We start from the raw sequence: 88703 nt of genomic DNA on the forward strand, positions 1-88703 counted from the left end.
ACGACACCAGGTAGACGAACGTCACGCGTTCGCGGGCGATGGTGTCGAGGAGGTAGAACGGGTCCCGCTCGCCGCCGTCTTTCGCGACGACGACGCGGCCCCCGCACACCAGTGGCAGCAGGATCTCGTTGATCGAGATGTCGAATGCCAACGGTGCCTTGAACAGTGCCGCGTCGTCCGCGCCGAAGCCGAGGATGTCCGTCCGCTGCCAGTTCAGGCGTTCGGAGATCGCGCCGTGTCGAATCATGGCACCCTTGGGTCGGCCGGTGGATCCCGACGTGAAGATGACGTAGGCCAGCCGATCGGCCGAGATCGCGTCGAACTCGCAGCGGACCGCGGGGTGAGCGAACTGCCAGTCGTCCAGGTTCACGACCGTCTCGTTCGGTACGACGGACGGATCGTCCAGGCACGCCGAATCAGGATGCGAGAGAACGACTCGCGTGCCGGAATCGGTGAGTACGCGTTCTCGGCGGTCCCGTGGCCACGACGGGTCCAACGGTACGAAAGCGCCGCCGGCTCGCAGGACGGCCAAGAGCGAGATCACCATCTCCGCCGAGCGCGGCATACTCAGGGCCACGACGTCCTCGGCGCGGAGGCCGTTCGCGACGAGTGTGGACGCCAGCTGCTCGACCATCGTGGCGGCACGCTCGTAGGTGATGTGGCGCGTACCGTCGACGATGGCGATGCTGCCGGGACGATCACGCGCGCGCTCGGCGAACATGTCGGGTACCGGGGTGCGGTCCATCACGGACTCGGTGTCGTTGAACGCGTGGACGATCCGTGATCGGGTCGGCTCGTCGACCAAGGCCAGTTCGCCGATCGGCCGATCGGGTGCGGCGGCCGTCGCGGCCAGTAGAACGGCCAATGCGTCGAATCGAGTGTCGATATCGGAGGCACACGCGCGGTCCCCTCGCATCTGAACCGTGACGGGCGCGGACGGCCCGATGCAGGTCAGGACGAACTCGAGATCGTTGAACGGCCCCACGCTGAGCGCCTGTCCCGACCAGCCGACCCCGTGCGAATCCACCTCCCCGACAATGATGTTCGCGCCAGGACCGAACGAGCGTCCGATTGCGTTCGGCTGAACCTGTGCGCGATCGCGGATCATGTCTTCGCCGCGGTACCGGCGGTGGGGGTGCGATTCGGCGAGCGAACTCCTGATCTTTCGTGCGACGTCGCCGACGCTGTCGAGCGGCTCGACACGCACCGTCAACGGATGAGTCGTCGAGACGGTGCACGGCTCGGAACGCAACACGTCCGTGGTCCGTGCGGAGGTCGGCACCGTCAGGGTCACGTCTCGTTCTCCCGACCAGCGGTGGACGAACGCCGCGTAGACGGCGAGATAGACGTGAGACGGCCGTACACAGGCGGATTCGGCGAGGTCGCCCAGCGCGCCGACCACGTCGGCGGGCAGGTCCGCTCGTCGCTCGTACACCGACCCGGTGGGGGCTGCCGGCATCGGCAGCAACGTGATCGGAGGTGCCGCCGCTGCGAGTCGCGTCCGCCAGAACTCGCGGTCGTGCAGGAACTGCTCGGACTCCCGGTACGAAACATCCTCGGCCACAGCACTGTCGGCGAGCCACGGGCTGCAGTCCGAGTCGCCGTTGACGTACGTGTCGGTGACGGCGGTCGCGAGCATCACCGCACCCGCAGCGTCGAGAACGATGTGGTGTGCACGGAAATACCACACGTGATCGTTCTCGCTCGACACCAGTACCGAGCTCATCAGCTGATCGAATTCGAGATCCAGTGGGGTGCTCAGATCCTTCGCGGCGAGGACGGCCGTCGTCGCTACTGCATCCTGTCCACGTCCGTCGACCAGCGTGGTGACGATTCGAGCGTCCGACGAGATGCGGACGGGCCTGCCGTCGTCGTCGGTCGTGAAGCGGGACCGTCCGCCTCGGTAACGGTCGAGGACCGAGTCGATGGACGTGAGCAGTCGTTCGACGTCGAGATCCGAGGGAAAGGAGATCTCGAAGCCGATGTTGAATGCGGCGCTGTTCGGGTCGGCCTGGTGCGCTATCCACATGTCCGTTTGCGCCGCGGACAGTGTCGTGCCGACCGAACGAGCTGCGTAGGTGGTGTCATGCACGGAGTTGAACTCCTTCGTCGGAGGTCGGGCGGTGGTGCGAGCGGATGTCCTCGGGCGACCGGCCTGCGGCTACGGCAGCCACGGCTGCGGCGAGGTCCTGCGCTGTGGTGTCGTCGCCGATCAGTGCGTGGACCGTCACCTCGACCTGCGGGCCGTCGGACGAGGTCACTGCCTCGATGCGGTATCCCCGTCCCGAGAACGTGTCGAGAGGTTCGGCCGATGGTCCGTCCGGCGGCACGATACGGGCGCGCCACAACGTCTTTCGACGTGTGTCGATCGCCAACCGCAGCCCTTCGTTGCGTTCCCGTAGCGACCGTTCGATCTCGACGAGGTCGTCGGCGGACAACGGGCGAGCGACGGGTGTGCTGACGGTGTGCAGGTGTTCGACGATCCCGGCGTTCTTCGCAGCGCGTACGCCGATGGGCAGTGGCACCGGGGTGCCCGGGGCCGACGCCGTCGTGCGTGCGGGGGAGCGGTGCTGCTCGGAATCGCCGCACCGCCGGGCGATGTGGGCCAACGTGCGGAGCTCGAACACCTCGCGGACGGTGAACGTCAGCCCCGCTCGAGTGGCCTTCGCGGCGAGCAGAACCGCGCTGATGCTGTCGCCGCCCGATCGGAAGAAATCGTCGTCGAGGCCGATGGACAGCCCCAGATCGTTCTCGGCGATGTTCAACAGTGCGCGTTCGGCATCGGTATCGGGTGCGCGACGCGCACGAGCGTCGAGTGCCGGCTTCGGAAGCGCGCGGCGATCGAGCTTGCCGTTGACGGTGACCGGCAGTGCATCGAGCTGGACGATCGCAGCCGGAACCATGTGCTCGGGCAGACGCCGGCGAAGCCGATCGTCGATGTCGACGGGCAGAGAACCGGATACGCGAGCTACCACGTACGCGACGATCGAACCGTCGCGCACCACGGCGACGGCGGTCTCGATGTCGGGGTATTCGTCGGTGATGGCGGCGGCAACCTCACCGAGCTCCACCCGCTGGCCGCGAATCTTGATCTGGTCGTCGGCTCGTCCCAGAAATTCGATGTCGCCGCTGCGCCGCCACCGGGCGATGTCACCCGTGCGGTAGAGACGATCACCCGGTGACCCGTGTGGATCGGCTACGAATCGCGATGCGGTGAGGGACGGGCGCCGGTGATACCCCTGCGCGAGTTGTATCCCCGCGATGTACAGATCTCCCGCCACACCGAGAGGAACCGGCCGAAGGTGAGAGTCCAGAATGCGAATAGCCGTGTTGTGCACGGGCTTTCCGAGCGGGACCGAGGATCGGGGGTCCACGTCGGCGACGGTGTAGGCGGTCACGTCGATCGCGGCCTCGGTAGGGCCGTACAGATTCTCCAGGCGTGCGCCGGGGAGAGCTTCCCGAGCCCGACGTGCCAGATCCGGGAGCAATGCTTCTCCGCTGCAGATGATCCGACGAAGCGAGGTGCACGCGGACGCATCGGTGGCCGCGAGAAACGCGTCGAGCATGGGCGGGACGAAGTGAATCGTGGTCACCGATTCTTCTCGCACCACCCGGCCGATGTACTGCGGGTCACGATGCCCATCGGGCTCGGCCACCACGGTCGTTGCACCGACAGTGGCGGCGAGGAAGAATTCCCACACCGACACGTCGAAGCCCGCGGGAGTCTTCTGCAGAACCACGTCGTCGTGGCCGAGCCGGTACTCGTCCTGCATCCATCGAAGGTGACCGACGATGGCCCGATGTGTGTTGACAACGCCTTTCGGGCGCCCGGTCGACCCCGAGGTGTAGATGACGTAGGCGGCATCGTCGGGTGCCGGGCGAACCGGTGTCGTCGACGGCACCGCGGTCGAGGCGTCGAGCGGGTCCACCACCGGTGTTGTGCCACCGGCGAACCCGACGTCGCCGGGTCGGCCCACGATCGCGATAGGCCGAGCATCCTCGACGGTGAAGCGAAGCCGGTCTTCGGGGTAGCTCGTGTCCAGAGGAAGATACGCTGCCCCGGAACGGATCACAGCCATGATCGAGACCATCAGTTCGAGCGAGCGGGGAACGGCGACGGCGATCACCGACCCGGGCCGCGCTCCGATCTCGGTCAGTCGACGAGCGAGAGCCTCGCTGCGATCGGTCAGTTCACGGAAGGTCAGGTCGTTCCCGGCGAAGCGAACTGCTACCGCGTCCGGACGGTGTGTTGCACCGTTGTCGAGCAGGTCGATCAGGGTGGCGTCGTCGGTCGGGAACGCCGTATCGTTCCATCGCGCGACGGCGTCTGCTTCGGCGGTCGACGGACCGCCCAACTCTGCGATCGAGATCGCTGGATCGGTTGCCAGAGCGGTGGCGTTGTCCACCAGCCGTTCCAGCAGAGCGAGGGCAGTGTCGTCGTCGAACACGTCCGTGGCGTAGTCGATCGTCACGCCGAGGCCATCGACGCTCTCGACGAACTCCACGAGCACGTCGAATTTGGCGGTGCGAGTCGACACGGCTTCCGGTTCCAGCACCGAATCTCCCAGTGTCAGTTCGGAAGACCTCCGCGGTGGCACCTGGTGCACCACCATCACGTCGAACAGTGACTCGGAGCCGGATGCGGCGACCACTCGCTCGAACGGCACATGAGCGAGGTCGTATGCGTTCAGCGTCGCGCCGCGCACACGGTCGACGACGGTGCGAAGGCTCGGCGATCCGGACAGGTCGACGCGGAGGATGACGGTGTTGAGGAAGTAACCGATGGTGTCAGGAGCGCCGGCGCGGGTGGATACCGGCAGACCGATGCAGACGTCGTCGCCTGCCCCACTGCCGGCGAGAGTCACTGCAACCACGGCCGAGGTGAGCATCGGCATCGTCGTACCGGTCCGTACCGCAACGGACTTCAGGCCCGCAGCTGCGCTCCGAGGCAGGTACCGCTGCACGCTGCCGGCCGTTCGGGTGTCAGTTCGGCGGGCTCGTCCGGACCGATCGCGGGGTAGTTCGGTCGATTCGGGTGCCCCGCGCAGTATCCGCATCCACGAGTCGATTCCGGAATGGACGTCTACGGGTTCGTCGACATCTGCGTACTGGGTGGCGTCGGCGTGCCATCGGGGACGGTGTCCCGCCGAGCGCTCCGCGTACGCGAACGTCAGGTCGTCGAGCAGCACATCGCGTGACCACTCGTCGAATGCGATGTGGTGCAGCACGATCACGAAGTGCTCGGGGGTGGCGAATGCGCGGATCGGGATGTCGCTACCGAGGTCGAACGCCGTCCTCACGACGTCGGTGACGCTCTCCTCGGTGGAGACCATGATGGTGTCGGGTACCGGGAGGATCCTCGCCGTGGGCTCCCCGGCCGGACTCGGATACACCGTCCTGAGAATCTCGTGCCGCTCGACCACGTCGCGCAGCGCTGCGGCGAGTGCCCCGGTGTCGACCGGTGCGGATCTGCGCCACACGAGTGGAACGTTGTAGGTCGCTCCGGCTCCACGGACGTTCCAGTCCATCCACATCCGGAACTGGCCCGGCGTGAGCATCGATCGATCACGACGGGCACCGTTGTCGATCATCCGGGTCTCGCACGGCGACGAGGACTCACACAATCGGGCCACGGCGTGCACGGTCGGCTCGGACATGAACCCGCCCAGAGGAATCCGAACTCCCAGCTCGCGGCGGATTCGGCCGAGTACGGCGATGGCACCCATCGAGTTACCGCCCGCGGCCAGGAAGTCGGTGGTGCGGCCGCCGCCGCGGATGCCCAGTGCGTCGGCGAACGCCGCCGCCACCGCCCTTTCGGTCTCGGTTCGTGCAGGCTCGTCGGCGACCTCGACCCGAGCCGGGTCGGGTAACGCACGCCGGTCGAGCTTTCCGTTCGACGTGGTCGGAAGCGAACCGAGTCGCACGTACGTGGCTGGAATCATGTGTCGCGGAAGCGTGGTAGCCAACGATCGAACGACGTCGGCGTCGGAGAGATCGGCGCTCGGCCCGACGACGACGTACGCGATCAGCGAGCCGCCCCGAACGAGCACCGCAGCATTGTCGACACCGGGCACGGTCACCAACGCGTCCACGATCTCGCCGAGTTCGACCCGCATACCGTTCAACTTGACCTGGTCGTCGTCACGTCCGAGGTACACCAATTCACCTGTGGCCGACCAGAGGGCGCGGTCGCCTGTGCGGTACAGCCTGCGTCCGTCTCCGGCCGTCGGGTCGGCGACGAACCGCCCGGCGGTCAGTGCAGGCGCACCGGTGTAACCACGCGCCAGCTGAACGCCACCGAGGTAGAGATCGCCGGGCGCGCCGGGCGGAACCGGTCGCAGTGCATGATCGAGGACGTACGTGCCGGTATTTCTCACCGGCGTTCCGATCGGCACCGACGCGCTCTCGTCCTCGCGGCGAACCCGGTGTGCGGTGACGTCGACAGCCGCTTCGGTGGGGCCGTAAAGGTTGTCCAACCTGATGTGCGGAAGTGTGTACAGTGCCCGTCGGGCAGTGTTGCGCGGCAATGCTTCTCCGCTGCAAACGAGCAGACGAAGCGTGGGGTGGGACCCGTTGTCGAGTGCAGTACCGACGAGATACTCGGAGAGCATCGACGGAACGAAGTGGGCGATGGTGACCCCGGCATCGTCGATGAGGCGATGAAGATACTCGGGATCGGTGTGACCGTCGGGATCGGCGACGACCAGGGTCGCGCCGACGATCAAGGGCAGGAAGAACTCCCACACCGAGACGTCGAACCCGGCAGGCGTCTTCTGCAGGATGCGATCGTCGATTCCGACGTCGTATCGATCGCGCATCCATTCCAGTCTGTTCACCGCCGCACGATGAGACACCGCGGTGCCCTTCGGTTTTCCGGTGGAGCCGGAGGTGTAGATCACGTAGGCCGTGTTGTCCGGTCGCGGCAGTGTACGTACCGGACGGGTGCCGGTGACGGATACGTTCGACGGGTCGAGGACGGGGACGTCGGTGAACGGAAGCGATGGTTGGGTGCTGAGAACGACGCGTGGATCGGCGTCCGCGGCAATGTATCTCAGACGCTCCTCGGGCAACCCCGAGTCGAGGGGAAGATAGGCAGCACCGGCGCGGTGCACGGCCACCAGTGACAGCACCAGCTCGTACGAGCGCGGCACATGAACCCCGACCACGTCGTCCGGTCCGACACCTGCGTCGAGGAGTGCGCCTGCGAGTGCATCGGCGTCGCGGTCGAGTTGGGCGAAATCGACGGTGCGACCTCGGTGCATCACCGCAACGCGATGCGGGTGCCGGCGGATGGTGTCGGAAACAAGTTCCGGCAGAACGCATTCAGGTAGTGGGGCATGTTCACCGTGTGCCCAGGTGTCGGCCACGAGACCGGTGACGGAGGGGTCGGTGAGGGTGCGCCTCGACACCGGGACCGACAGATCGTCCGCAAGTGTGCGGAGAGCATGGGAGAAGCTGCGCGCGTATTGTTCTGCGAGGTCTGCGTCCAGTACGTCGGTTGCATATTCGACCGAGTACATCATCGACGATCCCCGATCGTCGACGGTGAACGTGATCGGGAACTTGGCAGTCGCGGTGCTCGGTGCCTCGCGGCGACCGGCCTGTGTTCCCAGCTGCAGGCGGGTGTCCTCGCCGGTGTCGGAGAGCAGGACCGTCATGACCGACGGAACCGTTGTGTCCGAGAGTCCGCACTGCGAGACGACGTCCTCGTACGCGAGTGCCTGGTGATCGAAGGCGGAGAGATCCGCGGATCGGACGCCGTGCAGGAATCGATCGAGAGTCTCGTCTCCGACTATCCGGGTTCGCAATATCAGAGTGTTGAGGAAACATCCGATCGAGGCGTCGAGCGCGGAATCGGTGCGTAACGACACGGGAGCAGCCACCAGGATGTCCGTGGCACCGGTCATGGCGGACACCGCAAGTGCGGTGGCCGCGTGGCACATCATGAACAGGCTCACCCCTGCGTCGGCTGCAGCACGGCGGAGAGCATCCGCGTCTGCGGACGAGAGTGCGAAGTGAAGCGTCTCGCCGGCGTCACCCACCGCTCCGGTTCCTGCCAGCGGCGACACCGGGGGCTCGGCGAGGGTCCGCTTCCAGTGAGCGAGCATGCGCGACGCCGTGGAGGTGGGGTCATCGGACGTCCCGAGAAGCTCGTGCGACCAGGAGGCGAAGTCGTCGTATTGCACTGCGAGAGCTGGTAACTCGGGCTCGACGCCGTTCGCTCTCGCGTTGTAGGCGGCTGCGAGGTCGGAGCGGAAGACGGATTCGGATCGGTCGTCGGTGGCGACGTGGTGGAACGCGACGGTGAGGCGGTTGTTCGTTCGGTTCCACCAGGCCCGGACGGGTGGCTCCTCGGTCACGTCGAACACGATCGACTCGGGGGCCGGGGACACATCGGTCACCTCGAGGACGGAATCGACCGTGTCGAGAACGACCGGCCGTTCGTGGTCGGGGTAGACGGTTCTGAGTATCGCGTGTCGATTCACCACGTCGAGCAGAGCTGCGTCGAGTGCCGTGCTGTCGATCGGGCCGTCGAACTGCCACTCGACAGGAACCGTGTACGACGCGCTGTGCGGTGACCACTGATGCAGGGCCAGCATTCTGCGTTGTGCGTCGGACAGAACCGGTTCGGACACACCGTCTCTCGGCATGAGCGGCACGGACGCCGGTGTCGCGTCGACGAGCCGGCGCGCCAGCGCTGCCGGGGTCCGGTGATCGAAGACGGCGCTGATCGGGACGCTCTGACCGGTGCGTCGCGCCAGCGACTGGCCGAGACGCACCGCGAGGAGCGAGTCGCCGCCGTGGGAGAAGAAGTCGTCGTCCGCGCCTATCCGATCCAGGCCCAACACATCGGCGAACGCACTGCACACCGTCGCTTCACGTGGGGTGGTCGGGGCGCGGTAGTCTTCGCTCCCGACGAGTTCCGGTTCCTCGAGCGCGCGGCGATCGAGCTTTCCGTTCGCAGTCAGAGGGAACGATTCCAGCAGCAGAACCCCACTCGGCACCATGTATTCGGGCAGATTGTCCGCGGCCCAGGATCGAATTCGCTGCGCGTTCGTCTCGGCTCCGGCGACGGGGACCACGTATGCAGCAAGGTAGGCCGAACCAGCGGGCGTGGTGCGCACCGTGACCGCACAGTGGCGCACGTCCGGATGGCCGGCGAGAACCGACTCGACGTCCTCCAGTTCGAGTCTCATCCCGCGGATCTTGACCTGGTTGTCGACGCGGCCCGCGAACTCGAGGGTGCCCTCAGGCGTCCAGCGTGCCCTGTCGCCGGTGTGGTAGAGACGGCTGCCGTTGTCGCAGAACGGGTTCGCGATGAAGCGGGCTGCGGTCGACGCGGGGGCGTGAACGTAGCCGCGGCCCAGAAGGTAACCCGCTGCGTACAATTCGCCGTCGGTCCCGATCGGCAGCGGTCGGAGGTCCTCGCCCAGTACGTACAGCTGCGTGTTCGGGTTCGGGGAACCGATGGAGGTCGCGATACGGTCGGCGGTGTCGGAATACACGACGTGCGAGACGCCGATCGTCGCCTCTGCGGGCCCGTACCCGTGGTACAGGGTGGTGTCCAGTTGCTCTCTGAAGCGCGCGAACAGCGAGGGCGTGAGCACCTCACCGCCGCACCACACGTGCCGCAGTCCTGTCAGCCGCCCCGCGCGGTTCCCAGCGACGGAGGCGTCGATGTCGAGCAGGACGTCGAGCATCGACGACACGAGGTAGACGAACGTCACGCTCTCGTTCGCGATCAGGTCGAGCAATCTGTCCGGATCGCGTTCGTCACCGGGTCCTGCGATGACCACCTGTCCACCGCTGAAGAGCGGAAGCAGGAACTCGTTGACCGAGATATCGAAGGACAGTGGTGCTTTGAACAGGGCAGCGTCGTCGCCCCGAAAGTTCAGCAGTCGATCCATCTGCCAGTCCATCCGAGCGCAGATCGCGTCGTGACGGATCATCGCCCCCTTGGGCTTACCCGTCGATCCCGACGTGAACATGACGTACGCCAACGACGATCCGTGGATGTTCACCTCCGGCATCGTGTTCGCGTGGTGCGCGTGCGCCCAGTTCTCCAGATCGACGGGCACCGATGCGACGGAGTCGAGCCCATCGCTGTCGAACCGTATGCACAGGAGGCTGATTCGGGCCTGCGCGGCCACCTCCTCGCGCCTGGCCAGGGGCCACGACGGATCCACCGGTACGAAGGCTCCGCCCGCTGCCATCACTGCGAGGGCCGCGACGACGGTCTCGGCGGAGCGGGCGATGCCGATGCCGACCGCCTGTTCCGAGGTCAGTCCACGGGCCGACAATTCGGTGGCCAACTCGTCGACCCGCCGCTGCAGTTCGGCGTAGGTGATACGGCGGGCACCGTCCACCACCGCAACCGACTTGGAGTGCAGACGTGCAGATTCGCGAAACACTGCGGGCACCGTCCGCTCCTGCGTCGGCTCCGCCGTGTCGTTGAACGAGTGCACGAGGGTGTCGTATTCGCTGTCGGACAAAATGTTCGGCGCCGACACCGGAGTGTCGGAACGAAGGGCGCGCATGAACGACCGGAGCCGATCGCGGTGCACTCGCGCCGAGGACCCCGGACCCCGCACGTCGATCACGGTGCCGAGACCCGGTTCGCTCTCGACGGCGAAATCGACGTCGACCACCGGACCCAGGCAGACTCCTCGCATCCGAATCTGCTGATCTCCGAACGAGATCGGACTCTTCCAGACCATCATGTTGACACTCGCGCAGTGCGTGGGCGAGCCTGCTGCTCGACCATGAGCGCGTAGTGCGTCGAGTTCGGGGATCAGCGCAGCGTCGACGTCGGACAGACGGTCGGACGGCTCGATCGTGACGCGCAGCGGATGGGTCCGGGAGAGCATTCCCAGTTGCTCGCGCCGGACGGAGTCGGTCCGTGTGTGCAGAGCCGTCGACACCGTGACGGTTCGCCGGCCCGACACTCGGTACACGTACGCCAGGACTGCCGCGGTCAGCGTGCGCGCGTCGGCGGGCAGGTCGATGCCCGACGTTGCGAAATCGATTGTGGAACAATCTGTTTCCGTCGAATCTGCCTTGTCCGCCAGGGCCACAGCGTTCTCGACCCGATCGGCTCGACGTGCGATCTCGTTGGAATCGATGCGCGCGCGGTCGCTACCGCGGTACTGCAGTTCCTCGTCCAGGAGCATCCTCGACGACCACGTCGGGGGCCGACCGCCGTTCCACACGTCCGCGACCGCGCGCGTGAGTGCGCGCACCGCATACGCGTCGACGACGATGTGGTGGTAGCCCTGATACCACCGCAGGCGGCCGTCGCCCAGATCGAACACCGTGTGCGTGAACAGTGGGCCGTCGAGCGATCTCACCGTGTCGAGGTCCGAGCGGATCGCGTCCTCGGCGGCGGCCGAATCGCATTCGACGCGGTGCACATTCACCGACGGCGGTGTCGGGACCTGACGAACCTGTGATCCGTCGTCGACGAACTTCACGTGCAGGTTGTCGGCCGCGCGGAGCACGGTGTCGATGCTGTGCACCAATCGCGCCGCATCGGCGTCGGACATCGCAGTCAGGTCCACGACCCAACCGATGTTGAACTCCGCGCTGTCCGGGCGCAGCTGCTGGGCCGTCCACACGTCCAGCTGCGACGGCGTCAGGTCCAGCGATTCTCCACGGGCGCTGTGCATTCGGTGTGCTCCTCGACGTTGTAGATCCGGTGGGCTGTTGATCTCGGGTGTCGGTCAGCCCGAGTTCTGTGCCCCGACCGCGTCCGAGCCCTTCCATGCGCGCCAGAGTTGCGCGTAGGGCCCACCTGCGTTCACCAGGTCTTCATGGGTGCCGTGTTCCACCACCCGCCCCGCGTCGAGGACGGCAATGGCATCGGCTGCGGCTGCTTGAGTGAGCCGGTGGGCAACGACGAGTGTCGTTCGCCCGCGCGTTGCGGCGAGCGCGGCTCGTTCGAGTGCGCGCGCTCCTGAACTGCCTGCTTCTGCTGTGGCCTCGTCGAGGACGGCGACCGGGGTGTCGACCAACACGAGTCGGGCGAGGGCCAACTGTTGTTTACGGTGAGCGGTGAGCGAATACCCGTCCTCGCCCACGACGGTGTCGATGCCGTTCGGCAGTTCGCGCACCCACGACGCCGCACCGACCACGTCGAGTGCGTTCCAGATCCTCTCGTCGTCGTGGACGTCACCGAGCGCCAGGCGCAGGTCGTCGATCAACGGACCGGCGGTGACGTGGACGTCCTGGCTCAGGATCGACACGTAGCGGCGCAGTTCCGCTGTTCCGAGATCGTGCAGCGGCACCCCGCCGATGGTCACCGTTCCGGAGTCGGGCTCGATCGATCCCGCCGCGACGAGTGCAGCGGTGGTCTTGCCGGCACCGGTGGAACCGACCAGCGCCAGCGAGGTCCCGGCGGGCACCGTGAGACGGATGCCGTGCAGAATTTCGTCGCCGGAGACGTACGAATACCGAACCCCGTCGAGGGTGAGCGTGTACTCGGACGGAACGGCAACCTGTGGGCGGTCGGGGAGAGCGATGTCGACGACTCCGACGAGTCGATTCAGACTTGCACCCGCGGATTGGATTTCGTCGAACAGGAACAAGATGGTGCCGAGGGGGTTGAACAATCGGTGAAAGAGCAGCACCGCGGTGGTGACGGCACCGATCGTCACTTCGTCACGTGAGAACAGGAAATATCCGACGACGAGCAGGATCGACAGGCCGAAGAACTCGGCTCGGTTCTCTCGGCCGACGAAGCGGGTGAACAATCGGAAGACCGAAATGGCCAGTGTGCGTGCCTGGTTCGATGCCGATTCGATCTCGGCGAGCCGCATGTTCTCGGTTCCGTATGCCCGCACCGTGCGCAGTCCGTGAATGCTGCTGGTGAGTGCTTCCGATCGGTCGCCCATCGCCGCCCTCTCGGCGGCGTACAGAGGGCCGCTCCGCGGTAGGTACCAGCGAAGTGCAAGCAGATACAGCGGCAGTGCGAGCATTCCGGCGAGACCGAGGCGGTAGTCGAGACCGAACATGGCCACCACCGATACCGCGACGAGCAGAGCAGCCGAGATCATCGACGGGACGACGTCTCCGGCAGCACGGGTGATCCGCGCAACGTCGTCTCCGATTCGAGACAGGAGGTCGCCGCGTCCGGTTGATTCGACCGTGACGGGGGGAAGGTTCAGAACACGTTCCAATGCCGATTCACGAAGTCCCGCAACGATGATCTCGCCGAGGCGGGAGACGGCGTAGCTCGTCGCGCCGGAAAACGTTCCTGCCAGTACTGCAGCCACTGCGAGGACCGCCACGATCGGGAGGATGGACCGAGCCGTACCGCCGTCGGTCACTTCGTCCACCAGTCGACCGAGAACGAAGAACGGCACCAGAGCGGCCAGCGACGATACGATCCCGGTCGCGAGGGCGCCGAGGAGAGCGCCGGGATGCTCACGAATTCGTGCGCCGAGCCACCGCCGTGATCGACGCGCCTCCGCGATCGGCAAGCGGTGTCGATCCTGCACGTTCGCGTTCATCGTAGAACCGCCTCTGCGTACTCGGCGTTGGTTGCAGTCAGATCGGCGTGTGTCCCGGTGTCGATCACGTGCCCGTCGCGCAGGACGAAGACGACGTCTGCCGTTGCCAGCAGCGCAGGGGACGACGTGACGACGACCGTGACGTCGTCACGATCTGCCGAATGTCGCACTCCGCGAATGCCATCGGCGATGGCCTGTTCGGTCACGGCGTCGACTGCAGTGGTCGGCTCGTGCAGCACGAGCACGGGCGGACGCGCATACAGTGCTCGGGCGAGTGCCAGGCGCTGGCGCTGCCCACCGGACAGATTCTGTCCCCGGTCGTTCACGCGGTGCTCGAGTCCGTCACGGTGCACGGTGGCAACCTGGTCGGCAGCCGAAGCCGACAGGACCGCGTCGAGGTGCCCTCGATCCGTGTCGGCTTCGAATCCCACGATGTTCTCGATCAGCGAGCCGGCGAAGAGATCGGTGGTGTGCGGCTCGGCCAGGACTCTCGTTCGGAACGACTCGCGCGAGACCTCGCGCATGGACACACCGGCGAACATCACGTCCCCCGAGTACTCGTCGGCCGGGACTTGGCCGCCGAGGACTGTGGCCAGGGCGTCTCCATCCGAGGGATCGAGCGCGATCACCGCGACGAATTCCCCTGGACGAGCGTCGATGTCGATGCCGGCAAGGGATCGAAAGGTCACGTTCCGCACCGACAAACCTGTGGGCACCGGTATCGATTCGGGTCCGTCGGACAGCAGGGAAGGGGCCGCGAGGACGGTCGACACCCGTTCCGCGGAACCGCGCGCACGCGCAACCACTGCGGGCGCGGAGGTCAGCAGAGTGAGCGGCTCGATCAGGAACTGGGCCAGACCGACCACCGCGATCAGCTCCCCGATGGAGATCCGCCCGTCGAGTGCGAACCATCCGGCCAACGATGCGACGCAGGCAGCGATCAGCGCGCTCACCGTCGTCGTGACACCCCGTTGCACGGCGAGTGACCGGACGGTGGCCAGAGCTGCGTTCAGTGCTGTCGTGCTCGCCGCGCGGTAACGAGCAGATGCGGCATGTTGGGCTCCTATGCCCTGCAGAGACCTCAGGCCGACGACCAGGTCACCGGCCATCGCGGTTGCCTTGGCGACGCGAGACTGCTGCACCACCGTGCGTGCGGTGATCAGAGGAGTCGCGAGTCGGAGCAGTGCCATGAACAGCGGAGTGCCCAGCAGTACCGCGAGTCCGAGTGGGACGTCGATGACGAACAAGGCGACCGCTGTCGCGACAACCGCAGTTGCCGCTGCTGCCATACGCGGAAAGAGATCGAGGAACCACGCTGCTTGTTCGGCGTCGCTGCTCGACACGGTGAGCATCTCGCCGTCGGACAACGGAGTGCGCACCCCGCAGGTGGACAGAACGCGACCGGACACCTCCATGCGCACGAGGTGCGCTTCGCGCTGGAGGGCCAGGTTCAGCTGACGCATACCGACCTGGAACGCCGTCGTGAGCGCGATGAAGAGCACGGCCAGGGCAGCGATGGACCAGACCAGTTCCACCGGCCCGCCGTCGGCGATTCCGCGATCGATGATCACACCGAGGGCCAACGGCACTGCCGTTTCGGCGATCTGGTGTGCGCACAGCAGGAGAGTTCCGAAGGTGAGTCGTCCTCTGTTGCGGGTCAGTGTGCGACGAACGATGCGGCGCGCGGTCAACTGTGCCGCTGGGTTCGCCTGTGTCGTAGGTGCGGTCACGGGGTGGTGGTGAGGTAGCCGCCACCGCTCGGAAAATACTCCAGCGCAGCGTGATCGGTGCCGTCGTCGGTTCGGACGCGGTCTATGACGAGTGCCCGATTTGCGCCGCGGTGGGCATTCGGGCCCGCGACGATGGCCATTCCCTTGTCCTCGCGGATGAACACCCGTCCCGGTGTTCCGCCGTAAACCCCTTGCGACACATGGGCTTGCACGATGAAGACCCGCTCTCCCCGGTAGTACGTGTATGCGTTCGGATACGGGTCGGACATCGCTCGAATCAACCGGTCGATGTCGGTTGCGTCCCAGGACCAATCGATCAGACTGTCGGTCTCGTGCCTCTTGTGGAAGAACGTGCGCTCCGACAGGTCTTGTGGGCGCCATGCGGCTGTGCCCGCTTCGATGCTGTCGAGTGACTCGAGGAGAACCTCGGGAATGAGATCGATCGTGGCCAGCACCAACTCTGTCGCGGTGGCGCGGGGGCCGATCGGTACTGCGGCCTGGGTGAGGACATCGCCGGTGTCGAGTTCGCCGTCCATGCGGTGGGCGGTCAACCCCACTTCGGATGCGCCGCTGATCAGGGCCCATGCGATGGGTGAGAACCCGGTGAATTTCGGAAGGAGCGAGTCGTGCAGATTGAGCGTTCCGTGGGGCGGGTGATCGAAGATTTCCGGCGGAAGCCACGTGCGCCAGTTGTTGGCCACGATGATGTCGGGGGCCCATCGGTGAATCCGGTCGATCAGCGCGCGGTCGGGCCGTCGGGCCAGATGTACGGGTACGTCGTGACCTCGTGCCAGGTCCTCGACCGAGTCGGCCCAAATGCTTTCGTAGGCTTGATCACTGGTGGGATGAGTCACCACACCCACCACGTCGTGCCGCGACTCGATCAGCGCCTGGAGCGTCTTGTGGCCCCAGGTCTGATAGCCGAACATCACCACTCGCATGACGCGCCTTTCCTCGGAACGGTTACTTCGAACGTCGGTCACGGGAGTCGGGCCACGGCTGTTCGTGCAACCAGCGGACCCGACGCCTCAGCGAGGGTAGCCTAGCCTGGCTTCGGTGTGTTCAGTACGTTCTCGGATCGAGTGAGGTGAGGCTTGCCTCAGTGATGCTACCGTGTCGGTCGCCCCACCCGGTCGGGTGTGGGACGCAGTGGGTGCGTGGACGAGTCGAGAGGTTCCCGGAAACGATGGACGTTCGTACGAAGTGGATGAGGAGTGCGGCGTCGATCGCGCTCGCCGGAGGGCTGACCATTGCCCTTGCCGCCGGATGCAGCAGCGGCACCGAGGAGACGCCGGCCGCCGACTCCGCGACAACTGCGCAGGACTCCGCATTTCCGGTCACCATCGACTCGGCCCTCGGATCCGCGACGATCCCCGAGGCACCCAAGCGGATTGCCACCTGGGGTTGGTCGAACCAGGACGCCGTTCTCGCCCTCGGTGTAGTGCCCGTCGCCATGCCGACCTTCGACGGTGCCCAGTACGGAGCGGACGAGCGCGGCATTCTGCAGTGGGACGCGAAAGCGCTCGCCGACCTGGGTGGCGACACTCCCGTGCTGTTCTCCGGTGACGGAACCGGAGCAGTTCCCGTCGAGCAGTTCGCTGCTGCGGCACCGGATCTGATCTTCGCGCCGTACTCGGGACTGAGCCAGGAGGAGTTCGACCAGCTTTCCGATATCGCACCGGTCGTCGCGTACCCGGACAAGCAGTGGACGACGTCGTGGGAAGACCAGCTCACCATCGCGGGTAAAGCCCTCGGTAAGGAGAAGGAGGCAGCCGCTCTCGTCTCCGGCGTCGAGAATTCCATAGCCGACGCCGCTGCGAAATACCCGGCGCTGCAGGGTAAGACCGTCACCATCGCACTACCCAACGCTCCGGGCACGTTTGCCGTCAGCAAGGACAACGACGTGCGCGTCGAGTTCCTCGAGGAGCTCGGTCTGGTGAACGAGCCCACCATCGAGGAGGCCGACCCGGCGAAGGACCCCGATGCGGTGTACTTCGAGCTCAGCCTCGAGCAGGCATCGCTGCTTAATTCGGATGTGCTGTTCGTTGTCGCCTACGACAAGGAATCGCTTGGTGCCTTCCTCGCCGAGCCGGCCGTGGCGTCGCAGCCCGTGCTGGCGCAGGGTCGTACCGCCTCCACCGAAGCGCTCAGTGCCGACAAGAATTTCGCGTTCGGTGGACTGACGGTGCTGACCATCCCGTACATCCTCGACGACGTGGCCTCGGCGCTGAACACCGCAGCCGGGAACGTTCAGGGCTGATCTCGCCGGGCGGCCCATCCGACGCGCGCTCAGGCGCACTCACTCTCGACACCAGGAGCGTGTTCACCGTGGCAAGGTCCCATCGACTTCAGGTCGTCTTTCCCGAAGTTCTGCGTACGGCCACGGTGATGGAGACATGTGAAGTGACGCCGGGGATGCGCAGGATCGTGTTGGGTGGACCGCAGCTGCGGGAGTTCTCCCGCGACGGTCACCGGTTTCCGGCACTGCGCAGCGAAGGATTCGACGATTTCGTGCGGCTGTTCTTCCCGGCGGAGAGCAACGGCACGGTGGTACTTCCGACTCAGCACGAGCGCACCGTCGAGTGGCCTCGTGACCCGCGTCCGGTGACACGCAATTACACCGTGCGCAGATTCGATCCCGAGAGGGCGCAGGTGACCCTCGACTTCGTCACCCACGACACCGGGATCGCGTCGACGTGGGGGCGGCGCTGCCGCGTCGGCGATTCGATCCCGCTGCTGGGACCGGTGCGTTCGGGCCGCGCCCCGGCCGATGTGGACTGGGTGCTGCTCGTCGGCGACGAGACCGCGCTGCCCGCCGTTGCTCGCTATCTCGACGAGGCCACAGGGGACGAGCGAATCCGGGTGTTCGTCGAGGTGACCGACGCACAGCGAGAACTACCGCTGCCGACTGCCGCCCACGCCGAGATCACCTGGGTCCACCGCGACGGTGCAGTGGCAGGTACCGGAGATCTGCTCGAAACGGCCGTGCGTGGTGCGTCTTGGTGGGAAGGAACCGTGTTCGCTTGGGTAGCAGGCGAATCCACGGCCATCAAGGGCATCAGGCGATACCTGCGTGAGGATCGCGCGTTGCCGCCGGAAATGGTCGAGGTCACCGGTTACTGGCGTCGAGCAGAGGTTCTGACCCGAGCCGACGACCCGGAGGTTCCCGATCTGAGTGCCGGTGAGTCCGAGCCGTTCGACAGGCTCGCCGAACGCGCGGAAATATTGTCGCCCTTCGCTTTTCGGGCCGCAAACACATTGCGCATACCGTTGCACGTCTCGCGAGGAGCGAGTTCCGTGAAATTGCTTGCGGACGCCACCGAGACCGACGTCCGCGCCCTCGCGAAATTCGTACGCTACCTACGTGCGGTCGACGTGCTCGCCGAGGACTCCGATGGTCGTCTGATTCTCGGGGATATCGGTGAGGCAATGCTCGGTGACGATTGGATCTCGCACTGGCTCGACCTGGACGGCATCGAGGCACGGGTCGAATTGTCGATCACCGGTCTCGTGGACAGCCTGCGTACCGGTGCCGCCAGTGCCAGCCTGCTGACCGGCAACACATTGGCGGAGGACCTGGCCGCCTCCCCGCGGCTCACCGAATTGCATCACGATCACATCGCGGACGAGGCGGCGTTCCTGGGTCCTGCTCTGGTACAGGACTATTCGCTGGACGGCGTTTCGACCGTGCTGGTGACGGGCGCGGCGTCCGGGGTGGTGCTCGGTTCCGTTCTCACGCGCTACGACGGTCTGTCAGCGGGTGTGCTCGGGTTGCCCAGTGAGCTCGAATCGATACGAAAAGACCTCGAGAAATGGCCCGAATTCCACAAGCGAGTGGAGAATTACCCGCAGAGTGTCCTGACCGAACCGCGCACGGGCGGATTCGATGCGTATCTGCTGCTCGAGATCACCGGGCACTATCGTGACGACGACCTCGTGCTGTTGTTGCGCAATGCGGCAACGGGATTGGCCGACAACGGAAAACTTGTCGTGGTCGAGCGGCTGTCGGACGACGATTCGTACAACGAGGATCAGGCCGAACTCGATCTGTTGATGCTGTGCATGCATGGCAGCGGTGTCCGAACGAAGGCCGAGTTCGCCTCCGTGGCAGCCGATGCCGGCCTCGCGGTCACAGCGTCGACACTGGTCGGCTGGGGTATGTCGGTGCTCGATCTGCACCGCGATACCTGACGCCGCCGAAGCCGTTGTGATAGTGCACTAGTTAGGTTAGCGTAGCCTACTGAAGGCGTGCGCGGATGCTCAGGCACTGTCGTTGCGCGCAGAAACGCGGTCATGGACCCCATTCACTGTCAGGAGCGATTGCACGATGACTGTCGACGACAACTCGCGAGAATACGACCTCACCGAAGACTGCGAGTACGACATCGTCGGTGTCGGATTCGGGCCCTCCAATCTGGGACTGGCCATCGCGATCGAGGAGCACAACCGAACCTGCGCTCCCACCGAACGGTTGACGGCCTGCTTCGTCGAGTCCAAGGGCGAGTTCGCCTGGCACCCCGGCATGTTGTTGCCGGGAACGTCGATGCAGATCTCGTTCCTCAAGGACCTCGCGACCCAGCGCAATGCCAGCAGTGAGTACACCTTTCTGGCCTACCTGTCGGAGCAGGGTCGGCTCAATCACTTCATCAACCTGCAGACGTTCTTCCCGAGCAGGCTCGAATTCCACGACTACCTGGCGTGGGCCGCCGAAAAGGTCGACGCGACGGTGCACTACGGCACCCGGGCGGTGGACGTCGTCCACACCGGTGACGGCTACGGCGTCCGCACCGAGGGCCGACGAGCCGGGACCGTGCGGGGGCGCAACATCGTGCTCGCCGGAGGACTCACCGCCACCCTGCCCGACGGGGTCACGGCGTCGGCGCGACAGTTCCACAACCACGACCTCCTCGGTCATCTCGACCGGTTGCCGTCGCGGACGCATCGCACGTTCGTCGTCGTCGGTGCCGGGCAGAGCGCCGCCGAAGTGGTGGACTACCTGCACTCGACGTACAGCGATGCGTCGGTGCACGCGGTGCTGCGCAAGTACGGGTACAGCCCGGCCGACGACAGCCCCTATGCCAATCGCATCTTCGATCCGACGGCCGTCGACGACTTCTATTCGTCGTCGCACACGTTGCGCGATCAGTTGCTGCACTACCACCGCGGCACCAACTACTCCGCCGTCGACCTGCCGCTGATCGAGGAGTTGTACGCGCGTGAGTACGCCGAACGGGTGAGCGGGCAGCGCAGGTTGTTCGTGCACGGCGCATCTCGACTGGTCGACGCGGTCGAGGAGCCGACGGGTGTGCTGGCCTCCGTCGAGCACGGCCCGACGGGTCTGGCCGAGGACATACTGTGCGACGCTGTCGTCTATGCCACCGGCTTCACGTCCCTCGATCTTCCCGAGATCCTCGGTCCGCTGTTCGACGCCGTCGAATACGATTCTCGCGGTCCTCGCGTGACGCGCGACTACAGACTCGTGACGCGCGAACCGAGTGCGGGTTCGATCTACCTGCAGGGCGGCACCGAGCACACGCACGGTCTGACGTCGTCGTTGCTGTCGAACATCGCTGTTCGCAGCGGTGAGATCGTGAAGTCCGCCGTGAGCGCGAGGGTGCGATCGGTGGTGTGAATCGGGTGAGCACGAGAGCGAGCGACGAGCCGGAACAGCGAGACGTTCCGGCACTCGTCGGTGGTCTCGCTCGCACCGATGCGCGTCGGTCCGCGGGGTTGTTCGTCGTCCTCGGTGTTCTGGCAGCGCTGTGCCTGGTGAGCATTTCGGTGGGCACCGAGTACATCCCGATCGGTGACGTGTGGCACGGGCTGTTCTTCGCCGACGGATCCACCGAATCCGTGATCGTCCGCGAACTACGCCTTCCGCGTACCGTTCTGGGTTTGCTCGTCGGAATCGCCCTCGGGGTTGCCGGTGCGCTGATTCAGGCGATGACGCGAAATCCGCTGGCCGACCCGGGAATTCTCGGCGTCAACGCCGGGGCGGCGTTCTTCGTCGCGATCGCCGTCGGCGTGTTCGGTTTCACCGGAATCGGCTCGTACATCTGGTTCGCGTTCGCCGGGGCGGTGTTCGCAACGATCGTGGTGTACGCGCTGGGGTCACTGGGGCGCGCCGGAGCCACTCCGATTCGCTTGACGCTCTCCGGAATTGCGCTCGGTGCGGTACTGGGCGGCGTCACCTCGGGCATGCTGCTGCTCGATCCGGATGCCTTCGACAGGATGAGGTTCTGGGGCGCGGGGTCGTTGGCCGGTCGAGGCCTGGACATCGCGTCCGAGGTTGCCCCGTTCATCGCGCTCGGAGTCTTTCTGGCGGCCCTGATCGCTCGTCCCCTCAATGCGATATCGCTCGGCGACGATCTGGCCCGGTCACTGGGAGCGAACGTGGTTCGGACGCGAATCGTCGGCGTCGTCGCAGTGACTCTGCTCGCCGGCGCGGCGACGGCGGCGGCCGGGCCCATCGGATTCGTCGGACTGATGATTCCGCACATGGTGCGCTGGTTCGTCGGACCGGACCAGCGTTGGATTCTGATCTACACGGTGTTCGCGGCACCGGGCTTGCTGCTGCTCTCGGACGTGGTCGGCCGCATCGTGATCAGGCCGGGGGAGCTGCAGGTCGGTATCGTCACCGCGTTCGTCGGCGCACCGGTGCTGATCGTGCTCGTTCGCCGAAAGAAGGCGAGCGGACTGTGATGGGTGAGCAACGCGGCGGGAACATCGACTTCGGCCGAAAGTTGTGGGTCGTGCGAGTGCGGGATCGAGTGGACGGCCGCATCGGCATCCGAACGGTGGGCGTCTGCGCGGCCCTGCTTGCCGTGACGGCGGTGGTCTCCATCGTCGCCGTCGGGACCGGCGACCTCTACATTCCGCCGAACGAGGTGCTCGCCGCAGTGTTCGGCGATGCGCCACGCCTGACCGAGATCGTGGTGATTGAGTGGCGGTTTCCCCGAGTGGCACTGGCCTTCCTGTTCGGTGCCGCCCTCGGTGTATCGGGGGCGGTCTTTCAATCCTTGACGCGAAATCCGTTGGGCAGCCCGGACATCATCGGATTCGGCACCGGTGCGTACACCGGCGCGCTCGTCGTCATCCTCATTCTCGGTGGCGGCTACTACCGGACCGGAGCGGGCGCGCTCGTCGGCGGACTCGCGACGGCTGCTGTGGTCTACCTGCTCGCGTACCGGCGCGGGGTGCAGGGCTTTCGGTTGATCATCGTCGGGATCGCCGTCAGCGCCGTTCTGGCCTCCGTCAACACCTGGCTCGTGATCAGAGCCGACCTGGACGACGCGATCGCGGCCGCCGTGTGGGGTGCGGGCACCCTCAACGGCCTGGGGTGGTCGCAGGTGGGGCCCGTGCTGGCCGTGTCGGTCGTCATCGCGTCGTGTCTGGCGGTGCTCTCGCGTCGGTTGCCGATGTTGGAGATGGGCGACGATGCGGCGAGGGCGCTCGGTGTGCGCGCCGAGCCGACCCGTCTGATGCTGGTGTTCCTGGGCGTTGCGCTGATCGCGATGGTTACTGCGGCCGCGGGTCCCATCTCGTTCATCGCGCTCGCGGCGCCGCAGTTGGCGCGCCGCCTCACCGGCACCTCGTCAGTGGCGATGGTGCCTGCCGCGTGCATGGGAGCGCTGCTGCTGGTCGTGAGCGACGTTGTTGCGCAGCGCGTCTTCGCTCCCACTCAGCTGCCGGTGGGTGTGGTGACCGTATCGGTCGGCGGCGCATACTTCGTGTGGTTGTTGGCCCGGGAAGGCAGGAAGCAGTGACGAAGCCTCGGTTGCACACCGACGAGATCACGGTCGGATACGACAGCAGCGTCATCAGCGAGAACCTGACCGTCGAGATTCCCGACGGCAAATTCACCGTCATTGTCGGACCGAATGCCTGCGGCAAATCGACTCTGCTGCGGGCGCTCTCGCGACTGCTGAAGCCCTCGCACGGAACCGTTCTGCTGGACGGGAAGGCGATCTCGTCGTATCCCGCGAAAGAAGTTGCCCGACGCCTCGGCCTGCTTCCACAGACCTCCATCGCACCCGACGGTATCTCGGTGGCCGATCTCGTTGCGCGGGGCCGTTATCCGCATCAGAAGCTGATTCGGCAGTGGTCGACGACGGACGAAGCCGCGGTGATCGAGGCCATGAACGCAACGGCAGTGACCTCGCTGTCGGCTCGTCCGGTGGACGAACTGTCCGGCGGACAGCAGCAACGCGTCTGGGTGGCAATGGTTCTGGCGCAGCAGACGCCGCTGCTGCTGTTGGACGAGCCGACCACTTTTCTCGACATCGCGCACCAGATCGAACTGCTCGACCTGTTGGCCACTCTGAATCGCGAGAACGGTCGCACTCTCGTCGCTGTGCTGCACGACCTCAATCACGCCTGCCGGTACGCCGATCACATCATCGCGATGAAGGACGGCGCCGTGGTCACCGAGGGCCCGCCTGCCGACGTCGTCACTGCCGAGCTGGTCGAGACTGTCTTCGGGCTGCCGTGCCGCATCATCGACGATCCGGAATCGCACACTCCGTTGGTGATCCCCAAGGTGGTCGGTCGCAGGCTAGGCAAGGCTTAGTTTAGAGTTGAGAGAGAACGGCCCTGGGGGTTTCTCGCAGGAGTTACGTCGAGATATGTATCGAGGACGAAGATGAGTGAACAACCGCGTGGCTTCTACTACGCCGATGTCGTTGCGGTGGAACGACTCACGGTGCACATGGTGCGTGTGACGTTCGGCGGTGAGCACGTCGCCGGCTACCGCACGCTCGGGGTGCCCGACGAATGCGTCGGAGTCTATTTTCCCAGGGCAGGCGAAGTGATTCCGCCGCCGATGACCGAGGTCGACGGGTTCTGGTGGTTCCACGGTCTCGACGATGCTCCCGAAGGCCGCAACTACACCGTCCGTCGTCTCGATCCGGAGCGCGGTGAGCTGACCATCGACTTCTTCGCACACGAGGGCGGCGTCGCGTCCACCTGGGCCCAACAGGCCGTCCCGGGGCAGACGGTGCTGTTCACCCGCCCGCGATCCTGGTATTCACCGCCCGCCGACGTCGAATGGCTGCTGTTGGTCGCGGACATGACCGGGTTGCCCGCACTCGGTCGGCTCGTCGAGCAATTGCCCGCCGGGGCCAAGGCTCACGCCATTGTCGAGGTGCTCGAGCGCGGCGACATCCAATCCTTCGAGACCCCGGCCGACGTCACGTTCGATTGGCGTATCGGATCCGGAAACGGCGACAGCGCAAGCGTTCTCGACGACGCGGTGTTGGCGTACCCACTGCCGGAGGGACGTGGGTACGTGTGGTTCGCAGGCGAGGCGTCGTCCTCGCGTCGGGTGCGCAAGCACTTCCGCAAGGAATTGGGCTACGACATCGCGTACTTCGACATCATCGGATATTGGCGTGCCGACTCCGAGAAGTGGCTCGAGAAGTACAAGCAGTACCAGGAGGAGGCGCTGGCGGTGTACAACGGCGTCATCGAATCCGGCCGGTCCGAGCAGGAAGCCAGCGAAGCATTCGATGCGCTGCTGGAACGTGTCGGACTGTAGGTGAGCAGAACTTCGTAGCAGGGGTCGAATTACCGCTCACGTGGGGCTGCGTCGAACTCGTAATCCGGCAGTTCCAGTGTCGCCGCGTCGGGACCGAGGAACTTGCTTGTCACGGCCTGCACGGGCTTGGATCCGGCTAGGCGCAGCACGGTACGGAATGCAGCGACTCCCGCCGAGGTCTTCGGATGCGCGACGCGAGGCACACCGGGTGGGAGTTTCTGCGCCTGATCGACGAACGGACGCATCCGCGCCTCGAAGGCCTCGAAACCGGCGCGATGATCACTCGCCCGCGCGAGCTCGCCTGCGAGAACGTACGCGCCGGTGACCGACAACGTGGTTCCCATGCCGCTCAACGGCGTTGCGCACCAGGCGGCATCGCCGAGCATGCCGATTCTGCCGTCGGACCAGCGCGGGGCCTTCACCTTCGCCAGATAGTCGACGTACAGCTCGGAGTCCGGTCCCAGCGAGTCCAGGATCCGGGGCACTTCCCAACCGACACCGGCGAATGTCGAACGCAGGGCGGCGATGACGCGTTCGGTGGACGCGCCCTCGTAGCCGCTGTCGTCGGACACCCAGGATAGGCTGAATCGCGTCGTGCCGAGGTTGTCCGGTCGTAGATTCGCCACGCGAGATCCGGGGGCGTTGTACCAACGCCACCAGCCGTCGTCGCTCGGTCCCTTCGGCAGTACGCCGTAGGCGGTGTACAGGCCGACAGGTGTGGTCTCGGCCTCCCCGGCGAACACCAGTTCCCTACTGCTGGAACGTATTCCGTCGGCGAAGAGAACGAGGTCGAACCTTTCCGCTGCGCCCGTTGCGAAGGTGACATCGACGCCGTCGGCATCCTGAGTCGCCCCGACGACGCGATCGCCGTAGCGATACTCGGTTTGTGGTACGGCGGATTCGACGAGGATCCGCGCGAACTCGCCGCGCAGAATCTCCAACTCCGCGGTCGGCCCGTCGTGAGATCCGTCGCCGGCCGGGAATGCCGCGATGGTGGCGTCGCCATCGTCGACGAATCGGGTGCCCTTCTCGGTGGTGCCGTTCGCGAGGAGGGTCGCGTCCAGGCCCATGCGCCGCAGCACCTCGCGGCCGGAGCCGCGAACGTCGATGTTCTGGCCGCCGAGCCGCAGTTGCGGTGAGCGTTCGAGGACGGTGACCTCGAAGCCGGCGCGGTCCAGCCAGAACGCAACGGTGGGACCGGCGATGCTGGCACCGGTGACGAGTACACGAGAAGTCATGGACCGGGAATGCCCGGGCGGCAGGTCGTTCAATCCCGGAGGGAAAGTAGCTGAGCCTCACCTTTGTGGTGTACTTTCATCGAATTGTCTTCAATGTCCCGTTTTCGTCAGGAGAACCGTGTTCACCGTTCGCCGTCTGGCGCTGCTCTCGATCAGCGCAACCCTCGCCCTCGGTCTCGTCGCATGCAGCTCGGACGGCTCGTCCGACGAAGGCACGTCCAGCTCCGAGTCCGCCTCCGCAGAGTCTGCCCTCGTGGTGTACTCCGGCCGCGGTGAAGAGCTCGTCGACCCACTGATCGAGCGCATCGGCGGCGGTATCGAGGTCGACTACTCGGGCAACACCAACGCCCAGGCCGCAAAGATCCTCGAAGAGGGCGACGCGACCCCGGCTGACGTCTTCTACGGCCAGGACGCAGGCGCACTCGGTGCCCTCGACGAGGCGGGCGCTCTCGCACCGCTGCCCGAGGACATTCTCTCGCTCGTTCCCGAGCAGTACCGCGGTGCCGACGGCACCTGGGTCGCCACCTCCGCACGGGCCCGCGTGCTGGCCTACAACTCCGATTCGGTGCAGGCAGCAGACCTGCCCACCGGTATCGACGGACTGCTCGATCCCCGCTGGCGAGGACAGATCGGCTACGCACCGACCAACGCGTCGTTCCAGGCCTTCGTCACCGCCCTGCGCGTGCAGCGCGGCGAGGACGGTGCCCGCACCTGGCTCGAAGGCTTCGTCGCCAACGAGCCCGTCGCCTTCGAGGGCAACGGCCCGCTGCTGACCGCCGTCAACGACGGACAGGTGGCCACCGGCCTGCTCAACCACTACTACTGGTACCCCTTCAAGGACGAGAACGGCGACGACGCCCCGGTCGAGCTGCACTACTTCGAGCCCGGTGACCCCGGCGCGCTGATCAACGTCGCCGGTGCCGGTGTGCTGGCTGCCTCGGACAACCAGGAAGCGGCCTTCGATTTCGTGCGCGAGTTGCTCTCGACCGAATCGCAGACGTACTTCGCGAACGAGACCGCCGAATACCCGGTCATCGACGGAGTCACCTCCGACTACGACCTGCCGCCGCTGTCCGAGCTTGGTTCGACCGATCTCGATCTGGGTCAGCTCTCGTCCCTCGAGGCCACTCAGACCCTCCTCACCGACGTCGGAATCATCTAGTCGGTGCTCACGTCTGCACTCCAGCCGCTTCGGCGGCGCCACTTCGGCGGTCGTCCCGTTCTCGGGACGGCCGCGTTGTGCGTGGGAGCGCTGACACTGACGCCGTTGGTGTATCTGTTCGTTCGAGCGTTCGACGGCGGAACCGAGAAGGTTCTGCGACTGCTTCTTCGGCAACGCACACTCGACCTCGCCATCCGCACGGCAACGCTGACGCTCACCGTGCTCGTCGCGTCTGTTGTGGTCGGGACGCTGCTGGCGTGGTTGACCGTCCGTACCGACCTACCGGGTCGACGCTTCTTCGCGATGGTCCTCGCCGCTCCACTCGCCATCCCGTCGTACGTGTCCGGGTACCTGTGGATCGCCGAGTTCCCCTCGTTGGCAGGGTTTTCCGGTGCGGCCCTGGTGCTCACGTTGTCCTGCTTTCCGCTGGTGATGCTGCCGGTGTCCGCGGCGTTCGCCACCGCGGACCCATCGTTGGCCGAAGTGTCCCGCACCCTCGGCCGAGGCGCTGTGCGCACGGCGCTGACCGTCGAGTGTCGGCGGGTGGTGCCGGCCGCGGCGGCAGGTGCGCTTCTGGTGGCGCTGTACACCATCAGTGACTTCGGGGCGGTGGCTCTGATGCGATACGACGCCTTCACGCTCGGCATCTACAGTGCGTACCGCGGGGGACTCGATCGCACCGCGGCCGCCGTCCTCGGACTGGTCCTCGTGGTGGGCGCGTTGGTGCTCACCCTCCTCGAACGGCGTGCCCGACGCGGCGCCACGGCGAGGGTGGGATCGGGAACGGACCGGCAGGCCGAGCCGATCGTCCTCGGCCGGTGGCGCATGCCGGCTCTGGCCGTTGTCGTTGCCGCACTGACAGTCTCGGTGGTGGTTCCGATACTGGCCTTGGCGCGATGGCTGAGTCGATCGTTGCGATTCACCGTCGACTGGGTGGACGTGCTGGCCGTCACGGCCAAGACCGTCCAGTACTCCGCGACCGCCGCGGTGGTGGTGGCCGTGCTCGCGCTTCCGGTCGCGTTGTTCGCGGCCCGATCCACGTCGAGGGCGGCCCGCGGCGCCGAGTTGTCCACCTACATCGCGCACGGACTACCTGGTATCACCGTCGGGCTCGCCACGGTCTTCCTCGGAATCAGGTTCCTGCCGTCGTTCTACCAGACGGCGGTGCTGCTGGTGCTGGCATACGTGGTGCTTTTCCTTCCATTGGCCGTCGGCAGTACCAGAGCGGTGGTCGACGCCACTCCCGTTGTCCTCGAGGACGTCTCACGGACCCTGGGCGCAGGCAGGCTGCGTACCGACCTTCGCGTGACGATTCCGATCGCGGCACCCGGCATCGCCGCCGGGGCTGCCCTGGTGTTCCTGACCGTCGCCAAGGAACTACCCGCGACGTTGATGCTGCGCCCTCGGGGAGTCGACACACTCGCGACTACGCTGTGGTCCACCACCGAGGCGTTCCGATACGGCGAGGCGGCACCCTACGCCCTGGCCCTGATCCTGATCTCGGTGGTTCCGACGGTCGTACTGACACGGGCGCTGGGGCGCACGACGCGGAAGCGAGTAGCACTGCCATGAGCATGGTGATTTCCGGACTCGTTGCCTCGTACGGCAGTACGGCGGTCCTGCACGGGATCGACCTCGACCTCGGCGACGGAGAGATGCTCGCCGTTCTCGGCCCCTCCGGCTGCGGTAAGACGACCCTGTTGCGATCCCTTGCGGGACTGCACCGCATCGACGCGGGCCGGATCACCTCCGACGGGCGGGACATCTCGGTGGCGGGGCAGATTCAGGTACCGCCGGAGAAGCGGGGGATCGGCCTGATGCCGCAGGAAGGTGGGCTGTTCCCACACCTGACGGTACGAAGGAACATCGAATTCGGCTTGCGTGCAGGGTTTCTGCGGCCCTACCTGTCCGGTCGCGCAGAGCGCACTCGACGCGTCGACGAGATGCTCGAGCTCGTCGGACTGCCCGACGCCGGTGGGGTGAAACCCAGCGAGCTCTCGGGCGGTCAGCAGCAGCGCATCGCGTTGGCACGTGCGCTCGCGCCTGCTCCGTCGGTGGTGTTGATGGACGAGCCGTTCGCTGCCCTCGACGCGGGGCTGCGTACCTCGATTCGTCAGGATGTACGAGAGTTGTTGCAGTCCAGCAAGACCGCGTCGATCCTCGTCACCCACGACCGGGCCGAGGCGCTCGGAACTGCAGATCGGGTCGCCGTGCTGTTGGGTGGTCGCTGCGCCCAGATCGACACCCCGCGTGAGGTGTACGAGCGACCCGCCACACCCGCGGTCGCGAGGTTCGTCGGCGACGCCTACTTCGTCGACGCTGCGGCCCAGGGCGGCCACGTCGACACCGTCCTCGGGCGTCTCGAATCCACCACCCGAGCGACGGGCGACGGGCAGGCGTTGCTCCGGCCCGAGCAGCTGCTGGTCTCGGAGCTCGACGACGGCGCATTCGTCGTCGAACACGAGTTCTTCACCGGCCCCGAATCCTCGGTCACTCTGCGGCACAGCGACACCGGGTTGCGGCTTCGAGCCATCGCGCGGACCGCCGACCGACTCGCCCCCGGCGCCGCCGTGGACGTCACGGTGACATCGCCGGTGCACTGGTTTCCGTCCTCGTCGGACTAGTTTCGCAGCTCCACCAACACGATCGGCTCGTCCTGGCCCGGCCAGGTACCCAGCAGATGGGGCAGCTCGGTCGGAGTCGCATCGATCACCCGCCGGACATGCAGGTGGGGTGACGTCGAGGCGCTTCCACCGGAACCCCGCACCTGCGTGGTGGACTCACGCACCGATCGAGAACCGTCGGCCGCCTGCACCACGAGCTCTGCCTGGCCAGCGGCCTCGACGATGGCCGCGGTGGTGACCGCCACGTACACCGGATCGCCGACGCCGTCGTACACCCAGCGCGTGCCGAGCACCGAATGTTCCATCGTGGCAACGAGATACGTGTCTGCCCCGGGCAGTGGTGTGCTGCGGTAGGTGAGTGGCACCTGAAACACGGTGCCCGACGCAGAACGCAGGAGATGTGTCTCGATGCCGACCTCGCCGTCGGGATCGTCGAATCGATACGCGCCGACGGCCTCGAGTCCGGTGATGTCCAGACGGGAAGACCACGCCTGCGTCGGAAGCCACGCCGCGATTGCGTCGAGTTTCGATGGAACGAGCGTCGCGTGATGAATGAGGGCCATGCGCAAAAGCTACCGAAGGAACGCTATCGGGTCGGTTCCGCTCCACGCTTGGGCATGAACAGTGCCGCGACGGCCATCACCGCTGCCGCCGCCAGGACACCCAGAAAGACCGGATGGATGGCGTCGGACAGTTGTTCGGGGCTCGGGTCGTCGGAGATGCGTGAGTTGACGATGGCACCGAACACCGCGACCCCGACTGCGCTGCCGATGGAGCGGGCGAACATGTTGGTCGAGGTGGCGACGCCCCGCTCGGACCATTCGACGCTCGACTGAGCGGCGATGAGGGTGGGGCTGGCGATCAGACCCATACCGAGGCCGATGACGAAGCACACCGCGCCGACCTGCCACACCTGTGAGCCGGCACCGAGGCCGGTGGCGAATGCCGCTCCGACGACCGCGATGGAGGCACCGATCAGCGCCGTGGTGCGGAAACCGAACCGGAGATACACCCGTCCGGAGAGAGATGCCGCGATGGGCCAGCCGAGCGTCAGGGTGGACAGCGCGAAGCCTGCGACGATCGCGCCGGTGCCGAGCACGCCCTGCACGAACGTCGGCACGTACGAGGTCAGGCCGAGGATCAGAGCGCCGACGAGCAGTGAAATGAAGCTGCTGACCACCAGCACCCGACGCGTGAACACCCACAGCGGCAGGATCGGCTCCTCGACTCTGGTCTGCACCACTGCGAACGCGGCGAGCAAGGAGACTCCGGCAGCGAAGATGGCGATGCTGACAGGGGAGTTCCAGGCCCAGGACTGTCCGCCCTCGAGCAGCCCGAGCAGCACCATCGCTGCGCCCACCGTCAGCAGGCCTGCACCGAGGTAGTCGATCTTGGGTTTGGTGCGTTCGACGGCTCCCTCGTCGAACTTGCGCCACAGCATCACCGCGGCCAGCGCGCACAGCGGAATGTTGACGAAGAAGATCCAGCGCCACGTCAGGAACTCGGAGAAGATACCGCCGAGTGCCGGGCCCAGTACCGAGGACATCGCCCATACGCTGGCGAGGTAGCCCTGCACCTTGGCGCGCTCGGCCAGGGTGTAGATATCGCCTGCGATGGTGATGGCCATCGGCTGCACGGCACCTGCGCCGAGGCCCTGGACTGCACGGAAGGCGATCAGGGCGGGCATGCTCCAGGCCAGTCCGCACAGGATCGAGCCGAGCAGAAACACCGCGATGCCGAACAGCATGATCTTCTTGCGGCCGAACAGGTCGGCCAGTTTGCCGTACAGGGGTACCGATACCGCCTGCGCCAGAAGATAGATGGAGAACAGCCACGGAAACTGCGTGAAGCCGCCAAGGTCGTCGACGATGGACAGCACCGCAGTGGCGATGATGGTCGCGTCGAGGGCGACCAGAGACGTACTGAGCATCAACGCAACCAGTATCGGTCCGCGTTCGGAGCGGAATCCGACATCCGAGGTCGTGTTTTTCGTTGCCACGGCTACCAGTCTGATGCCTGCCGGCACCCCCGCGGCCACCGGCCCAGATAGTGTTGAACACCGTGCGACCATCACTGAGTAGCTACGAGCATCTGGCCGGCGGCAAGGTCCGCGATCTGTACACGATCGACGACGCGCATCTGCTGCTCGTCGCGAGCGACCGAATCTCGGCCTACGACCACATCCTCGACACCCCGATTCCGGACAAGGGACGCGTGTTGACGGCCATGAGCGTGTTCTTCTTCGAAGAGCTCGGCGGCGTCAACCACTTGGCCGGCGATCCGCTCGACGAACGCATTCCCGCCGAACTGCTCGGCCGTGCCCTGGTGGTGAAGAAGCTGAACATGGTGCCGATCGAATGCGTCGCGCGCGGCTACCTCACTGGATCCGGGTTGGCGGACTACAACGCGACCGGAGCCGTGTGCGGCGTGCAGCTTCCCCCCGGGCTCGTGGAATCCAGCAAGCTCGACCAGGCGATCTTCACGCCCGCGTCGAAGGCCGAACTGGGCGATCACGACGAGAACATCACCTTCGACCAGGCCGTCGAGCAGGTCGGTGCCGAACTCGCGTTCAAGTTGCGCGAAGACACCATCGAGATCTACTCGCGCGCAGCCAACTTCGCTCTGGAACGCGGAATCATCCTCGCGGACACCAAGTTCGAGTTCGGTACCGATGCCGACGGCAACCTCGTCCTCGCCGACGAGGTTCTCACTCCCGATTCCTCACGCTACTGGCCCGCCGATTCGTACCAGGAAGGTCGCGTCCAGCCCAGCTTCGACAAGCAGTTCGTCCGCGACTGGTTGACGGGCGAATCCGGCTGGGATCGCAGCTCCGACACTCCACCGCCGCCGTTGCCGGACGACATCGTCGCCGCAACACGCAGCCGCTACATCGAGGCCTACGAGCGCATCTCGGGCCTGAACTTCGACGATTGGGTCACACCATGACGATCACCCCACCCGTTGCCAAGAAGGTGCCGCACGAGCGCACCCACCACGGCGATACGTTCATCGACAACTACGAGTGGCTGCGTGCCAAGGACGATCCCGAGGTGATCGCCCACCTCGAAGCCGAGAACGCATACACCGAGCAGCAGACCGCAGGCCTGGAGTCGTTGCGCGGCAAGATCTTCGACGAGATCAAGTCGCGAACCCAGGAGACCGACCTGTCCGTGCCGACGCGGATGGGGCAGTGGTGGTACTACTCGCGCACCGTCGAGGGACAGTCCTACGGTCTCCAATGCCGTTGCCCCGTCGATTCTCCCGACGACTGGACTCCGCCCACACTGTCGTCCGACGTGGACGTCCCCGGTGAGCAGATCCTGCTCGACGCCAACGAAGAAGCGAAGGGACACGACTTCTTCTCCCTCGGAGCGTTCTCGATCAGCCTCGACGGCACGCTGCTGGCCTATTCCACCGACACCGAGGGCGACGAGCGCTACACACTGCGCTTCAAGAACCTCGAGACCGGCGAACTGCTCGCCGACACCATCGAGAACGTCGCGCCCGGAGCCACCTGGACGGCCGACGCCACTCACGTGTTCTACCTGACGGTCGACGAATCCTGGCGTCCCGATACCGTCTGGCGGCACACCCTCGGCAAGTCCGGGGACGTCAAGGTCTTCCACGAGCCCGACGAAAGTTACTGGGTCGGCTTCGGTTCGACCCGTAGCGAGAAGTACCTGATGATCTGGGTCGGCTCGAAGATCACCTCCGAGTGCCTGGTGCTCGAATCCACCGATCCCGAGGGCGAGTTCCGCGTCGTACTGCCCCGCACGGACGGCGTCGAATACAGCATCGAACATGCCGTGGTGGCCGGTGAGGATCGATTCCTCATCACCCACAACGGCTCGGTGAACGGCTGGGGCACCGAGGGGGAGAAGGCCGAGAACTTCCTGCTCGCCGAGGCTCCGGTCTCGGACCCACTCGACCAGCGCACCCTGGTTCCGCATCGCGACGACGTTCGGGTCGAGGACATCGATGCGTTCGCCGGCCACCTGATCTTCACCTACCGTCGAGAAGCCCTGACGCGCATGGCGATCTGGCCGCTGACCGACGAGGGGTACGGCGAGTACCGCGAGCTCGAATTCGACGAGGAGCTCTACTCCGTCGGCGCAGGCTCGAACCCGGAATGGGATCAGCCGCTGCTTCGGATGGTGTACACCTCGTTCATCACTCCCGGCCAGGTCTACGACCTCGACATCGCCAGTGGCGAACTGCTGCTCCGTAAATCGCAGCCGGTTCTGGGCGAGTTCGACGCCGGTGACTACGTGCAGCACCGTGAATGGGCCACCGCTCCGGACGGAACTCAGGTCCCGCTGTCCGTCATCGCGCGCAAGGACGTGCCCGACGGCCCCGCGCCGACGCTGCTGTACGGCTACGGATCCTACGAGGCGTCGATGGACCCGTCGTTCTCGGTGGCGCGGCTCTCGCTCCTCGATCGCGGCATCGTCTTCGTCGTCGCACACGTTCGCGGCGGCGGCGAGATGGGTCGGCACTGGTACGACAACGGCAAGACGCTGAAGAAGAAGAACACGTTCACCGACTTCATCGCTGCCGCACAGCATCTCATCGACACCGGACGCACCTCGCCGAAGCATCTGGTCGCCGACGGCGGCAGCGCAGGCGGACTGCTCATGGGAGCGGTGGCCAACATGGCACCGGAGCTGTTCAACGGCATCCTCGCCAACGTTCCGTTCGTCGATCCGCTCACCTCCATCCTCGACCCGTCGCTGCCATTGACGGTCATCGAATGGGACGAATGGGGAAACCCGTTGGCCAGCAAGGAGGTGTACGACTACATGAAGTCCTACAGCCCTTACGAGAACGTCGAGGCCAAGGACTACCCGTCGATCCTGGCGATCACGTCCATCAACGACACCCGCGTCCTCTACGTCGAACCCGCCAAATGGGTTGCGGCCCTGCGTGCAACGAAGACCGGTGACTCGGACCTGCTGCTCAAGACCGAAATGAGCGCCGGACACGGAGGAGTCAGCGGACGCTACGAGAAGTGGAAAGAAGCGGCTTTCGAGTACGCGTGGATCGTGAGTGCGGCTGGCGCCGCAGTGGCGTGATCAGGCGCCCTTTGGGGCACTTATCCGCACCACTGGCGCGTCAGCGCCACACGTAGCGGACCTGCGGTCGCCCGGCTTTGCCGTATTCGGTGTGCCGGGTGACCAGTCCGTCGTCGGCGAGGCGCTCGAGATATCGCCACGCCGTCACTCGGGACACTCCGACGACCTTGGCGGCCTCGGATGCATTGAGTCCGTCGGCCGCTTCCTTGATGCTCGCGGTGATGCCGTCCATCGTCTGCGGGGCGATGCCCTTGGGTGTCGAGACGCGTTCGTCGGCCGTCCGCAGATGCGCCATCGCGCGGTCGATGTCGCGTTGACTCGACGCGTTCTCGCCTGCCGGCAACGCGGCATGGAACTCGCGATAGCGCTCGAGCTTGTCGCGGAACGCGGCGAAGGTAAACGGCTTGAGCAGGTACAGCACGATGCCGTGTGCCACGGCGGAGCGCACCACCGACAGATCCCGTTCGGAGGTGATGGCGATGACGTCGGGACTCGGGCGTAGACCGCCGAGCGCCGCCGCCACGTCGATGCCGCTCGCGTCGGGCAGACCGATGTCGAGCAACACCAGATCGACGGCCTCGGTGCTGGCGAAGCGCATGGCCGACGCTCCGGTGTGCGCCACCCCGGCGACCTCGAAGCCCGGGGTGCGCTCGACGTACGTCTTGTGCGCTTCGGCGATCAGTGGTTCGTCGTCGACGATCAGGACGCGGATCACGAGAGCGATCCCGGAATGGTGGCGACCATGACCGATCCGTACGTCACTTCCGAGGTCAAGGTGCCCCGATGGCGACCGATCACCTGGGTCACCAGGGCGAGGCCGAGACCGCGTGAGCCGGACTTGGTCGAGTAGCCGCGCCGCAGAGCAGCTTTGAGCGTCTCCGGCGGCATTCCGGGACCACTGTCGGCGACTCTGACGAACAGTTCACCATCGGCGTCACGGACCGTCACTTCGACCCACGGCTGGTCGGATTCTTTCGAGGCATCGATGGCATTGTCTATCAGATTGCCTACCAGCGTGACCAATTCACGTGCAGTGAGCACACCCTCGTGCTCCATCGCCGTGTCGTCGGTGATCGTCAGCTCCACGCCCTGCTCGGCGGCCTGACTGACCTTGCCCAGCAGCAGCGCAGCGAGCGCAGGTTCGCTCACCGCGTTCATCAGTCGATCGATGAGGGCCTGTGAAAGTTCCAGATCTGCCGTCGCGAATTCGACAGCCTCCTCGGGTCGACCGAGCTCGACCATGGTGATGACGGTGTGCAGCCTGTTCGCCGACTCGTGAGCCTGCGAACGCAGCGACTCCGCAAAGCTACGAACCGAGTCCAATTCACCCATCAACGAACGCAATTCGGTCTGATCACGAATCGTCAGCACATTGCCCAGGCGTCGGCCCTCCCACATCACCGGATCCTGATTGACGACGAGTACACGATCCTTCGTCAGATGCAGTTCACCGCGCACGATGCCGGTGTCCATCTGCTGCATCGACTCCGGCAACGACTCGAACGACACCGGGCCCTCGGGCAGATCGAGGAGGCGTCGGGCCTCGTCGTTCACCAACTCCGCCTCGTCACCGCGGCCGAATACCAGCAGGCCCTCACCGATCGAGTGCAGCACTGCGTCGTGATGCTCGTACATCGTCCGCAGCTCCGCCGGTGCCATTCCCAGTGTCTGACGCCGGAGCCGGCGGCTGAGCAACGTCGACCCGGCGGCAGCCACGACGAATGCCGCGAGCACGACCGCGATGATGAGCGGCAGGCCCTGGAAGAACTGATCACTGATCTTCTGGCGAGTGACTCCCGCCGAAACGAGGCCGACGATCTCACCTTCCGTATCTGTGACCGGAGTGACCGAACGGATCGACGGGCCGAGAGAACCCACGTAAGTCTCGGTGAACGTCTCGCCCTGCAACGCGCGATCGATGTTGCCGCTGAACGGTTTACCGATCAGGTCGACGGTCGTGTGGGTGAAACGGGTCCGATCCGGGGCCATGACCACGATGAAATCGACACCCGTGACCTGACGGATCTTCTCGGTTTCCGGCTGCAACCGAGACGTCGGATCGTCGGATTCGATCGCAATCGGCGTCGACGGTTCGTTGGCGATACTGACCGCGATCGCCGTGACTTCGCGTCGGGTCGCGTCGTCGCTGTTGGACCGCTCGTTGAGGACCGTCAGGATGCCGCCGGCGAACACGACGACCGCCATGACGACTAGCTGGAGCACCAACACCTGGCCGGCGACGCTCAGTGGGCGCTTCGAGGACAACGCAATCCTTTCGTGCAATACATCGAACGTGAACGAAATGAACGTATAGGTGACTCCTGTCACCCGGTGCAGCAACATCATCTCTCAGCAGGGGTGATCCACCTCACTCCACTCCCAGTAGTCACGAAGTCAGCAGTTCGACTCGCGCTTCACCGGAACCCAGAAGGAACATTCATGACAACCATCGATGCCGAGCGGTTCGACAATCCGCCCACCGAGCCCAAGAAGAAGCGCGACAAGACTCATTGGCTCTATATCGCGGTGATCATCGCTGTGATCGCAGGTGTGGCCGTCGGCCTGCTGTGGAAGGACTTCGGCGTCGAGCTGGCAGTTCTCGGCACTCTGTTCGTCAGCCTGATCAAGATGATGATCAGCCCGGTCATCTTCTGCACCATTGTCCTCGGAATCGGATCGGTCCGCGCCGCAGCCAGCGTCGGCCGAGTCGGCGGCCTGGCACTGGCGTACTTCCTCACCATGTCGACCATCGCGCTCGGCATCGGCATGGTCGTCGGCAACCTGATCCAGCCCGGTGACGGCCTGAACATCCCCGTTGCGGGCGCAGGTTCGGAGTATGCGGCCGACGCCGAAGCCGCGGGCGGCACGATGGACTTCATCGCCGGCATCATTCCGACGTCGCTGTTGTCCTCGCTCACTGCGGGTTCGGTTCTGCAGACACTCTTCGTCGCCATCCTGGTCGGCTTCGCGTTGCAGGCCATGGGCAAGAGCGGCGAAGGCATCCTCAAGGGCATCGGCGCAGTACAGAAGCTCGTCTTCCGCATCCTGACCATGATCCTCTGGCTCGCCCCGATCGGCGCTTTCGGTGCCATCGCCGGTGTCGTCGGCAAGACCGGCTTCGACGCCGTCATCCAGCTCGGCACCCTGATGCTGGCGTTCTACATCACCTGCTTCATCTTCGTCTTCTTCTTCCTCGGCCTGATCCTGAAGTTCGTTTCCGGATTCTCGATCTTCAAGCTGGTCAAGTACTTGGCCCGTGAGTACCTGCTCATCGTCGCCACCTCGTCCTCCGAGTCGGCCCTGCCGCGTCTGATCGCCAAGATGGAACACGTCGGAGTCGAGCGCACCACCGTCGGCATCGTCGTCCCCACCGGCTACTCGTTCAACCTCGACGGCACCGCGATCTACCTGACGATGGCCTCGATCTTCATCGCCGACGCCATGAACCTGCCGCTCTCGATCCCCGAGCAGTTCTCGCTGTTGCTGTTCATGATCATCGCCTCGAAGGGTGCAGCCGGAGTCTCCGGAGCCGGTCTGGCCACGCTGGCCGGCGGCCTGGAAAGTCACGCCCCTCAGCTGCTGGACGGAGTCCCGATCATCGTCGGAATCGACCGCTTCATGTCCGAAGCCCGCGCCGTGACGAACTTCTCGGGTAACGCAGTCGCCACCCTGCTGGTCGGCACCTGGACGAAGACTCTGGACAAAGAACGAGTCAACACGGTGCTCGACGGCGGACTGCCGTTCGACGAGGAAACCATGGTCGACGACCACCTCCCCGAGGACGACCGGCCTGCAGATAAGCAGGTCATCATCGAAAAGTCCGCCGCCAAGGCGTAGTACCTGCCGGGCGCCGCGCATCCCCCCGTCGCCCGGTTCGGAAAACCGAGAACGACCCCGCCACCAGCGGGGTCGTTCTTGTTTTCCACGTCGGTTCCCGTTCTCGGCGTACTCACAGGTAAGTTCGGATGATGACTGAAGTTCAGAACATCGGCATCAACACGCTGGGCGGTGCGCCCACCTCGCTCGACGAGTACGCCGGACGGGCCGTGCTCGTGGTCAATGTCGCGTCCAAGTGTGGACTGACCCCGCAGTACGAAAAGCTCGAGAAGCTCGCCAACGATTACTCCTCGCGCGGCCTGTCGGTCGTTGGAGTGCCCTGCAACCAATTCGGTGGCCAGGAGCCCGGCACGGCCGAGGAGATCGAAACCTTCTGCTCCACCACCTACGGCATCACCTTCGCGATGACCGAGAAGGTCGACGTCAACGGTGACAATCAGCACCCGTTGTATGCCGAACTGACCAAGACCGAAGACGCCGAAGGCAAGGCCGGAGACGTCCAGTGGAACTTCGAGAAGTTCCTGATCTCGCCCGACGGCGTCGTCACCAACCGTTTCCGTCCGCGCACCGAGCCGGACGCCCCCGAGGTGCTCGCAGCGATCGACAAGATCCTGCCGAAGGAAACGATGTCCGTTTAGCTTCTGTCTGCATCGACTTCGAGCCTCGTTCACGCTGGTGTGCGAGGCTCGAGTCATGTCTGGACGTCTGATCGTGTCGGTGAGCGGTATCAAGAACGACACCTACGAGCACGCCGCCGAATTCGCGCGGATCCTCGACGGTCGAGGTGTTCCGCTGTCACTGCTCGTCGCGCCTCGGTTGAAGGACAAATACCGTCTCGCAGCGGACGTGCCCACCCAGGAATGGCTGCGGGCGCGACGCGACGGCGGCGACGCGATCGTCCTGCACGGCTACGACCAGGCCGCGACGAAGCGTCGACGCTCCGAGTTCTCCGCACTGCCGCGTCACGAAGCCCGACTCCGACTGATGGCGGCCGACCGCGTCATGGAACAGACCGGCCTGCGCACCCGAGTGTTCGCCGCGCCGCGCTGGATCGCCTCACCCGGTGCCGTGGAAGCACTCCCGGACGCGGGATTCCGAATGTTGGCTGCGTTGAACGGTATTCACGACCTCGACCGGGACGGCGTCGTCCGCGCCCGAGTGTGGGGAATCGGCGAAGGATTCAAAGCCGAACCCTGGTGGTTCAAGGCACTGGTACTCGGCGCAGGCCGCACCGCCCGCCGTGACGGAGTGGTTCGCCTGGCCATCAGTGCCAAGCAACTCGGACGGCCCGGACCGCGACAGGCAATCCTCGACGCCATCGACCTCTCCCTGCACCACGGAGCCGAGGCCGGGGTCTACGAATGGACCCCGCGATCCAAAGCCCGCGTGGCGTAGCGGACTGTTTCGCTCGCTTCGCTCGCTGTCGCGTCAATGGACCATTGCACTCCCCAGACGTATGCAAAGTGACATTCACGCGCACGGGGTTGTGGCGTGAATGTGCCAGTGCACCGCTCAGACGTATGCAGTGGTCCATTGACGCGAACGGGGTGGGCGCGGTCGTAGACTTGTCTCGATGAGTGCTATGAGCGTGACCCTGGACGACATCGTCGCCGCGCATCGTCTTCTGCGCGATCGCAATCCGCTGGTGCAGTGTTTGACCAACACCGTTTCGGTGCAGTTCGTCGCGAACGCACTGTTGGCCGCGGGGGCGGCTCCGGCGATGGTGGACAACCCCGAGGAAGCGGCCGGCTTCGCCGAGATCGCCGACGCGGTGCTGATCAACCTCGGAACTCCGACGGCTGCCCAGGTGGAAAGTTCTCGGCTGGCGTCGGCTGCAGCGAGGGCAGCGGGGAAGCCGTGGGTACTCGATCCGGTGGGAGCGGGCGGTCTGCCGTGGCGAACCCAGGTGGCCGTGGAGCTGCTTGCCAACCGGCCCAGCGTCATTCGCGCAAATGCATCGGAAGTCATGGGACTGGCGGGCGCTGACGGCGGATCGCGCGGGGTGGATTCGTCTGCAGCCGTGGCAGATTCGGTTGATGCAGCCCGGTCGCTGCTCGATCGAGTGGACGTGGTGGCGACATCGGGGGAGACCGATCACATCCTCGGTCCCGGCGGCCTGGTGAAGGTGGGCGGCGGAAGTGCACTGCTGCAACGGGTTACGGCCACCGGATGCGCGCTCGGTGCACTGACGGCTGCCTACTGCTCGGTGTCACCGAATGCGCTGATCGGTGCCGTCGCGGCGCACGCGCATGTCGCGGTGGCGTCGGAGATCGCGGCCCGGTCGACGTCGCGGCCGGGATCCTTCGCAGCCGCGTTCCTCGACGGACTCGACACGGTCGACGAGTCGGCAATTCGTGAATTGGTTCGGCTCGACATCGGCTGGCCTGAATGACGCGCGCTCCAGTGTGCACCTGGTGCTGCACTGTGCCGCAGTATCCGCGGGAATGTCGCGAAATGTGCGCGTTGTGGTGCGAAAAATGCAGATCGTTGCGAAGGTAACGCCCTCTTGACCGAAACGTGATGTAACGGAACATGTTTGCGGGCGGACATACCTGGCGTCGGGCAAATCGAACCAGGTGGTCTCATGAAGCGAATTCTCCTCGTCATCCTCACCGCTCTCAGTCTTGTCGCGTGCGGAAACTCGGACGAACCGGGCGCAGCGCCGGCCACTGCTGCCCCCACCACGGCGTTCACCTCGCGCGCTCAGGCCCCGGCCACCCAGCCACAGGCCCAGCAGGACGAGGGCCGGCCGATCGTCGACGCCGGGGGCGCAGAGCCGAACGGTCCGGTCGACTCGAACACCGAAGAGCTACCGGAGAACAACTCCCTGCCCGACGGCGAACAGCATGCACCGGGCTCGGAGTACCCCATCTGCCTGGGGCTGGACTCCACGAGGGTGGTCGACGCGGTCGCGTCGTTGCCGGAGTACTTCCCGGGCGAGCCGTGGATCGCAACGAAAATCGGTGACGCCTGCGCGCCGTTCACCTGGGTGCGAGCCGACACCGGCGGGACCGTGTCGTCTCCGACGCACCTTCTCTTCTTCGCAGGTCACAACTACGACTACCTGGGCACAGCGACGCTCGAGCCCACCGCGTTCACCTCGGTGGTGGGCCAGACCGCCGACACCGTCACCGTGAACTACCGCTGGCCTCTCGCGAACGACGCCAACGCGAATCCGACCGGCGGCCCGGTGACGATCGACTATCGGTGGGACGGGACGCAGGTCACCATGATCGGCACCCTCCCGCCCGAGGTCATCGGCTAGATCGAGACGGACGATTCCTCGGGAAGCTCGCGGATTTCGGCGTCGGACATTTCCTTGAACCGGCCGTAGTAGATGCCCCTGGCCTGTTCCGCGACGATGGCCTGGTGGATGGGGAATGCCATCCTCGGAGCCACCGCGCGCAGGAACTCGACGGTCTCGGAGAGTTTCGACCACGGCGCGGCTGCGGGAAGCGCGAGCACCTCGACCTGCTGCTCGGGGACGAACAGCGAGTCGCCCGGATGGAAGAGCTGGCCTGGATTCTCCGGGGTGCCGAGCAGGTAGCCGGTGTTGTCGATCTCGGGTAGCTCGGGATGGATGACGGCGTGCGTGCCACCGACACCGGTGACCGTGATGCCGCCGACGGCGAAGGCCTTGCCTGCGGGAGCTGCCGCCCATTTGCTGCCGAGCTGGCCTGCGGTCATCGGATCGGCGTGCAGTGCCGCTCGCGGATTCGCCTCGACGAGCGCGGGAAGTCGTTGCAGATCAACGTGATCCGGATGCTGATGGGTGACGAGGATCGCGTCGAGTCCGGTGATGCCCTCGAACCCGTGAGAGAACGTGCCGGGATCGAACAACACGGTGGTGCCGTTGAGTTCGACGAGAACGCAGGAATGTCCGAAGTGTGTCAGCCGCATGGACTCCACAGTAAGCGCGGTTTCGCGCCTCCCGCCAGGGCTGCGTAGACTCCCACCTGCCGGTAACTGTCTTGCTGTACGTATTTCAAGGAGCGCTTTCGTGGCCCGAGTCGTTGTCGATGTCATGCCCAAGGCCGAGATTCTCGATCCGCAGGGTCAGGCGATCGCAGGAGCGCTCGGCCGTCTGGGGATCTCCGGCGTGTCCGACGTCCGCCAGGGCAAGCGCTTCGAGCTCGAGGTCGACGACACCGTCGACGACGCTGAACTCGAGAAGATCGCAGAATCACTGCTGGCCAACACCGTCATCGAGGACTGGACGGTCACTCGCGTGTCGGTCGAGCCCGTCGCATGAGCGCCCGCGTAGGTGTCATCACCTTCCCCGGAACCCTCGACGACGTCGACGCCTCCCGCGCGGTCACCCTCGCCGGTGGCGAGGCCGTCAGCCTGTGGCACGCCGACGCGGACCTGAAGAACGTCGACGCCATCGTCGTCCCCGGCGGATTCTCCTACGGCGACTATCTGCGGGCCGGCGCTATCGCTCGTTTCGCCCCCGTGATGGAGTCCGTCGTCAAGGCGGCCGAAGGCGGAATGCCGATCCTCGGCATTTGCAACGGCTTTCAGGTGCTCTGCGAGGTGGGCCTGCTCCCCGGAGCGCTGACCCGTAACCAGGGTCTGCACTTCGTCTGCCGCGATCAGTGGCTGAAGGTGGAGAACACCGACACCGCATGGTCGTCGCGATACGAGCCCGGCGCCGAGATCCTGATCCCGGTCAAGAACGCAGAAGGACGGTTCCAGGCACCGCAGAACGTGCTCGACGAGCTCGAGGGCGAGGGTCGCGTCGTGTTCCGCTACAGCGGCACCAACCCGAACGGATCGCAGCGGGGGATCGCAGGTATCTCCTCGGCCAACGGTCGGGTCGTCGGTTTGATGCCGCACCCCGAACACGCCACCGAGCCGCTGACCGGACCGAGCGACGACGGCCTGGGCATCTTCTATTCGGCACTGGACACGATCGTCAACGCCTGACCCCAACCTGTCGGTGGCGGCGGTTATCGTGCCGCCATGACACTGACATTGGGCATGATCACGTTCGATACAACCGATCCGGAACCGCTCGCACGCTGGTGGGCTGCGCAGGCGGACGGAACGATAGTGGAGGAGAACGACGGCTGGTTCTACGTCATCGAACTCGCCGCCGCGCCGTACCGAATGGCGTTTCAGAAGGTCGACGACCCGACGCCCGGCAAGAATCGCGTCCACCTCGACATGACCACCGTTGACCTCGACGCTGAGGTCGCGCGGCTGGTCGAGGCGGGTGCAAGCGAAGTTGCGCAGCACACCATGGGCGACTTTCGCTGGGTGACACTGACCGACCCCGATGGGAATGTGTTCTGCGTGTCCGGGTCGCACTGAGCATCGAATGCCGGCCCAGGCGTGGGTGACTCTGGTGGTGGGCGTCCTCGCCGTCGTCGGGGTCGCTCTCACCATTCGTCAGCGCACCGTCGCCGACAAACGAGCGCAGGCATGGCAGCGGATCACCTGGTGCCTCGACCACACAGTCAGCACGGACGACGCCGAAGCTGCCCTGGGGTGGGATATCTACGGGGCGGTCACAGATTCGCCACTCATAACCAGAACAGAACAGGACGTTCTCGTTGCCGTTGCCGATCGCGCCCTCCGACGCGCACTGGCGGAACCCTCTGAATGCGAGGACACTGACAATCGAGTCGATGAGCTGGAGGAACCGCGATGACCACCACCGAGGAACGCAAGATCAAAGCCGGGCGTCCGGAAGTCGCCGCGGCCGCCGCTCGCGCATCGATCGCAATCCGTGAACGCAACGGGCGTGAGGTACCTCAGTGGATTCGCGACGCCGCAGCGGGACGACCCACCGTCCCGCCGCCCGAATAGCGCGCGTCCTCTCAGGACACGAGCGCCCAGCATTCCGTCTCTGGAATGCGGGGCGTTCGTGGTGAATGCCAGGCGTTCGGACCGTCGAACACAGTCATGCCGCACACTCTCGCAGCTCGGTCACAGTCGAGGCGAAGATGCCGGTGGGTTCGATCGAGATCCCGTCGAACACCTGGCAGTACTCGCCGTCCCGCCAGAAGAACACCGAGCGAGACAGTGGGCTCGGTGTGTCACGACTGAACATATCCGCCAGATCGGCGAGCTCTGCTGCTGCCGCGAGCGCCACGTCGGCGTTGCGCGGACGGTGAAAAACGAACTCGTAGGCATTGGGAACGACGAACAATACGCCGTACAGACATTCGCCGAGGTGCGCGGAGATCAGCGTGGTCATATCGGCAACCTTCGACGCGAGGTAGATCGAATCACCGCTGAGGACCTCGATGTCGATGCTGTTTCTGCTGAACATTCGGCCGTCCTCGAACTTCAGCGCTGCGGTGTTCCTTCGGCCGGCTGCCCAGGCGGCGTTCAGGTCTCGGCCGACGAGATGCCGATCTGCCAGTGTCACAGCGCGATTCGGAGAAGACAGGTTCAGCACCCGTCGCGGTGCGCCCGGCACGTCGAGTAGTGGGACGGAATACTCGTACTCGCACTCACCCATAGCCGCCAGGGCGGATGGAGCGATGACGCGCTCGCGCAGCCGCGAGTGGAATTCGTCGTCGGACAATCCGGTGAAGAACGTGGGATCCGCCTCGCGCATCGTCTCGATCATGAGGTCGACATGGCCGGCGATGATGCCGTCCCACGCCGATCGACTCACCCCGGAGCACCGGGCGAACACATTGTTCAGTGACATGCGAACGCCCGAGCCCACCGCCAAAGTCGTCGCGTCCTCGCGGTGAACCACCACCCCGCGCTTGCGAAATGCTTCGATCGTCTTCATCCGCACGATGGCGAATGTGGTCGCGTGAACTGCGCCGTAGTCAGGCAAAGAATGAAATTTCATCAAGTCGTCCCCCCGGTCGGTGTGTGCTCTCGAGGTGTTCGACGCGGCGGCTGCCACAATGGTTCCCATGTCGACTCACGCCTCCGCAACCGGTCTCTGCAACTTCGTCGACGTGTCGCCGTCACCGTTCCACGTCTGCAACACGGTGTCGGTACAGCTCGAGGACGCCGGTTTCGTACGCCTCGAGGAGACCGACGCCTGGCCGACGGACCCGGGCCGCTACTACCTCGTTCGCGGCGGATCACTCGTCGCGTGGAGTACCGAGCACAGTAATTCGGGTCGTTCCGCAGGCTCCACTCCTGACGGCCCCTTCCGAATCGTCGGCGGGCACACCGACAGCCCCAACCTTCGCGTGAAGCAGCATCCCGATCTGCAATCCGCGGGCTGGCAGATGGTGGGCCTCGAACCGTACGGCGGTGCCTGGCTCAACTCCTGGCTCGATCGCGATCTGGGTATCTCCGGCCGGCTGAGTGTGCGCGACGGTAACACGGCCCGCGAGGTACTGGTGAAGGTCGACGAGCCCATTCTGCGAGTTCCGCAGCTGGCAATCCACCTGTCCGAGGATCGCAAGGGCGTCACCCTCGATCCGCAGCGACACGTCAATGCCATTTGGGGCGTGGGCAATTCACCTCAGTCCTTCATCGCCTACGTTGCCGAGCGAGAAGGCGTCGACCCGCATTCGGTATTGGGTTGGGAGTTGATGACACACGACCTCGCACCCAGTGCCGTCGTGGGTGTGGAGTCCGAATTGGTTAGTGCGCCGCGTCTGGACAATCAAGGAACCTGTTACGCCGGAACTCAGGCTTTGCTTGCCGCAGTGGACAATCCGACCGCAGTGACGCCGGTGTTGGCACTGTTCGACCACGAGGAAGTCGGCAGTATGTCCGACCGCGGCGCGTTCTCGGACCTGCTGAACACAGTGCTCGAGCGCATCGTGCTGGGACGCGGCGGTGGGCGTGAGGAATTCCTGCGCACGATGGCCGGATCCATCTGTGCCTCGGGCGATATGGCGCACGCGACGCATCCCAACTATCCCGACCGGCACGAGCCCGCACACCGCATCGAACTGGGTGGGGGACCGGTACTCAAGGTCAACCAGAATCTGCGCTACGCAACGGATTCCGCGGGAGCGGGGGCATTCGCGCTCGCCTGTGACCAGGCCGGAGTTCCCTTGCAGCGCTACGTACATCGCGCCGATCTGCCGTGCGGATCGACCATCGGACCCATCACCGCGTCGCGCACCGGCCTGTCCACGGTGGACGTGGGTGCAGCGCAGCTGGCCATGCATTCGTCGCGGGAATTGATGGGAGCCAGCGACGTGAAGTCCTACGCCGACGCGTTGGCGGCGTTCCTGGCTCCTGCCTGAGCTCGATCGGCGGCGCAAACGCGCGCGCATTCGTCAGGTGCTCGCGGATTCGTGACCCGCTCGGTGGCGATTTCGCGCGCGTTCGGCAAACGCGCGCGCATTTGCGGGGATGGGGGCGGAGGGTGTGGGCGGAAGCTGAATACCGCGGCGCGACCCCGTTCGGAGTTCCCCGTTCCCCGTTTCTCGGTCGGCCAGTCGCAAACGCGCGCGCATTCGTCAGGTGCGCGCGGATTCGTGACCCGTGCGGTGGCAATTCCGCGCGCGTATGGCAAATGCGCGCGCATTTGCGGGGGCGGGGGGTGGCAAGGGGTGAGCCAGCGACCCGACGCCCCCAAGACCTACATCGGGCTCAGTTGCAGGCACGCGTCCGCCGCCAGCCAGAACAGTTGCTCGCGTACTGTCGTCGCCTTGGTCCAGCCGCGGTGATCCCAGTCGGCGGCGAGGGAGTCACCCGCGTACAGCAGTTGCGCGAATCGCACTCCGCGGAATCGGGCAACGGCGCAGAAGGCAGACGCCTCCATGTCGACCGTTCGGCAGCCTTCCTCGACGCGGCGGGACACGCGGGCACGGGTCTCACGGTAGAGGGCATCGGTGGTCCAGGATCGGCCGGTGACGAAGTCGACTCCGGCGTCGGTGAGCACCGACTGCAGCACGGCCACGCCTTCCGGATCGGCGTCGACCACTCGCCCCGGCGGTAGGTAATGGAACGAGGTGCCCTCGTCACGGAGGGCGCTGTCCACCACCATCACATGTCCCATGCCCAGGTCGTCGGACAGTGCCCCCGCGCCGCCGACGGCCACGAACTGCGTGCATCCCATCGCGATGGCCTCTTCGAGGAACAGTGCGGCCAGCGGAGCGCCGACGCCGGGGTGGAAGACGGCAAGCTTCTCCCCGTTCCGTTCGATCTCGTAGACGGGGTGTTCGCCGTGCTCGGAGCGCATGACCGAGACGACTCGGGCGTCGCCTTTCGCGCAGATGCTCTCGATCACCTCGGAGAAGAAACAGACGACGGCTTTAGGCGGGACGTCGACTCCCTTGGCCACCATCGACGGGTCGATGACGCCCGTTTCGTCCAGATCGTCCTCGGTCAGCGCGATGTCCATCAGGTGATGTTCGCACGAGGCGAAGTGCAGCCCTGCACGACCGATGCCGTACATGTCTGCGGGTCCCGATAGACTCTCCCTGGCATTTCGCTCCATCGAAGGGACCTATTCCTCGTGTCCGCTAGCTCTGTACCCACAGACACCGTCTCCAACGCCGTCGCCACCCCCGACGTTGCGCAGCCGTACAAAGAACTCGGACTCAAGGACGACGAATACGTCCGCATCAAGGAAATCCTCGGCCGTCGGCCCACCGACGCCGAATTGGCGATGTACTCCGTCATGTGGAGCGAGCACTGCTCGTACAAGTCCTCGAAGGTGCACCTGAAGTACTTCGGCGAGACCACCACCGACGAGATGCGCAAGCCGATGCTCGCCGGAATCGGTGAGAACGCGGGCGTCGTCGACGTCGGCGACGGCTGGGCGGTCACGTTCAAGGTCGAGAGCCACAATCACCCGTCGTACGTCGAGCCCTACCAGGGTGCCGCCACCGGCGTCGGCGGAATCGTCCGCGACATCATGGCCATGGGCGCGCGCCCGATCGCCGTGATGGACCAGCTGCGATTCGGTGCTGCCGATGCACCCGATACGCGCCGTGTCCTGAGCGGCATCGTCGCAGGAGTCGGCGGCTACGGAAACTCCCTCGGGCTGCCGAACATCGGCGGCGAGACGGTGTTCGACGCCTCCTACGCCGGCAACCCCCTGCTCAACGCTCTGTGTGCCGGCGTCATGCGCGTCGAGGACATGCACCTGGCGTTCGCGTCGGGCCTGGGCAACAAGATCATTCTGTTCGGCGCACGAACCGGTCTCGACGGCATCGGCGGCGTGTCCGTTCTCGCGTCGGAGACCTTCGACGGTGACGAGACCGGCGGGGGCCGGAAGAAGCTTCCGGCCGTTCAGGTAGGCGATCCGTTCACCGAGAAGGTGCTCATCGAAGCGTGCCTCGAGCTGTACTCGAACAAGCTGGTCGTCGGCATCCAGGATCTAGGCGGTGCCGGATTGTCCTGCGCCACTTCGGAACTGGCCTCTGCGGGCAGTGGCGGCATGCACATCGAGCTGGAGAAGGTGCCGATGCGCGCCACCGGCATGACCCCCGCCGAGGTGCTCTCGAGCGAATCCCAGGAGCGCATGTGCGCGGTGGTGACGCCCGACAACGTCGACGCATTCATGGCCGTCTGCCGCAAGTGGGACGTCCTGGCCACCGTCATCGGTGAGGTCACCGACGGCGAACATCTGCAGATCACCTGGCACGGCGAGACCGTCGTCGACGTTCCGCCGAAGACCGTCGCGCACGAGGGTCCGGTGTACAACCGCCCGGTGCAGCGGCCGGCCGGCCAGGACGATCTGGTCGCGAACACCACGGCGTCGCTGAAGCGCCCGGAAACCGGGGACGAGCTGAAGGCGACGTTGCTGAAAATGATCGGCTCGCCGCAGCTGTGCAGCCGCCGCTTCATCACCGAGCAGTACGACCGCTACGTGCGCGGTAACACCGTCCTCGCCGAGAACGCCGACGCCGGCGTCATCCGCATCGACGAGAAGACCGGTCGCGGAATCGCTTTGGCCACCGACGCGTCGGGCCGCTACACCGCACTCGATCCCTACCAGGGCGCGCAGCTCGCACTGGCCGAAGCCTTCCGCAACGTCGCCGTCACCGGCTCGACGCCCAAGGCCGTCACCAACTGCCTGAACTTCGGCTCGCCCGAGGACCCGGGCGTCATGTGGCAGTTCCAGCAGGCCGTGCGAGGACTGGCGGACGGCTGCGTCACCCTCGGCATTCCGGTGACCGGCGGCAACGTGAGCTTCTACAACCAGACCGGTGCCGAGCCGATCCTGCCGACGCCCGTCGTCGGTGTTCTCGGCGTCATCGACGACGTGCATCGCCGCATTCCCACCGGCCTCGGACTCGAGCCCGGCGAGACGCTGATCCTCCTGGGCGAGACCCACGACGAGTTCGACGGGTCCATCTGGGCTCAGGTCGAGCACGATCACCTCGGCGGCGTGCCGCCCAAGGTCGACCTGGCCCGCGAGCAACTGCTCGCAGACATTCTGCTCTCGTCCTCGCGTGACGGACTGGTCTCGGCGGCACACGATCTGTCCGAGGGTGGCCTCGCTCAGGCCGTCGTCGAAGCAGCTCTGGCCGGTGAAACCGGTTGCCGCATCATCCTTCCCGAGGGTGCCGATCCGTTCGTGACGCTGTTCTCCGAGTCCTCGGGCCGCGTGCTGGTCGCCGTACCGCGCACGGAAGAAACTCGCTTCACCGGCATGTGCACCGCCCGTGGTCTGCCGTGGGCACGCATCGGCGTCGTCGACGAGGGCTCGGATTCGATCGAGGTGCAGGGGCAGTTCTCCGTCCCGATGACGGAGCTGCGCGAGACGTTCGAGAGCACTCTCCCCAGACTCTTCGGCTGACCGAGGTGGGGGGACGCACATCGGTCGGAGACAACACCGCGGAGCAGGGCCGGACGGAGCCCGACACGGCACTCGAGCAGGACCAGCATCACCGCTACCACCTGCCGACGGTCGAGTTCTCCGTCCCCTCACCGGACAAGCATCCTTTCGTCATGTGGGCCTGGGGCCTACTGCGGCTGGACTTCACCGGAATTGCATTCAGCGCGTTGTTCTTCTGCTGGTCGTTGACACCGTCTCTGCTCCCGCGTGGATGGTTGTTCCAGGGCATCATCGGCGGTATCAACGCGGCCATCGGCTACGCATTCGGCGTGGCGGTGGGATGGGCTGTCACCCGTTGGTGGCTCTCGTCCCGATCGTGGTGGCCGCTGCCGCGCACGGTGGAGCTGGCCGTCAAGGTCGCCGTACCCGTCCTCGCGATCGCAGCGTCGATGACCATGTTGGCGATCTCGGCGGAATGGCAGCGTGAGCTGGCCGCACTGATGGACGCCGAGGGCACCACCACCACCGGATACTTCCGTACCGGTGCGCTCAGTATCGCCATTGCAGCGCTGCTGATTTCGGTGTGGCGGGTGTTGCGTGACCTCGTTCGACTGCTCGCCCGACAGATCAACCGCGTCGTCAAGATGCCACGCGAAGTGGCCAATGCGCTCGGGGTCGTCGTCCTCGTCGTGCTGTCCGTCGCCCTGGTTCAGGGTGTCCTGCTGCGGGCGGTCTCCGAGGTCACCAACTCGGCCTTCAGCCTGCAGAACGACGAAACTCGGGACGGCGCAGACCAACCCGTCGCCGACGAACGATCCGGCAGCCCGAACTCGTTGGCGCCGTGGGACACTCTCGGATTCGAGGGCCGCAACTTCGTCTCCAGCGGGCTGCGCGCCGACGAGATGGAGCGGGCCACGGGTCGCCCCAGCCTCGAGCCGATCAGGGCATACGCCGGCCTGGAAACCGCTGAGACCCAGGACGAGCGACTGAACATCGTGGTCGCCGAACTCGAACGCACCGGGGCATTCCAGCGCGCGGCACTGGTCGTCGTTCCGACCACCGGAACCGGATGGGTCAATCCCACCGCCATCGAAGCCGAAGAACTCATGTTCGACGGCGATGTCGCCACCGTCGCATCCCAGTACTCCTACCTGCCGAGTTGGATTTCCTTCATCGCGGAGGGCGACAAGGCCGCGCAGGCGGGCAAAGCTCTGATCGACAAGGTGCACGATCGCTGGCTGCAGGAACCGGAGGCCACGCGCCCCAAGTTCTACGTCTACGGCGAGAGCCTCGGTACCCAGGCGGGAGAGGGCGCGTTCGACGGTTTGGCCGACATCCGGGCCACCACAGACGGGGTGCTGTGGGTTGGGCCGCCGAACAACAACCGCATCTGGAGTCAGTTCGTCAGCCGACGCGACCCGGGCAGCCCGGAGGTTCGGCCGGTCTACTCCGAGGGACTGACGGTTCGATTCGCCGACAACTCGTCGGGCATCCCGCCGGAGGATCAGCCCTGGTACGAGCCGCGAATCCTCTACGTGCAGCATGCGTCGGATCCGGTGGTCTGGTGGTCACCCGACCTGCTGTTCGAGCGTCCCGACTGGCTGTCCGAACCGCCGGGGCCGGACCGCTTGCCGAGCATGCGATGGTTCCCGGTCGTCACGTTCTGGCAGGTGGCCGCCGACCTGACCAACGCCGCGGGCGTTCCCGACGGTCACGGCCACAACTACGGAACCCTCGTGCTCGACGGCTGGGTTGCCGTCGCCGCGCCCGAGGGTTGGACCGACCGCGACACCGAACGAGTTCGCGGAGTCATGGAGCAATTCGCCGGCCGAGACGGTCCCGAGAAGTGAGCACCGAGGCGTTGGCGATCGGCTCCGCGACGACGGCGTGGAGTACCTACGTCCTTCCCGCACTCGGTCTCGATGCCGGTGCGCGGGCGGTGGCCAATGCCTCGTTCGCCGTGGCCGTTGCGGCGGTCTCGGGCCGTGGCGCCGCGCAACTGGGTGTGCGCAACACCGCTGCCGGACTGAGATGGGGCGCTGCGGCGTCGGCGATTCCGGTTCTCGGATCTGCCGTCGTCGCCGCGATTCCGGCGTTGCGACGCCGGGTCCGGCCATCCGAGGACGAGCTGGCCGAGTGGATACTGTTTCGGATTCCGGTGGGGACGGTCCTCACCGAGGAGTTGCTCTTTCGCGGTGCGCTCCACTCCGCGTCGCCTGCCCTGTCGCCGATCTTTTTCGGGCTCTGGCACATTCACCCCGCTCGCGCGGCCGGTGACACCGTGGTCGGGACGGTCGTGGCGACGGCCGCGGCCGGGGTGGTGTTCTCGTGGCTGCGAGCCCGCAGCGGCAGTGTGCTCGCGCCGGCCCTGCTGCACTACTTCCTCAACGCCAGCGGCGCCGTTCTGGCGCATCTCGCTGCGAACGACAGGAGTTAGACGCAGTGCCACCACACAAGGAAGTCGGCCCAGCCGAGGTTCGCGACGCCGTTCTGGCCGTCGAGGACTGGATCAAGGGCGAGGCGGACAAGCCTGCGCGGGCGCAGATCGCCGCCGCGGTGCGCACGACGGCCAGAACTCTCGGCCAGAACGCGCCGGGATCCTCGGTGGAGGTACGGGTGCCGCCGTTCGTCGCGGTGCAGTGCATCGTGGGGCCGCGACACACACGGGGGACCCCGCCGAACGTGGTCGAAACCGATGCGCTGACGTGGCTGCAGGTGGTCACCGGAATCCGGGATTTCGCCGACGCACTCGCCGACGGTTCGATCGATGCGTCGGGCAGTAGGGCGGCCGAGGTGGGTCGCTGGTTGCCGCTGTTGTCCATCAGGTGATTCGCTCCGAATCGGACATGCGTTCACCTGCTGGGAATCTCCCGTCCACACGATGCGTTGACTCAGGCCGTGTGCCCGTAGACTCGGGCATGGCCCCCCGCCCCGTACCCCCAAGGGAGCAATGCCCGTGACCAACGCCGATTTGTCGGTCGACAGTCCGAATCTTCTGGTAGGCAAACCGCTCGACGAACCGGAGAACGAGCCGCGCGAGGAGTGCGGAGTCTTCGGAGTATGGGCACCGGGCGAGGATGTGGCCAAGCTCTCGTATTACGGCCTCTATGCGCTGCAACACCGTGGTCAGGAGGCTGCCGGCATCGCCGTGTCCGACGGCTCGCAGGTGTTGGTGTTCAAGGATCTCGGTCTCGTGAGCCAGGTGTTCGACGAGCAGACACTCGGTGCCATGCCCGGGCACGTCGCCATCGGGCACTGCCGCTACTCCACCAGTGGGTCGGTCACCTGGGAGAACGCGCAGCCGATCTTCCGCACCACCACTGCCGGGACCGGGATTGCACTCGGACACAACGGAAATCTGGTGAACTTCGCCGAGCTCGCCACCAAGGCGCGTGACGCCGGGCTGATCAGTGATCGGCTGCAGGGCAACGGTACGTCGGATTCCGACGTGGTGACCGCGCTGCTGGCGCACAAGGCCGCCGACTGCACCATCGAGCAGGCGGCGATGGAACTGCTGCCACTGCTCAAGGGTGCCTTCTGTCTGACGTTCATGGACGAGCACACCCTCTACGCCGCACGCGACCCGCACGGCGTGCGCCCGCTGTGCCTCGGCCGCCTCGATCGCGGCTGGGTGGTGGCCAGTGAGACGGCGGCACTCGACATCGTCGGTGCCGCGTTCGTCCGCGACATCGAGCCCGGTGAACTGCTCGCGATCGATGCCGACGGTGTGCGGTCCTCGCGATTCGCGGCCCCCGAGCCCAAGGGTTGCGTGTTCGAGTACGTGTACCTCGCTCGACCCGACAGCGTCATCGGTGGTCGTTCGGTGCACTCGACGCGAGTCGAGATCGGACGACGCCTCGCGAAGGAGCATCCGGCCGAAGGCGACCTGGTGATTCCCGTGCCGGAGAGCGGAACTCCTGCTGCGGTCGGTTTCGCGCAGGGCTCCGGCATTCCCTACGGCCAGGGCTTGATGAAGAACGCCTACGTCGGCCGCACGTTCATCCAGCCGTCGCAGACCATTCGCCAGCTCGGCATCCGGCTCAAACTCAATCCTCTCAAAGAGGTCATACGGGGCAAAAGGCTGGTGGTGGTGGACGATTCGATCGTTCGCGGCAACACCCAGCGAGCCCTGATCAGGATGCTGCGCGAGGCCGGTGCGCTGGAGATCCACGTGCGTATCGCGTCGCCGCCGGTGCGCTGGCCCTGCTTCTACGGTATCGACTTCGCTTCTCCCGCAGAGCTGATCGCCAACGGTGTCGATTCCGAGGACGGGATTCTCGAGGGCGTTCGGCAGGCGATCGGTGCGGATTCGTTGGGGTACATCTCCATCGACGGCATGATCGCTGCCTCCGAGCAGCCCGAATCCCGCTTGTGTGCAGCATGTTTCACCGGCAAGTACCCGATCGATCTGCCTGCCGACAATGCGCTCGGCAAGCACGTTCTCGAAGGTCTGCTGGCCTCGGCCGCCGGGCAGCCGGTGGACAACGACGCGAATGTGAGTGCTCTGAGTCGTCCGTGAGCTGGGCGTTCCTGCGAGGGAACAGCAGGGTTTTCTCAATGCCACATATTGGAAACAGTCCGTCGGTACTGTCCCGAGTTACATAGGACACACCGATTTGGATAGAGGCATCAGATGACCCTGTCGCCCGACGACGGACGTATGCAGCGCTACAGCGCCGCATCCAGAACAGCAGTACGCAAGCACGGCAGGAAGACCGCCGCAATGGCAGCACTGTCGGTACTCGCATTGACGGCCGCAGCCTGCGGCTCGGGACGCACCGACGAAGCCGGTGGGTCCGGCGACGGCGGCGGCGAGACCATCACGGTCGGCACCACCGACCAGGTGACATCGCTCGACCCGGCCGGCTCGTACGACAACGGCTCGTTCATGGTGATGAATCAGACGTATCCCTTCCTGATGAACTTCGCGCCCGGTAGCTCCGAGCTCGAGCCCGACGCGGCCGAGAGCTGCGACTTCGCCGAGCCGACCGTCTACACGTGCACGCTCAAGGACGACCTGAAGTTCGCGAACGGCAACCCGCTGACGAGCGAGAGCGTCAAGTACTCCTTCGATCGAATCGTCGCGATCAACGATCCCAACGGGCCCGCGTCGTTGCTGACCAACCTCGACAGCATCGCCACGCCGGACGAGAAGACCGTCGAATTCACCCTGAAGGCCGCGAACGACCAGACCTTCCCGCAGATTCTGGCGACCCCGGCAGGACCGATCGTCGATCAGACCGTCTTCCCCGCCGACTCGATTCTCGACGACGACGCCATCGTGGCGGGTACGCCGTTCGCCGGACCGTACTCGATCGCGAGCTACGCCAAGAACTCCCTCGTCAGCTTCACCGCGAACGGTGACTACAACGGCATTCTCGGAACGCCGAAGACGTCGTCGATCAACGTCAAGTACTACACCAGCTCCGACAACCTCAAGCTCGACGTGCAGAACAAGGCCATCGACGTCGCGTGGCGCTCGCTGACCCCGACGGACGTCGAATCGCTCGGCAGCGTGGACGGTCTGACGGTGCACGAGGGACCCGGCGGCGAATCGCGCTACATGGTGTTCAACATGAACACGATGCCCGGCGACACCCCGGAGCAGAAGTTGGCCGTGCGCAAGGCAATTGCGTCCTCGGTCGATCGTCAGGCGCTGTCCGACGGCGTCTACAAGGGCACCTACACCCCGCTGTACTCCGTGGTTCCCACCGGCCTGGCCGGCGCGAACACCGCCTTCGGCGACGTCTACGGCACCACGCCCAACCGTGACGAGGCGGCCGGATTCCTCTCTGCCGCAGGCATTGCCACTCCCGTTCAGCTCAACCTGCAGTACAACCCGGATCACTACGGATCGAGCTCGAGCGAGGAATACGCCGCGATCAAGAGCCAGCTCGACGCGACGGGCCTGTTCAACGTGAACCTGCAGTCCACCGAGTGGAGCACCTACACCAAGGAACGCGTCGCCGACGCGTACCCGGTGTACCAGCTGGGCTGGTTCCCGGATTACCCGGATGCAGACAACTACCTGACGCCGTTCTTCGCGCCGGACAACTTCCTGCAGTCGCACTTCGAGAGCCCGGCCATCACCTCGCTGCTCGATCTCGAACGCACGACCGCCGACGAGAATGCCCGGATGCAGATCATCGGTCAGATTCAAACCGAGCTCGCGACGAACTACCTGCCGACGCTTCCGTTGTTGGAGGGCAAGCAGATCGCCGTCGCCACCGACGAGATCAGCGGTGTGGACGAGACTCTCGACGCCTCGTTCAAGTTCCGGTTCGTCACGCTCGCCAAGAGCTGACGGCGTGCCCACTACCGACAGCACGACGGTAGAGGGCGAGAAGCAAGCACAGCAGGCGAGCGCGCCGTCACGGTACGGCGCGCTCGCCCGTTATCTCGGGGTCAGATTTCTGCTGATCATTCCGACTGCCTGGATTCTCGTCACCGTCGTCTTCTTTCTCATGCGGGTGATCGGTGATCCGATCACCGCCGCCCTCGGCGGCCGCCTACCCGCCGAACAGATCGCCCAGCGCAAGGCCGAAGCCGGATACGACCGGCCCATCCTGACGCAGTACTGGGAGTACCTGACCGGATTGCTGCGCGGCGATTTCGGCCGCTCGGCGACCGACAATCGCGCGATCAGTGACGTTCTGCTCGTCAACGGCGCTGCCACACTGGAATTGGCGTTCTGGGCACTGCTGGTCGCCTTCGCGGTCGGCATCCCGCTCGGCTTCTTCGCCGCCACCCATCGAGACCGATTCGGCGACGCCTCGCTGCGGATCTTCGCGATCCTGGCGTACGCGGCTCCGGTGTTCTTCGTCGGCATGCTCCTCAAACTGCTGTTCGCCGTCAAGCTCGGCTGGCTGCCGGTGGCAGGACGAGCCAGCACCAATGTGGAACTGGCACTGCAGAACGTCTCGCCCAAGACCAACATTCTGATCGTCGATTCGTTCCTCTACGGAGAGACGAGCTATACCGTGGACGTCCTGGAACATGCGGTACTTCCCGCTCTGGCTCTGGGTCTGCTGACGGCCGGAGTGTTCCTGAGGCTGGTGCGAGTCAACCTGATTCAGACCCTGCAGGCACCGTTCGTCGACGCCGCACGCGCTCGCGGATTGAGCGAGGGCACGGTGACGCGACGGCATGCGTTCCGCAACGCCATGATTCCCATCGTCACCGTCATCGGCCTGCAGATCGCCGTACTGCTCGGCGGAGCGGTGCTGACCGAGACGACCTTCGAGTGGCAGGGCCTGGGCTACGAACTCGCCCGGTACCTGCAGGCCCGCGATTTCGTTGCGGTGCAGGGCATCGTGACGTTCCTGGCCGTGGTGGTGGCCGTCGTCAGCTTCGTCACCGACGCGATCGTCGCACTCATCGACCCGAGAGTGAGGTTCTGATGAGCACCGAAGTCGTGCTGTCCGACGTCCCTCCCACCCGTCCACACCGTCGAGGATTTCCCGGCGTCGCGTTCGTCAAGTCCACCTCGGGATTGCAACGCGTCACCCTGATCGTCGGCTTGGCCCTGATGGTGGGGTTCGTGATCGCCGCGGTCTTCGCGCCGCTCCTCGCTCCGTACGGGTTCTCGCAGACCAGCGACGCCGGGCAGGATTTCGCCCGCCAGGCAGCCCCGTCCGCGCAGCATTGGTTCGGCACGTCGGTCCGCGGTGAGGACGTGTTCTCCCGCGTGATCTACGGTGCGAGAACAGCATTGATGGTGATCGCGTCGTCGTTGGTGCTCTCGCTGATCATCGGTGTTCCGCTCGGCCTGGCCTCGGGTTACATCGGCCGTTGGTTCGACCGCGTGCTCGTGCTGTTCATGGACGCGATGTACGCGTTTCCATCGCTGCTCCTCGCGGTCGTCATCTCGATCGTCGTCGCAGGCGGACAATCGTCCAGCTTCGGCGGTATCGCGTCCGCAGCAATCGCCATCACGGCGATCTTCGTGCCGCAGTACTTCCGCGTGGTACGCAACGCCACGGTGGCGGTCAAGACCGAACCGTACGTCGACGCCGCCCGGGTCACCGGGGCCGGAACTCCGCGAATCCTGTTCCGCCACATCCTCGCCAACGTGGTGCAGACGCTGCCGGTCATCATCACCCTCAACGGTGCCGAGGCCATCCTGACCCTCGCCGGACTCGGCTTCCTCGGATTCGGCATCGAGCCCACCTCCGCCTCGGAGTGGGGCTACGACATCAACAAGGCGCTGCCCGACATCTCCAACGGCATCTGGTGGACGTCGGTGTTCCCGGGCCTCGGCATCGTGCTGGTGGTGCTCGGCCTGACCATGGTGGGCGAAAGTGCAAGCGAGACACTCAATCCGCTGCTTCGTACCCGCAAGAAGTTCAAGAAGGCGGTGAAGGTATGACCTCGAGTGTTGCAAATCCACGCGAGTCCGCACTGTCGGTGCAGTCGTTGTCCGTCACGTTCCTCACCGATGCCGGCGAGGTCGATGCCGTCACCGAGGTCTCGTTCGAGGTGTTCCCCGGTGAAGTCCTGGCCGTGGTGGGGGAGTCCGGATCGGGTAAGTCCGTGAGCGTCAGATCCGCCATCGGACTGCTACCCGACACCGCGCGCGTGGAGGGCCACGTGGTGCTCGGTGGCCAGGACGTGACGAGGCTGAGCAACAAGGCGTGGGCGCAGTTGCGCGGCAACAAGATCTCGATGGTGTTCCAGGAGCCGGGCAGCGCCCTCGATCCGCTGTTCACCATCGGGTATCAGATCGTCGAAGCGCTGCGGGCGCACTCGGGCAGTGACGGCAAGCGGATGTCGGCGAAGGACGCGAAGGTTCGGGCAGTCGAACTGTTGACGATGGTGGGTCTGCCCAGCCCCGAGCAGCGCTTCTCGTACTACCCACACGAGCTCTCGGGTGGGCAGAAGCAACGCGTCATGATCGCGATCGCCATCTCGTGCGAGGCGAAGGTCATCATCGCCGACGAGCCGACCACCGCCCTCGACGTCACGGTGCAGGCCGAAATCCTGGAGCTGCTCCGCGATCTCAAGGATCGGTTGGGCTGCGCCATCGTACTGATCACTCACAGCATGGGCGTCGTCTCGGATCTGGCGGACCGCGTCGTCGTGATGCAGAACGGTCGCGTCGTCGAGGAAGCTCCGGTCGCGCAGCTCTTCGACGCACCCGCGGACGACTACACCAAGAAGCTGTTGGCCGCGGTGCCCACCCTCGCCGCGGTGGAGTCCGACAAGACGGTCGACACCTCCGGTGAACCGGTACTCGACGTCTCGCGTCTAGTGGTGCAGTTCTCCGGCGGCGTCGGCTCACCCGCGTTCAGGGCGGTCGACGACGTCTCGCTCACCATCCGCCGCGGTGAAACCCTCGGCTTGGTGGGCGAATCCGGCTCGGGCAAGTCCACGATCGGCAGATGTGTTGCAGCACTGCAGAAGCCGACGAGTGGCAGCGTGACGGTGATGGGACAGAACATCGCAGGCGTGAGCGAACGCAAGCTCAAGCCGTTGCGCAAGCGATTCGGGTTCGTCTTCCAGGACCCGTCGGCATCGCTGAACCCCCGGCTGACCGTCGGGCAGTGCATTGCCGAGCCGATGATCGTGCACAAGTACGGCTCCAAGGATGCGATCGCCGCGAGGACGACCGAACTCCTCGACGCCGTACAACTGCCGTCGGGCACCGACAAGCGCTACCCACACGAGCTCTCCGGTGGGCAGCGGCAACGCGTCAGCCTGGCGCGGGCACTGGTGCTGGGACCGGATCTGGTGGTCGCGGACGAGCCGACCAGCGCACTGGACGTCTCGGTGCAGGCAGCCGTGCTGGACCTGTTCGAGGCACTGCAGCAGGAATTCGGCTTCGCGTGCCTGTTCATCAGTCACGACCTCGCAGTGGTCGACCGCGTTGCGCACCGCGTGGTGGTGCTGCGCAACGGGGCAATCGTGGAAGAGGGGACACCGTGGAAGATCCTGCGATCGCCGGAGGCGGACTACACCAAGAAGCTGTTGGCGGCGATCCCGGGCAAGCGCCTGCACACGTGAATTCTTCTCGCCACCGGGCACTCCGGTACCGTTGGGGCCGCGCCGCACCGGGCGCTGACATGATCGAGTACACAGGCTGGAGCCGAATGACCGAGGAATCCCAACCCACGAGCGCAACTCACTCGGGCGGTGCCTCCTACGCGGCGGCCGGGGTCGACATCGCCGCAGGAGATCGAGCAGTACAACTGTTCGCGCCGCTCGCCAAGAAGGCCAGCAGGCCCGAGGTCATGGGCGGTCTCGGTGGTTTCGCCGGTCTCTTCGCGCTCAAGGGCGACTACCGCGAGCCCGTCCTGGCCGCCTCGACCGACGGCGTCGGCACCAAGGTCGCCGTCGCGCAGGCCCTCGGCAAGCACGACACCCTCGGCCTCGACCTCGTGGCCATGGTCGTCGACGATCTCGTCGTCTGCGGGGCCGAGCCGTTGTTCCTGCAGGACTACATCGCCGTGGGCCGTGTGGTTCCCGAGCAGGTCGCCGAGCTGGTCAAGGGCATCGCAGAAGGCTGCATCATCGCCGGCTGCGCACTTCTCGGCGGCGAGACGGCCGAGCACCCGGGACTGATGGCCGACGGCGATTACGACCTCTCGGCCACCGGCATCGGCGTCGTCGAGGCAGATTCGATCCTCGGACCCGAGCGCGTGCGTCCCGGTGACGTCGTCATCGGCATGGGATCGTCGGGTCTGCACTCCAACGGCTACTCCCTCGCTCGCAAGGTGCTGCTCGAGATCAACCACATGGATCTCGGCGGACACGTCGAGGAGTTCGGCCGCACTCTCGGTGAGGAACTGCTCGAGCCCACCAAGATCTACGCCAAGGACTGCCTCGCGCTCGCTGCGGAAACCGACGTCCGCACGTTCTGCCACGTGACCGGCGGCGGATTGGCGAACAACCTCTCCCGGGTCATGCCCGAGGGTCTGGTCGCCGAACTCGACCGCACCACGTGGAGCCCGGCTCCGATCTTCTCGCTGATCGCTCAGCGGGGCCGCGTCGAGCGGGCGGAGATGGAGCAGACCTTTAACATGGGTGTCGGCATGGTGGCCATCGTGGCACCCGAGGACGTCGATCGAGCACTCGCGGTGCTGACCGCGCGCCACATCGACTGCTGGACGCTGGGCACGGTGAAGAAGGCGACCGGTAAGGACGTCGCCGACGAGCGTGCGCTGCTGCTGGGTAACCACCCGCGGTTCTGAACGGCACGGTTCTGATCGCCCGCACATCGGGCAAACAAGTGAGGGGGAGCCGCACCGCGGCTCCCCCTCAGTCGTTCAGTGCACAAAACTAGCGTCGCCAGTCCTCGTACTCGTCTTCCTCGACTCGGGAATGCACATCCGAGTCAGAGTGGATGCCACGATGGGAGTTGGACGAACCACCGGAGAGTTCTTTCTGCAGACTCTCCAAGTCCGTTGTCGGCGAGCTGTACTTGAGCTCACGAGCGACTTTTGTCTGCTTTGCCTTAGCCCTGCCTCGGCCCATGGCGGTGCCCCCTCGCGGACTTGCGGGGCGGCCTGGGGAAATTTGGCGGCCCCGTTAGAGTTGGTATTTCTTCCTGGCACACACTCTAGCGCGCGAATCGCCGCGATGCGCATACGGCACCACGTGTCGGTGGTCGGCGAACGAGCGCGACACGCCCGGGGTAGGGGTCGGCGCTGCCTGTACCTGCACATATCCGTGCACAGGCAAACTATCTTGGTTCTGCGACACGAGAACTACGTGCTGCGCGTCATGGGGAGCGGAGCCCGCAGGAGCGACCGGAGGGTCAGTTCCGCGTCGATTTCAGCGCAGCTGCCGCATCGCGGTACACCTTCGGTGCCAATCCCGGCGCGTCCAGCAGAGTCTGCATCGCAGCTGTATCCCTCCCCTCGAAGAGCATCCGCACCGTCACCCCGTGCTCGGGGACCGACGTCACAGTCACGGCGTCACCGCTACCGAAGACTCCGGGTTCGAGCACGCGGAGATACGCACCCACATCGCCGCGCGCGGTGAATCGACGGATCCAACCGGGCTCGGCCATCCACCGTGCGAACGTTCCACAGGGCTTGCGGGCGATGGTCACCTCCAACTCGACACTGCCCACTCGCCATCGCGAGCCGATCACCGCATCGGTGACCGGGACACCGGTCGTCCGTAGGTTCTCACCGAATCGTCCAGGAGGAACGGGCGTCCCCAGCTGGTCGGTCCAGTACCTCGCCTCGTCCTCGTCGTAGGCGTAGACGGCCTGATCGAGTCCGCCGTGGAACTTCGTGTCCCGGCAGTGATCGCCGCCGATACCGAGCTCGTGGACGTCCACCTGCCCGTCGACGGGCCGCTTGTCGATGCCACTGTCGACCACCGCGCGGCGTCCGAACGGAACATCGGCGTGCACGACGCAGACAGCGAGAACGGTCCCGATCACCGGCCGCGCAGGCGGTCCACCGCAGCGCGACCGGCCTGGACGTCGTCGTACGACGGGATCGAATCGGGATCGATCGACGCGGCACACGGTCCCGCCTCGAGGGCGGTATCCACCGGAATCGTTCTCTTGAGCAGAGCCAGAGCGATAGGGCCGAGCTCGAAGTGATCGATGACGGTGCCCAGACGCCCCACTGCCCGTCCACCCGCGGTGACCGGATCTCCCGTGCCGGGCCGACCGTCCGCGGAACCGTCGAGGTGCAGCAACACCAGATGCCGCGGCGGGCGACCGAGATTGTGGACGCGCGAGACCGTCTCCTGCCCGCGGTAGCAGCCCTTCTCCAGATGCACCGCGCCGAACTCCGCGGCGCTGCCGATCCAGCGCACCTCGTGCGGAATGGTCTTCTCGTCGGTGTCCACGCCCACGCGCGGACGCAGCGATTCCACCCGCAACGCGTCGAACGCCCAGGTTCCGGCCGGGGCGGCCCCGGCGTCGCGCAGTCGGAGGAACCAGTCGCTCGAGTTCGCTCGGGGGATCACCACGTCGTACGAATTCTTGCCCGGCCAGGGCATCCGTCGAACGAAACCGCCGCCGTCGACCGGCGAGGCACCGTAGATCTCGCTCGGAGCCGGCAGCCCGGCCTTCTCGAGCACCGACGCCGCGTCGGATCCGAGGACGGTGAGAACGGCGAGTTCGTCGGCCTGACGGGGTTCGGCCTTCGCCCAGAACACCATCTTCTTCAGGAACGAGAGCAGATCCGGGCCGGCTGCGCGCTCGGTGTCGATGTACGTGACACCGGCCAGGTCGGTCTGGACGAAGTGATGCTCGATGCGGCCGTTGACGTCCAGACTCAGGTTCTCGGCCGAGCTGCCGTCGGCCAGGTTCGTCACGAATTGGCTCGAGATGGTGTTCAACCAACTCAGGCGTTCGTCTCCGCTGATGGCGAGCACGAAACGGTGGGACCGATCGATGACGGCAGCGCTGCTGACCGCGTCTCGTTGTTCACCGAACGGATTGCCGTAGTGCCAGGCCACCCCGGCATCGACGCTGTCGTCGGGGGAGGGCACTGCGCCGGGAAGTGTCAGAAGTGGACTCGGGCTGATCGTGACTGTGTCGGACACATCTTCCATAGTAGGAGCCCGCCCGCGCAGCAACTCGGTGACCGGTCCCTTTACACCCTCGAAACGGCGACGACACGGCATCGCGACGACGCGGACCTAGCGTTTCGATCCATGAAGAAACTGGCGCATCCGGCCGCGCAGATCGGCCTCGCCGCGATCGGCGGCATCGTGTTCGGGTTGGTGGTCGGCGAGTGGGCCGCGAACCTGAAGTTCATCGGCGATCTGTTCATCCGACTGATCCAGATGTCGATCGTCCCGCTGGTGATGGCCTCGGTCATCGTCGCCACAGGATCGATGGCCGGCGCCGGAACCGGCAAGATCGCCTTCCGCACCTTCAAGTGGATGATCGGGTTCTCGGTGGTCGCGGCCGTGCTGGCCTGGGTCCTGAGCAGCATCATTCGCCCGGGCGCGGGCATGGTGTTCACCCAGCAGCTCGATCCGTCGCTCGAGGAATCGGCGAGCGAGGCGCTCGGCTGGCAGGACACGCTGCTCAACTTCGTCAGCACCAACGTGTTCGACGCCATGTCCACGGCGACGATGGTGCCGATCATCGTCTTCTCACTGCTCTTCGGTATCGCGCTGCGCAGTCACATCACCAAGACCGGCAACACTCAGGTGCTCTCGTTCATGGACCAGATTCAGCAGATCGTCCTGACGATGATCCGGCTCGTCATGGTCATCGCCCCGGTCGGTGTGTTCTGCCTGCTCGCCGCGCTCGCCGGCGACGTCGGGTTCTCCGTGGTGTCCACCGCACTGAGCTACCTCGGCACCACGCTGCTCGGGGTGCTGATTCTGTTCGCGCTCTTCGTCGTGGTCGTGACGATGCGAACCCGATTGAACCCGTGGAAGCTGCCCAGCAAGCTCACCGAACAGACGGCCGTCGCGGTGACGACCACGAGCTCGGCCGTCACGTTCCCGACGGTGCTGCGCAACACCGTCGAGAAGGTCGGCGTCAGCCAGAAGGTCGCCAACTTCACGCTGTCGATCGGGTTGACGATGGGCTCCTACGGTGCCGTTCTCAACTACATGATCGTGGTGATGTTCCTCGCGCAGGCAGGCAACATCGACCTGAGTCTCGGGCAGATCGTGCTCGGTATGGGCCTGGCGGTTCTGCTCAACATGGGCACCATCACCGTGCCCGGCGGATTCCCCGTCGTCGCGATGTTCCTTGCGACCTCGCTCGACCTCCCCTTCGAGGCCGTCGGCCTGCTGATCGCCGTGGACTGGTTCGCCGGGATATTCCGTACTTTCCTCAACGTGAACGGAGACACGTTCGTCGCGATGCTCGTCGCCAACGCCGACGACGAGATCGACCGCGAGGTCTACAACGGCACCAAGGTCGTCGTCGCCGAGGATCTCGACCTCGACGAGTACGCCGACGCGATGGCGACGGCCGACCGAGCGGATTGATCGACCGCGCCCGCTCCCCTCTAGGGTGACGGGCATGTCGGAGTCGGTAGTGGTGACGTTGGACGGCCGAGTGCACGACGCGAATCGGCCGTTGCTGTTCGCCGACGACCTGGCTGTGGTCCGCGGCGACGGGGTCTTCGAGACGCTGCTCGTGCGCGGCGGCGCGGCCTGTGCGGTCGAGTTGCATCTGGCCCGCCTGGTGGCGTCGGCGAAGGCACTGGACCTGCCCGTTCCCGATCTCGAACAGTGGCGCTCCGTCGTCGAACAGTCCGTCGGCCTGTGGGTGGGAGAGTCCGAGGACGAGGCGGTTCTTCGGCTGGTGCTCAGTCGCGGACGCGAAAGCGGTGGTGACCCCACCGCGTACGTCACGGTCGCACCGCTGCCCGAGCGAGTGCGAGCAGCGCGCACCGACGGGGTGTCGGTGATCACGCTCGATCGCGGCTACTCGGTGGACTTCTCGGCGGGAGCGCCGTGGCAGCTCGCGGGGGCCAAGACGTTGTCGTATGCGACCAACATGGCCGCGCTCCGGCATGCGGCCGCGCAGGGTGCCGACGATGTGATCTATCTCAGCAGTGAGGGTCGGGTGCTCGAAGGTCCGCGCTCGACGGTGGTGCTCGCACGCGGTAAGACTCTCGTCACACCGTCGGTCGAACAGGGCATCCTGGCCGGCACCACGGTCGCCGGGTTGTTCTCCGTGGCCGAGGCTGCCGGTTGGACGTGCGAACACGGACACCTGTATCCAGCGGATCTCATTGCAGCAGATGGCGTTTGGCTGGTCTCGAGCGTCACGCTCGCGGCCCGGGTCACGACGATGAACGGCGTTCCCCTCGGGACGCAGAGGCTCGCCGACGATGTTCGATCGATGGTCGATGCCGCCGTGGAGACGGTCGAAACTCCGTAGGAGTCCAACGACCCTGCCGAAAGACTCTTCCCTACTACTACTCGTAGTAGTACTGTCGATTTCGTCGCGGGCCAACGCCCTGACCTGCGGTGTTACCCGTCACAGTACGGGTGGAAGAGTTCGGAGCCTTGATGGACGCCTTGGATGTCTCACGATGGCAGTTCGGTATCACCACCGTCTACCACTTCATACTCGTTCCCCTCACGATCGGCCTCGCTCCGATGGTGGCTGCCATGCAGACCATGTGGGTGATCACCGGCAAGGACTCCTGGTACCGACTGACCAAGTTCTTCGGCAAACTGTTCCTCATCAACTTCGCCCTCGGCGTCGCCACCGGAATCGTCCAAGAGTTCCAGTTCGGCATGAACTGGAGCGAATACTCCCGCTTCGTCGGTGACGTGTTCGGCGCTCCACTCGCACTCGAAGGACTCGTCGCCTTCTTCCTCGAATCCACGTTCCTCGGACTGTGGATATTCGGATGGAGCAGACTCCCCAAACTCGTTCACCTGGCGACGATCTGGCTCGTCGCCATCGGAGTCAACGCCTCGGCGTACTTCATCATCGCGGCCAATTCCTGGATGCAGCATCCCGTCGGCGCGATCTACAACGAAGAGACCGGCCGCGCCGAACTGACCGACATCTGGGCACTGCTCACCAACAACACCGCCTTGGCAGCATTTCCACACGCCGTGGCCGGAGCCTTCCTCACCGCCGCCACCTTCGTCGCAGGCATCTCCGGCTGGTGGATGGTGCGCGAGGCCCGCAGGAAGAAGACCGAGAACGAGCTCGGCACCCTCCCGGCCACTGGGGTCGCTGCGCAGGCTCCGCTGTCCGAAAACGGGGTCGCTACGCAGGCTACGCTCCCGGCCACCGACTCGCGGTCGATGTTCAGGTCGGCAGCCCGCATGTCCTTCATCGTCATGATCGTCGCCGGTGGCGCGCTCGCCATCACCGGAGACATTCAGGGCAAGCTCATGTTCGAGCAACAACCGATGAAGATGGCATCCGCAGAATCGTTGTGCGACACCGAGACCGGAGCCAGCTTCTCGCTCCTGACCGTGGGCACCCACAACAACTGCGAGTCCGTGGTGCACCTCATCTCGATCCCCGGTCTCACCTCGTTCCTGGCGGAGAACGACTTCGGTGCCACTGTGCAGGGCGTCAACCAACTGCAGGAGCAGTACGAGCAGCAGTTCGGCCCTGGCAACTACAAGCCGAACCTGTTCGTCACCTACTGGGCATTCCGGATGATGATCGGACTGGCCGCAGGCTCGGCTCTGCTCGCGATCGCGGGTCTGTGGGTCACTCGGGGCGGCCGGATCCCCGACCAGAAGTGGTTCTCGTGGTTGTCGCTGCTCGCGATCCCGACGCCGTTCCTGGCCAACAGTGCCGGTTGGATCTTCACCGAAATGGGCCGTCAGCCATGGGTTGTGGCACCGAACCTCTCGGGAGTCGATCAGATCCGGCTCACCGTCGATCAGGGCGTTTCCGACCATCCCGTCGGCCTCGTCGTCGCATCGCTGGTGACGTTCACACTGCTCTACGCCGCGCTCGGTGGTGTGTGGTTCTACCTGCTTCGGCGTTACGTCGTCGAAGGACCTCTCGACCACGACGCGCATCCGCACGTCGACCTACCGGAATCGGAAGACGAAGAGCCCAAACAGCTCTCGTTCGCCTACTAGGGGATAGCCATGTCACTGCCCGAATTCTGGTTCCTCATCATCGCCTTCTTCTTCGTCGGGTACTTCGTGCTCGAAGGGTTCGACTTCGGCGTGGGAATGCTCATGCCCATCCTCGGCAGGCACCCCGATTCCGCGACGGGGGAGAAGCGCAGGCGGGCCGTTCTCAATACGATCGGCCCGGTCTGGGACGGCAACGAAGTCTGGCTCATCACCGCAGGCGGTGCGTTGTTCGCAGCGTTCCCCGAGTGGTACGCAACGTTGTTCTCGGGCTTCTACCTGCCGCTGCTGCTGATCCTGGTGGCACTGATCCTGCGCATCTGCGCCATCGAATGGCGCGGCAAGATCGACGACCCGGTGTGGCGCAAACGCTGCGACATCGGCATCGGCATCGGCTCGTGGGTTCCGGCGGTGCTGTGGGGCGTCGCCTTCGCCAACATCGTGCGCGGCGTCGCCATCGACGAGAACAAGAAGGTCACCGCCGGCTTCTTCGATCTGCTCAACCCGTATGCACTGCTCGGCGGAGCCACGATGGCACTGGTGTTCGCGCTGCACGGCGCGGTGTTCATCGCACTCAAGACCTCCGGAGACGTGCACGAGGACTCGGTGAAAATCGCAGCGCGACTGGCAATTCCGGCAGTTCTCGTCGGCGGCACCTTTGCTCTGTGGACCCAACTCGCCTACGGCAAGACGTGGACCTGGGTACTCGTCGGCGTGGCAGCGGTCGCACTGCTCCTCGTCGTCGCACTGACGGCGAGAGTGCGCGAAGGCTGGGCCTTCGTGTTCACCAGCGTTGCCATCGTCGCGGTCGTGGTGCTGCTGTTCGCCTCCCTGTTCCCGAACGTCATGCCGTCCAGCACGGATGCCGCGTTCGATCTCACCATCGCGAACGCGTCGTCCAGCCCGTACACGCTGAAAGTGATGACCTGGGCCGCAGCCTTCGCCGCACCCGTCGTCATCGGATACCAGGCGTGGACGTACTGGGTCTTCCGCCAACGTATTTCGAGCGCTCAGATACCGGATTCGATCGGACTGACGGTGAAATCGTGACCGCGCCCGCTCGCACGAGGGGACCGGTCGATCCCCGACTGTGGAAATACTCTCGATCTGCGCGGGGCTATCTGATCGTCACGGTCGCTCTGTCGACCGTCGTCACGCTCTGCATCATCGTGGGCGCGTTGACGATAGGACGTGTGCTGGCAGGCGTCATCACCGAACCGACCGCCAGATCACTGTCCGCCTGGACGACCGAACTGGCCGTGCTGGCGGGCGCAGTGGCCGTCCGTGTGCTCGCAACCGGAGCCCAGTCCCGCTACGCGCACCGGTCGACGTCACGGGTGGTGGCCGAGCTCGAAGTCGAGGTACTCACCGCAGCAACACGATTCGAGCCTCGGGAGCTCGACCGCGAGCGCGAAGAGTTGGCCGTCGTCGTGACCCGAGCCATCGGGGGTCTGCGGGCGTATCTGACCGGATACCTGCCGGCGCTGGTGTCGGCGATCATCGTCACTCCGCTCGTTCTGATCGTCATCGTCACCCAGGACGTGACCTCGGCGTTGATCATCGCGGTGACCCTGCCGCTCATCCCGATCTTCATGATTCTGATCGGGTTGCTGACGAAGGGGCGAGCCGCGGCGACGCTCTCCACGATGACCCGGTTGTCTGCGCAGTTGCTCGATCTACTGGCCGGTCTGCCGACCTTGCGCGCGCTGCGCCGCGAACACGGACCGGCCGCTCGCATCCGTGCACTGGGCGACGCCCATCGGCGAACCACCATGCGCGCGTTGAAGGTTGCCTTCCTCTCGTCGATGGTGCTCGAGTTGCTCGCGACCCTGTGCGTCGCGCTGGTGGCCGTCGGCATCGGATTGCGCTTGGTCTTCGGGGAGATGACGCTCGAAGCCGGCATCATCGCGTTGATTCTCGCCCCCGAGGTGTACTTCCCGCTGCGCGCCGTGGGTACCCAGTTCCACGCGGCAGAGGACGGCGTCGAGGCCGCGGACCGTGCATTTCGAGTCCTGGATCGGCGTACGACACAGCCGATCGGCGGCCGGACCGTCGACGCCACGACCGCGGACATCGAACTCGTCGGACTCACCGTCGCGAGCCGGGACGGCGACGCTCCCGCGGAACTGAGTGCTCTGTGTCGGGCGGGCACCATCACGGTGCTCACCGGTCCCAACGGCTCGGGTAAATCGACTGCACTGCAAGCGGTTCTGGGACTCACGACGCCGACGAGCGGTGCGGTTCTCGTCGGCGGCGTTCCCGTGGTCGATCTCGATCTCGACCGGTGGTGGGCTCAGGTCGCCTGGCTGCCGCAGCGCCCGGTGCTGCTTCCCGGCACGCTCTACGAGAACGTCACGCTCCACGGTCTGCCCGACGCCGCTGCCCTGGACGCGGCCTGCCGCACTTCGGGATTCGATGTCGTACTGCGAGAGCACCCGAACGGCTGGAACACCCGCGTCGGACAGGGCGGAGTGGGGCTGTCCCTCGGGGAACTGCAACGCCTGGCCCTGACCAGAACCTTCGTCTCCGATGCTCCGGTGATGGTACTGGACGAGCCGACGGCGCACTTGGACACGGCAAGCGAAAGGACTGTGCTGCAGGCTATTCGAGACGCAGCCGACCGGGGCGTCACCGTGGTGATGGTCGGTCACCGACGCTCGGTGCTGCACGCCGCAGATCGCGTCGTCGAGGTGCGAAGCAGCTCATCGGTGGCACGGGAGTTCGATCATGTCTGACCTGAAACGCGCACTGGCCCTGTTCGAGCTCTCCCCGCGACGGGTGGCACTGGCCGTGGCCGCAGGCGTGGCAACCCTGGGCAGCGCACTGGCTCTCGCCGCGCTGTCGGCATGGTTGATCACCCGGGCCTGGCAGATGCCTCCGGTGATGGACCTGACCGTTGCAGTGGTGGCCGTTCGCGCGCTGGGTATTTCGCGCGGAGTGTTCCGCTACCTCGAACGATTGACCACGCACGACGCGGCCCTGAGCGGTACGACGGCAGCGCGCACGAGGATCTACGAGCAACTGGCGAACGGACACGGCGTGCTCGCTCTGCGGCGCGGTGACGTCCTGGCTCGCACCGGGGCGGACGTCGACGTGCTCGGCGACGTCGTCGTACGCGCGATCGTCCCCATCTGCGTCAGCGTCGTGATGATGCTCGCATCCGTGGGCCTGCTCGCCGGGATCTCGCCCGCTGCCGCGTCGATCCTGGCGGTGTCGTTGCTGATCGCCGGGGTCGGCGCACCGATCCTGGCGGCGCGGTCGGCACGGATCGCCGAAGAGGCGGGAGCCGACGCCGATGCCCGGTTCGCCGAGACAGCCGTCCGGGCCCTCGATCACGCCGCGGAACTGCGGGTCGCCGGACGACTCGACGCGACGCTCGCCGAAGCCCGCGGGGCAGCACGGGATTCGGTGGTGGCCCGCGACCGGGCGGCACGGCCGTCGGCGCTGGCCGATGCCGCCGGCCCGCTGTCGATCGGTGCCTCGGTGATCGGGTCCTTGCTCGTCGGCATCGGGCTGTACGGACCGACCGGAGGCACCGCGGGCGGTATGACACCGATGGCCCTGGCGATCATCGTGTTGGTTCCGCTGGCCGCGTTCGAGGCATCAGCGGCACTCCCCGGGGCGGCGATCGCCCTGATGCGTGGTCGAATCGCGGCCACTCGAATCCTCGCCATGCTCGATGCGGCTCCGCCGCAGTGGCGTGGTTACGTGCCCTCTGGGGCACTCAACCGCACCACTGCGCGGAGCGCACTCATCGGACCCAGCGGATCGGGCAAGTCCACGATGCTGCGGGAGTTCGCCGAGGAATGCGGTTCGGACGCAGCGCTGTTCGCCGAGGACGCGCACCTGTTCGACACCTCGATTCTGGAGAACCTGCGTGTGGTGCGCGGCGATGTCGACGAAGAACAGGCATCGCAGGCGCTGCGACGCGTCGGCCTGGGTTCATGGCTCGACGCTTTGCCTCTCGGCGTTCACACCACCCTGGTCGGCGGCGCGCAGGCCGTATCCGGGGGAGAGCGCCGCAGACTGCTGCTGGCGCGCGCTGTGCTCAGTACTGCACCGATCGTGCTGCTCGACGAGCCGACCGAACATCTGGACCGAATCTCCGGCGAATCGATACTGCGCGAGCTGCTCACCACCGAAGGAGGATTGTTCCGGGCCGACCGAACCGTGGTGGTCGTCACCCATCAACTGCCGGAGAACACCGACGCCGACCAGGTGATCGACCTCGGCCCGGACCGTGCGAAAAAACTCTTTGCCGACTCGGAATCTCCGGCGTACGTTGGGAGTACACGAGAGAGGAGGTGGTCTGAAGTTGATGAACTCTAGGACGCGTGAGGTGGCTGTCAGCTAGCCGCAATCGCTGACGGATTCACTGCGAAGACCGCGCGAGCGGCAGGCGAATCCCAGGCAGCTACCCGGCCCCCGAGCCCCCGACCTGTCCGGTCGGGACCTGAAAGCAGGTATGGCTCGGGGGCCGTTCGCATGCGGCGAGAAGAAGGATGCTCAGCCGATGTAGCGAGCCAGGCGCGCGGACAACCGCGGTGCCAGTGGGCCGTCGGCGACGACGCGTTCTTCGACGTACGCGAGATCTCCGCCGTCGACGATGCCGTAGAGCCGCCGGGCTCCGCCGACCAGTGCACCCGAGGTGCTTCGGATGACGACGTCGGTGGCGAGCTCCCAGGACGACTGGGTGAGCGCATGACCGTAGTACAGCTCGACGACCCCGGTGCTGTGGGTCAGCAGAAGTTCGACGACCTCTTCGTTGTCGGAACCCTTGACGCCGTCGCCCCCACTCATGCGCCAGAACCCGGTCTCGCGGAGATCGGGATGTGCGAAGTTTCCATCGGAGTCGAGACGCCACGAACGCGACTCCCAGCTCAGGTAGCTGCCACCGTCGTGGGTGACGACGATCTGCTGGCCGAAGGGGTAGTCGGTACCGGACTCGGGGTCGTGACCCTCGCCTTCGCCGCGCCACACGCCGACGAGCGGGAGCAGAGCGAGCATCGACGGGTGCAGATCGGGCCCGAGTCGGACGTTGGCCGTGTCGTCGGGATGCGGGATGTCCGGCAGCACCGGAACATTGCGCGTCGACGCCTCGGCGAATTTCTGCTCGGCAGCCGCTATCGCTTCGTCTCCGCTGGTGATGGGTTTGTCCAACCCCTCGTCAGCATTGCCGGGTTGCCCCGCGACCGGTTCTGTCACGATTCGTCGTTGACCAGTCGGTAGACGACGTACAGCGAGAACGCGATGATGGCTATTGCCGCAAGCACCAGCAACAACTCGAAGAAGATGACCACGAGTGCGAGTTTAACCCGCAGTGATCGTCATCGAGAACAGCGGCCCGAATCCGAGCTGTGTCCTTGGTGACATCTACCCAACTTGGGGGTCGTCAGTGCGCTGGATCACTCGTAGTGGTGGAGAAATCCCGGCGAGCAGGTACCTTCTTCGAGGGGCGTCGGGCGCTCGAGGGCGTGTGCTCGACGGTTTTCACTGTGTTCTGTCTCGAAGGCTGGGGAGGTCTCCGCAACAATGCTGCGTCGTAAACGGGCTCTGACATCGTCGTTCGGATCCGTGTTGTTCAGGTCCGGGGTGGTCACTCTGGCGTTGGCGCTCGCCGCTCCCGCAGCTGCGCTCGCCGCTCCGGACTCGGGATCGTCGGACTCGGGGTCGTCGGACTTCGGGTCTTCGCAGGGCCCGAACATCGACCCCAACAACTACGCGCAGGACTGCCCCGATGTGCTGGTGCTGGCGGTGTCCGGTGCCACCGACTCGGCGTCGGACCGCAATCCTCTGGCCGAGCAGGCGTCCACTGTCGCGTCGAACTGGGTCGGGAACGTGACGGTCCCGGTCGGTGAGGCGAATGCCGACAGCCCGGGTACCGTCGGCTGGCTCTACGTCCCGTACGCCTCGACGTACGGCTTCGACGTTCTGGACAACGTGCCGACCTACCACGAGTCGATCGTGGAAGGTGTCGCAACGACCAATCGTCTGATGGACGAGTACAAGGTCAAGTGTGGAGACCGAACCAAGTTCGTACTCCTCGGATACAGCGTCGGCGGCGAGGTACTCGATCGTTTGTCCACCGAGATCGGCACGCGTGACTCGAGTGCCCTGGTGAACGGCGACGACATCGCAGGCGTGATCATGGTCGGTTCGCCTTACCGCCCGGCCGGGGTGCCGAATTTCGGTGACGAGCCGGGTGAATCGCTCGGTGGCTTCATGGACCAGTCACCGCGGGATTACGGAACGCTGACCGACAAGGTCACCTGGTCGTGCCGACCGTGGGATCTGGCGTGCGACGCTCCGGACGACATCGAACTTCTGCAGCTCGCCCTCGAGATCATCTCGCAGATGCGGCTGACCGTCCTGAACCCGGTACAGACCGTGTCCGACTTCGCGCGCGCAGTGACGACCATTGCTTCGCGTGCGATCGTCGATATCGCCACCGACAAATCATGGTTCACCTCCGACGAGACTCTGCTGCAGGTCTTGGTGAGGGTGGCGGATGTGGATTACACCGTCGCTGATCAGCAGGCGGTGGACGCATTGACCCCGGAGCAGCTCCTCGCCGATCTCAACTGGGCAATGGGGCCCGGTGCCGAGACCGTGGAAGCCAAGCTCCGTGCCGAGGCCACCGGGTTCGAGGAGAACAACAAGGGCATCGCCGATGTCGTGCTCGGGCCCTACCTGGCGCTCGGCTTCCTGCAGCACCTGTCGTACTGGTACAACGACCCCAACGACGGGTACGAGTGGGAGAGCGAGAAGATGGTCGCTTGGATAACCGACCTTGCACGCACCGAACGCGAAAAGAAGGACGCGACCGGGCCACAGACGTCGACGCCGGAAACCCCCGCCCCCGAGACCGCACCCGAATCTCGCCTGCTGCCGGAGCCCGGAACTGTCACTCGGGTCAGCGATCTCGGTGCGTTCCTCGAATCCCAGGGAATTCCGGTACCGGAAGGGATGTTCCCGCCGCAGTACTCGACGGTTCCCGACCCGGCAGCCCCGGCACCCGTTCCCAACTAGGAGCCTCCGGAAGACCGAAAAACCCCCGCACCTGCTCGCAGGTGCGGGGGTTTCGTCGTTCGATACGAACGGGCGGAATCAGACTCCGACGGTGACGTCGGCCGAGTGCACGCCTGCGCCGTCGGGAGCGATGACGGTGTCGCCGTTGCCCGATGCCGACAGTGCACGCAGCGTCCACTGTCCGGGAGCAGCGAAGAAACGGAAGTCGCCGGTTCCCGACGCGACGACCTCTGCGGTGAATTCGCCGCTGCCGTCGAGCAGGCGCACGAACGCGCCTGCTACCGGCTCACCGTCGCCTGCGAGGACGCGGCCGGTGATGACCGTTTCCTTCTCGACGTCGACGCCTGCGGGGATGGTCTGGCCTTGTACGGGTGCTCCACACATATCAGTGAACCTCCAGCTCGATGGGTGCTCCGACGAGAGAGCCGTATTCGACCCAGCTGCCGTCGTAGTTCTTGACGTCTTCCTTGCCCAGGAGCTCCTTGAGGACGAACCAGGTGTGGCTCGAACGCTCACCGATGCGGCAGTAGGCGATGGTGGCCTTGCTGTCGTCGTAGCCCTTGGTCTTGTACAGCTCTTCGAGCGCTTCGTCGGACTTGAACGTGCCGTCCTCGTTGGCGGTGGTGCTCCACGGGATGTTGATCGCGGACGGCACGTGGCCACGCTGCTGGGCCTGTTCCTGCGGCAGGTGAGCCGGGGCGAGGATCTTGCCCGAGAACTCGTCGGGCGAACGCACGTCGATCAGGTTCTTGTTGCCGATGGCGTCGATGACCTCGTCGCGGAACGCGCGGATCGACAGGTCGGGAGCCTCGGCGCGGTACTGCGTGGTCTCACGGCTGACGACGTCCTTGGACAGCGCGCGGCCGTCGAGTTCCCACTTCTTGCGTCCACCGTCGATGAGCTTGACGTCCTTGTGGCCGTACAGCTTGAAGTACCAGTAGGCGTAGGCGGCGAACCAGTTGTTGTTTCCGCCGTACAGGACGATGGTGTCGTCGTTGCTGATGCCCTTGGCCGACAGCAGGTCCGAGAACTGTTCCTGGTTGAGGAAATCGCGGCGAACCGGGTCCTGCAGGTCCTTGCGCCAGTCGAGCTTGACCGCACCTTCGATGTGTCCGCCGTCGTAGGCGCTTGCGTCTTCGTCGACCTCGACGAAGACGGTCTTCGGTGCGTTCAGGTTCTGCTCGGCCCAGTCGGCAGAGACCAGGACGTCGGAGCGAGCCATGGTGTTCCTTTCGGTGTTTCTCTATGGATCGGTGAAGGTCAAGCAGTGGTGCGCGAGGTGGTTCGCAGTCGCGCAGCGAGGGGGTAGATCATGCAGCCGAGGCACACCGCGAACGCGGCGTTGAGGAAGGCCGCGAACAACGCGAAGCCCGCCGCCACGGTGCCGACGACGGGAGCGCCGAGCGCGAAGCCGAGAACTCCGACGGCGGCGAACACGAAGCCCACCAGTTGAGCGAACTTCAACGGTGCCACCGGCTCGCGTTCGCTGGTGGGGGAGAGCCTCGGCGCGACGAATGTCGCGTAGATCGTGCCGTACGGACTGTGCTTGGGTCCGCGGACGGCTCCGATTCCGAACACGATCGCCTGTAGCCCGAGCAGGATTGCTGCCGCGGGGACCGAGAACGTGGTGAGGACGAGAACGAGGACCAGAACGGCGGTGGTGATCCATGCAGCGAAGCGTGGTCCGCGAACATCGACCTGGTCGACGGTGGTGTGGTCGGTGGTTCTGGTGTCGGGTGTCGACATCGAGATGTACTCCTGTGCGAGGCCGGGACACGCCGCATCGGCAGTGCTCGGACGTGGATTTCGATCATGGGGCCGGACATCACGCATCGGCGTGGCGGCAGAAGGAAATCAGCAGCAGCGACAGCAACAACCGCCCAGTCGGCACAGATCAACCGTGCGTCGACTGGTGAGCATCAGCTCGTGGCGGGAGAACACGAAGAGCATCCTACCCGTAACCAGCGGCGGGTCCTACCGCCGGTCCCGGCAGGGTAGGTCAGAGGTCGTCGAGCGCCGACCGTAGCGCCGCCGCGGACGGCACACCCGCGATTCTGGAGCGCCGTTGCAGTGCGGTGTCGAGGACGAACGTCGTGGGCAGTGACAGCACGCCCAGCTCGCGGGCGAGGATGGGATGGGCGTCGATGTCGAGTTCGAGTTCCCGGGCATCGTTTCGGCCGTCCAGCACCTGCTGGACTACGCGTCGCACGGCTGCGCACGGTCCGCACCAGTCCGCCGAGAAGTGCAGCACCGTCGCGGAGTCGGTCGTGGCACCCGCGTCGAGCAGGAGCGGGTACAGAGCGTCGGTCTCGGAGTCGGTGGTCCGCACTGCGCGCACGGTGCCGGATCGGCTGCGAAGGAACAATCCGGTAGCGACGGCAAGGATCGCCACGACGACCAGAACTGTGATCCCTGTCACGGCTTCTCGATCTCGTTGAGGTCGATGGTCACGTTCTCGCCCGATCCTTCGACGACGATCTGCGAGCCCTCCGCGTAGACGTCGGTCGGGAGGAGCCCGAACGGCAGACTCTGCCGCTCGATGGTCTTGGTGAACAGTCCCAGCACCGTGGGCTTGGCGAAATCGGGAATCGAGAAATCTGCCTGACCCTCCGGACCGAAATAGAAGTCCGACGCGACGATGGCGACACTGTCACCTTCGAGCAACAGGTCGGCCTGGACGCTCACCGTCGTTTCGAGGGGGCCGACCGGAACCGTTCCGGTCAACACGACGCCCCCGGTCGTGGTCTTGCCCGACCCGCCGGAACCGCCGGTCCCGTCCGACTTGTCGGCCGGCGGCGCGGAAACCTGCAGGTCGACGATGCCGAGGAACCGACCGAGGTCCGTCGCCTCGATACGGACGCGGCCGTCGAGCTCGTCCACCGGGATCGCCCGCACGTTGTTGTCGATCAGGTCGGACAGCGCGATGTGCACGCCGCGGAGATTGGCCTCGATCGTCGTCGAGCCGACGTATTCGGTCGGCACGTCCTGCGCTCGGATCTCGATGTTCTGGTAGCGGCCGTCCGCCGCCTGGGTGAGGAACGGGAAGCCGTGCACGATCACCTGAGGATCCGAGGTGAGCTCACCGCCCGCGCGGATCGCGCGGGAGACTCGGTACTCCGAGTAGGCCGCAGCGCCGAAATCCACCACGAGCGCGAGGGCCAGCAGGCTGGCGAGTCCGATGAGAAGTGTGCGCACGGGTCCATTGTGACCGACGGATCGCGTACTGCCCTCTTCGGCCGGTTGTACGGACAAGCTAGTCTGTGTCCTTGACGATCACTCCAATCCAGCCTGGGCTGGACCGGCCAGCAGTAAGAATGGAGACGCAGTGGAGCTCCTACTACTGACCTCCGATCCCAATCCGGAGGGCGTTCTGCCGTCCCTCGCTCTCCTGGCGCATCACGTACGCCCGGTGCCCACCGAGGTGTCCTCGCTTCTCGAAGCCGGTTCGGCAGACATCGCACTGGTCGACGCGCGCACCGACCTGGCTGCTGCTCGTGGTCTGTGTCGCCTGCTGGGAAGTACCGGATCGGCCATCCCCGTCGTCGCAGTTCTCACCGAAGGCGGGCTCGTCGCGGTGAACTCCGACTGGGGCCTCGACGACATCCTGCTCCCCGGTACCGGACCCGCGGAGCTCGACGCGCGACTGCGGTTGCTGGTCGGCCGTAGCGGGGGAGTCGCCAGCCCGGAGACCTCGGGCAAGATCACGCTCGGCGAGCTGGTCATCGACGAAGGCACCTACACCGCGCGACTACGAGGTCGTCCGCTCGACCTGACCTACAAGGAATTCGAGCTGCTGAAGTATCTGGCTCAGCATGCGGGTCGGGTCTTCACCCGCGCGCAGCTCCTGCAGGAAGTGTGGGGCTACGACTTCTTCGGTGGCACTCGCACCGTCGACGTCCATGTTCGACGCCTCCGCGCCAAGCTCGGTACCGAGTACGAGTCGCTCATCGGGACGGTGCGCAACGTGGGATACAAGGCTGTTCGTCCGGCCCGCAACGCCAAGGGTGGACCGGTGGCATCGGAGGCTGCCGACGGGGATTCCGACGATGCGGATTTCGAGTTCGAGCAAGAGAGTACGCTCTCGTAGATGAGTTCGGATCCTGCCTTCGACGTCCATTCGATCGACGGCGGAGCACCGTCTTCCCGAGTTTCCTACGAGATTCATCGAATCCTTTCGCGCGCAACGGAAGCCGACGGCACTGCGCCCTTGTCGGAGCAGGCCGTGAAGACCGTCGACGACGGCGACGAGGTCGTTCGGTTCGTCGCCACCGAGGGTGATCGTGTCGTCGGCTACGTGGGAATCGCCGACGGGATGGCCGAGGCCGTCGTCGATCCTTCCTTCCGTGGCCGCGGAGTCGGACGCGAATTGGTTTCTCGCGCAATCGATATCGGCTCGGACACTCGTATCTGGGCGCACGGAAACCTACCCGCCGCGCAGGCCGTCGCAGCGCGGCTCGGGCTGCAGGTCGTTCGCGAGCTGCTGCAGATGCGCCGCGCGTCCGAGCATCCAGAACTTCCGGATGTCGTTGTGCCGGATGGTATTTCACTCCGAACCTATCGGGGACATCAGGACGATGCCGAGCTGCTCCGCGTGAACAACGCGGCATTCTCCTGGCATCCCGAGCAGGGTGGCTGGACCGATCGCGACATCGACGCACGACGAGAAGAATCGTGGTTCGATCCGGCCGGTCTGTTCCTGGCGTTCGAGGAGGGCAGTGACCGCCTCCTCGGTTTCCACTGGACGAAGGTCCACCCGGCCGACGGCGTGGAACCGGCCATCGGCGAGGTGTACGTGGTCGGCATCGACCCGCAGTCGCAGGGGCGCGGTCTGGGTCGAGTGCTCACGCTGGCCGGCCTGCACTACCTACGCAACAGAGAACTGGGCCGGATCATGCTCTACGTCGAGGCCGACAACACCGCTGCCGTGCACACCTACACGAAGCTGGGTTTCGAGAACTACCACGTGGACGCCGCGTACGCGCGCGGTGCGTGAAACGGACATACCAACTGCGGTGTTCATCTCCCGTTCACCCACGCGGGGGTAAACGTCTACCACCTGCCCTTACCTTTCTCCATGGGCGGCAACCTACGCCGCCTGGTGCGAGGTTCTGTTCTCGAGCCGGCACCCACACAGTCACAGCGCGGCCGATCAGGTCCGAGCCGTGGACACGGCCTACAGATTCCCCGGAGGAAACAGGTGAACCTCAAGCGCAACGGTGCTCTCATGAGTGCAGTGGCCATCAGTGCCATGTTGCTGACCGCATGCGGTAGCGACGCCAACGTCGCCACCACGGACGGCGCATCCGACTCGTCGGCTACCTGCGAGGGCAAATCCCCGCTGACCGGCGAAGGCTCGTCCGCGCAGCAGAACGCAATGTCCAACTTCACCTCGATCTACTCCGGCGTGTGCGCCGGCAAGGCAGTCGAGTACACCACCAGCGGCTCGGGTAACGGCCGCACGCAGTTCGTCGCCGGACTGGTCGACTTCGCCGGCTCCGACTCCGCGATCAAGGACGAGCAGGCAGTCGAGGCGGCCACCCGCTGCGACAGCAATCCGGCGTGGAACCTTCCGCTGGTCTTCGGACCGGTCGCCGTGGCCTACAACCTCGACGGCGTCGACAACATCGCGCTGAACCCGGACGTCATCGCGCGCATGTTCACCGGCCAGATCACCACCTGGAACGATCCCGCCATCGCCGCACTCAACGAGGGCGTCGACCTGCCGTCCACCCCGGTCACCCCCGTCTACCGCTCCGATTCCTCGGGCACCAGCGACAACTTCCAGCGCTTCCTCGCCGCTTCGGCTCCCGAGGCGTGGACCCTGAACCACAGCTCCGACTGGGCCGGCGGCGTCGGCGAAGGTGCCAACGGATCCTCGGGCGTGGCCCAGGCAGTCGCAGCTACCCCCGGCTCGGTCACCTACGTCGAGAAGGGCTTCGCCGATCAGGAGAGCCTCGGCACGGCTGCCGTCGACTTCGGCAACGGACCGGTCGAGCTCACCACCGAGTCGGCTGCCGCAGCCATCGATGCGGCAACGTTCTCCGGCGAGGGCAACGACCTCGTCATCGACATCGACGCGCTGTACGCCAGCAACGAAGCCGAGACCTACCCGCTGGTTCTCGCAACCTACGAGATCGTCTGCTCGGCGGGCTACGACCCCGAGACCTCGGCAGCAGTCAAGTCGTTCCTGCTCAGCGCAGCCAACGAGGGTCAGCAGGGCCTCGAGGAAGCCGGCTACGTGCCGCTCCCCGAGTCCTTCAAGGAGCGTCTGACCACCGCTATCGAAGCAATCGCCTGATTCAATGAGACGTAACCCCGCTTCGGCTCGTGGCAACGCGAGCCGAAGCAGGACCGTCCTCGACCTCCACACGAGACAGTGAGCGGTATGAGCGACACCCACTCGATGACCGGCGTCCCCTCTGCGGCTACCGTGCCCACCGCGGGTGCCGCGCACAAACCGGAAGAACCACAATTGTCAGACAAGAACAAGACGGGGACCGTCACACGTCCCGGTGACAGGATCTTCTCCGGCCTCGCCAAGGGCTCGGGCATCTTCATCATCGCCCTGATCGCCGCCGTGGGCATCTTCTTGCTCTGGCGTGCCATCCCTTCACTGTCGAACAACACGGTCAACTTCCTGACCTACAACGGCGCGTGGGACACCTCCAACACCTCGGCCATGGTGTTCGGCGTTCTCGATCTCTTCCTGGTCACCGTCACGGTGTCTCTCTTCGCGCTGATCCTCGCGATGCCTGTCGCACTCGGCATCGCCATCTACCTGACGAACTACGCACCCAAGCGAGTCGCGGGACCGCTCGGTTACGTCATCGATCTCCTGGCCGCAGTTCCGTCGATCGTCTTCGGCCTCTGGGGCCTGTACGTCCTCGCGCCCGCCATCAGCCCGTTCGCAGAGTGGCTGAACGCCAACCTGGGTTGGTTCCCGCTCTTCGGCACCGGCTCGGTCTCCATCGCAGGCGGTGGCACCATCTTCACCGGTGGCATCGTGCTCGCGGTCATGATCCTGCCGATCATCGCAGCGGTGACTCGCGAGGTCTTCATGCAGACGCCGAAGGGGCAGATCGAAGCAGCTCTCGCCCTCGGAGCCACCCGCTGGGAGGTTGTGCGCACCACGGTCATTCCGTTCGGAAAGTCCGGCTACGTCAGCGGCTCCATGCTCGGTCTCGGTCGTGCACTCGGTGAGACCATCGCGCTCTACATCATCATCCGCAGCACTCAGGCAACCTTCGGCGGAACATTGTTCGACGGCGGTTCCACGTTTGCCACGAAGATCGCGCTGGCCGCGGGCGAGTTCAACAACCCGCTCCAAGCCGGCGCCTACATCGCCGCGGGTCTGGTGCTCTTCATCCTCACCTTCGTCGTCAACGCCGGTGCCCGCGCCGCCATCGCCGGAAAGAAGGACTGACCCGTGACCGCAACCATGGACAAGCCCGTCAAGGAACCGACGTTCCAGGGCGTCAGCGCTCGGCGTAAAGCGTCCAACCTCACGGCGACGATCCTCGTCAGCCTCTCGGTGCTCGTCGCACTCGTTCCGCTCATCTGGGTGCTCTACACGGTGATCTCGCGCGGACTGTCCGCCGTGGTCTCGCCCACCTGGTGGCAGAACTCGCAGGCCGGCGTCACCCAGTTCATCGCAGGCGGCGGTGCCTACCACGCCATCGTCGGAACACTCCTGCAAGGACTGTTCTGCGCCATCATCTCCATCCCGATCGGCATCTTCGTAGCCATCTACCTCGTCGAGTACGGGGCCGGTACACGACTGGCTCGAGTGACGACCTTCATGGTCGATATTCTGACCGGTGTTCCGTCGATCGTCGCGGCCCTGTTCATCTACGCACTGTGGATCGCCACCTTCGGATTCCAGCGCTCCGGTGTCGCCGTCGCATTCGCCCTTGTGCTCCTGATGATCCCCGTGATCGTGCGCTCGGCCGAGGAAATGCTGCGCATCGTCCCGCAAGACCTGCGCGAGGCGTCCTACGCCCTTGGCGTCCCGAAGTGGAAGACCATCGCCAAGATCGTCATCCCCACGGCCCTGTCCGGCATCGTCACCGGAATCATGCTCGCCCTGGCCCGCGTGATGGGTGAGACGGCACCGGTGCTGATCCTGGTGGGATCGGCCACCGCCATCAACTTCAACATCTTCGAGGGGCCGCAGACGTCTCTGCCGCTCATGATGGTCGACCTGCAGAAAGCAGGAACCGGCGTGCTCACCGCTGAGCGCATGTGGGGAGCAGCCCTGACGCTGATCCTGATCGTCGCAATACTCAACATCGGCGCGAAGTTGGTCTCGAAGTTCTTCTCGCCCAAGAACTTCTGACCCACTCGACTCCAGCGAAATCTAAGGAACGAAGAACATGGCAAAGCGTCTCGATCTCAAGGACGTCAACATCTACTACGGCAAGTTCCATGCCGTCTCCGACGTCACTCTGGCCGTACCGCCGCGCAGCGTCACCGCGTTCATCGGACCGTCCGGCTGCGGTAAGTCGACCGTCCTGCGTTCGCTCAACCGCATGCACGAGGTCACTCCCGGTGCCCGCGTCGAAGGTTCGGTGCTGCTCGACGGCGAGGACATCTACGGCAGCGGCGTCGACCCCGTGGGTGTGCGTCGCACCATCGGCATGGTCTTCCAGCGCCCCAACCCGTTCCCGACGATGTCGATTCGGGACAACGTCGTCGCCGGCCTGAAGTTGCAGGGCGGCCGCGGCAAGAAGGAACTGGACGAGATCGCCGAGCGCTCGCTCAAGGGTGCCAACCTCTGGAACGAGGTCAAGGATCGCCTCGACAAGCCCGGCGGCGGCCTCTCCGGCGGTCAGCAGCAGCGTCTGTGCATCGCTCGCGCGATCGCCGTCTCGCCCGACGTTCTGCTGATGGACGAGCCGTGCTCGGCTCTCGACCCCATCTCCACCCTCGCCATCGAGGACCTGATCCAGGAACTCAAGCAGGACTTCACGATCGTGATCGTCACGCACAACATGCAGCAGGCCGCACGTGTGAGCGATCAGACCGGCTTCTTCAACCTCGAGGCAACCGGTAAGCCCGGCAAGCTCATCGAGATCGACGACACCGAGAAGATCTTCTCCAACCCGACGCAGAAGGCCACCGAGGACTACATCTCCGGCCGCTTCGGATAACCACACACCGACGACAGAACCCCCGTCGAGCGAAAGCTCGGCGGGGGTTCTTCGTGCGTGTCTGCGCGTGTCGTTCCGATGCGAGAACCGAGTAGCGCTGCAGCGCAGCGCCACTCGGTCTCGACGAGGGTGGTCCTACGAGGTGGGAATGTTGTTGTGGCTCAGGTCGGCGGGCAGCTCACCCGTCACCAGGAAGATCACTCGACGGCCGACCTCGACGGCGTGATCGGCGAATCGCTCGTAGAAGCGACCGAGCAGGGTCACGTCCACTGCAGCGGCGACGCCGTGGCTCCACTCGCGGTCCATCAGCACCGTGAAGAGGTGACGGTGCAGATCGTCCATCGCCTCGTCCTCCTCCTGCAACTTCGCAGCGCGCTCGGGATCGCGGGTCTCGAGGACCTCACGGGCCGAAGCACCGATCTGAACGGCCAGGCGACCCATCTCGGCGAAGTACCCGTTGACGACCTCGGGGAGGGCGTGGTTCGGGTGCCTGCGACGGGTGATCTTGGCGACGTGCAGTGCGAGTGCGCCCATACGGTCGATGTCGGCAACGATCTGAATGCCGGCCACCACCGAACGGAGATCGCCTGCGACCGGAGCCTGCAGGGCGAGAAGGGTGAAGGCCTTCTCCTCGCACACCGCGCTGAGCTCGGTGATCCTGTCGTGTTCGGAAATGACCTGCTCGGCGAGCACCAGGTCTGCTTGAAGGAGGGACTGAGTGGCCTTTTCCATGGCCGCACCAGCCAGGCTCGCCATCTCTCCGAGGAGATCGGCAAGCTCGTTCATCTGTTCGTTGTAGGCGACGCGCATGAGCGAAGTTTAGTAGGTCACTCCGACCAGTTCTCTGTCCCGAGGGTTAACGGAGCATGAATGAAGTCAGGCGCACGTGTCGTCGGCGGCGTTGGTGTACGAGAGATCCTCCGGAAGGGGCGCACTCTGGGTGGTTCCTTCCACCTGAGTGGGATCGATTTCGGTACCGAATGCCGTCGGATACTGGGTGTATCCGGGATAGTTCGAGCCGAGCACGACCTCGACGACATTGTTCAGGCTCGGTGCCAGCTCGATGGCAGCGCCGGGAATCGCCGACGCGACCGTCGCCGCAGCCGCCTCCTGATCCTGCGAGTAACGCACCACGGTCTGGGCCGCGGTGCCCGAGAAGTTGCCGACCGTCAGGATCTGGAATCCGTAGACCGCGAGTTCGTCGGACGCCGTCTGCGCCATCCCGGCGATGTCGGATGCGTTGGACACCTGAATCGACACGGTCGACGGGTCCACGGCCAACAGCGGCGCGTCGGGTACTGCGGCAGGTGCGGGCGCGTCGGGTGTGACCGGCTCGGCGCGTTCCTCGCCGGGCAACGGAGCGTCGTCGATGATGGCCTGGAAGATCGCACCGATCGCGTCGTCGTTGGGGATCTCGTTGCCGTAGTCGTTGGTGCCGGTGGTCGGGATGGTCAGGAAGGTGACCGCACCGGCGTCCACGTTCTGCAGCGAACGTCCCAGCGTCACCAGGTCCTGGGTCTTGACGTTCTCCACGAAGGTGTCCGAGGTGAACGCGTTGACGAAACCGTTGAGCTTGCCGGGGTCGAGCAGGACGTTGTTCGAGAGCGCGGACCGCAGCAGTGACGACAGGAAACGCTGCTGTCGCTTGATGCGGCCGTAGTCGCCGTTGCCCTCGGACTCGACGTTGCGAGCCCGAACGTAGTTCAGTGCGGTCCGGCCGTCGATGCGCTGGGTTCCGACGTTGGGAAGGACGTTTCCGAGTTCGTAGTCGAACAGGGGTTGCGCCGTGCAGACCTCCACACCACCGACCTCGTCGACCATGGACTCGAACCCGGCGAAGTCCATCCCGACGAAGTGTCCGATCCGCAGGCCCGAGATCTTCTGAATGGTCTTGACCAGACACTTCGGGCCGCCGAGGGCGTAGGTGGCGTTGAGCTTGTCGCCGTAGGCCTCGGGGAACATCTCCCCGGTGTAGGTATTGGTGATGTTGTCGAACTGCTCGCACTCCGGCCGCGTCACATCCAGGTCCCGGGGGAAGGAGACCGCGACGACGCGACTGCGGTCGGCAGGGATGTTGACCAACATGACGGTGTCCGAGCGCGATCCTTCCGCGTCGGCGACGGTTCCGGCTCCCACCTCGCCGCTGGCACCGGCACGGGTGTCGGTGCCCACGATCAGATACGTCTCGTCGCCGTACTGCCCTGCGGCGTCGACGACGTCGGTCGAATCGGGATCGAGAGCGGCGACCTGGAGAAATCCCTGATCGGTGTTGCGTAGGTATCCCCACACCACTCCGGTCAGAGCCACCGCCAGGATCGCGACGAGGGAGACCAGGCTTCGGCCGATCATCCGCACCCGACGGCGTCGACGTACCCGGCTCATCGCCAATCGCGTCAGAGCCGGGCGATCGGCCGCGGGCGCACCTACGGATTCGGGTGCCGCATGCGGCGGCGGAGTCGGCGGCACTGCCCGGGCAGGCGGGGGAGTGGATTCGGTGATGGGGGCGATGACCTCGGTCGGCTCTTCGACTTCGGGACGTTCGGCAGGCACCCGCCGCATCGATCCCGAGCGCGACATCTTGTCCACCAACTCGGCCACCGAGACGGTGTCGGCGTTACGCGGTGATCGTTTGCCGAGCCTGCCGCTGTCTTCGGGCTGCGGCGGTTGCTCCGGGTCCGGTGTCGCAGGGCGCTCGGAGCGAGGGGGGCGCTGTCCGGAACGTCCGATTGAAGACAGCGGGCGCTCCCATGGGGCGCGACCCTCGGGCACAGACGGGCCCGACTCTCGATCGTCTCCCACGAATTCGAACCTGGCCTTCCATCACACGCACGCGCCGTCAACTCGGCAATCCCAGCCATAGTACTGACTCGAGCGGCATGGTCCACTCGTGCGAGGTGGGCGGCTGGTCAGCCGCGAATCAGCCGCCGGAATGCATCAGGTCGGCACCGGCAGGAACACAGACGTCCTCCGGATCGTCGAGCCAACCGTCGGGCAACGCAACCGTGCCCGGCGAGCCCTGCCGACCACGGGGGCCTTCGGCGTCCTTGGGAAACGGAACGGTCGGATCGAGTTGCGCCAGAAGATCGTCCAGCTCGGCGAGTGTCGACACCAACGCCATCGAGACCCGAAGATCCGACCCCGCGGGAAAGCCACGGAGATACCAGGACACATGCTTGCGCAGCTCACGCAGACCCTTGCTCTCACCGTGATGCTGAGCGAGCAGCTCGGCATGCCGAGCGATGATGGTGGCCACCTCGCCGAGGGTGGGTGGAGTGGGCTCGGGCCTGCCGTTCAGGCGGGCACTGAGTTCTGCGAACAACCAGGGCCGACCGAGGCAACCACGTCCGACGACGACGCCGTCGCACCCGGTCTCCGCCATCATGCGAACCGCGTCGGACGCCGAGAAGATGTCGCCGTTGCCCAGCACCGGGATGCCGGAGACATGTTCCTTGAGTCGCGCGATCTCGTTCCAGTCGGCGGTGCCGGAGTAACGCTGCGAGGCAGTTCTGGCGTGCAGTGCCACTGCCGCCGCGCCCTCGTCTGCGGCGATTCGACCTGCGTCGAGATGGGTGTGGTGGTTCTCGTCGATGCCGACGCGGAACTTGACGGTGACGGGAATGTCCGTGCCCTCGGTCGCCTTGACGGCCGCAGCGACGATGCGACCGAACAGGTTCCGCTTGTAGGGCAGCGCAGCACCGCCGCCCTTTCGGGTGACCTTCGGAACCGGGCAGCCGAAGTTCATGTCTATGTGGTCGGCCAGATCGTCGTCGACGATCATCTTCGCCGCGGCGTACGTGGTGTCCGGATCGACGGTGTAGAGCTGCAGCGACCGCGGGGTCTCGGTGGGGCCGAAGGTCGTCATGTGCATCGTCGCCGGCTGGCGTTCGACGAGCGCGCGTGCCGTGACCATCTCGCACACGTACAGACCCGATGTACTGCCCGCCCGCTGCAACTCCTGCTCCCTGCACAGAGTGCGGAACGCCACATTGGTGACGCCGGCCATCGGTGCGAGGACGACGGGGCTGCGCAACTCCAGCGAGCCGATCTGCAGTGTCATGGAAACAAGCCTTTGGAACGGAGGGAGAACTGTCAGGAGAAAAAAGGGTGCCCGGTACCGAAGTCGGTACCGGGCACACCAGCCGATCTGAGCTTACGACGCGCGTGCTTCGGCCTTCGCGCGTTCGCGGGCGAGGGAGCGATCGCGCATCTCCTCGAACTTGGTGGCCTGCCGCTCGAGGTCTTCGAGGAACGCGGCGAGTTCCTCGCGCTTGTTCTCACCGCGTGCGGTGAAGTCGTTGCGCTCGAAGACGCTCCACTTGCGCAGGACCGGCCAGACGACGTCCTCGAGGTGCTGCCGCAGGTCGTAGATGCCGTGCTTGGCCATCAGCACACCGTTGCGGCGGAAGTTCGGCATGCCTGCACCGGGCATGACGAAGTTCGTCACGATGTCGGAGACCGCGTCGAGGGTCTGGTCGGGAGCGATGTCCATCGCCGCGCCGGTGATGTTGCGGTAGAAGATCATGTGCAGGTTCTCGTCGGCGGCGATGCGCTGGAGCATGCGGTCGGCGATCGGATCGTCGCAGACCTTGCCGGTGTTGCGGTGCGAGACGCGGGTGGCGAGTTCCTGGAAGGTCACGTAGGCGACCGAGTGC

72 protein-coding genes are annotated in these 88703 nt (G+C 65.4%); 46 read left to right on the forward strand and 26 right to left on the reverse strand.

Annotated elements, in window-relative coordinates; translation table 11 throughout:
• The 5 genes from CH251_RS24185 to CH251_RS24205 all read right to left on the reverse strand — a co-directional run.
• On the reverse strand, window positions 1-2092 hold a 2092-nt coding region (locus CH251_RS24185), incomplete at its 3' end, for an AMP-binding protein (RefSeq protein WP_143544990.1).
• On the reverse strand, window positions 2085-11666 hold the full coding sequence (locus tag CH251_RS24190; RefSeq protein ID WP_094615458.1) for a non-ribosomal peptide synthetase: 9582 nt from the start codon (window positions 11664-11666) through the stop codon (window positions 2085-2087). The genes CH251_RS24185 and CH251_RS24190, both read right to left, overlap by 8 nt.
• A gap of 54 nt (window positions 11667-11720) precedes the next feature.
• Complete coding sequence (locus tag CH251_RS24195) at window positions 11721-13508, reverse strand: ABC transporter ATP-binding protein (protein ID WP_094615459.1); 1788 nt, start codon at window positions 13506-13508, stop codon at window positions 11721-11723.
• Complete coding sequence (locus CH251_RS24200; protein WP_256979283.1) at window positions 13505-15238, reverse strand: ABC transporter ATP-binding protein; 1734 nt, start codon at window positions 15236-15238, stop codon at window positions 13505-13507. The genes CH251_RS24195 and CH251_RS24200 overlap by 4 nt, the downstream gene beginning before the upstream one ends.
• Window positions 15235-16179, reverse strand: a complete 945-nt coding sequence (locus CH251_RS24205) for a methionyl-tRNA formyltransferase (RefSeq protein WP_094615460.1) — start codon at window positions 16177-16179, stop codon at window positions 15235-15237. The genes CH251_RS24200 and CH251_RS24205 overlap by 4 nt, the downstream gene beginning before the upstream one ends.
• A gap of 245 nt (window positions 16180-16424) precedes the next feature.
• Between CH251_RS24205 and CH251_RS24210 the strand changes: the two genes are divergently transcribed.
• From CH251_RS24210 to CH251_RS24240, 7 genes are all read left to right on the forward strand, one after another.
• The gene (locus CH251_RS24210) at window positions 16425-17498 is read left to right on the forward strand and encodes an ABC transporter substrate-binding protein (protein WP_256979284.1); all 1074 of its coding nucleotides are present in this window, start codon (window positions 16425-16427) and stop codon (window positions 17496-17498) included.
• Window positions 17499-17566: 68 nt separating this feature from the next.
• Window positions 17567-19429 carry a siderophore-interacting protein gene (locus tag CH251_RS24215; RefSeq protein ID WP_143537944.1) on the forward strand — a complete coding sequence of 621 codons (1863 nt, stop codon included), beginning with the start codon at window positions 17567-17569 and terminating at the stop codon, window positions 19427-19429.
• A 136-nt stretch (window positions 19430-19565) separates the two neighbouring features.
• A complete protein-coding gene (locus CH251_RS24220) occupies window positions 19566-20870 on the forward strand; it encodes a lysine N(6)-hydroxylase/L-ornithine N(5)-oxygenase family protein (protein ID WP_094615462.1) in 1305 nt (434 codons plus the stop codon).
• A gap of 5 nt (window positions 20871-20875) precedes the next feature.
• Window positions 20876-21940, forward strand: coding sequence for an iron chelate uptake ABC transporter family permease subunit (locus CH251_RS24225; protein ID WP_094615508.1), 1065 nt, complete (start codon window positions 20876-20878; stop codon window positions 21938-21940).
• Window positions 21940-23004, forward strand: coding sequence for an iron chelate uptake ABC transporter family permease subunit (locus CH251_RS24230; protein WP_094615463.1), 1065 nt, complete (start codon window positions 21940-21942; stop codon window positions 23002-23004). The genes CH251_RS24225 and CH251_RS24230 overlap by 1 nt, the downstream gene beginning before the upstream one ends.
• A complete protein-coding gene (locus CH251_RS24235; RefSeq protein ID WP_094615464.1) occupies window positions 23001-23807 on the forward strand; it encodes an ABC transporter ATP-binding protein in 807 nt (268 codons plus the stop codon). The genes CH251_RS24230 and CH251_RS24235 overlap by 4 nt, the downstream gene beginning before the upstream one ends.
• A 72-nt stretch (window positions 23808-23879) precedes the next feature.
• Window positions 23880-24773 carry a siderophore-interacting protein gene (locus CH251_RS24240; protein ID WP_094615465.1) on the forward strand — a complete coding sequence of 298 codons (894 nt, stop codon included), beginning with the start codon at window positions 23880-23882 and terminating at the stop codon, window positions 24771-24773.
• Window positions 24774-24802: 29 nt separating this feature from the next.
• On the opposite strand, the gene CH251_RS24245 is transcribed toward CH251_RS24240, so the two are convergent.
• Window positions 24803-26011 (reverse strand): FAD-dependent monooxygenase, encoded by a 1209-nt coding sequence (locus tag CH251_RS24245; protein ID WP_094615466.1) that lies wholly within the window; start codon window positions 26009-26011, stop codon window positions 24803-24805.
• 118 nt (window positions 26012-26129) lie between these two features.
• Between CH251_RS24245 and CH251_RS24250 the strand changes: the two genes are divergently transcribed.
• The 3 genes from CH251_RS24250 to CH251_RS24260 are packed head-to-tail and all read left to right on the forward strand — an operon-like array spanning window position 26130 to window position 29797.
• Window positions 26130-27173 (forward strand): iron ABC transporter substrate-binding protein, encoded by a 1044-nt coding sequence (locus CH251_RS24250; RefSeq protein WP_094615467.1) that lies wholly within the window; start codon window positions 26130-26132, stop codon window positions 27171-27173.
• 3 nt (window positions 27174-27176) lie between these two features.
• Complete coding sequence (locus CH251_RS24255; RefSeq protein WP_256979286.1) at window positions 27177-28745, forward strand: iron ABC transporter permease; 1569 nt, start codon at window positions 27177-27179, stop codon at window positions 28743-28745.
• The gene (locus CH251_RS24260; protein WP_094615468.1) at window positions 28742-29797 is read left to right on the forward strand and encodes an ABC transporter ATP-binding protein; all 1056 of its coding nucleotides are present in this window, start codon (window positions 28742-28744) and stop codon (window positions 29795-29797) included. Before CH251_RS24255 ends, CH251_RS24260 begins: the two co-directional genes overlap by 4 nt.
• Here the strand turns inward: CH251_RS24260 and CH251_RS24265 are convergent.
• Both CH251_RS24265 and CH251_RS24270 read right to left on the reverse strand, forming a co-directional pair.
• Window positions 29794-30360, reverse strand: coding sequence for a hypothetical protein (locus CH251_RS24265; RefSeq protein ID WP_094615469.1), 567 nt, complete (start codon window positions 30358-30360; stop codon window positions 29794-29796). The two genes, CH251_RS24260 and CH251_RS24265, sit on opposite strands and share 4 nt — an antisense overlap.
• A 23-nt stretch (window positions 30361-30383) precedes the next feature.
• The gene (locus CH251_RS24270; protein WP_094615510.1) at window positions 30384-31796 is read right to left on the reverse strand and encodes an MDR family MFS transporter; all 1413 of its coding nucleotides are present in this window, start codon (window positions 31794-31796) and stop codon (window positions 30384-30386) included.
• A gap of 62 nt (window positions 31797-31858) precedes the next feature.
• On the opposite strand from CH251_RS24270, the gene CH251_RS24275 reads away from it, so the two are divergent.
• Both CH251_RS24275 and CH251_RS24280 read left to right on the forward strand, forming a co-directional pair.
• Window positions 31859-32743, forward strand: a complete 885-nt coding sequence (locus CH251_RS24275) for a phosphoribosylaminoimidazolesuccinocarboxamide synthase (RefSeq protein WP_094615511.1) — start codon at window positions 31859-31861, stop codon at window positions 32741-32743.
• Window positions 32740-34869 carry a S9 family peptidase gene (locus CH251_RS24280; protein WP_094615470.1) on the forward strand — a complete coding sequence of 710 codons (2130 nt, stop codon included), beginning with the start codon at window positions 32740-32742 and terminating at the stop codon, window positions 34867-34869. The genes CH251_RS24275 and CH251_RS24280 overlap by 4 nt, the downstream gene beginning before the upstream one ends.
• A 40-nt stretch (window positions 34870-34909) precedes the next feature.
• Here the strand turns inward: CH251_RS24280 and CH251_RS24285 are convergent, their stop codons facing one another.
• Both CH251_RS24285 and CH251_RS24290 read right to left on the reverse strand, forming a co-directional pair.
• Window positions 34910-35584, reverse strand: coding sequence for a response regulator (locus tag CH251_RS24285; RefSeq protein ID WP_032395931.1), 675 nt, complete (start codon window positions 35582-35584; stop codon window positions 34910-34912).
• Window positions 35581-37074: a sensor histidine kinase gene (locus tag CH251_RS24290; protein WP_256979290.1), complete on the reverse strand. Its 1494-nt coding sequence runs from the start codon at window positions 37072-37074 to the stop codon at window positions 35581-35583. The genes CH251_RS24285 and CH251_RS24290 overlap by 4 nt, the downstream gene beginning before the upstream one ends.
• Before the next feature lie 234 nt (window positions 37075-37308).
• Here CH251_RS24290 and CH251_RS24295 point away from each other — a divergent pair, with 234 nt between their 5' ends.
• From CH251_RS24295 to CH251_RS24315, 5 genes are all read left to right on the forward strand, one after another.
• A complete protein-coding gene (locus CH251_RS24295; protein WP_094615471.1) occupies window positions 37309-38706 on the forward strand; it encodes a cation:dicarboxylate symporter family transporter in 1398 nt (465 codons plus the stop codon).
• Between the two features lie 128 nt (window positions 38707-38834).
• Window positions 38835-39344, forward strand: coding sequence for a glutathione peroxidase (locus tag CH251_RS24300; RefSeq protein ID WP_306436850.1), 510 nt, complete (start codon window positions 38835-38837; stop codon window positions 39342-39344).
• Between the two features lie 55 nt (window positions 39345-39399).
• Entirely contained in the window at window positions 39400-40101 is a 702-nt protein-coding gene (locus CH251_RS24305) for a DUF2334 domain-containing protein (protein ID WP_094615472.1), read from the forward strand.
• 178 nt (window positions 40102-40279) lie between these two features.
• Entirely contained in the window at window positions 40280-41098 is an 819-nt protein-coding gene (thiM, locus tag CH251_RS24310) for a hydroxyethylthiazole kinase (protein ID WP_179273648.1), read from the forward strand.
• A gap of 192 nt (window positions 41099-41290) precedes the next feature.
• A complete protein-coding gene (locus CH251_RS24315; RefSeq protein WP_094615473.1) occupies window positions 41291-41971 on the forward strand; it encodes an LppP/LprE family lipoprotein in 681 nt (226 codons plus the stop codon).
• On the opposite strand, the gene CH251_RS24320 is transcribed toward CH251_RS24315, so the two are convergent.
• Window positions 41968-42606, reverse strand: coding sequence for an MBL fold metallo-hydrolase (locus CH251_RS24320; RefSeq protein ID WP_094615474.1), 639 nt, complete (start codon window positions 42604-42606; stop codon window positions 41968-41970). The genes CH251_RS24315 and CH251_RS24320 overlap by 4 nt on opposite strands.
• 100 nt (window positions 42607-42706) lie before the next feature.
• Between CH251_RS24320 and purS the strand changes: the two genes are divergently transcribed.
• From purS to CH251_RS27645, 5 genes are read left to right on the forward strand one after another with little or no spacing between them, the layout of a single operon-like run.
• The gene (purS, locus tag CH251_RS24325) at window positions 42707-42958 is read left to right on the forward strand and encodes a phosphoribosylformylglycinamidine synthase subunit PurS (protein WP_094615475.1); all 252 of its coding nucleotides are present in this window, start codon (window positions 42707-42709) and stop codon (window positions 42956-42958) included.
• Window positions 42955-43632: a phosphoribosylformylglycinamidine synthase subunit PurQ gene (gene purQ, locus CH251_RS24330; protein WP_094615476.1), complete on the forward strand. Its 678-nt coding sequence runs from the start codon at window positions 42955-42957 to the stop codon at window positions 43630-43632. Before purS ends, purQ begins: the two co-directional genes overlap by 4 nt.
• A 36-nt stretch (window positions 43633-43668) precedes the next feature.
• Entirely contained in the window at window positions 43669-44019 is a 351-nt protein-coding gene (locus CH251_RS24335; protein ID WP_094615477.1) for a VOC family protein, read from the forward strand.
• Window positions 44020-44026: 7 nt separating this feature from the next.
• Window positions 44027-44359 carry a hypothetical protein gene (locus tag CH251_RS24340; protein WP_032395921.1) on the forward strand — a complete coding sequence of 111 codons (333 nt, stop codon included), beginning with the start codon at window positions 44027-44029 and terminating at the stop codon, window positions 44357-44359.
• Window positions 44356-44517 carry a hypothetical protein gene (locus CH251_RS27645; protein ID WP_179273649.1) on the forward strand — a complete coding sequence of 54 codons (162 nt, stop codon included), beginning with the start codon at window positions 44356-44358 and terminating at the stop codon, window positions 44515-44517. The genes CH251_RS24340 and CH251_RS27645 overlap by 4 nt, the downstream gene beginning before the upstream one ends.
• A gap of 94 nt (window positions 44518-44611) precedes the next feature.
• Here CH251_RS27645 and CH251_RS24345 read toward each other — a convergent pair whose 3' ends face one another.
• Entirely contained in the window at window positions 44612-45520 is a 909-nt protein-coding gene (locus tag CH251_RS24345; protein WP_179273650.1) for a hypothetical protein, read from the reverse strand.
• A 58-nt stretch (window positions 45521-45578) separates the two neighbouring features.
• Here CH251_RS24345 and CH251_RS24350 point away from each other — a divergent pair, with 58 nt between their 5' ends.
• Window positions 45579-46886, forward strand: coding sequence for a M18 family aminopeptidase (locus tag CH251_RS24350; RefSeq protein WP_094615478.1), 1308 nt, complete (start codon window positions 45579-45581; stop codon window positions 46884-46886).
• A 338-nt stretch (window positions 46887-47224) separates the two neighbouring features.
• Here the strand turns inward: CH251_RS24350 and CH251_RS24355 are convergent, their stop codons facing one another.
• The gene (locus tag CH251_RS24355; RefSeq protein ID WP_256979287.1) at window positions 47225-48043 is read right to left on the reverse strand and encodes a nucleoside phosphorylase; all 819 of its coding nucleotides are present in this window, start codon (window positions 48041-48043) and stop codon (window positions 47225-47227) included.
• A gap of 60 nt (window positions 48044-48103) precedes the next feature.
• Here CH251_RS24355 and purL point away from each other — a divergent pair, with 60 nt between their 5' ends.
• From purL to purM, 10 genes are all read left to right on the forward strand, one after another.
• Window positions 48104-50395, forward strand: a complete 2292-nt coding sequence (gene purL, locus CH251_RS24360) for a phosphoribosylformylglycinamidine synthase subunit PurL (RefSeq protein ID WP_094615479.1) — start codon at window positions 48104-48106, stop codon at window positions 50393-50395.
• A gap of 101 nt (window positions 50396-50496) precedes the next feature.
• A complete protein-coding gene (locus CH251_RS24365; RefSeq protein ID WP_256979291.1) occupies window positions 50497-52224 on the forward strand; it encodes an alpha/beta hydrolase in 1728 nt (575 codons plus the stop codon).
• Window positions 52221-52811, forward strand: coding sequence for a CPBP family intramembrane glutamic endopeptidase (locus CH251_RS24370; RefSeq protein WP_094615481.1), 591 nt, complete (start codon window positions 52221-52223; stop codon window positions 52809-52811). The genes CH251_RS24365 and CH251_RS24370 overlap by 4 nt, the downstream gene beginning before the upstream one ends.
• Before the next feature lie 5 nt (window positions 52812-52816).
• On the forward strand, window positions 52817-53203 hold the full coding sequence (locus tag CH251_RS24375) for a sterol carrier family protein (protein WP_094615482.1): 387 nt from the start codon (window positions 52817-52819) through the stop codon (window positions 53201-53203).
• Window positions 53204-53330: 127 nt separating this feature from the next.
• The gene (gene purF / locus CH251_RS24380; RefSeq protein ID WP_037194761.1) at window positions 53331-54893 is read left to right on the forward strand and encodes an amidophosphoribosyltransferase; all 1563 of its coding nucleotides are present in this window, start codon (window positions 53331-53333) and stop codon (window positions 54891-54893) included.
• Between the two features lie 141 nt (window positions 54894-55034).
• On the forward strand, window positions 55035-56678 hold the full coding sequence (locus CH251_RS24385; protein ID WP_373454991.1) for an ABC transporter substrate-binding protein: 1644 nt from the start codon (window positions 55035-55037) through the stop codon (window positions 56676-56678).
• Between the two features lie 109 nt (window positions 56679-56787).
• Window positions 56788-57774: an ABC transporter permease gene (locus tag CH251_RS24390; RefSeq protein ID WP_045200293.1), complete on the forward strand. Its 987-nt coding sequence runs from the start codon at window positions 56788-56790 to the stop codon at window positions 57772-57774.
• On the forward strand, window positions 57774-58742 hold the full coding sequence (locus CH251_RS24395) for an ABC transporter permease (RefSeq protein WP_094615485.1): 969 nt from the start codon (window positions 57774-57776) through the stop codon (window positions 58740-58742). Before CH251_RS24390 ends, CH251_RS24395 begins: the two co-directional genes overlap by 1 nt.
• Window positions 58739-60376, forward strand: coding sequence for an ABC transporter ATP-binding protein (locus CH251_RS28170; RefSeq protein ID WP_094615486.1), 1638 nt, complete (start codon window positions 58739-58741; stop codon window positions 60374-60376). The genes CH251_RS24395 and CH251_RS28170 overlap by 4 nt, the downstream gene beginning before the upstream one ends.
• A gap of 86 nt (window positions 60377-60462) precedes the next feature.
• The gene (purM, locus tag CH251_RS24405) at window positions 60463-61563 is read left to right on the forward strand and encodes a phosphoribosylformylglycinamidine cyclo-ligase (RefSeq protein WP_032376541.1); all 1101 of its coding nucleotides are present in this window, start codon (window positions 60463-60465) and stop codon (window positions 61561-61563) included.
• An 88-nt stretch (window positions 61564-61651) separates the two neighbouring features.
• Here purM and CH251_RS24410 read toward each other — a convergent pair whose 3' ends face one another.
• The 3 genes from CH251_RS24410 to CH251_RS24420 form a co-directional block, all read right to left on the reverse strand.
• A complete protein-coding gene (locus CH251_RS24410; protein ID WP_008719426.1) occupies window positions 61652-61846 on the reverse strand; it encodes a DUF3073 domain-containing protein in 195 nt (64 codons plus the stop codon).
• 283 nt (window positions 61847-62129) lie between these two features.
• Window positions 62130-62765, reverse strand: coding sequence for an MOSC domain-containing protein (locus CH251_RS24415; RefSeq protein ID WP_094615487.1), 636 nt, complete (start codon window positions 62763-62765; stop codon window positions 62130-62132).
• Entirely contained in the window at window positions 62762-63892 is a 1131-nt protein-coding gene (locus CH251_RS24420; protein WP_094615488.1) for a folate-binding protein YgfZ, read from the reverse strand. Before CH251_RS24420 ends, CH251_RS24415 begins: the two co-directional genes overlap by 4 nt.
• A gap of 102 nt (window positions 63893-63994) precedes the next feature.
• Here CH251_RS24420 and CH251_RS24425 point away from each other — a divergent pair, with 102 nt between their 5' ends.
• The 6 genes from CH251_RS24425 (at window position 63995) to CH251_RS24450 (ending at window position 72202) form a co-directional block, all read left to right on the forward strand.
• The gene (locus CH251_RS24425) at window positions 63995-65293 is read left to right on the forward strand and encodes a dicarboxylate/amino acid:cation symporter (RefSeq protein WP_094615489.1); all 1299 of its coding nucleotides are present in this window, start codon (window positions 63995-63997) and stop codon (window positions 65291-65293) included.
• A gap of 34 nt (window positions 65294-65327) precedes the next feature.
• Window positions 65328-66194, forward strand: a complete 867-nt coding sequence (locus CH251_RS24430; RefSeq protein WP_094615490.1) for an aminodeoxychorismate lyase — start codon at window positions 65328-65330, stop codon at window positions 66192-66194.
• A gap of 131 nt (window positions 66195-66325) precedes the next feature.
• The gene (locus tag CH251_RS24435; protein WP_094615516.1) at window positions 66326-67876 is read left to right on the forward strand and encodes a cytochrome ubiquinol oxidase subunit I; all 1551 of its coding nucleotides are present in this window, start codon (window positions 66326-66328) and stop codon (window positions 67874-67876) included.
• 9 nt (window positions 67877-67885) lie between these two features.
• Entirely contained in the window at window positions 67886-68923 is a 1038-nt protein-coding gene (cydB, locus tag CH251_RS24440; RefSeq protein ID WP_094615491.1) for a cytochrome d ubiquinol oxidase subunit II, read from the forward strand.
• Window positions 68920-70608, forward strand: coding sequence for a thiol reductant ABC exporter subunit CydD (gene cydD / locus CH251_RS24445; protein ID WP_094615492.1), 1689 nt, complete (start codon window positions 68920-68922; stop codon window positions 70606-70608). The genes cydB and cydD overlap by 4 nt, the downstream gene beginning before the upstream one ends.
• Window positions 70601-72202, forward strand: coding sequence for an amino acid ABC transporter ATP-binding/permease protein (locus CH251_RS24450; protein WP_094615493.1), 1602 nt, complete (start codon window positions 70601-70603; stop codon window positions 72200-72202). The genes cydD and CH251_RS24450 overlap by 8 nt, the downstream gene beginning before the upstream one ends.
• A gap of 177 nt (window positions 72203-72379) precedes the next feature.
• Here CH251_RS24450 and CH251_RS24455 read toward each other — a convergent pair whose 3' ends face one another.
• On the reverse strand, window positions 72380-73033 hold the full coding sequence (locus CH251_RS24455; protein WP_094615517.1) for an FABP family protein: 654 nt from the start codon (window positions 73031-73033) through the stop codon (window positions 72380-72382).
• 372 nt (window positions 73034-73405) lie between these two features.
• Between CH251_RS24455 and CH251_RS24460 the strand changes: the two genes are divergently transcribed.
• Entirely contained in the window at window positions 73406-74902 is a 1497-nt protein-coding gene (locus CH251_RS24460; RefSeq protein WP_094615494.1) for a cutinase family protein, read from the forward strand.
• Between the two features lie 78 nt (window positions 74903-74980).
• On the opposite strand, the gene CH251_RS24465 is transcribed toward CH251_RS24460, so the two are convergent.
• The 5 genes from CH251_RS24465 to CH251_RS24485 all read right to left on the reverse strand — a co-directional run bounded on the left by CH251_RS24465 (window position 74981) and on the right by CH251_RS24485 (window position 78097).
• Window positions 74981-75286, reverse strand: coding sequence for a DUF1416 domain-containing protein (locus CH251_RS24465; RefSeq protein ID WP_094615495.1), 306 nt, complete (start codon window positions 75284-75286; stop codon window positions 74981-74983).
• A 1-nt stretch (window position 75287) separates the two neighbouring features.
• The gene (locus CH251_RS24470; RefSeq protein WP_068049880.1) at window positions 75288-76124 is read right to left on the reverse strand and encodes a sulfurtransferase; all 837 of its coding nucleotides are present in this window, start codon (window positions 76122-76124) and stop codon (window positions 75288-75290) included.
• A 38-nt stretch (window positions 76125-76162) separates the two neighbouring features.
• A complete protein-coding gene (locus CH251_RS24475) occupies window positions 76163-76648 on the reverse strand; it encodes a DUF4395 domain-containing protein (protein ID WP_094615496.1) in 486 nt (161 codons plus the stop codon).
• Between the two features lie 253 nt (window positions 76649-76901).
• The gene (locus CH251_RS24480; protein WP_094615497.1) at window positions 76902-77321 is read right to left on the reverse strand and encodes a thioredoxin family protein; all 420 of its coding nucleotides are present in this window, start codon (window positions 77319-77321) and stop codon (window positions 76902-76904) included.
• Window positions 77318-78097: an LmeA family phospholipid-binding protein gene (locus CH251_RS24485; protein WP_094615498.1), complete on the reverse strand. Its 780-nt coding sequence runs from the start codon at window positions 78095-78097 to the stop codon at window positions 77318-77320. The genes CH251_RS24480 and CH251_RS24485 overlap by 4 nt, the downstream gene beginning before the upstream one ends.
• Window positions 78098-78227: 130 nt before the next feature.
• On the opposite strand from CH251_RS24485, the gene CH251_RS24490 reads away from it, so the two are divergent.
• From CH251_RS24490 to pstB, 6 genes are all read left to right on the forward strand, one after another.
• On the forward strand, window positions 78228-78989 hold the full coding sequence (locus CH251_RS24490) for a response regulator transcription factor (RefSeq protein ID WP_094615499.1): 762 nt from the start codon (window positions 78228-78230) through the stop codon (window positions 78987-78989).
• Window positions 78990-79895: a mycothiol synthase gene (mshD, locus tag CH251_RS24495; protein ID WP_094615500.1), complete on the forward strand. Its 906-nt coding sequence runs from the start codon at window positions 78990-78992 to the stop codon at window positions 79893-79895.
• A gap of 204 nt (window positions 79896-80099) precedes the next feature.
• Window positions 80100-81200 (forward strand): phosphate ABC transporter substrate-binding protein PstS, encoded by a 1101-nt coding sequence (gene pstS / locus CH251_RS24500; protein ID WP_094615501.1) that lies wholly within the window; start codon window positions 80100-80102, stop codon window positions 81198-81200.
• 87 nt (window positions 81201-81287) lie between these two features.
• A complete protein-coding gene (gene pstC / locus CH251_RS24505; protein ID WP_032395898.1) occupies window positions 81288-82325 on the forward strand; it encodes a phosphate ABC transporter permease subunit PstC in 1038 nt (345 codons plus the stop codon).
• Between the two features lie 3 nt (window positions 82326-82328).
• Window positions 82329-83237, forward strand: coding sequence for a phosphate ABC transporter permease PstA (gene pstA / locus CH251_RS24510; protein WP_094615502.1), 909 nt, complete (start codon window positions 82329-82331; stop codon window positions 83235-83237).
• A gap of 37 nt (window positions 83238-83274) precedes the next feature.
• Window positions 83275-84051, forward strand: coding sequence for a phosphate ABC transporter ATP-binding protein PstB (gene pstB / locus CH251_RS24515; protein WP_032395896.1), 777 nt, complete (start codon window positions 83275-83277; stop codon window positions 84049-84051).
• Between the two features lie 135 nt (window positions 84052-84186).
• On the opposite strand, the gene phoU is transcribed toward pstB, so the two are convergent.
• The 4 genes from phoU to CH251_RS24535 form a co-directional block, all read right to left on the reverse strand.
• Window positions 84187-84861 carry a phosphate signaling complex protein PhoU gene (gene phoU, locus CH251_RS24520; RefSeq protein ID WP_094615503.1) on the reverse strand — a complete coding sequence of 225 codons (675 nt, stop codon included), beginning with the start codon at window positions 84859-84861 and terminating at the stop codon, window positions 84187-84189.
• 66 nt (window positions 84862-84927) lie between these two features.
• Entirely contained in the window at window positions 84928-86850 is a 1923-nt protein-coding gene (locus CH251_RS24525) for an LCP family protein (RefSeq protein ID WP_094615504.1), read from the reverse strand.
• Window positions 86851-86968: 118 nt separating this feature from the next.
• Window positions 86969-88108 (reverse strand): tRNA dihydrouridine synthase DusB, encoded by a 1140-nt coding sequence (gene dusB / locus CH251_RS24530; protein WP_094615505.1) that lies wholly within the window; start codon window positions 88106-88108, stop codon window positions 86969-86971.
• A gap of 93 nt (window positions 88109-88201) precedes the next feature.
• On the reverse strand, window positions 88202-88703 hold a 502-nt coding region (locus CH251_RS24535; RefSeq protein WP_179273652.1), incomplete at its 5' end, for an acyl-ACP desaturase.

The sequence above is a fragment of the Rhodococcus sp. 06-462-5 genome (assembly GCF_002258315.1).
In the GTDB taxonomy this organism is placed as follows: domain Bacteria; phylum Actinomycetota; class Actinomycetes; order Mycobacteriales; family Mycobacteriaceae; genus Rhodococcoides.

Excerpts from the sequence above, each read along its gene's own strand:
- CH251_RS24190 (WP_094615458.1), bottom strand. The coding sequence starts at position 11,666 with ATGCACAGCGCCCGTGGAGAATCGCTGGACCTGACGCCGTCGCAGCTG.
- CH251_RS24195 (WP_094615459.1), bottom strand. The coding sequence starts at position 13,508 with ATGAACGCGAACGTGCAGGATCGACACCGCTTGCCGATCGCGGAGGCG.
- CH251_RS24205 (WP_094615460.1), bottom strand. The coding sequence starts at position 16,179 with ATGCGAGTGGTGATGTTCGGCTATCAGACCTGGGGCCACAAGACGCTC.
- CH251_RS24210 (WP_256979284.1), top strand. The coding sequence starts at position 16,425 with ATGGACGTTCGTACGAAGTGGATGAGGAGTGCGGCGTCGATCGCGCTC.
- CH251_RS24220 (WP_094615462.1), top strand. The coding sequence starts at position 19,566 with ATGACTGTCGACGACAACTCGCGAGAATACGACCTCACCGAAGACTGC.
- CH251_RS24230 (WP_094615463.1), top strand. The coding sequence starts at position 21,940 with ATGGGTGAGCAACGCGGCGGGAACATCGACTTCGGCCGAAAGTTGTGG.
- CH251_RS24240 (WP_094615465.1), top strand. The coding sequence starts at position 23,880 with ATGAGTGAACAACCGCGTGGCTTCTACTACGCCGATGTCGTTGCGGTG.
- CH251_RS24245 (WP_094615466.1), bottom strand. The coding sequence starts at position 26,011 with ATGACTTCTCGTGTACTCGTCACCGGTGCCAGCATCGCCGGTCCCACC.
- CH251_RS24260 (WP_094615468.1), top strand. The coding sequence starts at position 28,742 with ATGAGCATGGTGATTTCCGGACTCGTTGCCTCGTACGGCAGTACGGCG.
- CH251_RS24265 (WP_094615469.1), bottom strand. The coding sequence starts at position 30,360 with ATGGCCCTCATTCATCACGCGACGCTCGTTCCATCGAAACTCGACGCA.
- CH251_RS24280 (WP_094615470.1), top strand. The coding sequence starts at position 32,740 with ATGACGATCACCCCACCCGTTGCCAAGAAGGTGCCGCACGAGCGCACC.
- CH251_RS24290 (WP_256979290.1), bottom strand. The coding sequence starts at position 37,074 with ATGGCGGTCGTCGTGTTCGCCGGCGGCATCCTGACGGTCCTCAACGAG.
- CH251_RS24295 (WP_094615471.1), top strand. The coding sequence starts at position 37,309 with ATGACAACCATCGATGCCGAGCGGTTCGACAATCCGCCCACCGAGCCC.
- CH251_RS24300 (WP_306436850.1), top strand. The coding sequence starts at position 38,835 with ATGATGACTGAAGTTCAGAACATCGGCATCAACACGCTGGGCGGTGCG.
- CH251_RS24305 (WP_094615472.1), top strand. The coding sequence starts at position 39,400 with ATGTCTGGACGTCTGATCGTGTCGGTGAGCGGTATCAAGAACGACACC.
- thiM (WP_179273648.1), top strand. The coding sequence starts at position 40,280 with ATGAGTGCTATGAGCGTGACCCTGGACGACATCGTCGCCGCGCATCGT.
- CH251_RS24315 (WP_094615473.1), top strand. The coding sequence starts at position 41,291 with ATGAAGCGAATTCTCCTCGTCATCCTCACCGCTCTCAGTCTTGTCGCG.
- CH251_RS24320 (WP_094615474.1), bottom strand. The coding sequence starts at position 42,606 with ATGCGGCTGACACACTTCGGACATTCCTGCGTTCTCGTCGAACTCAAC.
- purQ (WP_094615476.1), top strand. The coding sequence starts at position 42,955 with ATGAGCGCCCGCGTAGGTGTCATCACCTTCCCCGGAACCCTCGACGAC.
- CH251_RS24335 (WP_094615477.1), top strand. The coding sequence starts at position 43,669 with ATGACACTGACATTGGGCATGATCACGTTCGATACAACCGATCCGGAA.
- CH251_RS24340 (WP_032395921.1), top strand. The coding sequence starts at position 44,027 with ATGCCGGCCCAGGCGTGGGTGACTCTGGTGGTGGGCGTCCTCGCCGTC.
- CH251_RS27645 (WP_179273649.1), top strand. The coding sequence starts at position 44,356 with ATGACCACCACCGAGGAACGCAAGATCAAAGCCGGGCGTCCGGAAGTC.
- CH251_RS24345 (WP_179273650.1), bottom strand. The coding sequence starts at position 45,520 with ATGAAATTTCATTCTTTGCCTGACTACGGCGCAGTTCACGCGACCACA.
- CH251_RS24350 (WP_094615478.1), top strand. The coding sequence starts at position 45,579 with ATGGTTCCCATGTCGACTCACGCCTCCGCAACCGGTCTCTGCAACTTC.
- CH251_RS24355 (WP_256979287.1), bottom strand. The coding sequence starts at position 48,043 with ATGTACGGCATCGGTCGTGCAGGGCTGCACTTCGCCTCGTGCGAACAT.
- CH251_RS24385 (WP_373454991.1), top strand. The coding sequence starts at position 55,035 with ATGCAGCGCTACAGCGCCGCATCCAGAACAGCAGTACGCAAGCACGGC.
- CH251_RS24395 (WP_094615485.1), top strand. The coding sequence starts at position 57,774 with ATGAGCACCGAAGTCGTGCTGTCCGACGTCCCTCCCACCCGTCCACAC.
- CH251_RS28170 (WP_094615486.1), top strand. The coding sequence starts at position 58,739 with ATGACCTCGAGTGTTGCAAATCCACGCGAGTCCGCACTGTCGGTGCAG.
- purM (WP_032376541.1), top strand. The coding sequence starts at position 60,463 with ATGACCGAGGAATCCCAACCCACGAGCGCAACTCACTCGGGCGGTGCC.
- CH251_RS24410 (WP_008719426.1), bottom strand. The coding sequence starts at position 61,846 with ATGGGCCGAGGCAGGGCTAAGGCAAAGCAGACAAAAGTCGCTCGTGAG.
- CH251_RS24420 (WP_094615488.1), bottom strand. The coding sequence starts at position 63,892 with ATGGAAGATGTGTCCGACACAGTCACGATCAGCCCGAGTCCACTTCTG.
- CH251_RS24425 (WP_094615489.1), top strand. The coding sequence starts at position 63,995 with ATGAAGAAACTGGCGCATCCGGCCGCGCAGATCGGCCTCGCCGCGATC.
- CH251_RS24430 (WP_094615490.1), top strand. The coding sequence starts at position 65,328 with ATGTCGGAGTCGGTAGTGGTGACGTTGGACGGCCGAGTGCACGACGCG.
- CH251_RS24435 (WP_094615516.1), top strand. The coding sequence starts at position 66,326 with ATGGACGCCTTGGATGTCTCACGATGGCAGTTCGGTATCACCACCGTC.
- cydB (WP_094615491.1), top strand. The coding sequence starts at position 67,886 with ATGTCACTGCCCGAATTCTGGTTCCTCATCATCGCCTTCTTCTTCGTC.
- CH251_RS24450 (WP_094615493.1), top strand. The coding sequence starts at position 70,601 with ATGTCTGACCTGAAACGCGCACTGGCCCTGTTCGAGCTCTCCCCGCGA.
- CH251_RS24460 (WP_094615494.1), top strand. The coding sequence starts at position 73,406 with ATGCTGCGTCGTAAACGGGCTCTGACATCGTCGTTCGGATCCGTGTTG.
- CH251_RS24465 (WP_094615495.1), bottom strand. The coding sequence starts at position 75,286 with ATGTGTGGAGCACCCGTACAAGGCCAGACCATCCCCGCAGGCGTCGAC.
- CH251_RS24470 (WP_068049880.1), bottom strand. The coding sequence starts at position 76,124 with ATGGCTCGCTCCGACGTCCTGGTCTCTGCCGACTGGGCCGAGCAGAAC.
- CH251_RS24475 (WP_094615496.1), bottom strand. The coding sequence starts at position 76,648 with ATGTCGACACCCGACACCAGAACCACCGACCACACCACCGTCGACCAG.
- mshD (WP_094615500.1), top strand. The coding sequence starts at position 78,990 with ATGAGTTCGGATCCTGCCTTCGACGTCCATTCGATCGACGGCGGAGCA.
- pstC (WP_032395898.1), top strand. The coding sequence starts at position 81,288 with ATGAGCGACACCCACTCGATGACCGGCGTCCCCTCTGCGGCTACCGTG.
- pstB (WP_032395896.1), top strand. The coding sequence starts at position 83,275 with ATGGCAAAGCGTCTCGATCTCAAGGACGTCAACATCTACTACGGCAAG.
- phoU (WP_094615503.1), bottom strand. The coding sequence starts at position 84,861 with ATGCGCGTCGCCTACAACGAACAGATGAACGAGCTTGCCGATCTCCTC.
- dusB (WP_094615505.1), bottom strand. The coding sequence starts at position 88,108 with ATGACACTGCAGATCGGCTCGCTGGAGTTGCGCAGCCCCGTCGTCCTC.